At 47.6% G+C, this 105,021-nt stretch carries 98 protein-coding genes, 1 tRNA gene and 1 pseudogene (1 of these 100 only partly in view); 62 read left to right on the top strand and 38 right to left on the bottom strand.

What is annotated here, in order from left to right; all coding sequences use genetic code 11:
- Positions 1-292: 16S rRNA (cytosine(1402)-N(4))-methyltransferase (gene mraW, locus EHO61_RS10125; RefSeq protein ID WP_425460346.1), on the bottom strand; the 292-nt coding region annotated here is incomplete at its 3' end.
- Here mraW (EHO61_RS10125) and mraW (EHO61_RS10120) point away from each other — a divergent pair.
- From mraW (EHO61_RS10120) to murC, 7 genes and pseudogenes are all read left to right on the top strand, one after another.
- Positions 235-606, top strand: a pseudogene (gene mraW, locus EHO61_RS10120) (16S rRNA (cytosine(1402)-N(4))-methyltransferase); the annotation flags it as partial. The gene mraW (EHO61_RS10125) and the pseudogene mraW (EHO61_RS10120) overlap by 58 nt on opposite strands.
- The gene (locus EHO61_RS10115; protein ID WP_135813465.1) at positions 603-962 is read left to right on the top strand and encodes a hypothetical protein; all 360 of its coding nucleotides are present in this window, start codon (positions 603-605) and stop codon (positions 960-962) included. The pseudogene mraW (EHO61_RS10120) and the gene EHO61_RS10115, both read left to right, overlap by 4 nt.
- Entirely contained in the window at positions 940-2,448 is a 1,509-nt protein-coding gene (locus tag EHO61_RS10110; RefSeq protein WP_135813464.1) for a UDP-N-acetylmuramoyl-L-alanyl-D-glutamate--2,6-diaminopimelate ligase, read from the top strand. The genes EHO61_RS10115 and EHO61_RS10110 overlap by 23 nt, the downstream gene beginning before the upstream one ends.
- Positions 2,449-2,481: 33 nt before the next feature.
- Complete coding sequence (gene mraY, locus EHO61_RS10105) at positions 2,482-3,594, top strand: phospho-N-acetylmuramoyl-pentapeptide-transferase (RefSeq protein WP_135813463.1); 1,113 nt, start codon at positions 2,482-2,484, stop codon at positions 3,592-3,594.
- Entirely contained in the window at positions 3,591-4,742 is a 1,152-nt protein-coding gene (locus EHO61_RS10100; RefSeq protein WP_135813462.1) for an FtsW/RodA/SpoVE family cell cycle protein, read from the top strand. The genes mraY and EHO61_RS10100 overlap by 4 nt, the downstream gene beginning before the upstream one ends.
- The gene (locus EHO61_RS10095) at positions 4,739-5,812 is read left to right on the top strand and encodes a UDP-N-acetylglucosamine--N-acetylmuramyl-(pentapeptide) pyrophosphoryl-undecaprenol N-acetylglucosamine transferase (protein WP_135813461.1); all 1,074 of its coding nucleotides are present in this window, start codon (positions 4,739-4,741) and stop codon (positions 5,810-5,812) included. Before EHO61_RS10100 ends, EHO61_RS10095 begins: the two co-directional genes overlap by 4 nt.
- A complete protein-coding gene (murC, locus tag EHO61_RS10090) occupies positions 5,812-7,215 on the top strand; it encodes a UDP-N-acetylmuramate--L-alanine ligase (RefSeq protein ID WP_135813460.1) in 1,404 nt (467 codons plus the stop codon). The genes EHO61_RS10095 and murC overlap by 1 nt, the downstream gene beginning before the upstream one ends.
- Positions 7,216-7,255: 40 nt before the next feature.
- On the opposite strand, the gene EHO61_RS10085 is transcribed toward murC, so the two are convergent.
- The 3 genes from EHO61_RS10085 to EHO61_RS10075 are packed head-to-tail and all read right to left on the bottom strand — an operon-like array spanning position 7,256 to position 10,314.
- A complete protein-coding gene (locus EHO61_RS10085) occupies positions 7,256-8,377 on the bottom strand; it encodes a 5-(carboxyamino)imidazole ribonucleotide synthase (RefSeq protein ID WP_135813459.1) in 1,122 nt (373 codons plus the stop codon).
- Positions 8,374-8,862 (bottom strand): 5-(carboxyamino)imidazole ribonucleotide mutase, encoded by a 489-nt coding sequence (gene purE / locus EHO61_RS10080; protein ID WP_135813458.1) that lies wholly within the window; start codon positions 8,860-8,862, stop codon positions 8,374-8,376. The genes EHO61_RS10085 and purE overlap by 4 nt, the downstream gene beginning before the upstream one ends.
- 48 nt (positions 8,863-8,910) lie before the next feature.
- A complete protein-coding gene (locus EHO61_RS10075; RefSeq protein WP_135813457.1) occupies positions 8,911-10,314 on the bottom strand; it encodes a UDP-N-acetylmuramoyl-tripeptide--D-alanyl-D-alanine ligase in 1,404 nt (467 codons plus the stop codon).
- A gap of 96 nt (positions 10,315-10,410) precedes the next feature.
- Between EHO61_RS10075 and EHO61_RS10070 the strand changes: the two genes are divergently transcribed.
- From EHO61_RS10070 to EHO61_RS10050, 5 genes are read left to right on the top strand one after another with little or no spacing between them, the layout of a single operon-like run.
- Positions 10,411-11,466 (top strand): Gfo/Idh/MocA family protein, encoded by a 1,056-nt coding sequence (locus EHO61_RS10070; RefSeq protein WP_135813456.1) that lies wholly within the window; start codon positions 10,411-10,413, stop codon positions 11,464-11,466.
- Positions 11,467-11,471: 5 nt separating this feature from the next.
- On the top strand, positions 11,472-13,175 hold the full coding sequence (locus EHO61_RS10065; RefSeq protein ID WP_135813455.1) for an ABC1 kinase family protein: 1,704 nt from the start codon (positions 11,472-11,474) through the stop codon (positions 13,173-13,175).
- Entirely contained in the window at positions 13,172-13,729 is a 558-nt protein-coding gene (locus tag EHO61_RS10060; protein WP_135813454.1) for a lipoprotein signal peptidase, read from the top strand. The genes EHO61_RS10065 and EHO61_RS10060 overlap by 4 nt, the downstream gene beginning before the upstream one ends.
- Before the next feature lie 2 nt (positions 13,730-13,731).
- On the top strand, positions 13,732-14,259 hold the full coding sequence (locus EHO61_RS10055) for a cyclic nucleotide-binding domain-containing protein (RefSeq protein WP_135813453.1): 528 nt from the start codon (positions 13,732-13,734) through the stop codon (positions 14,257-14,259).
- On the top strand, positions 14,252-15,349 hold the full coding sequence (locus tag EHO61_RS10050; protein ID WP_135813452.1) for an AI-2E family transporter: 1,098 nt from the start codon (positions 14,252-14,254) through the stop codon (positions 15,347-15,349). The genes EHO61_RS10055 and EHO61_RS10050 overlap by 8 nt, the downstream gene beginning before the upstream one ends.
- 16 nt (positions 15,350-15,365) lie before the next feature.
- Here EHO61_RS10050 and EHO61_RS10045 read toward each other — a convergent pair whose 3' ends face one another.
- The 5 genes from EHO61_RS10045 to EHO61_RS10025 form a co-directional block, all read right to left on the bottom strand.
- The gene (locus tag EHO61_RS10045; RefSeq protein WP_135813494.1) at positions 15,366-16,904 is read right to left on the bottom strand and encodes a sodium:solute symporter family transporter; all 1,539 of its coding nucleotides are present in this window, start codon (positions 16,902-16,904) and stop codon (positions 15,366-15,368) included.
- Positions 16,904-17,218 carry a DUF485 domain-containing protein gene (locus EHO61_RS10040; RefSeq protein WP_135813451.1) on the bottom strand — a complete coding sequence of 105 codons (315 nt, stop codon included), beginning with the start codon at positions 17,216-17,218 and terminating at the stop codon, positions 16,904-16,906. Before EHO61_RS10040 ends, EHO61_RS10045 begins: the two co-directional genes overlap by 1 nt.
- 106 nt (positions 17,219-17,324) lie before the next feature.
- Entirely contained in the window at positions 17,325-18,545 is a 1,221-nt protein-coding gene (locus EHO61_RS10035) for a hypothetical protein (protein ID WP_135813450.1), read from the bottom strand.
- Positions 18,546-18,682: 137 nt separating this feature from the next.
- Positions 18,683-19,399 carry an amidohydrolase gene (locus EHO61_RS10030; protein ID WP_135813449.1) on the bottom strand — a complete coding sequence of 239 codons (717 nt, stop codon included), beginning with the start codon at positions 19,397-19,399 and terminating at the stop codon, positions 18,683-18,685.
- Positions 19,400-19,419: 20 nt separating this feature from the next.
- Entirely contained in the window at positions 19,420-21,240 is a 1,821-nt protein-coding gene (locus EHO61_RS10025) for a hypothetical protein (RefSeq protein ID WP_135813448.1), read from the bottom strand.
- Between the two features lie 114 nt (positions 21,241-21,354).
- Between EHO61_RS10025 and EHO61_RS10020 the strand changes: the two genes are divergently transcribed.
- Positions 21,355-21,717, top strand: coding sequence for an STAS domain-containing protein (locus EHO61_RS10020; protein ID WP_135769046.1), 363 nt, complete (start codon positions 21,355-21,357; stop codon positions 21,715-21,717).
- A 34-nt stretch (positions 21,718-21,751) separates the two neighbouring features.
- Positions 21,752-22,507 (top strand): LA_1326/LA_4305 family lipoprotein, encoded by a 756-nt coding sequence (locus tag EHO61_RS10015; RefSeq protein ID WP_246032076.1) that lies wholly within the window; start codon positions 21,752-21,754, stop codon positions 22,505-22,507.
- A gap of 62 nt (positions 22,508-22,569) precedes the next feature.
- Here EHO61_RS10015 and ileS read toward each other — a convergent pair whose 3' ends face one another.
- Genes ileS through purL form a run of 3 tightly spaced genes read right to left on the bottom strand, consistent with a single transcriptional unit; the run spans position 22,570 to position 28,196 of the window.
- Positions 22,570-25,314: an isoleucine--tRNA ligase gene (ileS, locus tag EHO61_RS10010; protein ID WP_135813447.1), complete on the bottom strand. Its 2,745-nt coding sequence runs from the start codon at positions 25,312-25,314 to the stop codon at positions 22,570-22,572.
- 6 nt (positions 25,315-25,320) lie between these two features.
- Complete coding sequence (locus EHO61_RS10005) at positions 25,321-25,965, bottom strand: leucine-rich repeat domain-containing protein (protein WP_135813446.1); 645 nt, start codon at positions 25,963-25,965, stop codon at positions 25,321-25,323.
- The gene (gene purL / locus EHO61_RS10000; protein WP_135813445.1) at positions 25,962-28,196 is read right to left on the bottom strand and encodes a phosphoribosylformylglycinamidine synthase subunit PurL; all 2,235 of its coding nucleotides are present in this window, start codon (positions 28,194-28,196) and stop codon (positions 25,962-25,964) included. The genes EHO61_RS10005 and purL overlap by 4 nt, the downstream gene beginning before the upstream one ends.
- A gap of 289 nt (positions 28,197-28,485) precedes the next feature.
- Between purL and EHO61_RS09995 the strand changes: the two genes are divergently transcribed.
- Positions 28,486-29,268: an LIC_13076 family protein gene (locus tag EHO61_RS09995; RefSeq protein WP_246032075.1), complete on the top strand. Its 783-nt coding sequence runs from the start codon at positions 28,486-28,488 to the stop codon at positions 29,266-29,268.
- Between the two features lie 10 nt (positions 29,269-29,278).
- Here EHO61_RS09995 and EHO61_RS09990 read toward each other — a convergent pair whose 3' ends face one another.
- Both EHO61_RS09990 and EHO61_RS09985 read right to left on the bottom strand, forming a co-directional pair.
- Positions 29,279-29,764: a flavin reductase family protein gene (locus EHO61_RS09990; RefSeq protein ID WP_135813491.1), complete on the bottom strand. Its 486-nt coding sequence runs from the start codon at positions 29,762-29,764 to the stop codon at positions 29,279-29,281.
- A gap of 77 nt (positions 29,765-29,841) precedes the next feature.
- Positions 29,842-31,332, bottom strand: a complete 1,491-nt coding sequence (locus EHO61_RS09985; protein WP_135813444.1) for an amidase — start codon at positions 31,330-31,332, stop codon at positions 29,842-29,844.
- 197 nt (positions 31,333-31,529) lie between these two features.
- On the opposite strand from EHO61_RS09985, the gene EHO61_RS09980 reads away from it, so the two are divergent.
- Positions 31,530-32,495: an ankyrin repeat domain-containing protein gene (locus EHO61_RS09980; RefSeq protein ID WP_135813443.1), complete on the top strand. Its 966-nt coding sequence runs from the start codon at positions 31,530-31,532 to the stop codon at positions 32,493-32,495.
- Between the two features lie 158 nt (positions 32,496-32,653).
- Positions 32,654-34,357 carry an HsdM family class I SAM-dependent methyltransferase gene (locus tag EHO61_RS09975; protein ID WP_135813442.1) on the top strand — a complete coding sequence of 568 codons (1,704 nt, stop codon included), beginning with the start codon at positions 32,654-32,656 and terminating at the stop codon, positions 34,355-34,357.
- A 5-nt stretch (positions 34,358-34,362) separates the two neighbouring features.
- Here the strand turns inward: EHO61_RS09975 and EHO61_RS09970 are convergent, their stop codons facing one another.
- Positions 34,363-34,788 carry a MarR family winged helix-turn-helix transcriptional regulator gene (locus tag EHO61_RS09970; RefSeq protein WP_135769037.1) on the bottom strand — a complete coding sequence of 142 codons (426 nt, stop codon included), beginning with the start codon at positions 34,786-34,788 and terminating at the stop codon, positions 34,363-34,365.
- Positions 34,789-34,825: 37 nt separating this feature from the next.
- Positions 34,826-35,290 (bottom strand): MaoC family dehydratase, encoded by a 465-nt coding sequence (locus EHO61_RS09965; protein ID WP_135813441.1) that lies wholly within the window; start codon positions 35,288-35,290, stop codon positions 34,826-34,828.
- A 498-nt stretch (positions 35,291-35,788) separates the two neighbouring features.
- Between EHO61_RS09965 and EHO61_RS09960 the strand changes: the two genes are divergently transcribed.
- Genes EHO61_RS09960 through EHO61_RS09900 form a run of 13 tightly spaced genes read left to right on the top strand, consistent with a single transcriptional unit; the run spans position 35,789 to position 47,839 of the window.
- On the top strand, positions 35,789-36,166 hold the full coding sequence (locus EHO61_RS09960) for an NADH-quinone oxidoreductase subunit A (RefSeq protein ID WP_135769035.1): 378 nt from the start codon (positions 35,789-35,791) through the stop codon (positions 36,164-36,166).
- Positions 36,157-36,717, top strand: coding sequence for an NADH-quinone oxidoreductase subunit B (locus tag EHO61_RS09955; protein ID WP_135813440.1), 561 nt, complete (start codon positions 36,157-36,159; stop codon positions 36,715-36,717). The genes EHO61_RS09960 and EHO61_RS09955 overlap by 10 nt, the downstream gene beginning before the upstream one ends.
- Complete coding sequence (locus EHO61_RS09950; protein ID WP_135813439.1) at positions 36,714-37,238, top strand: NADH-quinone oxidoreductase subunit C; 525 nt, start codon at positions 36,714-36,716, stop codon at positions 37,236-37,238. The genes EHO61_RS09955 and EHO61_RS09950 overlap by 4 nt, the downstream gene beginning before the upstream one ends.
- Before the next feature lie 5 nt (positions 37,239-37,243).
- Positions 37,244-38,458 carry an NADH-quinone oxidoreductase subunit D gene (locus EHO61_RS09945; protein ID WP_135813490.1) on the top strand — a complete coding sequence of 405 codons (1,215 nt, stop codon included), beginning with the start codon at positions 37,244-37,246 and terminating at the stop codon, positions 38,456-38,458.
- Positions 38,458-38,937: an NADH-quinone oxidoreductase subunit NuoE family protein gene (locus EHO61_RS09940; protein WP_135813438.1), complete on the top strand. Its 480-nt coding sequence runs from the start codon at positions 38,458-38,460 to the stop codon at positions 38,935-38,937. The genes EHO61_RS09945 and EHO61_RS09940 overlap by 1 nt, the downstream gene beginning before the upstream one ends.
- Positions 38,938-38,947: 10 nt before the next feature.
- Positions 38,948-40,237 (top strand): NADH-quinone oxidoreductase subunit NuoF, encoded by a 1,290-nt coding sequence (gene nuoF / locus EHO61_RS09935; RefSeq protein ID WP_135813437.1) that lies wholly within the window; start codon positions 38,948-38,950, stop codon positions 40,235-40,237.
- A 6-nt stretch (positions 40,238-40,243) separates the two neighbouring features.
- Entirely contained in the window at positions 40,244-41,302 is a 1,059-nt protein-coding gene (gene nuoH, locus EHO61_RS09930; RefSeq protein ID WP_135813436.1) for an NADH-quinone oxidoreductase subunit NuoH, read from the top strand.
- Positions 41,296-41,910, top strand: a complete 615-nt coding sequence (locus EHO61_RS09925; protein WP_135813435.1) for an NADH-quinone oxidoreductase subunit J family protein — start codon at positions 41,296-41,298, stop codon at positions 41,908-41,910. Before nuoH ends, EHO61_RS09925 begins: the two co-directional genes overlap by 7 nt.
- A complete protein-coding gene (nuoK, locus tag EHO61_RS09920; RefSeq protein ID WP_135813434.1) occupies positions 41,907-42,242 on the top strand; it encodes an NADH-quinone oxidoreductase subunit NuoK in 336 nt (111 codons plus the stop codon). Before EHO61_RS09925 ends, nuoK begins: the two co-directional genes overlap by 4 nt.
- 4 nt (positions 42,243-42,246) lie before the next feature.
- Entirely contained in the window at positions 42,247-44,184 is a 1,938-nt protein-coding gene (gene nuoL, locus EHO61_RS09915; RefSeq protein WP_135813433.1) for an NADH-quinone oxidoreductase subunit L, read from the top strand.
- Positions 44,185-45,834: a complex I subunit 4 family protein gene (locus EHO61_RS09910; protein WP_135813432.1), complete on the top strand. Its 1,650-nt coding sequence runs from the start codon at positions 44,185-44,187 to the stop codon at positions 45,832-45,834.
- Positions 45,831-47,312, top strand: a complete 1,482-nt coding sequence (locus EHO61_RS09905) for an NADH-quinone oxidoreductase subunit N (RefSeq protein ID WP_135813431.1) — start codon at positions 45,831-45,833, stop codon at positions 47,310-47,312. Before EHO61_RS09910 ends, EHO61_RS09905 begins: the two co-directional genes overlap by 4 nt.
- A 2-nt stretch (positions 47,313-47,314) precedes the next feature.
- Positions 47,315-47,839, top strand: a complete 525-nt coding sequence (locus EHO61_RS09900; RefSeq protein ID WP_135813430.1) for an SseB family protein — start codon at positions 47,315-47,317, stop codon at positions 47,837-47,839.
- Between the two features lie 38 nt (positions 47,840-47,877).
- On the opposite strand, the gene EHO61_RS09895 is transcribed toward EHO61_RS09900, so the two are convergent.
- From EHO61_RS09895 to EHO61_RS09880, 4 genes are all read right to left on the bottom strand, one after another.
- The gene (locus EHO61_RS09895) at positions 47,878-48,249 is read right to left on the bottom strand and encodes a response regulator (protein ID WP_135813429.1); all 372 of its coding nucleotides are present in this window, start codon (positions 48,247-48,249) and stop codon (positions 47,878-47,880) included.
- On the bottom strand, positions 48,246-49,949 hold the full coding sequence (locus tag EHO61_RS09890) for a sensor histidine kinase (protein ID WP_135813428.1): 1,704 nt from the start codon (positions 49,947-49,949) through the stop codon (positions 48,246-48,248). Before EHO61_RS09890 ends, EHO61_RS09895 begins: the two co-directional genes overlap by 4 nt.
- 167 nt (positions 49,950-50,116) lie before the next feature.
- On the bottom strand, positions 50,117-51,289 hold the full coding sequence (locus tag EHO61_RS09885; protein WP_135813427.1) for a DUF418 domain-containing protein: 1,173 nt from the start codon (positions 51,287-51,289) through the stop codon (positions 50,117-50,119).
- 27 nt (positions 51,290-51,316) lie between these two features.
- Complete coding sequence (locus tag EHO61_RS09880; RefSeq protein ID WP_135813426.1) at positions 51,317-52,240, bottom strand: thiamine-phosphate kinase; 924 nt, start codon at positions 52,238-52,240, stop codon at positions 51,317-51,319.
- A gap of 66 nt (positions 52,241-52,306) precedes the next feature.
- Here EHO61_RS09880 and EHO61_RS09875 point away from each other — a divergent pair, with 66 nt between their 5' ends.
- The 6 genes from EHO61_RS09875 (at position 52,307) to mpl17 (ending at position 58,013) form a co-directional block, all read left to right on the top strand.
- The gene (locus tag EHO61_RS09875) at positions 52,307-52,981 is read left to right on the top strand and encodes a YceI family protein (protein ID WP_135813425.1); all 675 of its coding nucleotides are present in this window, start codon (positions 52,307-52,309) and stop codon (positions 52,979-52,981) included.
- Positions 52,982-53,341: 360 nt separating this feature from the next.
- Positions 53,342-53,791, top strand: coding sequence for a 50S ribosomal protein L13 (rplM, locus tag EHO61_RS09870; RefSeq protein ID WP_135769018.1), 450 nt, complete (start codon positions 53,342-53,344; stop codon positions 53,789-53,791).
- 13 nt (positions 53,792-53,804) lie between these two features.
- Positions 53,805-54,203 (top strand): 30S ribosomal protein S9, encoded by a 399-nt coding sequence (gene rpsI, locus EHO61_RS09865; protein WP_135769017.1) that lies wholly within the window; start codon positions 53,805-53,807, stop codon positions 54,201-54,203.
- An 84-nt stretch (positions 54,204-54,287) separates the two neighbouring features.
- Positions 54,288-57,053: an alanine--tRNA ligase gene (gene alaS, locus EHO61_RS09860; protein WP_135813424.1), complete on the top strand. Its 2,766-nt coding sequence runs from the start codon at positions 54,288-54,290 to the stop codon at positions 57,051-57,053.
- Positions 57,050-57,544, top strand: coding sequence for a YajQ family cyclic di-GMP-binding protein (locus tag EHO61_RS09855; protein WP_135813423.1), 495 nt, complete (start codon positions 57,050-57,052; stop codon positions 57,542-57,544). The genes alaS and EHO61_RS09855 overlap by 4 nt, the downstream gene beginning before the upstream one ends.
- A gap of 73 nt (positions 57,545-57,617) precedes the next feature.
- Positions 57,618-58,013, top strand: coding sequence for a cell surface protein MPL17 (gene mpl17, locus EHO61_RS09850; RefSeq protein WP_135813422.1), 396 nt, complete (start codon positions 57,618-57,620; stop codon positions 58,011-58,013).
- Between the two features lie 53 nt (positions 58,014-58,066).
- On the opposite strand, the gene EHO61_RS09845 is transcribed toward mpl17, so the two are convergent.
- Positions 58,067-58,492 carry a lipoprotein gene (locus tag EHO61_RS09845; RefSeq protein WP_135813421.1) on the bottom strand — a complete coding sequence of 142 codons (426 nt, stop codon included), beginning with the start codon at positions 58,490-58,492 and terminating at the stop codon, positions 58,067-58,069.
- Between the two features lie 13 nt (positions 58,493-58,505).
- Positions 58,506-59,186 carry a hypothetical protein gene (locus EHO61_RS09840; RefSeq protein WP_210415331.1) on the bottom strand — a complete coding sequence of 227 codons (681 nt, stop codon included), beginning with the start codon at positions 59,184-59,186 and terminating at the stop codon, positions 58,506-58,508.
- 84 nt (positions 59,187-59,270) lie between these two features.
- On the opposite strand from EHO61_RS09840, the gene EHO61_RS09835 reads away from it, so the two are divergent.
- The 6 genes from EHO61_RS09835 to EHO61_RS09810 all read left to right on the top strand — a co-directional run bounded on the left by EHO61_RS09835 (position 59,271) and on the right by EHO61_RS09810 (position 66,083).
- On the top strand, positions 59,271-60,839 hold the full coding sequence (locus EHO61_RS09835; RefSeq protein ID WP_135813420.1) for a M16 family metallopeptidase: 1,569 nt from the start codon (positions 59,271-59,273) through the stop codon (positions 60,837-60,839).
- The gene (locus EHO61_RS09830) at positions 60,836-62,269 is read left to right on the top strand and encodes a M16 family metallopeptidase (protein ID WP_135813419.1); all 1,434 of its coding nucleotides are present in this window, start codon (positions 60,836-60,838) and stop codon (positions 62,267-62,269) included. The genes EHO61_RS09835 and EHO61_RS09830 overlap by 4 nt, the downstream gene beginning before the upstream one ends.
- 1 nt (position 62,270) lies before the next feature.
- Positions 62,271-63,101 (top strand): MBL fold metallo-hydrolase, encoded by an 831-nt coding sequence (locus EHO61_RS09825; protein ID WP_135813418.1) that lies wholly within the window; start codon positions 62,271-62,273, stop codon positions 63,099-63,101.
- A gap of 17 nt (positions 63,102-63,118) precedes the next feature.
- Positions 63,119-63,808: an O-methyltransferase gene (locus EHO61_RS09820; RefSeq protein WP_135813417.1), complete on the top strand. Its 690-nt coding sequence runs from the start codon at positions 63,119-63,121 to the stop codon at positions 63,806-63,808.
- Positions 63,809-63,862: 54 nt separating this feature from the next.
- Positions 63,863-64,621 carry a hypothetical protein gene (locus EHO61_RS09815; RefSeq protein WP_135769009.1) on the top strand — a complete coding sequence of 253 codons (759 nt, stop codon included), beginning with the start codon at positions 63,863-63,865 and terminating at the stop codon, positions 64,619-64,621.
- Positions 64,622-64,709: 88 nt separating this feature from the next.
- Positions 64,710-66,083: an N-acetylmuramoyl-L-alanine amidase gene (locus EHO61_RS09810; protein WP_425460345.1), complete on the top strand. Its 1,374-nt coding sequence runs from the start codon at positions 64,710-64,712 to the stop codon at positions 66,081-66,083.
- Between the two features lie 487 nt (positions 66,084-66,570).
- Here EHO61_RS09810 and EHO61_RS09805 read toward each other — a convergent pair whose 3' ends face one another.
- Entirely contained in the window at positions 66,571-67,398 is an 828-nt protein-coding gene (locus tag EHO61_RS09805; RefSeq protein WP_135813416.1) for a hypothetical protein, read from the bottom strand.
- A 521-nt stretch (positions 67,399-67,919) separates the two neighbouring features.
- Positions 67,920-68,225: an ArsR/SmtB family transcription factor gene (locus tag EHO61_RS09800; protein WP_135813415.1), complete on the bottom strand. Its 306-nt coding sequence runs from the start codon at positions 68,223-68,225 to the stop codon at positions 67,920-67,922.
- A gap of 176 nt (positions 68,226-68,401) precedes the next feature.
- Here EHO61_RS09800 and EHO61_RS09795 point away from each other — a divergent pair, with 176 nt between their 5' ends.
- The 3 genes from EHO61_RS09795 to EHO61_RS09785 all read left to right on the top strand — a co-directional run bounded on the left by EHO61_RS09795 (position 68,402) and on the right by EHO61_RS09785 (position 70,928).
- On the top strand, positions 68,402-68,851 hold the full coding sequence (locus EHO61_RS09795) for an SRPBCC family protein (RefSeq protein ID WP_135813414.1): 450 nt from the start codon (positions 68,402-68,404) through the stop codon (positions 68,849-68,851).
- Between the two features lie 800 nt (positions 68,852-69,651).
- Positions 69,652-69,972, top strand: coding sequence for a hypothetical protein (locus tag EHO61_RS09790; RefSeq protein WP_135813413.1), 321 nt, complete (start codon positions 69,652-69,654; stop codon positions 69,970-69,972).
- Between the two features lie 260 nt (positions 69,973-70,232).
- A complete protein-coding gene (locus EHO61_RS09785) occupies positions 70,233-70,928 on the top strand; it encodes a FecR domain-containing protein (protein ID WP_135813412.1) in 696 nt (231 codons plus the stop codon).
- Positions 70,929-71,013: 85 nt separating this feature from the next.
- Here EHO61_RS09785 and EHO61_RS09780 read toward each other — a convergent pair whose 3' ends face one another.
- The 3 genes from EHO61_RS09780 to EHO61_RS09770 form a co-directional block, all read right to left on the bottom strand.
- The gene (locus EHO61_RS09780) at positions 71,014-72,549 is read right to left on the bottom strand and encodes an alginate export family protein (protein WP_246032074.1); all 1,536 of its coding nucleotides are present in this window, start codon (positions 72,547-72,549) and stop codon (positions 71,014-71,016) included.
- Positions 72,550-73,374: 825 nt separating this feature from the next.
- Positions 73,375-75,765, bottom strand: a complete 2,391-nt coding sequence (gene amt, locus EHO61_RS09775; protein ID WP_135813410.1) for an ammonium transporter — start codon at positions 75,763-75,765, stop codon at positions 73,375-73,377.
- Between the two features lie 378 nt (positions 75,766-76,143).
- Positions 76,144-76,533: a DUF1304 domain-containing protein gene (locus EHO61_RS09770; protein WP_135813409.1), complete on the bottom strand. Its 390-nt coding sequence runs from the start codon at positions 76,531-76,533 to the stop codon at positions 76,144-76,146.
- A gap of 160 nt (positions 76,534-76,693) precedes the next feature.
- Between EHO61_RS09770 and EHO61_RS09765 the strand changes: the two genes are divergently transcribed.
- The 3 genes from EHO61_RS09765 (at position 76,694) to EHO61_RS09755 (ending at position 79,786) form a co-directional block, all read left to right on the top strand.
- Positions 76,694-77,677, top strand: coding sequence for a GlxA family transcriptional regulator (locus EHO61_RS09765; RefSeq protein WP_135813408.1), 984 nt, complete (start codon positions 76,694-76,696; stop codon positions 77,675-77,677).
- A 623-nt stretch (positions 77,678-78,300) separates the two neighbouring features.
- Positions 78,301-79,101 (top strand): hypothetical protein, encoded by an 801-nt coding sequence (locus EHO61_RS09760; RefSeq protein WP_246032073.1) that lies wholly within the window; start codon positions 78,301-78,303, stop codon positions 79,099-79,101.
- Between the two features lie 133 nt (positions 79,102-79,234).
- Positions 79,235-79,786 (top strand): hypothetical protein, encoded by a 552-nt coding sequence (locus tag EHO61_RS09755; protein ID WP_135813406.1) that lies wholly within the window; start codon positions 79,235-79,237, stop codon positions 79,784-79,786.
- Positions 79,787-79,809: 23 nt separating this feature from the next.
- Here EHO61_RS09755 and EHO61_RS17230 read toward each other — a convergent pair whose 3' ends face one another.
- Positions 79,810-79,977 (bottom strand): hypothetical protein, encoded by a 168-nt coding sequence (locus tag EHO61_RS17230; protein WP_167884847.1) that lies wholly within the window; start codon positions 79,975-79,977, stop codon positions 79,810-79,812.
- 292 nt (positions 79,978-80,269) lie between these two features.
- Between EHO61_RS17230 and EHO61_RS09750 the strand changes: the two genes are divergently transcribed.
- Entirely contained in the window at positions 80,270-80,641 is a 372-nt protein-coding gene (locus EHO61_RS09750; RefSeq protein WP_135813405.1) for a DoxX family protein, read from the top strand.
- Between the two features lie 88 nt (positions 80,642-80,729).
- Here the strand turns inward: EHO61_RS09750 and EHO61_RS09745 are convergent, their stop codons facing one another.
- Positions 80,730-81,140, bottom strand: coding sequence for a response regulator (locus EHO61_RS09745; RefSeq protein WP_135813404.1), 411 nt, complete (start codon positions 81,138-81,140; stop codon positions 80,730-80,732).
- A complete protein-coding gene (locus EHO61_RS09740; RefSeq protein WP_135813403.1) occupies positions 81,137-82,603 on the bottom strand; it encodes a PAS domain-containing sensor histidine kinase in 1,467 nt (488 codons plus the stop codon). The genes EHO61_RS09745 and EHO61_RS09740 overlap by 4 nt, the downstream gene beginning before the upstream one ends.
- 261 nt (positions 82,604-82,864) lie before the next feature.
- Between EHO61_RS09740 and EHO61_RS09735 the strand changes: the two genes are divergently transcribed.
- The 5 genes from EHO61_RS09735 (at position 82,865) to EHO61_RS09715 (ending at position 90,399) form a co-directional block, all read left to right on the top strand.
- Complete coding sequence (locus EHO61_RS09735) at positions 82,865-83,917, top strand: alpha/beta fold hydrolase (RefSeq protein ID WP_246032072.1); 1,053 nt, start codon at positions 82,865-82,867, stop codon at positions 83,915-83,917.
- Between the two features lie 73 nt (positions 83,918-83,990).
- Positions 83,991-85,973 carry a hypothetical protein gene (locus tag EHO61_RS09730; RefSeq protein WP_135813401.1) on the top strand — a complete coding sequence of 661 codons (1,983 nt, stop codon included), beginning with the start codon at positions 83,991-83,993 and terminating at the stop codon, positions 85,971-85,973.
- Between the two features lie 95 nt (positions 85,974-86,068).
- Positions 86,069-86,845 (top strand): LIC10920 family plasminogen-binding lipoprotein, encoded by a 777-nt coding sequence (locus tag EHO61_RS09725; RefSeq protein WP_246032071.1) that lies wholly within the window; start codon positions 86,069-86,071, stop codon positions 86,843-86,845.
- Positions 86,846-87,160: 315 nt separating this feature from the next.
- Positions 87,161-89,203 (top strand): ATP-binding protein, encoded by a 2,043-nt coding sequence (locus tag EHO61_RS17295; RefSeq protein WP_210415330.1) that lies wholly within the window; start codon positions 87,161-87,163, stop codon positions 89,201-89,203.
- A complete protein-coding gene (locus EHO61_RS09715; protein WP_135813400.1) occupies positions 89,200-90,399 on the top strand; it encodes a GGDEF/EAL domain-containing response regulator in 1,200 nt (399 codons plus the stop codon). Before EHO61_RS17295 ends, EHO61_RS09715 begins: the two co-directional genes overlap by 4 nt.
- 1 nt (position 90,400) lies before the next feature.
- Here the strand turns inward: EHO61_RS09715 and EHO61_RS09710 are convergent, their stop codons facing one another.
- Positions 90,401-91,186, bottom strand: a complete 786-nt coding sequence (locus tag EHO61_RS09710; RefSeq protein ID WP_135813399.1) for a glycosyltransferase family 2 protein — start codon at positions 91,184-91,186, stop codon at positions 90,401-90,403.
- A 226-nt stretch (positions 91,187-91,412) separates the two neighbouring features.
- On the opposite strand from EHO61_RS09710, the gene EHO61_RS09705 reads away from it, so the two are divergent.
- Positions 91,413-92,198 carry a hypothetical protein gene (locus EHO61_RS09705; RefSeq protein ID WP_135813398.1) on the top strand — a complete coding sequence of 262 codons (786 nt, stop codon included), beginning with the start codon at positions 91,413-91,415 and terminating at the stop codon, positions 92,196-92,198.
- A 29-nt stretch (positions 92,199-92,227) separates the two neighbouring features.
- On the opposite strand, the gene EHO61_RS09700 is transcribed toward EHO61_RS09705, so the two are convergent.
- A tRNA-Leu gene (locus EHO61_RS09700) sits at positions 92,228-92,311 on the bottom strand.
- A gap of 23 nt (positions 92,312-92,334) precedes the next feature.
- Positions 92,335-92,739: a PaaI family thioesterase gene (locus tag EHO61_RS09695; RefSeq protein WP_135768059.1), complete on the bottom strand. Its 405-nt coding sequence runs from the start codon at positions 92,737-92,739 to the stop codon at positions 92,335-92,337.
- 109 nt (positions 92,740-92,848) lie between these two features.
- Between EHO61_RS09695 and EHO61_RS09690 the strand changes: the two genes are divergently transcribed.
- The 7 genes from EHO61_RS09690 (at position 92,849) to EHO61_RS09660 (ending at position 101,460) form a co-directional block, all read left to right on the top strand.
- On the top strand, positions 92,849-94,813 hold the full coding sequence (locus EHO61_RS09690) for a hypothetical protein (RefSeq protein ID WP_135813397.1): 1,965 nt from the start codon (positions 92,849-92,851) through the stop codon (positions 94,811-94,813).
- A gap of 361 nt (positions 94,814-95,174) precedes the next feature.
- Positions 95,175-95,756 (top strand): peroxiredoxin, encoded by a 582-nt coding sequence (locus EHO61_RS09685; RefSeq protein ID WP_135768061.1) that lies wholly within the window; start codon positions 95,175-95,177, stop codon positions 95,754-95,756.
- Between the two features lie 191 nt (positions 95,757-95,947).
- Positions 95,948-97,363, top strand: coding sequence for a Fe-S cluster assembly protein SufB (gene sufB / locus EHO61_RS09680; RefSeq protein WP_135813396.1), 1,416 nt, complete (start codon positions 95,948-95,950; stop codon positions 97,361-97,363).
- Positions 97,364-97,407: 44 nt separating this feature from the next.
- Positions 97,408-98,298, top strand: coding sequence for a tetratricopeptide repeat protein (locus tag EHO61_RS09675; protein WP_135813395.1), 891 nt, complete (start codon positions 97,408-97,410; stop codon positions 98,296-98,298).
- The gene (gene rlmN, locus EHO61_RS09670; RefSeq protein WP_135813485.1) at positions 98,295-99,374 is read left to right on the top strand and encodes a dual-specificity RNA methyltransferase RlmN; all 1,080 of its coding nucleotides are present in this window, start codon (positions 98,295-98,297) and stop codon (positions 99,372-99,374) included. The genes EHO61_RS09675 and rlmN overlap by 4 nt, the downstream gene beginning before the upstream one ends.
- A gap of 31 nt (positions 99,375-99,405) precedes the next feature.
- On the top strand, positions 99,406-99,702 hold the full coding sequence (locus EHO61_RS09665) for a Cys-rich protein (protein ID WP_246032070.1): 297 nt from the start codon (positions 99,406-99,408) through the stop codon (positions 99,700-99,702).
- Positions 99,703-99,747: 45 nt separating this feature from the next.
- A complete protein-coding gene (locus EHO61_RS09660) occupies positions 99,748-101,460 on the top strand; it encodes an ArnT family glycosyltransferase (protein WP_135813394.1) in 1,713 nt (570 codons plus the stop codon).
- A 168-nt stretch (positions 101,461-101,628) separates the two neighbouring features.
- Here the strand turns inward: EHO61_RS09660 and EHO61_RS09655 are convergent, their stop codons facing one another.
- From EHO61_RS09655 to EHO61_RS09635, 5 genes are all read right to left on the bottom strand, one after another.
- Positions 101,629-102,054: an SCO family protein gene (locus EHO61_RS09655; RefSeq protein WP_135813393.1), complete on the bottom strand. Its 426-nt coding sequence runs from the start codon at positions 102,052-102,054 to the stop codon at positions 101,629-101,631.
- 91 nt (positions 102,055-102,145) lie between these two features.
- A complete protein-coding gene (locus tag EHO61_RS09650; RefSeq protein WP_246032069.1) occupies positions 102,146-102,898 on the bottom strand; it encodes a formylglycine-generating enzyme family protein in 753 nt (250 codons plus the stop codon).
- Between the two features lie 6 nt (positions 102,899-102,904).
- On the bottom strand, positions 102,905-104,284 hold the full coding sequence (gene nirK, locus EHO61_RS09645; protein WP_135813392.1) for a copper-containing nitrite reductase: 1,380 nt from the start codon (positions 104,282-104,284) through the stop codon (positions 102,905-102,907).
- A gap of 82 nt (positions 104,285-104,366) precedes the next feature.
- Positions 104,367-104,852, bottom strand: a complete 486-nt coding sequence (locus EHO61_RS09640) for a hypothetical protein (RefSeq protein ID WP_135813391.1) — start codon at positions 104,850-104,852, stop codon at positions 104,367-104,369.
- 45 nt (positions 104,853-104,897) lie between these two features.
- On the bottom strand, positions 104,898-105,021 hold the final stretch of the coding sequence (locus EHO61_RS09635; protein ID WP_246032068.1) for a Crp/Fnr family transcriptional regulator. Its footprint extends 500 nt past the window's final position; the window shows 124 of its 624 coding nt (coding positions 501-624); the start codon falls outside the window, past its right edge; the stop codon is at positions 104,898-104,900.

The following is a 105,021-nucleotide window of genomic DNA, read 5'->3' as shown; positions in this document are numbered from 1 at the left end:
GGTTCACCTCGATACGCAATGCCTGAAAGACTCGCGTGGCAGGATGTCTCCCCGGCGGCCAGAATTTTCGCGGAATCACCCTAGAAACGAGCTGGGCAAGTTCTCCGGTGTATGAGATACGACCGTGCCTTCTCCTCTCCAGGATCGCTTCCACGATTTTCTTGGTCCATCGTTCCTCTCCATACTCGTAAAAGATCTTACTCAAAATCTTCTCAGGATAGGTATTGATCACGTCTTCCGCGAAAATTCTGGCCGCCGGGGAGACATCCTGCCACGCGAGTCTTTCAGGCATTGCGTATCGAGGTGAACCAGGAACTTATGCATATCGAGTTCGGGATCAGGAAGCTCCTGGATATACTAGCGGAAGGAGGCAGGTTCCAGGTCATTTCCTTTCACTCTCTGGAAGATAGAATCGTAAAGAATCAATTCAGGGATTATGCCCGTTCTCATTCCGCCAAGTTGGTGACCAAAAAACCGATCCTTCCTACGGAAGAGGAAGTCCGGGAAAACGCGGCGTCCCGGTCCGCAAAATTACGGGTAATCGATAAACTCTCCGCAGCCGATACTGGAAAAGAAGAGGACGAGGACGAGGACGAAGAAGAATGAGTCGGCTGAAAGATTGGTACCATAGCCGGATCTGGGGCGATCTCGGATTTTTAGCCCTCGTTTTTTTGAAAATCGGTCTCCCGATTTCCCTTTTATTCTTATTCGTATGGCAAAACGTCCAAGTCTCCAGACTTAACAGGGAGATTTCCCTAAGCTCCCAGGAAAAGAAACTTCTCCTGAAGAAAAACGACGACTTGAAGATAGGGATGGCCACTTACACATCCGCTCGACGCATCGAAGCACTGTATCGGAAAACATATCATTACTTGCCGATTACGGTAGGGGATCGTATTATTACCGTAACGCTCCCCCCGGAGCGGAACGAGTCCGAGCTTGAAACTTTCCGTTCTCCTTAAAGCGTTTCCCGAAATCGGAACTTCCTCCTCTTTTTCTTCGGAAGAGGAAGTTGGTTATGTCCGCACGGACTCTCGTAGACTTTCCGAAAGAGATTTGTTTTGCGTACCTGATTCCTTAGGACCGAAAGGCCCGGAGTATGCGGCCCTTTCCGATTGCAGGTTCGTTTTGTTTTCCGATCGCGAAAATGCCTCTCGTGAATTACCCGGAAAGATCGTTCTACACAGTCGGATGGATCCGGATCGATTGGCGGGTAGGATCGCGTCCTTTCTTCTCTCCCATCCTTCGGAAAAATTGAAGGTGGTCGGGGTAACCGGAACGAACGGCAAGACTTCTCTGACTCATATTTTAGCTTCCTTAGGCGAAGCGGCGGGCAAACGCACCGCAGTGATCGGAACCGTGGGAGTGAAATTCCAAGGTAGAACATTGGATACGGGATACACTACGCCCGACGCGTGCAGTCTCCAGGAAATTCTGAACGAAATGCAAATCGCCGGCGTGGAATACGTGTTTATGGAGGCGAGTTCCCACGGTTTAAAATTAGGGCGGACATTGGGGACGGTCTTTCGTGCGGGAATCTTCACGAATCTGACCCAGGATCACCTCGACTTTCATCCGGACATGGAAGATTACCTCAAGAGTAAGAGTATCCTGTTCCACTCCCTGGGGAAAGAGGATCCTTCCGTTTTCGGAATACTGGATCTGTCCGTTTCCGGAGGAAAAGAGATGCAGGAACTCCTTTCCGCGGATTGTCCGAATTTGAAACTGTATGCTTTGGGCGAAAAGGGAAAGGAGTTTGAAATCTCGAACGAGGAATTTTCCCTAACGGAAACGACTTACAATCTGAATTTGCCGGTCTCTTGGGGAGGTCTCACAAAGGTCCGGACCAATCTTCTGGGAGGCTTCAACGTTCGGAATACCGCCCTGGCTTTAACGGCGGGTTTGGCGTTCGGATGGGAGAAGTCTCTTTTACTAAAAGCGCTCGGTAGTATCCCTCAGATTCCGGGGCGTTTTCAGATCTATTATAGCCCGGATCGATCTAGAATGGCCGTTGTGGATTACGCCCACACTCCCGATGCTTTGAAAAATATTTTGACTAGCGTACGAGAATCCAATCCTAAGGAACTCATTCTATTGTTCGGGTGCGGCGGGGACAGGGATAGAACCAAGCGTCCTCAAATGGCAGGCATCGCCGAATCCCTCGCGGATCGGGTCATTCTCACTTCCGACAATCCCAGAACGGAAGATCCCGAATCCATTTTGGACGAGATTCAGGCGGGATTTTCTTCCGGTTATCGTCCGGTCTTCCGGGACGCGGATCGGGCGGCGGCGATTCGAAAAGGGATTTCGCTATTGAAGGAAGGAGGGTGCCTTTTGGTCGCCGGGAAAGGACACGAGGATTATCAGATTATCGGAAAGGAAAAACGCCATTTCGACGACGGGGAAGAAATACAAAAAGCTTGGCTCTTTGCCGAATCCGGACGATAGGATCTAAGAACCCCCGATCGGTTTAAGAGGATTATGTTCTATTACGTATACGAATACTTTTTCAGGGAATGGGATTCCCTCCGTATCTTCAGCTATGTTACCTTCAGAGCTTTGATGGCCGGGCTGACCTCTATGTTTTTGACGTTTTGGTTCGGCGGAAAAGTGATCGATTTTCTATATGGTTTGAAGTTCAGGGAAAGCGTAAGGGACGACGGACCCAAATCCCATAGCGCCAAATCGGGAACTCCTACCATGGGAGGGTTGATGATCATCGGGGCTCTCCTCTTTTCCGTTCTTCTTTGGGGCAATCTCAAGAACCCGAACATCTTACTGCTTCTGAGCGGCGCGATCTTATTTTCCGCTCTCGGATTCTGCGACGATTATATGAAGTCGGTGAAAAAGATCAAAGGCGGAATGAGGGCGAGAACCAAGTTCGTTCTCTCCGTCCTGTTGTCCGCCGGTTTTTGCGCCGCGTACTTTTATTATACGGGAGAAGCTCCCGGCGGGACCTCGGGAAGAATTCCGTTCCATCTCACGGATTTATTCCTGCCTTTCGTAAAAGGACCGGTTTTGGCCTTGGGAATTTTTGCGATTCCGTTTTCCATCCTGGTAATTTTAGGCGCTTGTCACGGAGTCAATCTCACCGACGGATTGGATGGCCTTGCCGGCGGAACGGCCTGTATTTCAGTGACAACTCTCGCCATCATCTCCTATGTGTCCGGAACTCCGGTCGCCGCGAATTATTTAAACATTCCTTATTTACCCGGAGCTCACGAGTATAGCGTGTTTCTTTCCGCATTGGCGGGAGCGTTGATCGGTTTCCTTTGGTTCAACACACATCCGGCTCAGGTATTCATGGGAGATACGGGTTCCCTCTTTCTCGGAGCTACCATCGGTATGACCTGCGTTATGTTGAAAAAAGAGATCCTGCTCGTCATTTTAGGCGGGATCTTCGTGGCGGAATCCCTTTCCGTCATTCTCCAAGTAGGATCCTTTAAACTGACTCAGAAAAGAATCTTCAAGATGGCTCCCTTACACCATCATTTCGAGTTGGGGGGAATCTCGGAGACCAAGGTGGTCATTCGCTTCTGGATCGTCGCAGTCATTCTTGCGATCATTTCCCTTTCCAGTCTAAAAATCCAATGAAATCCCTGGTCGGAAAATGGAAGGACTTCTGGGAGTCTCCCGGGACTCCCTTCGACCTGCCGACCGTGGGCATCGTTTTTCTGCTTCTCTTATTCGGGATCTGCATCATGTACTCCAGTTCTTCCGTTACGGCTTGGAGAGACTTTCACGATTCGGAATACTTTCTGAAGAAGCAACTTTTATGGGCCTGTCTCGGACTTGCGGTCTTTTTCTTTTTCGCGAATTTTCCCTATCGTCGTCTGGAAAAAGTAGCGTTAGCCGGAATTCTCCTTAGTATCGTACTCTTAGGCCTTGTGTTCATTCCCGGAGTCGGAAAGTCCGTCGGAACGTATTACGGAAGGAATTTTCATCGATGGATCGGAATCGGCCCTTACCAACTTCAACCTTCCGAAATCGCGAAACTGGCAGTGGTCGTTTATCTTTCCTCCATGGTTTCCAAGTGGAGAGAAAAGGAAAATCGGGAACCTAAGAAATTTCTGGTGCCGACGATCCTACTTTTGACGGTTCTGGTTCTGATCTTGGCCGAGCCCGCTTTCGGCACCACGATGGAGATTCTGTTCGTGGTATTGGCCTTCGTCTTTCTGTTCGGCTTTCCGATCCGAAACCTACTACTGGTGGGACTGGTTTCCCTTCCGCTGGCGTATCTTTTGGTGGATAGGGTCGGTTATAGAAAGAAAAGGATGGAAGTTTGGTTGGATCCTTACAAGTTCCGCTTCGACGAAGGACACCAATTAGTCACCTCTTTTCGGGCATTTCTGGACGGAGGATGGTTCGGAAGCAAGTTGGCCAGCGGATATGCCCACCGATATCTTACCTACAGTCATACGGACTTCGTCTTGGCCACTTTTGTGGAGGATTTCGGATTCGTCGGATTTCTCCTCTTTTTCGGGCTCGTGCTGTTTTTGCTCTATAGGATTTACGTTCTGCTCAAGAAGGTCTCGGATCCGTTCGGTTTTTATTTGGGTGCGGGGTTATTGTTCATTTTAGGAACCCAATTCGTCATTAACAGTTTTGTGGTAACCGGCCTCTTCCCGATCACGGGGATCAGTTTACCGTTCATGAGTTACGGAGGATCTTCGCTCCTTGTGGTTTTGGCGGCTTTCGGAATTCTTGTCAATATAACCAGACGGGAGAACTTAGGCGTATGAGATCCGTCCTGATCGCCGCCGGAGGTACCGGCGGGCATATATCTCCCGGGGTCGCGCTTGCGGAAGTTTTGGTTTCCGCAAAAGAGACGTACGGTTTCGACAAGGTCATCATCCATTCTCTTTATCGCAATAAGGACAATCCGGACCTGAAGCAGGCTCCTTGCGAGGTTCTCTGGCACAATACTCCGAACCTTTCCGGGAATTTTCTGTTACTGCCGTTCCGTTACGTGTTTCATTTGCTCAAATCCTGGTTTCAATTCTCCAGACTAGGAGTCGATGCGGTGATCGGAATGGGAGGATATTCCAGTTTTCCCGCGCTATTGTTCGGATTGATCTTCCGGAAGCAGATTCTGTTATGCGAACAAAACTGTATACCGGGCAGCGTAAATCGGATCTTCTTCCGATTCGCCAAAAAAGCGGCTTTCAGTTTTCCTCCCAAGGCCGCGCCGCTCTCCTGCGAATGGGAGATCTTGGGCAATCCGCTTCGAAAGAAGGCCGTTCCTAAATTGACCTTGAAGTTCGGCGAAAAATGGGATCCGAAGAAAAAGAAACAATTCAACGTTTTAGTGATGGGCGGTTCCCAAGGAGCCAGACAAATCAATAATATCGTGGTGAATCTGATGAAGCACGACTTCATCCAGGAACGATTCCGTTTTAGAATGCTCACCGGAACCGCACTTTACGACGAGGTCTCCAAAAAAACCAAGATGGCGGATCTGATCTCTTACTCGGACAATATGGCCGAGCATTACGAATGGGCAAATCTCGTGGTCGCGCGTTCCGGCTCCGGCGTACTTTCGGAATGCGCCGCATTTGCACTTCCTATGATTCTGATTCCTTACCCGTTCGCAAAGGACGACCACCAGACCGCCAATGCGAAATACATGGAAGCGAACGGCGCCGCGGTCGTGATCGAACAGAAAGACGAGGATGAAAGCAGATTGTTCCGAGTGTTGAACGATTTTGCCGAGAACCCGCAGGTGTTGAATGATATTTCCGTCAAATCCTTGGAATGTTCCCACGTGGACGCGGCGGAAGAGACGATTCGATTTTTCTTCGGAAAGGGCTGATGTCCGAGATCGAATCGTCCCGGTCGCAACTTCCTTTTTCCAAACCTTTTTTTCTGGGCATAGGCGGCTCGGGCATGTCCAGCCTCGCGCATATACTCATCGACCTAGGAATGTACGTTTCCGGATATGACGGTAAGAAGAGTTCGGCGACGGCGGAACTGGAAAAGAAAGGCGCTACGATCTACGGTCGATCGGACGAAATCCCCGAATCCTTCGACGCTGCCATCTATTCTTCCGCGGTAAAGATCGGATCCCATCCGGTTGCAAGTATTTTCGAAAAACGGAATATTCCTTTTTATCATCGTTCGCAGGTCCTTCACGATTGCTTTTCCCATCGAATCGGAATCGCCGTGGCAGGTTCGCACGGAAAAACGACCACAGCGGCCATGACCTCCTTTCTCCTGGATGCGGTCGGTATGGATCCTTCGGTAATGGTCGGTGGGGAAGTCGCGTTTCTGGGAGGAAAGGGCGGACGGTTCGGTTCCGGAGAATTTGCGGTATTCGAATCCGACGAATCCGACGGCACTTTTCTAAACCACGACGCCCCCGTACGTATTCTGACGAATATAGACGACGATCACCTGGATTATTTCAAGACTAGAGAGAATCTCCTGGCAGCTTTCGGAAAGTTCGTCCGAAAAGGAACCCGTAGAGTGATCCTGAATTTGGACGATCCTGGGATACGCGAGTGCATGCATTCTTCCGATACAAAGGAAAGAATATTCGGTTTTACTGAAATTTCTCCCGACGTATGGGACAAGTCCGCGCTGAGCGTCGCTTCGGATTCCTCGGTTCCTTACATGCTTGAAAACGGAACGCTTACGTTTCGGTACCGCGGAGAAGAGATTTCTTTTCGGTCCAAATTTCCCGGAGCGCATTATCTCAGGAACTCTCTTGCGGCGGTGATGGCAGGGATCGAAGCGGGGATTCCTGCAAGACGGGGAGCCGAGGTCGTTTCCGGCTATTCCGGAGTAAAACGAAGATTGGAATTTATAGGCTCCAAATCGGGAGTGGACGTGTACGACGATTACGGCCATCATCCCACGGAGGTTCGTGCGGTGCTTGCGTCCATGCGTGAAATGTCCGCAACCGGAGGAAAGACCATCATTCTCTTTCAACCCCACCGCTACACCCGCACCCAAAACCTGTACAAGGAGTTCGCGGAAAGTTTGGACACGGGAGATCTGGTCTATCTGTTGCCGATCTATTCCGCCGGCGAAGATCCTATTTCCGGCGTCGGTTCCGAATTGATCGCGAAGTCCATGAAAAAGAAAGTTAAGATATTAAGCGAAGACATTCGGGAAGGTTGTAAGGAATTAAGCCTTTGCCTGGATAAAGGGGACAAACTATTGACATTGGGAGCGGGAAACGTACGGGATTGGGGGCTACAGTTTCTTTCCTAAAGGTAAATGCCTTTGCGATTTATTAGACCCGGACATTTTCCTATTCGAAAGCGGACTCGGGCGCTTCTCCCGTAAAATTCCAATGACCCATTTTGCGGTCCTTTCTGGGGTCCGATTTTCCGTACAGGTGTAGCGTATATCTGGAATCGGAAAGATATTTCATCCATTTTTCGGACGTGGGTTCGTAATCCTGTCCGAGGATATTCTTCATGGAACTGGGAGAGGCCGGGTTTGAATCGGGCAGGGGAAGTCCGGTAAGAATGCGTACCTGCAATTCGAATTGGGAAATCCCGGCAGCGTCCTGGGAAAAATGACCCGAATTATGCGGGCGAGGTGCAAATTCGTTTAATATAAATACGTTACCCTTTACGAAAAATTCCAGCCCGAAGACACCCACGTAATTTATCCCTTCCGCCAAGCGGATCGCGGCTTCCTTCATTCCTTCGTTTACATTTTGGGAAAAACGCCCCGGATGGACGGTGAGATCGAGGATATGGTTCCTGTGAAAATTTTCGGAAGGGGGAAAGCAGAAGATTTTTCCTTCGATATTTCTCGCTAAGATCACGGAGGCTTCCTTTTCGAAGTCGAAATATTCCTCCAAGATAAGATCCAAGGGTCCGCATCCGATCGATTCTGCCCAGAATCGGAACTCCTCTTTACTCTTATACTTCGTCTGACCTTTTCCGTCGTAGCCGAAGGAAGAGGTTTTTAATATTGCCGGAAACTTACAAGCTTCCACGGCTGCTAACGCTTCCGATCGATTCGTGATCGGATAAAAGGCGACGGTGGGCAGACCTAATTTACGGAAGACGGATTTTTCACGGATCCTATGTTGAGCGATTCGAATGCACTCCGGGGACGGATAAACTCTGAGTCCGTTTTTCTCGGAAAATTTCTGGATCAGATTCAATTCGGCGTTCGGAATGTTTTCGAACTCGAAGGTCAACGCGTCTAAGCCTTCCAGGTATTTCAGTAAAGCGTCTTCGTCTTCGTAGGGAGCGACCGTTTCTTCGGCTCCGGCGAGAAACGCGGGACTATTTCGCTCCGGAGAGTAAACAGAAGTTCTATATCCCATCCGGATCGCTTCTTGGGCGAACATTCTTCCGAGCTGTCCGGAGCCCATGAGTCCTAGACGTGAAGGAGGCAATAGGATTTTATTCATGATAGAAGGTCGTTTTTAGATAAGGCTTCTTCCCGAAGTTTCGTGCGGTATTCTTCGAGCTTACGAGACAAGCTTTCGTCCCGCAACGCTAGAATTCTAGCGGCTAACAATCCGGCATTCTTCGCCCCGGCTGCCCCTATGGCAAGGGTTCCTACCGGAACTCCTCCGGGCATCTGCACGATGGAGAGTAAGCTATCCAATCCGTTCAATTGAGAGGATTTTACCGGAACTCCTAATACCGGAAGATCGGTAAGAGAAGCCACCATTCCGGGAAGATGGGCCGCGCCCCCTGCGCCTGCTATGATGATTTCGAATCCCTTGGACTTGGCCGTTTTCGCGAAGTCGACCATCAATTCGGGAGAACGATGGGCGGAGACGATTTCCTTATGACAAGGAACTCCCAACGCTTCGAGAACGAGGACCGATTCCTTCATCGTTTCCCAATCGGAATGGCTTCCCATAATGATCGCTACTTTCGGTTGCACGCTTGCAGGATCTTCGGGCGTCCTCGGTTTCGCAAGCCCGAAACCGATTTAAGAAGCCGAATTTAACGCTTCCACCACTCTCTCTAATTTCATTCCTCGGGAGGCTTTGACCAGTAGATAGGATCCTTGCGGAACCTCCCGCCGAATCGTTTCCAAAAGAGACTGGAAGCCTTCCTCATCCCCCGGAAATGCGGCGGTCTTTTTTGAGGCGTCCGTTTTTTTTCGAAACCCTTCCGAGAGAAATGCGGAATCCTTCCCGTAGGTAAAGACTCCTTTGCAGTTGGAGAGGCTCGCCGCGAATTTTCCGATTTCGGTGTGGAATTTTTTGGAGAAAGATCCTACTTCCTTCATGTCCCCCAAAACGGCGTAAAATCCTTCTCCGTTTGCCAATTGGGAACAGGCGCTCAAGGAGGAAAGCATTGATTCCCTGTTCGCATTGTAAGTGTCGTTTAGGATCCGATAGTTTCCTTCCTGCAAATCCAGTCTTTTGTCGCCCGCCTTGAAGTTTTTCAATCCGTCCACGATCCACTCCGACGGAATTTTCAATTCTTTTAATGCGGCAACGCAGAGGGAAAGATTGTCCAGCAATTTGATTCCGGGTAAATTCCAGTCCACCGTCCTTCCCGAAATTTCCAGTCTGAAACCTTCTTTTAACGTTTCCTGAATATTCAATTCTCGGAATCTATCTACGAACCTGCACTTGACTCCGTATCTTGCCGCCTTTTTGGTTAAGATCCTCTTGTATTCTTCCGATTTCGGGTAATATAGAATTCCGGATTTCGGCATTCCTTCCAGTATCTCGGCCTTGGCCTTGGCGATCCCTTTTCGGGAACCTAGATATTCTATGTGAGCCGTTCCGATTGTAGTCACTATCGCCAACTCCGGCCTGGCCATTTTGGACAACCTGGCGATCTCTCCTTTCGTGTTCATTCCCATTTCGCATATTACGAATCTGGTCTTCGATCCTATTTTGAACAGCGTAAACGGAACTCCGATTTCGTTGTTGTAATTCTTTTCGGTAACGACTAACGCCTCTCCCAAAGGGGACAGGCAGGAATTTAAGGTTTCCTTCGTGGTCGTCTTTCCGCTGGAACCGGTGACGGCGATCAGGACGGGATTGAATCTGGAACGATGAAAGGCGGCGAGTTTCCCCAATGCCGCCAAGGTGTCCTTGACAAAGATCGCTTTTTGTAGGTCCGATTCCGGGAGTTTTTGCAGGATCGGATGGTCTTGCTTGCACAAAAAGTAGGAGGCGCCGGAACGTAAAGCTTCGGGTATGAAGTCGTGCCCGTCTCGATTGCCTAGGAGAGGAACGAATAGGGAACCGGTCTCGCACAATCCGGAAGCGGTGGTGATGGATAGGATCTCCGGTTCCGGAACAAAGGAAAAAGAAGAAGGGGAAGAAAGAACCCTCCGGACGGTCTCCGGGTCGTATCTGAAATCGGCTCGCATAGATTACAGCTTTCCGAAGTACTGCCGGGCTAGGTAGCGGATTTTGGGAAAAAAAATCGGGTTGCGAAACCCGAAAAAACTCTTTCAGTATCCTCGATGCCGAAAGTGAAGACGGTTTTGATCGGACTGGGAAGGATCGCGAGTTCCCTCGAAACGGATCCTCTGAGGCAGAAGCCCTGCACTCATGCGGGCGTTCTTTTTAGTTCTTGGGGAAAGAAAAATTTCGAACTGATAGGTTCCATCGATCCGAACGAGGAAAAAAGACATTCCTTCCTCCGACAATGGAAAGTCTCGCCCCACCTATTGTTTTCCGATTGGGAAACGTTCTTTGCCCGCGGCAAAATTCCGGATCTGGTCATCGTTGCGACCCCTACAGAATCCCATTTCTTCGATTCCGCCGCCGCGATTCGTTCGGGGGTAAAGAACCTGCTTGTGGAGAAGCCGGTTTGCGAAACCTTTTTGCAAGCCAAGTCGTTGGATCGTCTGGCCCGAAAAAACGGGACGAGAATCTGGGTGAATCACGAGCGAAGGTACCATCCGAAATACGCCTGGGCAAAAGAGATTTTGGATTCCGGAAAGTACGGGGAAGTCCGGACGATCCGAGCTTCCGTATTGACTTCCACCGCGGCGCCGGGAAGGGCTTGGAAAGGGAGGACGGGACCGTTGTTCCATGACGGAACTCATGCGGTGGATCTGATCTATTGGTATTTGGGAAAACCGGACCGAGTTCGCTCCGGCATCCGCAGGAGAAAAGGGATCCCGGCGGAAGATAGGGCCGTTGCTCTTCTGGAATATGGATCGGGACCTGTGGTCTTTTTGGAGGCGGGCGGAAACAGGAAGTACTTTCAGTTCGAAATGGACATTATGACGGAATCGGCCAGGATCATTCTCTCCAACGATGGATTCCGGATGTTCGAATCCAAACCCTCCTCGAAATACAAAGGATTTAATAGTTTGACGGAAGTCTCGTTTCCCGAAAAATCTTCCTTCGGATCGAATCCCTTCGAGAATCTCTATGCGGAAATCCGATCCGTTCTTTCGAATAAATCGCAACGCATCACGGGTAGCCTCCGGGAAAATCTGGGAATCATGGAACTCCTGGATCGGATCAAAACCAAGGCGGATGTTAGAACGATTTCCGAGCCCGAATAGGATTTATGTCTAAGTCTTCCTCCACTCAAAACGGTTCCAATCTTCCGAAATACTCCGCGAAAGGAAGGTATTATAGAGGAAGTTGGTTTTTATGGAAAAAGATCTTCTCCCTTTTTTGGTACTACCGCTTCGGACGTTTTTTATTTCCTTCCTATAGAACCGAAGAAAAGGAAACGGAATTTTTTCGGAACCTGGGAGAGGAGTGCCGGGAATTCTTCCTGAAAATGGGAGGAGTGTACGTAAAGTTAGGACAATACCTTGCTAGCCTCTCCCATCTTTTTCCCGAAAGTTTTACGGAACCTCTGCAGGATCTACAGGATCGTGTGCCCCCCCATCCGTTCGCGGAAATCAAGGAAAGATTCAGAAAGGAATTCGGAAAGGATATTGCGGAAGTTTTTCCGGACATCTCCGAAGCGCCTCTCGCCTCGGCTTCCATCGCTCAAGTGCATTCCGCGAGTTATAAGGGAGAAAAGGTGGCCGTTAAGATACTCTATCCCGGCATAGAGGAGATCATCGCGAAGGACCTAAAGGCGATCCGAACGTTTTTGAAAAGAGTGAATCGTCTGCTTGTCTCCTTCGATTACAAAATCGTACATAAGGAAATCACGAAATTAGTCGGACGGGAAACGGATTTGCGTTTGGAAGCCGAGTCCATGGAAAGGATGTCCCGTTATTTTACGGAGGAACCGGATTACGTCTTTCCCAAGATCCATAAGGAGTGGAGCGGCAAGAGCGTTCTGACGGCGCAATTTATAGACGGGATCCGGATCACTCAGGTCGCCTCCCTTAAAAAAGGCCAGGCTAAATCCAGGCCGGTGGACCTTTTGATACGAGCTTATATTCTTATGGTGTTCGAATTCCGTTTTTATCATGCGGATCCTCATCCGGGAAACATGATTTATACTTCTGACGAAAAGTTATGCTTCATCGATTTCGGCGCGGTAGGAGAAATTCCTCCCAGCCAAGCGCTCGTGTTGCGTAGGATTTTTCTTTGTGCCATGTCCAAGGATTACGGAGGAGTGGTGGAAGGGCTCGACGAATTGGGGCTTCTTTCCCGCAAAGCGGACAGGGATAAGGTGGAGGAAGTCGTCAGGTATTCTCTGGAGAAATTATCCAAATTCCTTTCGGACACCGATTCTTTCCGGAATCTAAAGTTCGAGCAGATTCATACCCCCGAAGATTTGAAATTTCTAAAGGAGATCAATTCCAGTCTAAGGGGTCTGTTGAAGATGGTCCAGTTGCCCGTGACTTTGATCCCTTTAGAAAGAGTGCTGGGTCTTTTGGTGGGGATCACCGCCACTCTGGATCCGTACCGTACCGTTCTGGATTACGGAGAGAAGCCTTTTAAGAATCTGGTCCTGCAAGGTGAGAACAATTGGCAGAAGGTTCTCGTCCAGGAAGGAGGCATTTGGGGACAGGCCGTTTCTCTCCCTGGCGAACTTCTGCAAACCGTAAAGAATCTGAATCGTGGTAAGCAGGCTTATCGTCTTCCCGACCTGGAAGCGCATAGCAAAAGAATGTATTCTTTGGGTCACCAAGTCATCGCCACGGCGGCGATCCTATTCGGAATCCATTATGGAACGGAAAGAATGGATCGAGGGGACGAGCTCTCCGCGATGATCGGTTACGGCAGCTCCGTTTTCTTCGGAATCCTCCTTGCTCTTTCGCTCCTGAAAAATAAATTCAGCTCTAAAAGGAACCGTCAGTGAAATTTTTCGAAAAGAAATTCTTGGAAGTATATCCGCCGATATTCATCATTTCCGTTATTCTGGGAACAATCATAGACCTAGTCACTAAGTACATCGCCATTCTTTATCTTCACCCTCATTCGCCCGTGGAAGTACTCGGAAATTTCTTCCGTTTGACCTTGACCTTCAATACGGGTTTCGTGATGGGCTTTTTTCAAGGGTATCCTAGGACTTCCTTGGCGATGACAGCGATCGCCATCCTGGTTCTCATCGCCTATAGATGGAAGAACCCGGATCTGGGACATCCGGTAGGTTGGGCCTTGGTCATGTCCGGCGCTTTCGGAAATTTTATAGATAAATTTTTCGTAAAGGTGATCGGAGTCGGAGCAGAATTCGGATTCATCGAGAATCAATTCCTGGGAAGGTTCATCGGAGTGGTGGACTTTTTGGACTTCGACTGGCCGAATTGGCTACTCTACGAGCGCTGGCCGGCATTTAATTTCGCGGATTCCTGCGTAAGCGTAGGGTTGGTCCTGCTCATTTTTACCATGAAGCTCGAGGAGGATAAGAAGTAAGCGTGAATCCTCTCCAGCTCCCGATTTGGAAGAAATTACTAAAGAAGAAAGGGACCTCCAATCCCGAGATTATCCGATTTTTGAGAGAAACTTCCGTCTTCGGAAAAATGAAACGGAGAACCTTGACCGAAATCGCGAGGTTGGTGCACGTTAGAAAATACGTCGAAGGGGAGGAAATTTTCCGTCAAGGAGAAGCGGGGGCCGGCTTTTACCTGATCTTCGACGGTAAGGTGACCATTCGCTCGGTACGTGACGGAATCGAATTGGATCTGGCCCACCTGGACCAACATTCCTTTTTCGGAGAACTCTCTCTCTTTTCCGAGGAAAGGCGTACCGCTACGGCGATCGCCTCCGAGCCTTCCACATTGCTCGGTTTTTTTCAACCCGATCTGAAGGAAATCATCGAGACCAAACCGAAATTGGGGATAGAGATCCTTTTGAGTTTGACGGGTGTCATCGTAGAAAGGCTGCAAAAAACGAACCAGCTTTTGGAAAAGGCCTATTACAAGGGAAAACAAAAAAATGTCTGAGACAAGACCCTTATCGACCTACGTTATTCGAACGATCTTTTTTTTGTTGGTCGGATCGGCGATCGTATTTTTCGTATTGGGTCTCAAGCTTTTGATCGTTCCGATCGCTCTTTCCCTCATTCTATTCTATATATTTAACGGATCCGTGAATTACTTGGAAAGCTTGGGGATCCCCAGGTTGATCGGGGTCTCGGGACTGATGCTCGTGATCTGTATTCCGATCTATCTGATTGCGACCGAGGTTGCGCCTCCCATCGTTTCCACTCTCGAACCCTTGGTCAAAAATTGGAAACAGGATCTGGACGACGCAAAATTCAAGTATCTGGTGATCGGTTTCAAACTACAATTCAACGATTTTCCGGCCGGATGGGAGGAAACGATCCGACCGGAAGAGTTGATCCAAGGTGCCACCGATTTCGTACACAGGGAAGTTTCCGGTCTGGCCTCCGCCATCCCGACGCTGATAGGTTATCTGGTCATCACTCCTCTCTTCGCTTTTCTTTTTCTTTTGAACGGAAACGGAGTCTATAAGAATCTAGTAAGCTTAGTTCCGAATCGCTATTTCGAAATGACCATTATGGTCGCGGCGAATATCAACGAGCAGATCACGAATTATCTTAGAAGCCTAGTGATCCAGAGTGCCATCATAACCGTAGTTTCGATGATAGGCTTTTCTACGATCGGGCTCGGATACTTTTATATCTTCGCTCTTTTCGTGGGAATTGCGAATTCGATTCCTTATTTAGGACCGATCATCGGAGCGATTCCCCCCTTATTCATGACCGTAACCCACGGTCCCAGGATTTTTTACGGCGAAAATTGGATTACCCACGGGATGGGAATGTACGAATTAATGGGAGCCATTCTAATCGTGATTCTGATCGCTCAAGCGGTGGACAATTTCTTCGTTCAACCGGTTATCATTTCCGATGCGGTATCCTTGCATCCGATCATCGTAGTCGGAGCGGTAACCGTCGGCGGAACCTTGCTCGGGATCGCCGGGATGCTCGTCGCAGTACCTCTGGCGGCGATCCTAAAGGTTACGATCGCCACCCTGTACCGATCCATGAAGGATCACAATTTACTCTAGTTTTGCGGCGGACTTTCTACTCCGCCCCCACTCCTAGATATACCCTTACTTTTTCCGTTTCGTAAGCACTCTGGGCTTTCTTTTCGGGGAACCATTTGGAGAATACGAATGCGGTTAGAAAGGAAAGGGTCATGGAGAAGATCGCCGGGTTTTTATAGGGAAAGATCGGAGACGAGAATCCGAAGACTTCCACCCAAACGGTAGGACTGAGTATGATGAGCAGGCTCGCGGAAAGGGAGCCCGAAAGAATGGAAGCAACTCCGCCCGCGGTGCTGAAGTTCCTCCAAAGGATGGATAGGAACAAGGCCGGGAAATTTCCGCTGGCGGCGATCGCAAAGGCCAAGCCTACCATGAAAGCCACGTTCTGATCCTTAAATAGAATTCCTAAAAGGATCCCGAAAATCCCGAAGGCGACGGTAGCTCTACGCGCCACCGTAACCTGCTCCTCTTCCGTAGCTTTTCCTTCCCGGAACACGTTGAAATGTAGATCGTGGGAAATCGTGGAAGCTGCAGCCAGAGTCAATCCGGCGACTACCGCCAATATGGTCGCAAAAGCCACCGCCGCGATGAATCCTAAGAAGGGAGTTCCTCCCAAGAGTTCCGCCAAAAGTGCCGCAGCCATATTTCCTCCCTTGTCCACGGAGGCGATTTTGTCCTTTCCTATCAGAACCGCCGCGGCAAATCCCACGATCGGAATGATGATGTAAAAGTAACCGATGAACGTGGTAGCGTAAGCCACCGATTTTCGGGCCTCTTTCGCGTCGGGAACCGTATAAAAGCGCATTAGAATATGCGGAAGTCCTAATAATCCGAACATGAGAGCCAATCCGAGAGAGATGGCGTCCAAAGGATTCGAAACCAATCCTCCCGGTTCCAAAGCGGACCGACCGTACGTATTTTCCACCGCTCCGTATAAGTCCGAGAGGTTGAAGCCGAATTTAGCTAGAGCGAGCAAGGCTAAAAGGGTCACTCCGAAAAGTAGCAGAGCCGCTTTTACGATTTGTACCCAAGTGGTGGCGATCATTCCTCCGAAGAGAACGTATAGCAGCATGACTCCTCCGACCAGAACCACGGCGGATTCGTAGGAAATGCCGAACATCAGGTTGATGAGTTTTCCCGAACCTACGATTTGGGCGATGGAGTAGGTGAGGGTGACCAGGATTCCTCCTATGGAAGCGGAGATTCGAATCGGCTTTTGTCGAAGCCGAAAAGCCAAAACGTCCGCGAACGTGTACTTGCCAAGATTGCGGAGCGGTTCCGCGATGAGAAACATCAGCGCCGGCCATCCGACCAGCCAACCCACCGCGTAAATGATGCCGTCGTAACCTTTTAACGCGACCATGCCCGAGATTCCCAAAAAGGAAGCCGCGGACATATAATCTCCGGACAGCGCCAATCCGTTTTGGAATCCGGTGATGTTTCTCCCGGCCGCATAGAATTCGCTGGAAGTTTTGGTCTTCTTGGCGGCCCAATACGTGATCCCTAAAGTCAAAAGAACGAAGACGAGAAAGAATGCGACCGATATAAAATTAGGTTGTCCTAATGTGGATTCCATCATTTTTCCCCTTCTTTTTCCAGAGTGTTCTTAAGGCTTTCGATCCTCTTGTCGTAAAAGGCGTTTCCCCAATACACGTAAATTAAGGTCAGGAACCAGGAAATCACGATGACCAAGGCGCCGGCAAGAAGGCCGAAATTCGCGGATGCTCCGATCCGTTCCGTCAACCATTCCTTTTTAAAAGCGATTGCGAGTATAAAGCCGTAGTAATTCGCGAAAAGGAACGCCAAAAGTATGAAGCTCACTGTCCATCTGGATCGTACCAGTTTTTTGAATTCCGGAGATTCGATCAGTTGATGAGGTTTTAATTTCATCCTTCCCCCTGTCAGAGCAATCGAGAATCCTAGAGACTCTTGCTTTCTTCGCAAGGAGAAAAAGCGGGGAGCCGGAAAATCCCGATAAAACGAGGAAGATTCCGAATCAGCTTCCGGTTTTTCGGAACTTTTTGTACAACCCGGCGAACGACCTTTTGGCGTCCCCTATAGCGAGCAAAAAGGACAGGTACCAGAAAGGTTCCAACTCGAACCTCATCCGGTTGGCTTCGAACGGATCCACAAAGGAATACAGAAAGGTCAAGGCCGCTATGTGCAAAAAAACGATCCGGAATCGGAAGGAAGCCCTAAAAAAGCGAAATAGATTCAATATTAATAATAAAGGATAGACGAATCTATAAAGATTCCCGTCGAATCCTCCCCTAGGCCCAGAGGAAAACCAATCTAGTCCCGGGTATTTTCGAAGCGCCTCCGGTAAGGCGTCGAATAAGGGATTTATAAAAGGATAATTCGACGGACTGCTCAGGTATATTTTGAATCCCAAGCGGACGGATTTCAGATTTTCCCTTACGTCGAAGGTTTGAAGGAACCGTTTCATGAACTCTTTGGAAATTCGGACGAATTCCGCGTTATGGTAGTCTTGGCCGTTCAAGCAAACCCTGTCGGAATACCGATCCGAAAGAGGATCCGGTTCGGATATCACCCCACGATAAACGGAAAGAGGGAGTTGGAACGCTTCCACCGGTCTACCTTCGGAGGTCTCTATCCGGATCTGTCTGGATCTGGCCAAGTTCATACCTAACCAAGAAGAGGCGGAGAAGTTGTCGAAGAGATACAGATTTTTCAAATAAAGAATTCCCGGTAGAGACAGAGTAAATAACGCCAAAAGCACCGTTTTGCGGGAAAGCCTCCTTCTACCGTACCAAGCCGACCAACAGATCCAAAAGAAAGCCAAGCCGAGATGCCATGAGGGTCGGATCGCGGCAGTCAGGGAAATAATCGCGGAGGTACAAAGGAATCTGCGGTTTTCCTTTCGGATCCCCCAAAGGCAGTACAGTAGTACGATGGACAAAAAGAAGAGGTACGTGGAATAGAAAGGATATCGGAAGAACGCGAAAACGAGAGGATTCAAGAGAAAGATTCCGGTCCATAGGGTCGCGGAGGGAATTCGTAATCTTTGCAACGTAATTCGGAAAAGAACACAGGCGACGGAATGCAATAGGGGAAGGATCCAAGCGTATACCTTATAAGGATCGCCTCCCCCGATATGAGCCGCGGCGGAATGCAAAAGAGGAAGAACGGGACTGGTCCCGTGCAAATCTACGAGCGCTTGTAAAGGACGGTCGTACCAACAATCTCTGGAAGGCATATGCCAATAGCCGTCTATGGCAAGTATCGGAAATCCAAAAAATCCCAATACGGTATGAACGAATAGTACGAACCCAGGAAGTAGATACTCGGAAATCCGGAAAAAAAAAGACCTTTGCGAGGTTCGGAACAATGCTTTTAAAACAGGCCGTTGATTCCGTTGATATTTACGGTCTTTATGATTTCCTTGTCGTTTTCTGACTCGGCGACCTTCCATGCGACTCCGGTAGGAGTGGACAAGAGGCTACGACCGATCTTTTTCCTGCCGAACGGCGACCCATGACCGGAAGATCTGAGCAGATACAATCCGTATTTTGAGGACAGGTCCGCGTATCTTTTAAGATCTTCGGAATACGAAATTCCGTTTTCGGGAACCGCATCCAGATGAAAGGCTAAGTTGATGTTCTCGGATTGTAGGCGTTCGAATCTTTGAGCGTCGCCGATTTCCTTTCCGACGAATACGCCGAAACGGAACCCGCCTAAGATCAGCACCTCTTCTCCAGCGCCGGGTAGGGCGGGAGAATCCTCTTCGCTTAATATTTTGACGTCATACCAATCGATCAGTACCACATTTTGAACGATCGGCACGGAAAGTCTCAATTTTCCGGAATCGTCCTTTCGAAACATGCACCCGCCTAGGATGGCTCCCTTATAGACTTCGGAAACGGCCAACAGTTCGTCGCTGAAACTTTTGGAACGCGAGGAAAGAGATTCGGGAGAAGCGGTTCCTCCTCCGGGGAAGTACATCGGTAGAATTAGGAAATCCGATTTTTCCTTGGAAAGTTTGGAGCGTTGGTCGGGAGAGATAGGTTGGGAAAGTTCTTTTTGAAATAGGGTGATCTTAACGGAAGCCACGAGTTACCTGTGATCCTAGTTTAATCGGAGAGTATGGAGGGATCTACGCCGAAATTGTCGTCGGTTTCTTTGGAGCCTGCACTCGAATCCATCAGTTCCGTCTCCGCCTGTTCGTTGTTTGCTTTGATGCCGAATTCTTTTTCCATCTCTTCCGCGTTCATTTCCGGAACTCCACCGAAGAGGTCTCCGTTTTCCAAACGCTCGGCTAGCGCCAGCGCATAGCAGTAAGCTTCCATAATGCACTGCTTGATGGGTTTTTTATTCAGACGTTTTTTCGCCTCCATTAGATCGAAGGTCATCAAGTCGTCCATATTAGTGACGACTTCTTTTTTTCCCTTCATGTCGGCGATGAGTTTTCCCAGAAGATCGGAGCCTTTCTGTAAGAACTCCTTCACCGTCACGCGGACATTTCGGGACTGCTGGCTTTTCTTCGTTTCCAAGGCGGAGGTTTTCTTGGAGGATTCTATGTAATTTCCACCGGGATTTTTCAGATGGGAATCCAGCTCTTTATGATATTGGTCGTAAATTCGGAACTGTTCCTGGATGCCGCGAGTGGTTTCGTAAAGATCGATCAGTTTTTCCCGAAAATCCATTTTGGCTCCGCCTACGATGGTGGGCTTCAAATCGATCTTCTTGGTGGTCATTACGAAAGAATACTCCTCGTCGAATTCCCGAAAGAATAGCCAGGAAAGAAAAGCCTTGTCTGCGGAAGCGATCCGATCGTAATCCCCTCGGGGATCGTGCTTTTTCCGCAACTGATCCAAGGATAAGGACCTCATCAGTTTTAAGCCGTATTTCAATTCCTTACTGAGGGAATCTTCCGGATCCGGGATCTCCTCAGCAGGGGCGTCTTCCTGCTCTTCCTCTTCCTCGTGGGCTCCGCCGGAGATTTCGTCCAATTCTTCTCCGGGTTGTCTTTGGCCCAACTTCTCTTCCGGCAGAATTCCGAGCACATCTTCCATGAAGGAGCTGATCAAAGGGATATTCTTATTTTCATTGCGAAGAACGGCTAAGTAGAGTTTGTCGAAGAGCGTTCCGTAGAGGATATCGAATTCCTGAAGAGCCCGTTTTCGTTTCGTATTGTATACCGTGGAAGGTTTTCCTTCCAACTTTTCGAGGGCTTGGTAGCCCATCGTCACCGCCTTTACGTAAGAGCCTTGGAACGGATAGATATAATAGAGTTTTTTAAACAAAGAATAAAGAGGTTGTTGTACTCGCGAAATAGCCAAGGGCATATCCGGAGCCGCGTTATGCGCTTCCAGAAGCTGGTTTAACTCCACATTGTCATAGACCTTGTGCATTCGACCTAAAAGTTCTATATACAGCGGATTTTGGGCATCCAATTCTTTGGCGATTTTCGGGGCATAGGCCGGGTTTCCCAAGAGATCGTTCCCGACGAAGTTCATTTCCAGAATCGCTTTTTTACCCGCTATATTCAATTCCGACAAAAATCCCGGGAGAAGTTCGCCGGAGGAAAAAGGGGTTACGCGGGAAATCCAACACTTGAACTTAACGGCCATACGATTGAAGAAATTCCCCATTTCCGCTTCGATGGCTTTGCGGTCCCGGATCGGATTCTGTTTAGCGGTCGCTTTAGGGGGAGCGGTCGGAGAGGGTCTGGAAGAGGATCCTCTGGGATCCTTACCGCCGGCTTGGCTTCTTGCACCTTGTCTGACTTGCGGTTGCTCCCTCTGTTTTTTGGAGGCTTCTTCTCTTTTTTTGTCCTTTTCCGATACGACTTTTCCGCCGGCCGATTGGAATTTATCGAACATCTCCCTTCTGGCTTTGTCGTCCAGATTATTTACACCGATACTTTTTTTGGTTTTGTCGAATTCGGACATGATTTGGATTCCCGATGGACCGCTTTAATAGTATCCTGGCCGCCGTTAGGAAATAAATCAACTAAGATACTTATTTCTTGACATACTTGGATTTCCGATGCCTGTTATTTTTCCATGATTCTCAAAAGTCTAGTCCGGGACAACCACCTCGTCCTTTCGGTCCAGGAGGATATCCTTATGGATAATTCCCGGGACTTTTATGTGGAATTTGAGGAGAGCGTCCGGAACGGATACCCTGAGATCATTAGTTTTCATTTGGGATTAGTAAAATTCATCGACTCTTCCGGTATAGGGATTATCATCAAAGTCCGGAACCAGATCCGAGACAAAAACGGGGTCGTTAACATCTTCGGATTAAATAAGTCGCTGCATTCCGTTTTTCGGCTTTCCGGGCTGGATCGGATCGTAAATCTTTACACAATGGAAGAATTTCTGGAAAAATATCCGAACTTTTCGGATTTTCTCAAGACGAACTGAAACTCTTCCGATTCCACTTCTTTCCTATATACAGATGAAACAAAGAATCCCCGTAATTTTCCTGCAATATTTCCGGTCGAAGTCCCGGCTTCTTCCTCTTTTATTTCTGGCGTCCTCGATCGTCGGAATTTCGGGATGCTACCCGTACTCCAATCGGGAAGTCGTGTTTCGTTCCGAAGGAATCGCTTTATTCAAAATCGAATCCAAGGACCTGAGCGACTTCTATAAGTTCACTAAAATCTCAACCTTGGAACATCCCATTCTGTTGGATCAAACCAAGGTGAAGGATTATTTCGGGAACCTAAGATATTCCAAGCGGACGGCCATCGGATATTTTTCCGATTTTGTTTTTTCCGACCACGAACTGGATCTTCTCTCCCGGGATCTTCCGTTCGCTTTAAAAGCGCTTCCCAAGGATAGGCTCCTCGTGCTGGTTTCCAAGTACGATGACACTCAATCCGTGATTTCTTACGACGAGCTGACCACTTGCATTCTATGGGCGGCGGATTCCCGGCTCAATGTTCTCTTCGGCCGGATCAAACGGGAGCTCGTGGACAAGGACCAGACTTTGGAATTCAACCGTTGGACTCGGATTGAAGAGATACAATTGGCCCAATCCACGGACGGAACGGAAATCGTGGAAGCGGAGAATTTCGATTTCGGCCTTGTCGGAGGGGTTCCACAGCGCAAATGGGTCGTGTTCGATCTGAAGAATCCTACCAAATATAAGTTCCAACCCCGAAAACAGTACGGCCCGGTCAAGCTAACCGACGAAAACGACAGACCCTGATCGGAATCTGGCTTTTTTAAATTAGTAAAAGAGAAAATTCTAATTTTCTCTTCGAGATAAACTTAAATACGGATCGCCTCGGAGCATCGGGCACAAAGTCCGTCTTGTCGCGGTTCCGCAGGACGTCTCCAACAACGGGGGCACTCGTCCTCCGTAGGTTTGACGATCCTGACTCGGAAGCCGAAATCGTCGTGCTCCGCCAGAACTTCCCGGTCCGTGGAATCGAAACGAACTTGGGAAACCGTGAAGATCAGTTCCAGTTCCGCCGGAGAAAACCGGTTTTTCAATTCTCCGATTTCGGATCCGGCTAGCTCGACGGCGCCTTCCAGTGATTTTCCTAATTTGCCCGCTTGGCGCGCCATTTCAAGAGCTTTGTGCACGCTTTCTCTCGCTTCCAAGGTTCGGATAAACTTGGATTCCAGTTCCGAATTTTTCCAAGAGCTAACGTTCGGAAAATTTTCCAAAAAGACGGAATCGGTTTTTCTGTTTTCCTTCCATACTTCTTCGGAAGTAAAGCTCAAGATCGGTGCGGAATAGATGCAAAGAGTTTCCAGAATCATCTGCAGAACGGTACAAGAGGAGCGTCTGGAACGGGAATCCCGACGGTCGCAATACATACGATCCCGAATCATCTCGAAGTAATCCTGGGAAAGGGAAACCGTACAGAACAAAAGAAGTTTTTGATATACTTGGTGGAATTGGTAGGACTCGTAATAGGATTTGAGCTCCTCGGCTAGATCCGCCAACTTGGACAGGTAATACGCGTCCACTTCCTCAAGGTCCGCGATAGGAAGGTTCTGTTCCCGGGTATGACCCGAAAGATTTCCCAAAAGGTAACGGAAGGTATTTCTGATTTTGCGGTAATTGTCCGCGATGGTTTTGAGACCATCTTTTCCTACCCGGACATCGTCCCTGAAATCCTGGGAGCTCACCCAGAGCCTAAGTATGTCGGCACCGTAGACGTTTATGATATCCTTGGTCGGGTCGATTCCGTTGCCCAATGATTTGGACATGGCTCGGCCCTGATCGTCCAGAACGTATCCGTGAGTAAGTACGGATTTGTACGGGGGAATCCCTCTGAGAGCCATCGAGGGCCAGAGGCTTGATTGGAACCATCCCCGGTGTTGGTCGGAGCCTTCCAGATACAGATCCGCGGGGGGCTCGGAGCTTCGTTCGCTTAATACTGCAAAGTTAGACACACCGGAGTCGAACCAGACGTCCAGAATATCGCCGCCTTTTTTAAACGAGGAAGAGCCGCATTTTTCGCATTTGCTTCCGGGAGGGAGGAGAGAGGCAGCGGGCTCCGTGTACCAGATTTCTATCCCTCTTTTGCGTACCAAATCCGTAAAAAAGCGGACGGATTCCGGGTTTAAGTGCGTCTCTCCGCAGGATTCGCAGGTAAAGGCCGGAATAGGAACTCCCCAATTCCGCTGGCGGGAAAGGCACCAGTCCGGCCTCGTCTCTACCATGGAGCGGATGCGACTGATTCCCCAGTTCGGAATCCAACGGACTTTGTCGATGGCATCGAGGGATTTTTCCCGAAGTTCTTTGGTATCTATTTTAAAAAACCATTGTGGAGTCGCGCGGAAAATGAGGGGCTTCTTACTCCTCCAGCTATGAGGATAGCTGTGTTCGAATTCGGAATAATGCAGGAGGTACCCTTTCTCTTTCAGGAGTTCCACGATTTTAGGATTTGCGTCCCAAACCTTGGTTCCTTTCATCATCGGAAATTCGTCCGTGTATTTTCCGTAATCGTCCACGGGAGAATACGGCTCCAATCCCGCAGCCAGACCCACTCTATAGTCGTCCTGCCCGTGTCCGGGAGCGGTATGTACCGCTCCTGTTCCAGCGTCCAAGGTGACATGTTCGCCGAAGAGCGGAATGGATTCCCGATCCAGGAAAGGGTGCAGGAACTTCATCGATTCCAACTCTTGGAGACTGACAGACTCGGACTTTTCTAGTTTTACACCGGTGGCTTTTTCGACGGCTTCCTTTAATCCGTCCGCGATCAACAAAGATTCTCCTTCCTGAGTTTTGTAGAACGAATAGGAAAATCTAGGATTAAAGCTGATGGCTAAATTTGCGGGAAGGGTCCAAGGTGTGGTGGTCCATATCAAGGAGTAGGAACCTTTCTTTCCCTGCACCGGAAATTTCACGTAAATGGACGGAGAGACATGGGGATGATACTCGATTTCCGCTTCGGCGTGCGCGGTAGCGAGTTCGATACACCAATAAACGGGTTTTTTTCCGCGGTACACATATCCTTTTTCGAACAAGGAGCCGAAGACTTCCACGATCTTGGCTTCGAATTCTGGACTCATAGTTTTATAGATACGACCCTGTTCCCAAAAACACAAGAAGCGGGATAAGTCCTGGCCTTGCTTGACTACGAATTCTTCGGCATATTGACGGCAAAGTTTTCTGAGTTCTTCCGGCCCGGTTTCTTTCGCTTTTTTGCCCAGATTTTTCAGAACCTGAACCTCTATGGGCAGACCGTGGCAATCCCAACCCGGAATCATATCCGTATAGAATCCGGACATAGCCTTGGACTTAACGATCATATCCTTTAGGATCTTGTTCAGCGCATGGCCCGTATGGAAATTTCCGTTTGCGTAAGGAGGCCCGTCGTGCAGTACGAATTGCGGATCGTTTTTCCTCTTCTCCTTCATTCTGTGGAAGATTTTTCCTTCTTCCCATTTTTTGATCTGTTCCGGTTCGCGAGTGGAAAGTCCGGCTTTCATCGGAAAGTCGGTCTGGGGAAGGATGACTGTGTCGGAGTAGGGGTTCTTCTTCTCTTCTTCTTTCATGGATTCTTAAAATTCGATGCGTATTTTCGGTAATGTTTTGCGGGCGATTTCGACGTCTGCGGTCCTAAGCCCCGTATTCTTCAGGATTAAAACCCTGAGCTTCGGGTGATCCGCCAAAACGCCGATGTTTTTCGGGAGGGAAACGATTTTTAGATTCTTGGAAATATCCAGGATTTCCAAACGGTGTAAGCGACTAAGGGTCGTTATATCCTCTTCCCCCCATTTTAATTTATTTTGATCCAAGTACAACGCCTCTACGGGAAGATCCGTCAATTCTTCCGGAATTTTTTCGAAGTCGTTGTTTCCAGCCAGGAAGATCCGGAGCGCGGCGAGTTTTCGGAAGGAAGGTGGGAGAAGATTCAGGTCGTTCCCATACACGTTCAGATACTCCAGTTTGTTCCAATCTCCCGAATTTTCGGGTAGACTGCGGAGAAGGTTCAGTCGGAGATCCAGCCATTTCAGATTCGGGAAGCGGAAAAGAACATCGGGAACGACTCCTAATTTTCCGAGACCTAAATCCAGTTTTTCCACGGTTTCCGGATGTTTCGCCGCATCCGCTAATAGTTTTTCCGCCGATTTTTTGCAAGCGCCGGATAGCAAAAGAGAGAATATTAAAAAAGTATAAAAAAGGAAAGTTCCCGCTTTTTTCATCGGAAGACCTCCGCCAGTCCGGATTCGTATTCGGAAGAAAGTTCCGACAGGGGAACTTCCAGATGAAAGTCCTCTATCGCAAGTTTCGGCTCGGAGACGGTTTCGCCGATTTTATGGAATTCGAGACCGCTTGCCGAAACTTCCCGGGAGATTTCCGCCTCCGATCCGATTTCGTATCCGATCAGTACGGACGCAGCCGTTTCTCCGAAGAGAGTCAGGTCCGTCCTATTTTTTTTCAGGGCTCCTAAATTTGCACGAATGCCTAATCCGGAAAAGATCGCCGTCTTGGCCAGCGCAACCGCGATCCCTCCGAGAGATAGATCCCGAGCGGAGACAACCTTGGAGTTTTTCGCAAACGAAACTAAAAGAGCGATCAGGGATTTTTCGTCGGAAAGGTCCAATTCCGGCATCTTGCCTTCCACCTTTTTCAGGAAAACCTTTTGGAATTCGCTTCCTCCGAGAGAAGGGCGAAACCTTCCGACCAACGCCAATCGGATTCCCGGTTTTACCGGATAATTCCGGATGCCTTTTCGTTTATCCTCCAGAATTCCCACCATACCGATCGTAGGAGTCGGGAAAATGGGACCTTCGGGGGATTCGTTATAAAAGGAAACGTTTCCTCCGGTTACGGGGACTTCCAGAAAACGGCAAGCGTCCCCCATTCCGCGGATACATTCGGAAAACATATAGTAATTTTCCGGAATATAAGGATTTGCAAAATTCAGATTGTTCGTCACTCCGAAGGGAGAGGCGCCCGTAACCGCTACGTTCCTTGCGGATTCGCAGACCGCAAACATCGCTCCCTTGTAAGGGTCCAGATATACGTATCTGGAATTGCAGTCCGTTGCGGTTGCCAGCGCACGATTCGTATCGGAGATGGCGGAGAGTCCTCCGTCGAATCCGGGTCCTATCAGTTTGACCAATCCCACTTCCGTATCGTATTGTTCGATGATCGGTCGTCTAGAGGATAGGTTCCAGCTTCCGATCAGTTTTTTTAGCGCACCGGAAATTTCCGTTCCTTCTTTCAGGTCCTGAGAGGATTCCGGAACCCAGGTCGATACTCTGTCTAGGTATTCCGGGCGTCTCGTTTCCCTGACGTAACGAGGAGCTCCTCCGCCCAGTACGAGTGACTCTGCCGGAATTTTTGCCTTCAACTTTCCGTCCTTGTAAACTTCAAGAAGGCCCGATTCGGTGACTTCCCCGATTTGGACGGCATTTAGATTCCATTTTTTGAATATAGAAATCAGCTCCTCTTCTTTCCCTTTGATCGGGATCACGAGCATTCTTTCCTGGCTTTCGGAGAGCATGGCTTCGTACGCGTTCATTCCGGTTTCCCGGAAGGGGACAAGATCCAGATTGATTCTCATCCCTGTCTTGCCTTTCGCGCTCATTTCGGAGGTAGCGCAAGAGATTCCTGCCGCCCCCATGTCCTGGATTCCCACAAGGAGCTTCTTTTGGATCGCTTCCAAAGACGCTTCCATCAATAGCTTTTCCATGAAAGGATCTCCGACTTGGACCGCGGATCTTTTGGATTCGGATTCCTTGGTTAAATCCTTGGAGGCAAAGGAAGCCCCGTGGATCCCGTCCCGCCCGGTCGTGGATCCTACGATGAATACTGCGTTGCCTACCTTTCCTCCGGTGGTGGCGCTCGCCATTTGGTCGTGACGGACGATTCCGACGGTCATAGCGTTCACGAGAGGATTTTTGGAAAAACATTCGTCTATGAAAAGTTCTCCGCCCGAAACGGCGATACCTAGAGAGTTGCCGTAATCGCCGATTCCTTTTACAGCGCGGGAGAGAAGATATTTATTTCTGGGTTGGTCCGGATTTCCGAATCGCAAAGAGTTCAAGGATACGATGGGCCTGGCTCCCATCGTAAAGATGTCCCTCATGATCCCGCCTACTCCTGTGGCTGCGCCTTGGTAAGGCTCGACCGCGGTGGGATGGTTGTGGCTCTCTATCTTGAATACTACGGCCAATCCATCCCCTATGTCCATTGCGCCCGCGTTTTCCTCTCCCGCTTGGGCCAAGAGTTTATCCGATTTGGTAGGAAGGGTTTTTAACTGTAGAATGGAATTTTTATACGAACAATGCTCGGACCACATGGCCGAGAAGATTCCGAGTTCAGTAGAATTGGGAACTCTTCCCAATATTTCTTGTATCTTGGCGAATTCATCCGCAGTGAGTCCGTGCTCCAGGGCATCTTCGAGGGAAACGGCTTCTTTTTCCATTACGGGACCAGTTTTTCCCGCTCAACGTCCCAGGGAAACTAGAATTAGGAGTTTTGGCGGTTCGTAACAGGGGTAGGGCGAACGATGGTACGGATCGACGGTTGGGAAGAGAGGTTTGCGCGGGAGCGCATGGATCGTTTACCAAGAAAGCCTTTCGAGTTTGTCCGCTACGATGTTCGTCTTTGGAACGATCCTGTTTTAATCCTTAATTTTACTTGTGTGGCCTTTGCTGCATGAATACTTTCGACAAAAAACGGGTTCCGGGTTGTAAGGAATAGGATCGAGAAAAATGAAGCAAAGCATCGTTAAGCGAAATAAATTCCTTTCATGCGCTTTTCTTGCAATTCCCGTATTGCTGAATTTCTGTACGCTCGAAAAGAGAATCAGCACGAATCCGGAAAATCGAATGATTCTCGCCGCCGAGTCTTCCGCTTCCTGCAAGATAGAATCCGTTCAATCCCGTTGGTCCTTTCTCGGAGGTCTCATTCCGGCATGGAAGTCTTCCGTTTTCTTCGGCTTGATTCCTCCTTTGAATTCTCCCTTACCGGAGCCGCCGCCGGGAAAGACGATCCGTACGACAGAAACGGCAAAATGGCACGACTATACTGTCACGATTCTTTTAGGTTGGCTTTTTACGATCACCAAACGGACCTTTATCGTGGAGTTTTGCGAAGAAGGCCTATATGCGAATCACTGGGATCACCAAAGCGAAACGGTAGAACAGCAATTGTACCGGATGGCCATGTCCGGAAAAGTCACCGTTCATTTGGTTTCAGGAGAAACGTTTTCGAGTAAGATTCTAGGCTTTGACGCTGAAAACATCACTTTGGAAAGGCAGTTCTCCGACCCAGATGGAGGGACTGTGGACAGGCTTCATTTAAAGGACGGTAGTACGGTCGAAGGTAGGATCTTTGCCCAAAACGACCATGAAGTCGAGATAGAAACGAAATCCGATGGGGTCAAATTTATCGCAAAGGATAAACTCCAAAGGACGGAATTTCGAGTTCCTCTTATGATCACGGAACGCAAGTCCGTCCGGAAAGCGGACCTCCAAAAACTTACGTTCGAATAGCGGTATCTATTTAATCGGCGAACTCTCTGTATTTCCTTCGATAATACAAAAGCGGATGTTTGGAGTCGTCCGAGGCGGCGAAAAGTACACGTCCGACCACGATCGTATGATCTCCACCATCGATCTCTTTTTCCAAATCGCACTCGATTCTTGCCAGGGTTCCGGAAAGATACGGAACCCCGTTATGCCCTAGATCGCAGGCTAATTTTTGGATCAATTCGTGCTTATCGATTTTTCCGGACGCAAATTGGTTGGAAAGCTCCGCCTGCTCCGAAGCAAGGATGTTTACAGTGAACTTTCCGGAAGAGAGAAGCGGATCGTGGCTGGAGATATTCTTTTGTAGGTTGAACAGTATCAAAGGAGGATCCAAGGACAGAGAACTAAAACTACTCACAGTCAATCCGCCTGTACGGGTCATATCCGTGAAGGTGACAACCGTCACTCCGGACGCGAAATGAGAAAGTGCGTTTTTGAATTCGTCATGACTTAAGGACATACGGATACCTAATGCGATCACTTGGGATTTGTAAAGTGGGAAGTGAAAGCGACTCCTTTCGACGTCGGACTTTTTAGTTAACTTTTGGCCAAGTCCGCCCAGGGCCTAGCTTTTTCCAGTTGAGAAGCCAGACGGATCAAAATATCCTCCCTCCCTCTCGCCGCAGTGAACATCAATCCGATCGGGAGTCCCAACCGAGTCCGGGAAAGTGGAATGGAAACCGAAGGTTGGCCCGTCAGGTTGGCCAGTTGCGTAAAGGGAGTTCTGGAAAGGTTCTTTTCCACGAGTTGGTCCACGAGTCCGGTCGCCAACAACAGCTTGCCCAATCCCAGTCGACCCACGATCTGCATCGCGATTTCTTCGTAGAACTTCGGAGCCAATTCTCCGATCTTTGCCGGAGGTTCCGCGGTAGTAGGAGTGAGATATAGATCGTAGTCTTTGTGGAATTCTCCCATCCTATAGGAGGCCTGGTCCCAATATTTCATTTGGGAAACGAACTCTCCTGCGGAAACCGAAAAACCTAGGAGTCCCAAGATCCAGGTCGTAGACTCCACGTCTCTCATGGAGGCTTTTCTGCCTAAAAATGATTTCGCGATCTGCAATTCGGAGGCTACTTCACCGAAATACATCATGAGGAAGGAAGCGGCCAATTTTTTCCCGTCGATATCCGGCTTCGCTTCCGTCACTTTATGACCTAAGGATTTCAACAACTTAACCGTATCGAGGACGGCGACGGAATGGTCCTCGTTCACTCCGGTTCCGATCGGAGACTCGATCGAATAAGCGATTCTTAATTTACCGGGATGCTTTTTCGTTTCCGCCAGATACGGAGTTCTCGGTTTTTCCAACTCGAACGCTTCCGGATGAGACAAGCCGGAAACCAAATCGAGCACGGCCGCGCTGTCCCTTACGGACTTAGTGATCACATGGTCCGCGGAAGCTCCCTGCCAGATCCTGCCTAACGGATAAACGGGAACACGGCCCCGAGACGGTTTTAACCCGAATAATCCGCAATACGCGGCCGGAATCCGAATGGAACCGCCTCCATCCGAGCCTGTGGCTAAAGACACCATACCGGAGGCGACTGCCGCTGCGGAACCTCCACTAGAACCTCCCGGAGTTCTTTCCGGATCCCAAGGATTCCTTGTCGGGCCATGCAACTTAGGTTCCGTTATTCCCATCAGAGCAAATTCGGGCACGTTGGTCGTACCTAAAAAAACGAAACCTGCCTTTCTCAGGCGGGATACGAATTCGGAATCATCCGGTGACAGGTACTTATCGTACGCTTTGGAGCCGGACGTCATCCGTTCTCCTCTTACGCTATGGATCATGTCCTTGATCAGAATTGGTACTCCGAAAAAAGGACCCTTCGGAATTTTGCCCGTCGAAAGTCTGTTTTTGGCCTGTTCTACGGTGAGTTGCACCACCGCGTTCAATTTCGGGTTAAGGGATTCGATTTTTTTCGTCGAATATTCTAGTAGTTCTTTCGGATGAACCTTTTTCTTTCGAATCAGTTCCGAGAGTCCTAAGGCGTCATAACGATCGAAATTCAACTTTTCCTTTCCCATAACCAACCTTTCCAACGCTCCGAACCGTTCGCTTCGAAGTAAAAAACGCGAACTAAAAGGGTAAAAGAGCTTTCTAAAGGGGAGAAGCATTCGGTAGAAGGGGAGGAGGTCAAGGCAATTCCCTGGGTGAGAGGAATTTTCATTTTCCGAATCGAGGGTTTTTTCAATATAGGCCGAGGGGCAAAAAAAGGGAATTTATGGTACGACAAGCGCATCAAAAAACACCCTGGAAACGCTGGATTCTTGGGATTCTAGTCTTTTCCCTCCCTATCCTCGCCTCTCCCGAGCTGGACTCGGAATTTCTATTAGCGGTCAAAGAAGGGGCTCTCAAAAAAGTGGAAGGCTTTCTGAGCCAAGGCGCTAAGATCGATGCGAAAGACGGGAACGGTCGCACTGCACTGATGGTAGCGAGCGGAGAAGAAGTGGTCGAATTTCTGATCAAAAACGGCGCAAATCTGAACGCCCAGGACCAGGAAGGAAACTCTGTCCTATTTTATCGACTCCAGCCTCTGCTAAAAGTAAAGGTTCCGGACATGGACGATCTGGCCGAGGCAAAACGACTGATCGAGTCGGGAGCCCAGGTGGAATACGCTGCTCGAAAAGGGGAAGAGCAACATCCGGTTTCCCTCCTGAACATAGCTATCCGAAATAAGAATCTGATTCTTACTAAGTTTTTGGTTGAGAACGGCGCCAACCCCAATCATGATCCCGGCGGCCCCGAGGAATACCCGCTCTTTTTGGCTGTCGGTGGAGCTTCCTCTCCTCCGGACCTTGCGATCACCGAATTTTTACTGAATAATGGAGCAAAGCCCGTCTTTACCAGCAGGCTAAAGGAAATTCAGACGGTCGAAGGGGTCAGACAAATCGGAGCTCGCAACGCATTCCATTATGCCACCGAAACTCTGGGCTCGGATCCGAAAATTTTCGACCTACTGTCGAAGGCGGGAACGAATATCAACCAACGGGACGCCCAAGGCACCACTCCTTTGATGGAGGCAATTTCCAGAAAGAACGTCGGAGCCGCGGAAAAACTCCTAGGTTTAGGAGCGGATGTGGCTCTCACCGACATCCAAGGCAAAACTGCACTCGACTTGGCAAAAGAAGTGCAACTGGAATCCGTTGCGCGATTAATTGGTGAAAAGCTTTCACCTAAGGTTCCTTAGACGTACTTTTTACAAATCTATTTGTATACTAAGCGTATACTAAAGAGTTTTCTTCGGAAATTTTCCCTTTTTTTTGTTTCTCCAATTCGGCTTGTAAGCATCTTCTAATACGTATCCGTCGTATTAACGCTAAATAGGCGGACGGTTTTCTGGGATAAATGTTCATTCAGCCAACGGAAAATATTTCTTTACATACGTTGATCTCATCCTCGAAGGAATTGGGACAATTTTTTACTCCGCCTGCCTTGGCTAGGATCATGGTTGAATGGGTCCGAGATTCGGAGGCCGAGTGGAAAAAGGAGACTCCGTTTCGGATTCTGGATCCCGCGGCGGGGAAGGGAATTTTCTTTTCCGTCTTTAACAGGACAAAGACGGAATTTTGTCGGCCCGTCGAATTTCACGGTTGGGAAATCGATCCGGTCTTATTTCGGGAATGCGAACGGAATCTGGAAGAGGAGGAGATTCCGCCGAATGCAAGATTTTTGAATCTCGGAGATTTTTTGAACGCGGAAGTGGAGACTTCTTTCGACGCAATCCTATGCAATCCTCCGTACAAACGACTGAGCCACTCCAAGCTAGGAAACGATCTTTTAAAATCCTTTAAGGAGAAGACGGGCGTAGCCATTCCGGGAACGGCCAACCTTTACGTGTTCTTTCTGTTGAAGATCCTCTCGCTTCTAAAGGAGAAGGGTCGTGCCGCAGTGCTCCTTCCATACGAATTTCTGAATGCAGGATACGGAATCCCGGTCAAGAAGACGCTTTTGGAATCCGGAACTTTGAGGAGGATCCTTCTCTTGGATTCCCCTTGGCCTTTGTTTTCGGGAGCGGTAACCTCCTCTTGCATCCTATTCCTGGAAAACGCAAAGCCGGAAGTTCCCGGTTTTCTGTGGTCTAGGATTTCTTCTTCCCTGATCTCCGAAGGGATATACGGGAAAAATCTCCAGTGGCGCACCGCCAGTCTAAAGGCGGAGCACAAGTGGACTCACTCTTTTCGAGAAGATAGAGAAATTCTTTTCAGAATAAAAAGTGATGCGAAAATTCCGTATAACAATAATTATGTGAGTATGTCCAAAGGAGGTCGATACGACTGGGTTTCCATCCTAGAATTCGGAAAATTCCGTAGAGGGATCGCCACAGGAGACAACGGATTCTTTCTTTTGTCGGAAAAGGAGGCCTCAAGTCTGAAAATCCCTTCGGAGTTTCTTCGCAGCTCCATTCCTAAGGCGCAGTATGCCCTTTCTCCTTTCTTTACCGGAGACGATTGGGACGTGTTGCGTTCCGGCGGGGCCAAGGTATGGCTTTTGGACGCTAAAGAGATCCTAAATGTGGAGGATCATACGGGAATCCGGAAGTATTTGGAAGAAGGGATCCGCAGGGGAGTGCCGAATCGATTTCTGCCTTCCAAAAGGAGACCTTGGCATTCCCAGGAAAGTAGGGAGCCTTCTCGAATTCTTGCCACCTCCTTTCATCGACAGGATATCCGATTCGTTTTGAACTCCAGCCCCGCCGTCAATCTCACCTGTTTTCACGGATTTACCGCGAAGCCGGAATACGCCGGGATGGAAGAGTTGTTGTTCGCCTATCTGATCACTCCTCACGCTCATAAGGAATTGGAATCCAGGACTAGGGAATACGCCCAAGGGCTCAGAAAAGTGGAACCGGGAGATTTGAATTCCCTGATCGTTCCGGATCTGAGAAAAGTGAAAGAGATGGAGAAGGAAAAGATCAGCTCTCTTCTTGCCAAATACAGAAATTTATTGAATCCGTGGACTCCGGGGCGTCGCAGAAAGCCGGAGCAGATCGTAGGTCGGAATCCCGAGGAAAAGGAGATCCTGGTGTCTATCCAGGAATTCTTTTTATAGAAGCACTATTTCATGTTTTTATAAAGTTTATCGAGGAGCCTGACCAGCTCCTTTTTTTCGGATTCCGAAAACCCTTTGTACAAACCCGAAAGTAAGGACCTGGAAATTCCGAGCATGATCGGTCGTATTGAATACGCCTTACGGGTCAACTGCAGGTTCACCACCCTCTGGTCCTCGTCGTCCCGTACCCGTTCCACGTATCCTAAATCCTCCAATTTATCCACCAAGGCAGTTAGCGTGGATTTATCCCTATCGATCATCTTGGCGATTTCCTGCATAGGAACCTTTTTGGACATGGCGAGGGCGAATAGTATGTCCGCGTGAGTGGTGGAAAGTTGCCCGAGCCCTTTTTCCTTGAGTTCTCGGTTCAAGTGTCTATGGAATTCGTCCCGAATGCGGGAAATCAGATAAATAATCGTACGGGGATTCATGCAAACGCGCTAATCATTCCTGTTGGCGGTTCCGGAATCAACCGAACTGGTAGAGGTAGATCACTTCGCCGACTGCCGCCGGTTTTGGGGCTCCTTCCACCTCGAAGCTAAGCTTGAGGGTCATCCTAGCCGTTCCGCGAAGGTCCTTCAATTCCATCAGTTCCGCGCGCAATTTCAGTTTCGATCCGACTTTGACGGGATCCATAAATCGGAGTTTTTCCATCCCGTAATTGATCCCCATTTTGATGTTTTTCAGTTCCAGGATCTGGGCAAGAAGATAGGGGGCCATGGAAAGAGTCAGATATCCGTGGGCGATCGTAGTGCCAAACGGAGATTCTTTGGCGGCTCGGGCCGGATCCGTATGGATCCACTGGTGGTCCAGAGTTGCCTCCGCGAATTTGTCGATCTGTGCTTGGGTGATTTCGTGGGGTTCGGATGTTCCCAGTTCTTTTCCTACGTATGCTTCGAGTTCCGCAAAACTAGATAAAACCAACTTAGCCATTTTGGCGCTTCCTCTTTTTGGAGAGTTTTCTTAAGAAATTACCGGAAGAGATAGTTTTGTCACCAACTTTTTAAAGTAAAAACAGAACGATCGTTACGCGGATTATTTTCCCGTTTTCGGTTTAGAGCGCTGTCCGGATTGTATTTTATGGATGAGATAAAAACAAACGCAGATCATTCCCTCCGTTATAAGAATGTCCGGCCTAAAAATGTATTCCATAGACTCTCTTCTCCATACCGAATCCTCGGTTTTTTCCGTTTCGATCCGATGAAGAATCGGAAACAAATTGGGAAAAAAATTATCTCCAGACCGACGGCCATTCTCCTCCTTCCTGAGCCGAGCAAAGGAAGCGAGGAGAATTTCGGAGATTAAATCTCAACAAGGGCGGAACGCGCGTTAACGTCCGTTATCTCGAATCCTGGAGGAGGTTTTTCCGGTTTATGTTTCAAAAGGATTGACAGTTGCCCCTGTGCGGGTTCCCATAGAAGAAGGATAGATATGGGAAGCTCGCCCGAACACCTAGGCCCCCTCCTGATACAATTCCTCCTCGGGATAGGATTCTCCTCCCTTATCCTGGCGCTCGCATTCCTCCTGAATCCGAAGAAAAAGTCCAAGCCTCATGACACTTTCGAATGCGGGGTTCCGTATTACGGGGACGCGAAGGGTTTGTTCAATATTAAGTTTTATTTAGTCGCGGTGCTCTTCATTCTATTCGATATAGAAGCGGTGTTTCTCTTTCCGTATGCCGTAAATCTGAAGTCCTTTAAGGAAGCCGGACTCGGAAATTTTCTCTTGGTAGAGATGCTCGTATTTATTCTGGTACTTGTCGTAGGTTTGATTTATATCCGTAAAAAGGGGGCACTCGAATGGGATTGAACGATCAACTCAGCCAGCCCGGCCAGATGTACGGAGATATGGTCCAAGTGGCCAGCGTGGATTCCGTGATCAATTGGGGGAGAAGTTACTCCCTTTGGCCTTATCCGTTCGCGACCGCTTGTTGCGGAATCGAGTACATGAGCGCTTCCTGTTCCGATTACGATATCGCCAGGTTCGGAGCGGAACGTCCTTCTTTTTCTCCCCGGCAAGCGGATATGATTTTGGTCTTGGGCACCATTACTTATAAAATGGCTCCCGTACTCAGGGAAATCTACGACCAACTTTCCGAGCCGAAATTCGTGATCAGTTACGGAGCCTGCGCGTCTTCCGGCGGGATGTTCCACGCTTATTCCGTTCTCCAGGGGATCGATCGAATTCTTCCCGTGGATCTGTACGTTCCCGGATGTCCGCCTCGTCCGGAGGCCCTTCTAGACGCGGTCATAAAACTCCAACAAAAGGTCAAGACCCAGGGCCTGGAAGCGAGGCGGCAGGAAGTGATGAGTAAAATTCGGGAGATCAATGAAAGAAATAAACCTTTGGTCGTCCGATGAAAGAAACCATAGATCGCTTCCTCAAAGACAAATTTCCGCAATACGTCTATAAGGAAGAAGAGGTACTTTCCAACCTACCAGTATTCTTCCTGAAAGCCGAAGGGTTGCTGCAAGTATTCGCTGCCCTGAAAACGTCTCCGGGAATCGAATTGAATTATCTGAACGACCTCACCGCCGTGGATTGGTTGGGAAAAAAGAATCCTAGATTCGAAGTCTGCTATCTATTGCGTTCCGGAAATAAATCCTCCACTCGGGTACAATTCAAGGTTCCGGTGGAAGAAGGGGAAGAGGTCCCCAGTATCGTAAGTCTCTTCAAGGGAGCCAACTGGCCGGAACGGGAAGTGTTCGATCTTTTCGGGATCCCTTTCCGGGACCATCCTCAGATGGAAAGGTTGATCATGCCCGACAATTTTCAGGGGCACCCTCTCCGGAAAGACTTTCCTTTGGAAGGATTCGGACAGGATTACCTGATCGAGGATCTTTTGACGATCCACGTTAGGGAGGACATGGGAGGGGAATGACGATCATGTACGAAAAAACGGCCGAGCATTTCGGTTCGAAGTTCCGGCATTTACCGGAAGGTCATCTTCTCGTGAACTTAGGCCCGTCCCACCCCGCGACCCACGGAATTTTGCAGAACGTCATCCAATTGGACGGCGAAAGAGTGGTCGAAGCGGAATCCGTCATCGGATACGTACACCGCAGTTTCGAAAAGCTGGGGGAGAAATATACTTACAACCAATTCCTGGTCTGTACGGACCGGATGAATTATGTTTCCACTCCTTTAAACAATATAGGCTGGATCCTCACCGTGGAAAAAATGATGGGGATCCAGGTTCCGGACAAGGTCGTTTATGTGAGAATGATCGTGTCGGAATTGTCGCGCATCATGGACCATATCATTTGCAACGGAATTCTGGGCGTGGATCTGGGCGCTTTTTCCGGGATGCTGCACCTGTTTCATCATCGCGAGAATATCTATCAGGTCCTGGAAAAATTGACGGGAGCCCGTTTGACTACCACGTTCTGTAGGATAGGCGGACTGGAAAAGGATATCTATCCCGAATTCGCCGACGAGGTACGTACGATCTGCAAGGGGCTAAAACCCGCGATCGAAGAATTCCAAAGCCTTTTGGTAAATAACAGAATCTTTATGGATCGCACGAAAGGCATAGGCGGAATTTCCGCCGAGGACGCGATCGCGTACGGATATTCCGGACCTAATCTTCGGGCTGCGGGCGTTCCTTGGGACGTTCGTAAGGACGAGCCGTACATGATTTACGATAAAGTGGACTTCGACGTTCCGATCGGCGAGGACGGTTCCGTACTGCACCGAACTCTCGTGCGGATGGAAGAGATGAGACAGTCCATCCGCATTATAGAACAATTGGTGGAAGGAATTCCTTCCGGTCCCCATCACGCGGACCTTCCTCACGCGTATCTGCCCGAAAAAGGCAAAGTTTATAAAAACATGGAAGAATTGATCTACCATTTCAAAATCATCATGCATGGAATCAAGGTCCCTCCGGGAGAATACTACCAAGCCACGGAAGCGGCAAACGGAGAGCTTGGCTTTTACATCGTGTCCGAAGGGGAAAAATCCCCCTGGAGAGTCCATGTCCGGAGGCCCTGTTTTTGGTTTTACCAATCCTTTCCCGATCTGGTCAAAGGCGGATTGCTTGCGGATACGATCGCCACGATGAGTTCTCTGAACGTTATCGCGGGGGAGTTGGATTGCTGATGTCCTATCTATTCAATCCGGATTCCGAAAAGAGATTCTCCAAGTTGATGGAGATATTTCCCGATAAGAGAAGCGTTATTCTTCCCGGTCTGTATCTCCTGCAAAAAGAGAAAGGCTATGTGGATCGAGAGGGAATGGCTTACCTCGCCGAAAAAATCGGCCCTCCGATCTCACTCGCTCAAGTATACGGGGTCGCCACCTTTTATACGTTGTACAACAAAAAAACCGTAGGAAAATACCACATCCAGATCTGCGGAACTTCCAGTTGTTATATGAGAGGCAGTGATAAGATCGAAGAGCATATTTGTTCCGAATTGGGGATCAAGACCGGACAAACTACGAACGACGGAAAGTTTACGGTCGAGGAAGTGGAATGTCTGGGCGCCTGCGGGTACGCTCCGATGGTGCAGATCAACGATGCATATTATGAAAATCTAACGAACGAAAAAGTTGACGAACTTCTTCGGAGTCTGGATTAGGAGGATCGCCATGGCGGAAATGAGAATTCTTACCAAATACATCGACGACCCCAGATCCAACGAACTGGAATTCTACGAATCAGTACACGGATACGACGGGATGAAAAAAGCCCTTCTAATGAAACCGGAAGAGATCGTGGACATAGTCAAAAAATCCGGACTTAGGGGAAGAGGCGGGGCCGGTTTTCCGACGGGAATGAAATGGTCCTTTATCCCAAAAGACATACCGAAACCGAAATACATCATATGCAACGCGGATGAAGGGGAGCCCGGAACTTTTAAGGATCGCAAGTTGATCGAAAAACTTCCCCACCAGATCATCGAGGGTATGGTCATCGGAGCCCGGGCAATCGGGGCCAATAAGGGATTTTTTTATATCCGAGGGGAATTCAATAAAGGAATCGATTCCATGCAAAAGGCCATAGACGAGGCCTATGCGAAAGGATATCTCGGAAAAGACATTCAAGGGAGCGGTTTCGATTTCGATCTGGTTCTTTATGCCGGAGCCGGAGCTTATATCTGCGGAGAAGAGACGGCTCTCATTAATTCCTTGGAAGGACGGAGGGGACATCCTAGACTCAAGCCCCCGTTTCCCGCCGTGTCCGGCCTGTATCGTTGTCCGACGGTGGTGAACAACGTGGAAACCTTTTCTACGGTTCCGCATATTCTGGACAAGGGCGCCGATTGGTATTCCAAGATCGGGACCGAAAAATCACCGGGCACCAGATTGTTTTCCGTTTCAGGACACGTAAAAAGGCCCGGTGTTTACGAAATCGTTTTGGGAACTCCTCTCATGGAACTCATCAACGATCTTTGCGGAGGAATGTTGGACGATGTACCGCTGAAGGCGGTGATCCCCGGCGGATCTTCGGTGCCCATCCTAACTGCGGAAGAGTGTAAGACTGCGAATATGGATTTCGAATCCATGGCCGCTCACAAAACCATGCTAGGCTCGGGCGCGGTGATCGTGATCGGAGAGGGAACGGACCTGGTCGAAACCACCTATAGGTTCGCCCGTTTTTACGCGCACGAATCCTGCGGGCAGTGCACTCCCTGCCGCGAAGGAACACATTGGGTCCGAGACTTACTTCATAAAATCCGGGAAGGGGAAGGTACTTCGGAGGATTTGGAATTGATTCTTTCCCTTTCCAGAAATATGGAAGGCGGAACTACGATTTGCCCGCTTTCCGACGCCTGCGTAGGGGCCGTACGCCCGACCATCCAAAAGTTTCGAAACGAGTTCGAAGCAAGACTGAAGGACCGTACGAAAGCGCCTTCTCCCGTCGCCTCAGGAGTTTAAAACGAAATGGATTGGAACCAGATTCTCTTTTGGTTGCTTAAGAGCGTTCTCTTTTTCCTAGTATTCATCACTGCCTGCGCCTATTACACGTTAGCCGAAAGAAAAGTTGCGGGTTATATCCAGGATCGGAAAGGTCCGAATCGAGCCGGGCCGTTCGGGCTTTTTCAGCCTTTAGCGGACGGAATCAAATTTTTAACCAAAGAAGAGATTTTCCCGAAGAACGTAAACAAGGTCATGTATCTGATCGCTCCCGGAATTTCCATGACCTGCGCCATCATGGCTTGGGCGGTGGTTCCTCTCGGAGGTGTTTTGCCTCTTCCGGAATGGGTTTCCCGAAAGACAGGATTGGCTTCTCTGGATCTACAAATCGCGAATCCGGACACAGGGATTCTTTTTTTGTTCGCGATTTCGAGCCTTGCGGTTTACGGGATCATTTTGGCGGGTTGGTCCAGTAATAATAAATATTCCTTGATCGGCGGGATCCGTTCCACCGCTCAGATGATCAGTTACGAACTTCCTCTAGGAATGTCCGTGGCGGCTATCGTGATTTTAACGGGTTCTTTAAGACTTACCGACATCAACGACGCGCAGGTAGGACTTTGGAACGTTTTTAAACTTCCCGGCTTTATCGCGTTTTCGGTTTTCGTAGTCGCTATGTTCGCCGAGACGAATCGCCTGCCTTTCGACTTGGCCGAAGCGGAATCGGAATTGGTCGTAGGATTTCACACCGAATATGGAGCGTTTAAATTCGCGCTCTTTTTTATAGCGGAATACATGAACATGGTGACCATGAGCTGCGTCGTCTCTCTGCTTTTTTTCGGAGGATATAACGTGCCTTTCGGAATTCTGGAAGGTTCGGAGTTCCGCGCGATTTTCGGGCTGCTCTTCTTTACCGTAAAAGTGCTTTTCTTCGCATTTCTGTTCATGTGGGTTCGTTGGACTCTTCCGCGATTCCGTTACGATCAACTGATGACCATCGGTTGGAAAAAAATGATCCCTTGGGCGGTGGCCAATATCGTTATCGCCAGCGTTTACATCGGTATGGACGGGTTTTGGAAATGGTAGGTATTTTCGATCATCCTCAATTACTGCTCTTCTTCGTTTTTTCCGGAGTGTTAATCGCCGGAGCCTTAGGCGTGGTGTTTCATCCGAATCCGATCAGTTCCGCGGTCCTACTTGTCCTGGCGTTTTTTGCCTTAGCGGGCATTTACGCGGTGTTGGGATCCGTTTTTGTCGCGACCATGCAAGTCCTCGTGTATGCGGGAGCGATCATGGTTTTGGTCGTATTCGTATTGATGCTTTTATCGCTTCATGACGACGGGATTTCGAAGCTGTGGAAACATCCTGCTAAAAAGTTCTTTCTGCTTTTTTTCGTGGCCATATTGGGGGTCGTCCTGACAAATGCGGTTCGGGAAGGGGTTCCGAATTCGCAATCTCCTGCGCATGGATATTCTTCGACTGGAGAATACGAGTATTCCATTGCGGCGGAAAACGGGAACCTCTCCAAGCCGAAAACGGTACACGGAAACACCGCGGTAGTGGGAGCTTCGATGTTTTTGGACTATCTGCTTCCTTTCGAGGTATTGTCCGTGTTATTATTGGCGGCCGTACTCGGGGCGGTGATTTTAGGAAAGAAAAATCTCGGGAAGAAACCCGGGGAGGGCGATTTATGAATCCGTCCGTATTAAACCCTACCGTCTCGGGTATTCCGGTAGAGTATATTTTGATTTTAGCATGTATCGTTTTTACTATCGGAGTCGCCGGCGTACTCTTTCGTCGGAGCGCGGTCGTGATCTTCATGTCCGTGGAACTGATCCTGAATTCGGTGAATTTGGTATTTGTGACCTTTTCCAAGGCGCTGCAGCAGGTCCAAGGAGAGGTCATCGTCTTCTTCGTGATGGCCATCGCGGCTGCGGAAGCCGCGATCGGATTGGCGTTGGTCGTTGCGATCCAGCGCAGGAAGAAGACCAGCTTTGTCGACGAAATGAATCTGATGAAGTGGTGAAAGTATGACTTGGAACGTATTGATACCCCTGATCGTTCTTTTGCCTCTGGTTGGCGCAGGAATGAACGCGCTATTCGGCAGGGCTCTAAAAGGGAGCTGGCCCGGAATCGTAGGTACTTTTTTCTCCTTTCTTTCCTTCGGCTTCGGAGTATTCGCTTTTTTGAATTATAGGCCCATGGAGAGGGCCGTTCCGGAAATCGTTCCCTTTTTCCGTTGGTTGGAGGTGGGCGGTTTCAACGTGGAAGTCGCTTATCAATTGGACCAACTCTCTCTTTTTATGGTCCTGATCGTTACCGGGATCGGAAGCCTGATTCATCTGTATTCGATCGGATATATGAAGGGTAATCCGGGGATCGCACGGTTTTTTTCCTATCTGAATCTGTTTCTTTTCTCCATGTTGCATCTGGTTCTTGCGGAGAATCTAGTCGTCCTGTTCTTCGGTTGGGAAGGCGTGGGACTTTGTTCCTATCTGTTGATCGGTTTCGACACCCATAAGGAAACCGCCGCAAACGCGGGCATTAAGGCGTTTCTTACGAATCGGGTGGCAGACTTGGCTATGGTGATTGCGATCGCTCTGACATATTGGTATTCCGGTTCGGTTTCCTTTACGCAGATCGCTTCGGTCCTACCCGAGATGAAAGGTTTCCTGCATGTGTTACCGGTGGTGACTGGTTGTTACTTTATCGGAGCTATGGGAAAATCCGCGCAGTTTCCGTTTCACATCTGGCTACCGGATGCGATGGCAGGCCCTACTCCGGTTTCCGCTTTGATCCACGCGGCGACGATGGTCACAGCGGGGATTTTTCTCATCGCGAGACTCAATTTCTTATTCGTTCTAACTCCTCAGGTCGGTATCTGGATAGTAGCGATCGGTACGTTTACCGCCTTCTTTGCCGCGACCATAGGGATTTTCCAAAACGACATCAAAAAGGTCCTGGCTTATTCCACGGTTTCCCAACTCGGTTATATGTTCGTGGCAATGGGAACGGGAGCGTACGTTGCCGGGCTTTTCCATCTTTTGACCCACGCTTTCTTTAAGGCTCTTCTGTTTCTGGGTTCCGGTTCCGTCATCCATTCTTTGCACGACGAGCAGGACCTGCGTAGAATGGGCGGATTGAAATCGCAAATGAAGATCACCTGGTTTACTTTCCTCTTAGGTACTCTCGCCATCTCCGGGATTCCTCCTTTTAGCGGTTTCTTTTCCAAGGATCTGATCCTGGAAAAAGCGTATTTTTATAGTCCGCTCTTTTTCGGTTTGGGCGTGGTCACAGCCCTGCTGACCACTTTCTATATGTTTCGTCTAACGTTTTTGGCCTTCACCGGAACTTCCAGAGTTTCTCCCGACGTCCATCCCCACGAATCTCCCTGGACCATTACGGTTCCGTTAATAGTATTAGCCCTGGGAGCTGCCTTCAGCGGATTTTTGTTGGTACCCGATTCTCTAGGCGGAATCGATTTGTTGGAGCGGTATTTTAAACCGGTATTTTCCATAGGAGAGGAATATTCCCGTAGACTCCTTCGGTCCGGGCATTCCACCGTCCATCATCTGACTCCGAGCGCGGAACTAACATTAGCCTTGCTTTCGCTGGGAGCGGTGGGCGTGGGTTTTGCACTTTCTTGGAACTTCTATGTAAAGAAAAAGGAAATCCCTCCTGCAGAGAAGGATTATGCGGGATGGAGAAGGCTCGTCGTAGGGAAATATTATATCGACGAGATTTTTTCAGGTTGGATCGTACAACCCATCCTGTTTTTCTCCGAATTCTTCTCTTCCGTGGTGGAAAAACAGTTCCTGGATAAGATTCTAGTCAACACCGGTAGGATCTCGTCCGGAATATCCGTACTCCTTCGCCGCCTACAGACCGGAACGATCGTAGATTACGCTTTTATGATCGTCCTCGGAACGATTCTGATTCTATCCTTATTCCTCTGGAGGGGATTGTAAGTGCCCCAGTTTTACTTAACGCTCTTGCTTTTTTTACCCGTACTGGGGATCCCATTGCTTTTTCTTTCGCGACGTCCAGGCTGGATCCGTTCCATTGCCTCCCTGATTACTCTAGCCGTATTCGGGATGACCCTTCCTTTATTTTGGGAATTCGTGCAAGGCGATAGTGGACCTCAATTTTCCCATCGTATCCGTAACTTCATCGATTTGGGATCCGGTGGGTTGGATTATTACGTGGCCGTGGACGGTTTTTCCCTGCTTTTAGTCGCCATGTCCGCGATCTTATTCTTCCTTTCCTGCTTGTCCGCTTTTTCCGGAGTAAAATACAGGATACGTGAATTTTTCATCCTTTTGCTTCTGGTAGAGACGGGAGTCATGGGTGTTTTTCTTTCCTTCAATCTGGTGCAGTTTTACGTATTTTGGGAATGGATGGTTTTGCCTTTCTCATTGATGGTCGGAATCTGGGGAGAATCGGGTCGTGTTCGCGCGGCAATGAAATACCTGCTATTTTCCTTTACCGGATCCGTGTTCATGCTGGCGAGTATCCTGGTGCTCTACCATTATTCCTCGACTCTGGATCTCGAGGAACTTGCCGTATTGCCTTTATCTAATATTCCTCCGGACCTTAGATTCTGGCTATTTATCGGATTCAGCTTCGCCTTCGCTATCAAAGTGCCCTTATTCCCTTTACATACCTGGATGCCGGACGTCCACGAGGAAGCTCCTACGGTAGGTTCGGTGGATTTGGCCGGAATCTTATTGAAGATCGGATTATTCGCATATATTAGAATCGCGATCCCGATCTTTCCCCAGGTTTTCCTGGATTATAGGGATTTCTTTTCCGGGTTGGCCGTGGCGGGGATCTTGTACGGCGCGGTAGTGGCTCTTACGCAAAAAAACAGCAAACGCTTGGTGGCTTTCTCCTCCCTTTCCCATATGGGATTCTGTATTTTGGGTATCTTATCCTTAACGGAAGAAGGGGTTGCCGGCGGAATGATCCAGATGGTGAACCACGGATTTACTTCCGGATTATTGTTCTTTTTATTAGGAATGTTGCATGAAAGAACCGGATCCAACGATCTGACCCATGTCTCCGGTCTTGCCAAATCCGCTCCCTTCCTGGCGGTCTTTGTCGGATTAGCGACCTTTGCCAGCGCCGGTCTACCCGGCACGAACGGATTCGTAGGGGAATTCCTAATTCTGATAGGGACATTCAAATATCATATTTTATTCGGGATCTTAGCCGGAACGGCGATCATCTTCTCGGCGGGTTATATGCTTCGGTTCGCAAAGGCTTTGTTATTCGGAGAGCCGAACGAGCCGTCTTCCTCAATGTCGGCTTTGACCATTCGGGAAAAGTGTATCTTAATCATAACCGGAGGATTGATTTTAGTAACGGGAGTGTTTCCGGGGCCGTTTCTAAACTTCGTGACTCCTAGCGCTCGGGTCGTTTTGAATAGTACTTCCGAAGAAGCGTTGAAGGAAAGGATATTCTCCGAAAAGGAAGGTTCCTTGAGGCAAGTGGATCGCAAGTATCAGAATTATAGATCTCTCGGAGCCTCCGTTTCGAGTTATGAGGAAAGGATTCCGGTCTCGAAGGGGACGGGAATTCCGGGACTAAGACGTCCCGTTAAGGAGAAAACGGAATGAATTTTCTTCCAAACATAAACGACATGCTTGCGCTACTCCCCGTCTTGATCCTTTCCGGAGGCGGGGTCCTGCTACTTCTTTTACAATTCGTATTTCACGGCTCCGAGTTTCGCGTGGTTCGCTTTACCTCCGGCATCCTGTTGGTAGCCGCGTTTTTAGGGACTCTCTATTCGCAATTCCGGATCCCCGGACCGGGAACGTATTTCGGAAACCAGATCGAGCTGGGTTTTCTAAGTTTCTGGCTGAGCGCCTTGTATCTGGTCATGGCCTTCGGAACGGTACTTTCTTCTCCGCGCTCCCTCGAACTGCATAAGATGGAGTTTCCCGAATTCTACCCGCTAGTCCTGTTTTCGACCGCAGGAATGTTTCTCATGACGAGTAGCAGGGATATGGTGACGATTTTCGTCGGACTGGAATTGATGAGCATTTCCTTATACGTTTTGGTCGGTATGGCGAAGAGCGACGAATTCTCCTTGGAAGCGAGTTTGAAATACTTTCTTCTCGGAAGTTTTTCCAGCGGATTCTTTTTGATGGGCATGGCCTTTCTTTTCGGCGGATCCGGAAGCACGGATTTGTCGGAAGCACTGAAGCCTCTGGCAAATCCCGGCTTCGACGCCAATTTTACGAAAATAGGATTACTTCTCCTTTTGACAGGTATCGCGTTTAAGATCGCTTTGTTTCCCTACCATTCCTGGACTCCCGACGCTTACGAAGGCGCTCTGACTCCGGTCACCGGATTTATGGCGACTGCCTCCAAATCGGCCTCCATGGGACTCTTGTGCGTAGTATTCGCTCATCTTCCCATTCCGGTATTTTCCAGCGAATGGGCTTGGGTTATGGGGATACTCGCCCTCTTGTCCATGACCTACGGAAATTTCCTCGCATTAAAACAGGAAAATTTAAAGCGTTTATTGGCGTATTCCTCCATTGCTCATGCGGGCTATGTCGTCGCCGGAATCAGTTTAGGGGCAAGAGAAGAATCCGTTTTTTATCTCATCGTCTACTCCTTCATGAGTTTAGGCGCCTTTGCGCTTCTTTCTTATTTGGAGCAGGGAAGAAGGCAGGTTACTTTCGCTTCCATACAATCTCTGGCTTCCTCATATCCGAAGACGGCTTTCGCATTGTTCCTATTTTTCCTCTCTCTTGCCGGAATTCCTCCGTTAGGCGGATTTTGGTCGAAGCTGTTTTTGTTTCAGAAAATAGCCGAGCAGGAAGGCGAACTTGCCAGACTTCTGTTACTGGGAGGAATAGCGAATTCCGCCTTGGCTTTGTATTATTATGCGAAGATCGGTATCTCCGCTTATATGAGTTCCGAGGAAGGGGAAATCTCCAAACAGGAAAATCCCGTATCGAGTTACGGAGTCGCTTTCGTTTCGGCTCTAAGCCTCTTGTTCGTGTTAGTGGGTTGGTATTTTCTGCAACCTAAAAACCTCGTGAACATCACTCTGCAACCTAGAGCGGAATCCATCCGAAAATAGGCATGTCCCTTTTTAAAAGAATCCTTTCCCGCATCGCGGATCTTGCGGCCGGCTCGAATCAGGTCGAAAGCGGGGAAAACCCGGCCCTTCGTACTGCCATGCTTCGCTATGGCAAAAGGAAGAATGCGAAGAATCTAGATCGACTTTCCTCGGAACTGACTCGGGCGAATTTTCTGGTACCTATATTCGAGGCCTCGAAGGCTTTGCCTAAAAAGAAGGCGGGAGCGAAAAAGAAAAAAGTCTCCGGGAAAAAAAGAAAACCGTCGGACGATAAGATCGTTTTTTTGTACGTGAAGGATGAGAGCGGTAGGATATTTCTCCCTGCATTTTCCCATTCCCAAGAAGTGGTCCGCTATTTCGGGTCGGAAACCCGAACGATCCGGCTTGAGGCCGCCGATCTTTGGTGGGCCGGACTTCAAAACGAGGAAATTTCCGGCGTGGTGATCGATCCCGTAAGCGCTCTCTGGATCTTAAACAGGGAACATCTGGAAATATTACAAAAGGAATCTTCCGTTCCCTCGGGATAAGGACCCTCGTATTTCGGAAGTTCCGAATTTCTCCCTTTCTACTCTGGAAGAAACATTAGAATTTTCTTAATTAATAAGGTGGCGTTTAGGGGTTTGATGACGATGTCCACCATACCCACTGCCTTACAAGCCAAAAGGGTTTCTTCCTCGTTGGAAGCGGTGATCCCTATGATCGGAACTTTCGGGTCCAATTCCCTGATTCTTTTGGAAAGTTCCAGCCCGTCCATTTTGGGCATCCGGATGTCGGTCAAAACTATGTTCGGACTCGTTTTTCGGAAAGCCTCCAAGCCTTTGAGTCCGTCTTCCGCGGTGATCACTTCGGCAAAGGTTCCCGACAGGATCCTGGAAAGGGAAATGGATACGATGAGCTCGTCCTCTACGAACAGGATTTTGATCGGCTTCTTGTTCATGGTAATTCGATTCGGAACTCCGCTCCAACTCCGTCGGAGCTGGCCGTCAATTTTCCCCCCATATTCTTTTCGACGATCGCTTTTGACATATAAAGACCTAGTCCTACGCCTGCACCCTGTTCTTTTGTGGAAAAATACGGCAGAAAAATCTTGTCTCCGACTGAAGAATCGAAGCCGCCTCCGTTGTCTTTTATGACGACGATCTTTCTATTTTCCTCGGAAAAAATGCGAACAAGGATACTAGGAACTTCCGGTTTGTGCTGTAAGAGAGCGTCTTTCGCATTGGATAGAATATTCAGTAATACTTGTGCGAGTTCGTTCGGGTATCCGTAAGCGGTATCGTTTCCCGAAAAATGGGTCTCGATTTTTATATTCTGATTCTTCATGCTTGCGGCGACGAGAGACAGACTTTTCTCGACGGTATTACGCAAGCTGAAGGTCTCCTTTTCCTTATTCGGTTTATAGAAGTTACGAAAATCGTCTATCGTTTGGGACATGGACTGAAGTAGATCCAGGATGCGAGAGGTGGTGTCTTGAATGTACTTTTCGTTCGATTCCTGTTCGGTATAAGCGAATTCCATTTCTTGGATCAAAATGGAGATCGCGTTCAGAGGCTGCCTCCATTGGTGGGCGATATTTCCGATCATCTCTCCCATCGCCGCCATCCTGGATTGCGCTTCCAATGTCCTTTCTCTTTCCCGACGAAGGCTCATTTCTCGGTCTATCCTGGCTTCCAGACTTTTATTTAAAAGCTCCAGTTCCTCGTTTTTCGCGACCAAGCTGTCCTCGGCATTCTTCCTTCTCGTAATGTCTCTGATCACTCCTACGAAATACCGATGCCCGTCCAGATGAACTTCCGAGACTGCGAGTTCGATCGGGAATATGGTTCCGTCCTGCTTTATCGCCAATACTTCCCTACCGATTCCTATGATTCTTTTTTCGGAAGTGTGAATGTACCGTTCTATATACGAATCGTGTTCGGAATAAAACGGATCCGGCATCAGTACCTTTACGTTCTTTCCCGTGACCTCGTCGGAGGAAAAGCCGAACATTTTTTCCGCAGCAGGATTGAACATGATGATTTCGGCTCTTTCCGTTATCAGAATGATCGCGTCCACGACCGTTTCGAAGATGGCTAAAAACTTCTTTTCGCTCGTTGCCATCGCTTTTTGAGCGGATAGCCTCCGATTCTGTTCGATTAGGTGGGAATACGCATAAGAGAGGTGATACGAGACGTCCGCTAAAAGTTCGTTTTCGATTTCGTTGAATTCCGATCCGTCGTCGGAAACCAAGAAAAGAAAAATTTTAGATTCGATTTCCAAGTTCAGAATCGGAACCAACATGGCGGAGTAGGCTCCCTTTTGTGCGGACTTAGAGAGAGAAACTATTTTTCCGGAAGACTGCAATAGGATTAAATTCTTAGGTTCGGGCGAAGTGTTCTTTTTCGTAGGTTCCGGGAGAAGATTCAAAAAGTCGCCGAGAGCATCCGCCGATTCCCGTGGGGCACCGACTAATTTTTTCCATTTTCCTTCTCCCGCTTCCCATTCGAGAATGAATGCGCAAAAAAATCCGCCCCGTTCTACGGCTAAATTGCAAACCTGCTCGAAGAACGAAGAAACGTCCTTCCAAGAAAACCACTTCTGTCTCAACGCGGTCTTATAGTTGGATATTCCGTTCGTAGTATGAATTTCGCGAGACATAACGGAATACCGCTCCCAATCAGATAATTTTTAAAAGAATATCATAAAATATGCAAATAAAAAGGAAGTAATTCCCGAGCCTATAGGATAATTCGGTAGGTTCCGGATCTAACCGTACGCGGCCGATTTTGTCAATATTTTTCCCCATTACGTATAACCGGAAAGGATTAGGGACGGAGGATTTTTATCCGTTTTCCGTATGTTAGGATTCGGAGGAGAATTTCTGCAGGTCCGAAAAACGAGAATTTTCTCCATACATAAGAGTAGAGGAGGCAGACTCCCCAAATCGGAGGAACCAAAAGTAACAGGACAAAATTTCCGATTCGATCGTAGAATCCGAATCCCCAACCGCAAAAAAGACAGGAACAGACCAACGATTCTCCTAGATAATTCGAAAGGGAAAAGTTTCCGGCGGATTCGAACCAGATGCGATCACCGGTACTTCTTGCGGAGTGATAAAATAAGCCTAACAAGTATACATAGCAAAAACAAAGTGCCGGAGCACTCAGCGTTTCGACTACGGTGAACCATATTTTCCATTGTAAGGGAAAGTTGGAAATAAATAAATGCCGTGAGTTTGCAAGATATACGAAGTTGCCTAGGATTCCGAAAGGGAAAAACCAAAAGAACAGTTTTCGGAGTTCCGTTCGCGAGGATTCCCAATTCTGAAGCAAAGAGGATTTTGCCGCCGCCATGCCGACGGAGAACATCGCAAGAACCGAAGGCCATTGGAATAGGATCGTGAACGGATAGGAAATTAGAGTATCTTCCGATCTTTGTTTTACGGAATCCCAAAATGTTCCCAGGTATCCGGTCTTGGATCTCGCAATGATTTCGGGAAGGGATTCGGCGATCTTCGCCTGGAATTCATCATGGCCGTATACGAGAACCATTCGAAAAAAAATACCGATGAATAGGCAGAGAAGGGAGAATCTGTACAACCAGGATCCGCTTTTGTTCCGAAACAACCAGGACAGTGAACCGAGAATCGCATACGAAACCAGTATATCCCCCAAAAAGAGAAAAGTACTGTGCAAAATTCCGAGAAGCAGCAGCCCGAACATTCTTCTAAAATATCTGCCGGAGGCGGACGAATCCTTCCACTCTTGAGCTTGAAGAGCGACGCCATAACCGAACAAAAAGGAGAATAGTATGTAAAATTTGGATTCGAAAAAGAATGCTACGATCCAAGAAGCGATCTCGTCCAACAAGGTCTGGTTTTCTTCCAAGGAACCGACCACTACCATTGGCTTGGCGAAGTAAGGTAGGTTGACCGCCAAGATTCCGAATAGGGCAAAACCCCGTAAAAAATCCAGAAATCCTATCCTTTGTTTTTGCATATTTCTATTCGGGCGTATCTTTCGAAATCAACCGAAATGCCGGAAGCCTTTTTCCTCGGGATAGATTACGTTTCCATTATGCAAAAATTCTACCCGAGGCGATTCGTCTTCTTTTGCGGAACGTACGGAACCTATGGGAGTGATCGGAGTAGATAGCCATTCAGACGGGATTAACTCCGGGGAAAGAAATATCAATTCCAGTTCTTCTCCCGAGGATACGACCCCATCCAATCCGATCAGGTTTTCGACTCCGGAAAGGACTGGAATTCGATTCAGTTCCACTTCCATTATTAAATCCGAGGCATGCGCAAGTTTTTTTAGATCCTGGGCTAACCCGTCGGTAAGATCCATACATGCGTGGATTTTAAAATTAGAATGTAAGGATTTGCTAATGGATAGGTTCGAAACCGGTCTTAAGTGGCGGTTTAATGCCGCTTTTCGGAGCTCCGGCTGTACGGGACCGGAGGATCCCTCCAGTATCCGATATCCCAATAAAGAACAGCCTATGTTTCCCGTAAGATAGATCCGATCGCCCGCCCTACCCCCTTTTCTCGTAGAAGGGGCCTTGGAACTTCCGATCAATGTCAACGTAAGATTCAATTCTCCGGATCGGTAAGTGTCTCCTCCGCAGAGTTCTATTCCGTAAGAATATAATGTTTCTCTAAACTTATTTACGAATGGAAGTAGGAATTCCCTACGATTCGAGGTTGCCGGAAGGCCGAAGTTAAAAAAGGCCTTTTCCGGAGTTCCGTTTGCGGCGGCTATATCGGATACGTTCACTTCCACCAATTTGGCGGCTATATCAGAGGGGCTGCTCCAATCCAATCGGAAATGAGTCCCTTCTACGATCGTATCCGTCGTGACCAAAAAACCGTTCCGACCCACGTAACAGTCGCTATTCTGTTCTTGTCCCGCCGGATAAAGAGAGGAGATCAGTTCTTCTTCGTTCAAATCGTTTTCCTAGAATCCTTTTCGAAAAACCTTGACTTCGTTTTTGTTCGGTCTCAGTTTAAACACATGAAACTAAGAACTGCAAAATCCAATCTGTCTGCCGGAATACGTTTTGTTTTCTTCGGACTCATCTTATCCTCTATTCTCCTGCTCGATTGGCAATCCAAAACGGAAGCCGCGCCCCAGCCGGGAATCTGCAAATTTACTCTCGATCCTGAAAAAACGAGCGTAGAGTGGAGGGCCTTTAAGTTCACCGAAAAAACCGGTGTAGGCGGAAAATTTACGAAAATCCGGATCACCGGATTTAAAACAGGAAAATCACCCGAGGAAGCTTTGAGAGGATTTAAATTCTTTCTGGAGCCGATCGACTTAGATAGCGCCAATCCGGAACGGGATGCCAAAATCAAAGGGGCTTTTTTCGGTGCTCTGAAGGATGGAGGGAAGATCTCCGGTCATTTTGTTTCGGTAAAGTTCGACGCAACCGGAAATGCCGGAACGGGTGTAGTCAAATTGACGATGAATGGAATCAGTCGTGACGTACATCTGAATTTTACATTAGAAAATGGCGATTTACTGAAGACGAAAGGCACAGTTCTTTTGAAGGAATGGAAAGCCGAACACGCTGTCTCCGCACTAAATCAAGTTTGCAAAGATTTGCATACGGGAAAGGACGGAAAATCCGTTCTCTGGCCGGAAGTGGATGTGTCGATTACTAGCGTATATCTGACCAAGTGCGACTAAGGAGCGTTGAGCAGGACTAGACGTTGCTAGTGAGGGATTTTGAGGGCCCCACCCAGGTTTGGGTGGAGGTGGTGGGTTTGTGGGCAATTGCCGCTCGTCTCTATATCATAAAAACGCCGTATCTACAACTTCTTTTTTTCATTCTTTTTTGTGGGGACCTCCTACAAGAATTTTATCAAAAAACGTTCTTGCCATAATGCCAAAACCCTGATAAAGGCTCGAAAGTTGTGCGGGCCGTTGGGGGTACCACCGCACCGGCCCCCACCCAGAGCCGGGTGGGGGCCCGAAACCCAACCCCTAAAAATCCTTGACCCCAATAGTCGGTACGCGAAATTGGCCAATACAGGACGTTTTTTCCCCATGCCAATCATATCTAAACAGCATAGAACTCCTTCCTTGAAAAAGGAACAAGCCCAGAAGGCTTGGTACGTCGTGGATGCCGAAGGAAAAACCCTTGGCCGCCTGGCTTCGGAAATCGCCCATAGACTCAGGGGGAAGCACAAACCTACTTTTACCCCCAACGTAGACTGCGGTGACAATATCATCGTAGTCAATGCGGCTAAAATTGCCGTTACCGGAAGCAAAGAGAGTCAAAAGGAATATTTTCACCATTCACGTTATCCGGGCGGGATGACCGTCACTCCTCTCCAGGAAATGAGAAAAAAACATCCCGAGAGAATTTTGTACGAAGCAGTAAAAGGCATGCTTCCCAAAAGCAAACTCGGCGCGGAAATGCTGACCCACTTCCGGATTTTTCCGGGAGCCGAACACAACCTCGGTGCCCAAAAGCCCGTGAAACTGGAACTTTAGGAGAATCGATTAAATGGCAACTGCCAAGGAAATTTGGGCCGTAGGTCGCAGAAAGAATGCGATCGCTCGTGTGAAGTTAAAAGAAGGCTCCGGAAAAATCCTCGTAAACGACAAGGATATCAAGGATTATCTGCACAACAGTCGTTCCAATCTGAAAGAGGCTCTGAGCCCTCTCGCGTTATTGAATCTGAACGATAAATTCGACCTGAAATTGAACGTTTCCGGTGGAGGAATCATCGGTCAAGTCGGAGCGATCCGTCATGCTCTTGCACGGGTGATCTGTCGTTACAACCCTGAATTCAGACCGACCGTCAAGAAAGAAGGTTTATTGACCCGCGACCCGAGAATGGTAGAGCGTAAAAAATACGGTCTACACAAAGCTCGTAGAGGAACTCAGTTCTCTAAACGTTAATCTTTCGTTTTTCGAACCGTTTCTCGAAATGCCTGAAGTTCTTGAATGCAAGACCTCGGGCATTTCTCGTTTTTAGAGGACACAATGAAGTATAAGAAAGTCGCCGAGATTCGAAATATCTTCCTGAACTACTTTAAGGAAAAGGGTCACACCGTGGTCCCTTCCTCTTCCCTCTTACCTGCGGGGGACCCCACATTATTATTCACTACCGCAGGTATGGTTCAGTTCAAACCGTATTTTACGGGAGCGGTCGAACTACCTTATACGAAAGCGACTTCCGCTCAAAAGTGCCTTCGCACTACCGATTTGGAAAACGTAGGTAAAACGGAAAGACATTGTACGTTTTTCGAGATGCTCGGTAATTTCAGCTTCGGAGATTATTTCAAAGAGGAAGCGATCGAGTATTCGCTGGATTGTTCCGTAAATTATCTCGGTTTCCCTAAGGAAAAAATTTGGATCACCGTCTTCGAGAACGATGACGAGGCGGAAAGGATCTGGATTTCCAAAGGAATCCCTCCGGAAAGGATCACCCGTCTCGGAAAAAAGGACAATTTTTGGGGACCGGCGGGAGACAGCGGGGCTTGCGGTCCTTGTTCGGAATTGTATTTGGATCGCGGGCCGGAGAAGGGTTTTCCGGAATGCGGTACCAAAAAGGAATGCAAACCGGGTTGCGACTGCGATCGTTTTTTAGAATTTTGGAATATAGTATTCAACCAGTTCAACCAGGATACGGAGGGGAATCTTCATCCTCTGAAACAGACCGGCATAGACACCGGCTCCGGATTGGAGCGGGTAGCGCTTCTTCTTCAAGAAGTGGACTCCGTTTACGACACGGACGAACTCAGGGGAATCATCTCCGAAGTGGAGAAGGTTTCCGGAAAGAAATACGCGGAAGAGACCAAGGTCCCTTTCCGTGTGATCACGGACCATATTCGGTCCGTTTTATTCTCCGTAGGGGACGGAATTTTTCCCGATCGTACGGGAAGGGGTTACGTGATCCGTCGTTTGATCCGCAGGGCCGTGCTCTTTGCGCGGAAACTGGAATTGAGAGAACCTTTCCTCCATAAGTTGGTAGCTCCCGTCGTTTCTATTTACAAGGAACGTTATCCGGAATTAGAAAACCATGCGGCTAGCGTGGAAAGGACCCTTCTTGCGGAAGAGGAACTATTCTTGAAAACGCTGGAGATCGGTCTGGAGAAAATCGAAGCTTTGGTAGCCAAAACCGTCGCCTCCGGCTCGAAAACATTTTCCGGTAAGGACAGTTTCCTTCTCTACGGGACTTACGGTTTTCCCGCTGAAATGACGGAGGAAATCGTGGCGGAACACGGACTATCCTTCGATAAGGAGGGCTTTTCCGAGGAGTTGGAAAAGGACAGGCAGTCTTCACGGGAGACCTGGAAGGCGAATCGTTCCGCTCTCTTTACCGGAACGAAGGTTGATAAAACCGAGTTCCTAGGGTATTCCCGCTTGGAAGCGGAAGCGCCGATCACTTTCGCGTTTTTCGAAAATAAATCCGTGGATTCCCTGCGAGAAGGTCAGTCCGGAGTCCTAACGTTCCGAGCCACTCCTTTTTACCCCGAAGGAGGGGGGCAGCAAGGCGATACGGGTTTCGTCAAAAAGGGCTCCTCCTTGTTCAAAGTCCTGGATACTCAAAAGGAAAACGACGTAATTCTACATTACGGAATCGTGTTAAATGGAAGTTTTACCGTCGGCGAGTCGGCGGTTTTAGAGGTGGAAAAGGAACGACGCGAGAAGTTGAAATCTCACCATTCGGGCACCCACCTTTTGAACGGAGCCTTGAGGAAAATCCTAGGTACGCACGTAATGCAAAAGGGATCCGTAGTCTCTCCCGATTATCTTAGATTCGATTTTTCCCATCCGTCTCCTATGACGGGAGAGGAAATCAGAAGGATAGAGTCCTGGGTGAACGAAAGTATTGCCCTTTCGATTCCGGTCGAAACGAAAGTTCTACCGATAGAAGAAGCGAAAAAGACGGGGGCGGTCGCCGCCTTTGACGAAAAATACGGCGATTCCGTCCGCGTTCTGCAAATGGGGGATAGGTCTCTGGAATTTTGCGGAGGAACTCACGTAGGGAATACTCGAGACATAGGTTATTTTTATATCAAAAAAGAATCCAGCCCAGGGGCAGGAAATCGTCGCGTAGAGGCGGTAGCCGGACCTGCGGTGATCGAGACTTTTCAGAATCGATTTGCGGAACTTACGGAATCCGTCCAAAATCTCAATCTGAAGATCAAAGAGGATTTAGGACCGGAATCGGCCTCCCTTACGATTCAAACCCATGTTCCCGGACCGGAAGAAATCCGGTCCCTCTTTCGTGCAAAGGGATCGGATGCGGTGCGGGAACTCAGAGAACTTTCCGAGAAACTTTTCTTTGAAATCGAGGAAACGCAGTCCAAATTTTTGAAGGAAAAGAAAAACCGGGAATCCAAGGATTTCGAAAACAATCCGACGGTGATCCAGTCCGTTCTCGCGAATGCCGAATCCGCAGGGACGACCAAAGTTCTAAAAGCGATTTTCGATTCCAAAGACGCTAAAGCTCTGAAAGGACTTTCGGATAGTTTGAAAGTTAGGGAAAAGGACATGGTCGCCGTTCTCGCGAGCCGAAACGAAGAGGATGCGAGTATCATCGTCACTTGTTCTCAAAACTTGGCCGGCAAGGTCGTTCATTGCGGCGATCTGGTAAAGTTCGCTTGCGAGTTGCTGGAAGGCAAGGGCGGTGGAAAGCCGGATATGGCGCAGGGCGGCGGTAAAAACGTCTCTAGATTGGAAGAGGCCGTGCAAGTGGCGGTCGATCGTGCAAAGGCGGCATTAAACGGGAGTAAAGTATGAGCGATCCATCCTTCGACGTAGTATCCGAAATCGATAAACCCGAATTAGTGAACGCGGTAAACCAGGCGATCGGCGAAATCAAGACCAGATTCGATTTTAAGGGATCCAAGTCCGAAATCAAACTGGAAGAGGAAAACCTGATCCTCGCTTCCGATAACGAAGCAAAGTTGGAAAGCGTTATCGACGTATTGATCAATAAGATGGCCAAGAGAGGATTGGGATTGAAGTCCTTCGATTTTAAATCCAAGGTCGAGCCGGCCACGGGAAATACCGTTCGGATGAAAGTAAAGATCAAGAACGGATTGGAAAAAGAGCAGACCAAGGAAATCACGAAGATCGTCAAAGATTCCAAGCTAAAGGTGACCGCAACCATTATGGGAACCAGCGTTCGAATCCAAGGAAAGAAAAAGGACGATCTCCAGGAAATCATGCGAATGTTAAAAAATGCGGATCTACCTTTCGATCTTCAATTCCAGAATTTCAAAGGCTAGTTCGGACTCGGGAAAAGTTCGGATTTACGGTCCGGTCCAAAAACATCCTAGAAAAAATATGGTCTAAAGTAGCATGACAAAGAAATTATTCGCTATCATATGGGTTTTCGTTCTCAGCGCCGGACTATCCGCCGAGGAGGAAAGTCCCGTGAAATTCAAATTGGAAAAAGGAATCGGTGAGGTTTACTTTTTGAAAGTGGTCCATCCTTCTCATTTCGGAATCCAAAAGGACGCGCCTCATCGAATCCAAATCGTCTCCGGGCCCGGCCTGAAAGTGGAATCCTCCGATCTGAAGCTGAAAGGTAAGACTTCCCCTAAAAAAAAGGAATATTTCGAATCGGTCGAACCTATGCCGATCACTCTAAAGGGGAAGGGCGAATTGGAGATACAGGCGAAGATCTTTTACTGCGACTACAACCGGAACATCTGCATCCCGGGCAAAATTGTTCAAAAGGAAATCATTAAATAGATTTTCCGAATCTACCGGCGTTCGCAAGGATGCGAAGCCGGCCTTCCTTCGTTTTATTTTTTTAATTCTATCTTCAGGTCAGGTTGAGAAATCTGAAATAAATAATACGTCTTTCCGTTGATAGGCTTGGACGTCCTCGCGATTTTCCCCTTGGTATCCACCAATTCCTTCAATACTTTCCGGTCTGCCGGCCGGAAGAGCTCGCCTTTTTCCGCGATGAAGAGATTTAAAGCCCGTTTTCTCGCCAGCTCCAGGGCTTCCTTTTCGTTTCCTTCCAGAGAAGAGACCACTACTTGATAGGTCGAGGAATTGAGGAATCCCTCCGTCGCTTTAACGAATTGGTCCTCTTCGGCGGGTGCGGATTCCTGTACGACGGATTTAGGCGTATCCGTTTGTCCGCTTTCCTTAGTAGTCGGCGTTTTACAAACCGAGAAGAAGGAAAAAATCAGAATCAGAGAGACGGCGATTTTAGGTTGCATAAGCGCTCCAGCGTTACCTTACGGGAAGGTCATAGATTGGGGATTCTAAAATTCGCTTCAACAAATCAGCTTGTACGATTCTATAAACCAAAGTACAGTTCTTAGGATCGCTATAATCTTCACGATATAAAAAAAAGCCTTCAAAAAACCAGGAGAAGGCCGCCCGGTAAGCCAAAAAATCCGCGTTCACCGCTTCCTTCTTTCGGGACGCGCTTTCCTTATTTGCGTCGGAAGGAGTCGCAGGTTGTTGCTGTTGAGTTTGGGGCGAAGTTGCCGTCGACTGGGCAGGCTGGTTGGGGGTCAAAGATGCCGTAGCTGCACCGGGAGATACGGCGACTCCCGTAATCCCCACCTGCGGGTGTTGCGCCGGAGGGACATAGGAAGGAACGGGGGTCCGTCTCGCGGTTCCTTGTAGGTACCTTTTTTCTTCCCTAAGCTGGGTTGCTAAAATCGGTACGGAGATTTCGTCCCTTTTTCGCAGAGCTCTTGCCTTGCACTCTTCCCTCAGCTCCAAGAGGGGCTTTTCCTGATTCGGCATCGGAACGGTGACGACCGCTTGGAAATATTCCCTGGATATGAAACCGGTATCCGTGACATTATCCCAGGCCTTTCTTCTAAATTCGGGGTCGGCAGGCTCGCAAAAGACGAGGGCAAAAAGGATTAAGACCGTCAGCCAACGGAACATGGTTCCCATTTTCGCAAATCCCTCGGGAAAAACCAGCGGGATTTTTTCGCGGAACTTGTGGACATTGCGCCTTTCCGGGGAAAAGCTGTTGGTATGTGGAAGTCCTTTCCAAAAACGATCTCTCCGATTCTAGGCATTCTCCTGTTCTCTTTCGTCGGTTCGAATTTGTCGGCCGAGGAGGACTTGTTTGCGAACGTCCGATCCTCCCTCGAATCCAGGGTTAAGAAAGTCGTTCTGAAAAACGGCATTCGATTGCTTATGATGAAAAGGGGGGAATCCCCTACGATAGCGGTCTATACGAAGTTCCTCGTCGGGTCCGTCGACGAAAAACCCGAGATTGCGGGGACCGCTCATTTATTGGAGCATATGCTTTTCAAGGGCACGAAACATATAGGAACGAACGATTACGCGAGAGAGAAGGTTTATCTGGACCAAATTCGAGTCTGGGGAAAACGTTTGGACGAATATAATATTCGAGAAAGAGAATATACTAATAAGAAGGAATCCGTTCCACAAAGTTTTCTAAAGGAAAAAAAGGTCCTGGAAGATCGGTTTAAGGGTCTATTGGAAACGCACCGTAAATTCGTGGTATCCAACGAGGATTCGTATATCTACGATAAAAACGGCGGCGTGGGCTTTAACGCATATACGACGAACGACGTTACGAATTATCAGATCTTATTGCCCTCCAACCGCCTGGAAATTTGGGCAAAGCTCGAGTCCGACCGTTTGAAGGATCCTATATTACGGGAATATTATACGGAACGGGATGTGGTCCTGGAGGAAAGACGCATGCGTGTGGATAACCAAGGCCTGGGCACCCTCCGTGAGAAATTCCTGGGAACCGCATTCGAAAAGCATCCGTACGGAATGCCGGTGATCGGTTATGAATCCAATCTGCCTTTTCTGGACATCGACAAAACCGAGTATTTTTTTCGTAAGCATTATCGCCCGGGAAATATGGCCATAGCGGTGGTGGGAGATCTGGATTTCTCCGCCGTCGAGACGATCGTCCGGAATTATTTCGATGATATTCCGGAAGGAAGTCCGACACGACCCGTTTCGATCAAGGAGAGTTACGACCACGATCCTAGGCGGGTAAGCGTGCGACATCCCTCCGGACCTATGAAGGTAATGGGATGGTTGACTCCGGCGCCTCCCCATCACGATCGGCCCGTATTGGACGTGATAGACGCGATCCTGACGCAAGGAGAAACCGGAAGGTTGTATAAGAGATTGGTCCTTCGGGAAAAATCGGCACAAAAGGTGTCTTGTTGGGCGGGGGATCCCGGAGAAAGATACGACAATCTCTTCGCGATTTATATCACAAACGTCCGAGGTGTGAATCCTGAAGGGATAGAAAAATCCGTTTTGGACGAACTTGAGACCTTGAAGAACGTAGCGGTAGAGGAGGAAGAGCTGGCTAAAGTAAAAAATCAGATCATCGCCGACTATATCCGCGGACTGAACAATAACGGAAAGCTGGCGGACGTTCTTACTTACTACGAATTAATTGCGGGGAACTGGGCCGCTATTTTCGAGGATTATTCCCAATTGGATAAAGTGACTCCGGAAGACATCAAACGGGTGGCCAAGAAATATTTCGTCCCGAGAAATCTCACGGTCGGCGATCTGATAAGTTCCGAAGGAGATAAAAAATGAAATCCTCCAAGTTCTTCCTTTTCCTTTTATTCGTTTCCTTTCTGTTTCCTTTCCGTACGGAGACCGCTCCCGGGGATTTCGTTAAGGACGTCAAGATCCCTTCTCTAGAATTCCATTTCCCTAAAATTCAGGAATTGGGCGCCGATCCGAATACCCGAATCCTATTTCTTCCGAATTCGGAATTTCCCCTAAAGACTCTCGAGATTTCCTTTTATGCAGGGCCTTCCTACTTTCCGGAAATCGAATGCGAACTCTCCGATATCCTTCCGGAAACCTGGAAGAAGGGGGGAACAAAGGCTCATCCCGGACAAACCTTCGCGGAAGTTTGGGAATCCTACGGTTCCAAAATGCGGGTTCAAGCGGATCTCGATGCGATTACGGTCACGTTTTCCTGGCTCTCGAGATATGATAAGGAATCCAAGACTCTAATTGCGGAATTCCTGAACCAACCTCATTTCGGTCAGGAGGCCTTCGAGATAAGTAGGCTTCAATTAAGCGAACAGATTAAGAGAAGAAATGATAATATAGCCGCTTTGGCCGGCCGTAAGGCGATGGAATTGGCGTACAAGGGAAAAATCCGCGGAAAGTTCTCTTCCGCCTCCGGTTTGGAGAAACTGACTTCGGATGCCGTATTCGGATATTATTTGAACTATGTTTCCAAAGCGCGCAAATCCGTATTGGTAACCGGAGATTGGAAAGAGGATACCGTGTCCGCGTTTTTAAACGAAGTGCTGCCGGCTCCAGGTACCGGAGGGAAAAAGGAATCGGAGCCCCTGCCACAGTCGGAACTGGAAAAGAATCTCAAATCCGTAGGATACAGGAATCTAGTGGTGGACAAAGGGAATACCCAAAACGTGGTCCTTTTCCTCGGGATCGGACCCGCACATAACGATCCGGATTTTTATCCTATCCAAATCCTGAATTATATCGTGGGAGGAGGAGGATTCAATTCCTACTTCATGAGCAAAATCCGGTCCGATAAGGGCTTGGCCTATTCCTCCTCCAGTCATCCGGTCTTCGAAAAAGATCATTCTCTTTTGTTCTTTATGACCCAGACAAAGTCGCAGACCGCTTTGGAAGTATACGATCTGATGGGGGAAATTCTGAGCGAAAAGACGTTTCATCGGATCACCGAAGAGGAATTGAAGAACGCGAAGGAAGCGATCCAGAATAAATTCATTTTTCTGTTTACGGACTCATTGGAGATCCTAAGGAACGAGGCGCGTTTTCGGGAACACCGCATGCCTACGGATTATCTCAGGATTTACAGGGATAAGATCCAAGCCGTGACTCTGGAGGATATTAAGAGGGCCGGAAGAACCTATTTTAAACGGGAAAAATTGACGGCCGTCATTTCGGGACCTAAGGCCGTAGTTTTGCAGACGCTTCCTTCCTCGAAAGCGATCGGACCCGAGGATCCGATCCCTTAGAATGCAAAGTCGGTTCGAACATAAGCGTTATACTTTCGAAGGTATTTCCGAAGGCGGAATCAGGACTTCCGTCGTCGTTCCCAATCTGAATCTGATGTTCGATATCGGCCATCAGAATCCGAACAAGATCCATGTGGGCAATCTTCTGTTGACTCATGCGCATCTGGATCATTCCGCGGGCGTTCCGTATTACGTTTCACAGAGATCATTAAGGAAACTTTCTCCGCCGAAAATATACGTTCCGAAGGAATTGGAATCCCCCTTGCGGGAGATCCTGACCCTTTATTCCAAGATAGAGGACTTTCCTTATCAATACGAGTTGTTCGGAGTCGGAGAAGGCGAGGAAGTAGAGCTGGATTCCTTCCACAGCTTTAAACCTTGGAGGACGTTTCACCGAGTCGTATCCCAAGGTTACACGATATACGAAAAACGGAAAAAACTGCGGAAGGAATTCCAAGGACTAAGTTCCTTGGAATTGGCGGAGAAGAAAAAATCCTCGGAAGGAATCGAGGATGTGATCGCCAAACCGGTGGTGAGTTTTTCCGGAGACACGAAAATAGAATACGTGTTGACCCACAAGGACGTGGCCGAGTCGGAAGTGATCTTTCTGGAATGCACGTACATTGACGAGGAAAGGGACGTAGCAAAGGCCAGGGAATGGGGACATATCCACCTGGACGAGATTCTTCACAATCTTTCCGCGTTTAAAAACGAAAAGATCGTCCTTATCCATTTTTCCAAACGTTATCCGATTCCTTATATTAGAAAACTTTTAGCAAAGAAGATTCCTTCCTCTGAAAAGGACAGATTTCATCTGTTTTTACCGGAATAAAAAAGCCTCTCCGAAAAATGGCCGACTCTAAAAAACAGGCGGATAAGAAAGGGCTCTCTCTGTATAAAAACGGACTGGAGGATTGGATCGATCGCGATCTTGTTCGTCGACCGTATCCATGGCTCCACACTTTGGAAGAGAACGCCGCTAAGGACCAGATTCCGGTACTTTCGCCCGCTTCAGGAGCTGTGCTCGCTTTTTTAGTGTCCTCTTGGGAACCCACCGAAGTCCTGGAACTGGGGACCGGTTATGGAGTATCCTTGATCTGGATTTATTCCGCACTGCAAGGATCCGCAAAAATCAGAAGCGTGGACCGAGAGATCCAGTTTATGCAGACGACGCAATCGTATCTGGATAGATTAGGGGCGGATTCGCGTCGGATCGAATTGCTGAAGGGGGAATGCGTGGAAGTCCTGCGGAGGTTCTTTTCCTCCTCCGTCAAAGGTGAGAAAGAGTTCCTGTTCGTGGATTGCGACAAAATCCGTTATCCGGAGATACTGAAATTGGTTCGGGACGGAGGGAAGGGAAGGGAATTGCGGGTGGTCTTTGATAACGTTCTTTGGCATGGACGCCCGGCCGATCCGGAGCGTCAGGCTCCGTCCGATGTGGCGATCCGGGCCTTCTGGGGGATTCTCAAGGAATCCGGCTTGCCTTACACTCTCTTTCCCGTAGGGGACGGTTTAATCTGCATTGATTTTTCCGGATAAAAAGCTTGTTACTCGTTAATGGAATGTGCTATATTGCCGCGAAGGGGCAATCGAATGATAAAAAGTTTTTTCCCTAAGGGAATTGCGGTATTAGGATTACTAGTTGCCGCTTCGTACGGCGCGATCGCACAAAACAAACAACCGAACACGGATTCCAAATCGGCGGAGTTGGCTAGCGTGGCCAACGATCCGAAATACCAGGGGGATTACCTGGAGGAATTTTATTTTGCGCGAACCTTGAATTCCTCCCAATCCAAGCTTAGGCACGATTTGTCGGCTTTGGAGATCGTAATCAAGAATTTCGGTTCTCAGGTCCAGGGTTCTCCCGAGGAATTCGACGGGATCTGGAAAAAATACAACGAGGCGTATAAATTCTACTTAATGCGTAAATATGTCGTTTCGGGTAGGAAGACCAGGGAAACGGAGGAAGCCACGAACAAGTTGTATTCCAAATTTTCCGATCTTTACAGCCAAAAGGTGGACCAACTCTTGGGAGAATGTGCGGACACCATCGTAGGTGCTGAACAGAAAAGCGGGCCGGCGGGGGCGACTAAGGGAAACTCCGGAAGAGATATTTCGGAAAATCATCATAAATTGCAGATCGCGTACTACGAATACATTCAGGCGGAACGTATGCGTAAGGATTCCCGTTTTAAGGATAGCCTCATTCACCTTCGGTTGGCAAAGGAATACGGGATTTCCATTCTGAGTCATCTCAAGTCCGAGGAAGAAAGCAAGGGAGTCAGAGAGAAATACAAGGTCGATCTCAGCGATAACCGGAATCTCGTATTCTCGGAATCCAAACAACAGTAAAAGAACCGACAAAACCCGGGACTTCCCGGGTTTCACTTTCGACCGACTACCCCGAATCTTTCGGGAACAGACTTTACACGAATCCTTCGTGGAAAAATCTTTCCAATACGTGAACGATAAATTTCGAATCTTCCTTCTCGCTTTTTTATTTTCTTCCTCTGTATTTTCCCAAGAGGTTCCCAAAAGCACGTTTAATATACTCATCGATCCCGGCCACGGAGGCTTGGACCTGAAACCGAAGGAAGAGCACGGAGACAAGTACGATCCGATTACTAGGAAATACTTGGAACCTTACAAGGCCGGAGCAAAGACGAAGAGCAGAAGGGAAAGCGAAGTCGTACTCTCTTTAGCCAAAGAAGTGAAGGAAATCCTGGATTTGACCCGAAGCCCCGAGGGCTTCGAAACGTTTCGGAATTACGCCAAACGGTTCACCGATGATTCCTTGGTTTGGGTGCGTATCGATTCGGATTTAACTCGCGAAGAAACGGCAAAGGAAGAAGGAGCCGACGTTTCCGGAGATCCTAACGCGCCGTATCGCCTCTACGATTATCCCGACAAAAAGAGCGGTCAAATCAAGCCGGGGAGAATTTCCAAAATCAACGCGGCAAGACCTTATCTTGTCCTCTCCTTACACTTGAATCCCAGTTGGAAAGGGCATCCCGGAGGAATGGCCGCGGTGTTGACTCCTTCCTATCGGACCTTTTATTCCTTGCGGAAAATATCCGAAGGCGCCTCCGCGAAAACTTTTGAAAAAGGTCCTTGGGGAGAATGGATGCGCTTCAAGATGGAATGGTCCAGGCTACAAAATGCGGTTGCGGATTCTTGGATTTATTTCAACGGTTATTGGCCGGACAAAACGGGGAGAAAGACGGACACGTCCAATTTCGAAGGATACCGTCAGAACATGGTGACGTGGAAATATGCCGATTCCCAAGGTTGGGTGGAGAAGGCGAAAGAGAACGGGCCGGGACAGTATGCAAAGAAGCATTCCGAATATTCCGCAAAAGGGCCGTTCTGGAATCGTGAAAGGGCTCAACCCGAATTGTGGAGAAGGGAAGACGGCGCGGAAGGATTCGGCGGAGACAATCATTATGCGTCGGCGGAATTGATGCGATTCGTCCAATTCGGATTGAGAACGATACCGACGGACGAGGAGGAATTGTCGCACCCGGGACCGATCAATGATCCTTACATTTCTACGTACAGCCTTCCTACGTTCATCAATGCGATTTCCGCATATCTCGAAATCGGATATATAGATAAGGAAAAAGACATGCAAATTCTGACAAAGCGGAGGAAGGACGTCGCAATTTCCTTAGCTGTGGGAATCTATTCCCTTTTCCAAGGCATCCATCCGAAACAACTCGATCAACCTTACATTCCGAAAGGAAAAAAAATTTCCTGGAAAAGATACGAGAATTGGGAGGAAGGAAATTATTTCCGGATCGTTCGCGAAGACTAATTCTGAGTCTTCTTTCCACAACGGGCAAAACGAATCCTCGACTTTCCTACGAAAAGTTCTCGGCTCCGAAGTTTTGCCCTCAGTTTCATATAACAAAAAATTAATTCTAGGCAGTTCCGATCCCCATTTTCATACGACTAAATCCCTACCAAATTCTCCGAAACAAAAATCTCCTATAGGTAAAGATCGTTTCAACGGTAGATTTCCTAACCTATAAAGGGAGGATTACGGTTATTTCTAAATGATCTAATACCTAGCGTAAAAGCATTGATGGTAGAAGATATTCAGAAGTCCTGGAAAGATACTGATTTGCCCAAGAGTCATTGACAATCCGGGAGATCATGGTCGGGAAAGAAAATATAAGTATTTATAACCAACCATTTGTAATATTAGTCTCGATCTTAGAAAGCTTGTATAAGCATTTTAAAATGGGCCAAAGTTTAGTGCGAGTCCAAGAGGTAGAAAAGTTTAGAAAATCACTGATTTATCACTTCGATTGCGAGCATTGAAAAAATCTACCGCGAACACAGCATTTTTTTGTCGGGTAGGAATCCATTGAGGATTGTGTGCATTCGTTGTCATTTGCAGTGCATTGGCCTTGGGTCGTCGGGAATACGGCAACTGCCGGTGAATTTTTCAAAGTAAATTGGCTACCTGAATCTTTTCCGGTAGAGGAGCCAAAACAATATCCTGTTTTGAGAGTATCTATCCCGTTATAATAAATCCAGACCCAGGCATTTCCTCCGCTTTGCAGTATTTCAAAGGCACAATCTTGCGGCGAATTTAAGTACCCAAGTAAGTATCCAATTCCGGTATACGCTACACCTCTTTCTTGGCTGGAAGTCAGCGAACTTCCTCCTACTTTAAAGGAATTCGGATCTATACAAGCTTTGAGGGGACCTCTTTGTTGGAAGACACGATCGGTGTAATCAACGTTGTCACTGCCGGAATACCAAGTCACTGGGGCTGGCAAAGTCGTATAAAGGAAACATTGGCTATAATTTATATCAGTGGTTGTGCCTTGGTCATTTAGGGCATGTCGAGTTCCCTTTGCAAACCAAAACGCCTGACAATTTTGACTATTTGCACATTTGGATTTGCAAGTTGCACTGTCGGTGACAGAATTCAATTGGCCGTTAGGATCTTGTGCAAAGCCTTGGGGATAATCAAAGACTGTTGAAGATTCAATGGATAGGTTGACCCAATTGTAATCGTTAGGATCGGCATTGGTTGGAAGCGTGGCTCCAAAGGTAACCAATAATGTGAGGGGAAAGATGAGAAAACCGAGGTTCCTTTTCAAAGCGGTATTTGACATACATTCTCCTAAAAGTTAAGTTCGTTCCAGTTCAAATCGTCGGAGTGGATTTAATATTCCAGGAGTGGGATGCGTGTCACTCGGGATTTAGCCTACTTACGAATTTATTTCCTGCAAAGAAAGATTTGCATGTAAAAATCGCATCAATAGATAATTTACCTTTATTTTTGATGTCCTATTCGGGATAGGTGCGATATCAATTATAGATCCATCAACCACAATGCCAGGACTAAGGATTCTAAAAGAAATGTCTGAGATAGAAATCGTTGGGCGAAGGACGGTGTCTCAAATGCTACTAACGAAGGAATTTAAAGGAGTATCAAATATTCGTCCTTAGCTTCTTACTCTTATAGTAATCCCAAGTATGGTACATTGTATTTGAATGAATATTCTGCTCTTAAAGGACTGAAAGTCTATGGTTTGGATAGGCTTCTTGGTGAAAAAGGGGCCTTATTCTGGATATAGGGAGTAGGTGGAGACTAATTTTTGGGACGCGAGTTCTACGCTCTATACGGCCGAGTCTAGTGGCTCTCTTCGGAGAAAGTCTTTAACGAAGTTAGAGCCCTTTCCCAAAGTCGATCCAGATATTTCCTCATGATTTCCACGCCTTTCGGATCCGCATAGTAAAGATGGCGCGTACCGTTCCGTCTGACCCGTACCAATCCTACATCCTTTAGCACCTTGAGGTGTTGGGATACTGCGGGGCGGGAAATGGGAAGGTCCTCGGCGATTTCCACGACTGCAAGGGGACATTTCGAAATACGCTCGAAAATTTCCCTTCGAGTCGGGTCTCCTAATGCTTGTATTGCAGCCGCCCCGTTGGCCATAAACTCTACGTAATTATATACTTACCCATAATTTCGCGTCAAGAACGAAATATCTTTTCTAACGTATGAACGGCCTGGATTTTGTAGGTTGACAAGAATCATTAGGTTAGTATATACTTACGGTAGGTCTACGCTAACGCATTTGCGACTCCGTAGAACCGAAGAGGAAGAATGATATGAGTTATGAAATCAATCATAAGATTGGGCTCAAGGTGGCTCCTGAGCGACTGTATGAAACTTTGACGGATCCTAAAAAACTAGCGCAATGGTGGACCTCCGACACACGCGGTAACGGAACAAATGTGGGCGGCATTTTGGAATTTTGGTTCGGAAATTTTTGCCAGAAATTCGAGGTTCGGACGTTGGAGCCGGGAAAATTGGTGAGATGGAAAGCGACTCAAGAAGGAGGAATGGGGGAGTGGGCCGGAACCGAAGTCACTTTTCGGATTTGGACGGACAACATCCAAACTTTGCTCCATTTCAGACATTCCGACTGGAAAGAAAGCACGGATTTCCTTGCACATTGTTCGATGAAATGGGCCACTTTTCTGCTCAGCTTAAAGGATCTTATAGAAAAAGGCCAGGGGCGTCCCGCTCCAAACGATTTGAGCATCGATTATAATTGATAATAGAGCGCGTATAATTAAAGTCGAAAGCGGCAGTAAATATACGCGCGAAAATATCGCTCGGGATGAAACGATATGAGAAGTATCCTTTAGCGGGCCTGCGGAGCTCTGATTTTGGGATGTTTTTTGAAGACTATCGATTCGATAGGATTTTTTATCAGATAATTATAAAATATTAATAAACTATATTTTTTTCTCCTGTATTTGGATGAAAATTGTTTCCATCCAGGATCGGAACTTCCGTGCGGTAAGCGGACGTTCCCGGATCGGTTTGTTCTTTTTGAAGTTACATGATGTATTTGCCGCTAAATTCACGTTAAATGATCGCTAAGTGAAAGAGGCGGATTCCTGTTTGGGCTTATATTCCGCTTAAGCGCCGATTGTCTTCGGCTTAGATCTGCGATCCATAGGCAAATGGAAGACACATTGAATCGTATCTCGTCCGGAAAAAGATCATTTCTTCTATAAATTCGACGACGAACGGAGTTCGTTTTTTGAGCATGCGACATATTCTCATATATGCTTCAAAGTAGCAAAATTCCATTTCTATAATATTCTAAATAAATTAATAATGAGTCCGTCCTCTTTTTTCTTAGGAATTTAATTTTATTGACACGTTTTATTCCCCTGCAGATATTCTGATCTCTGTTTTTCTTCAGAGTAACTGGTTCCGGTTCGGCCGAGATGAAAAGGAATGTATATGCTTACCTCGCTTGTAATATCGTTGGTTCTAACGGCGATCGTTCTCGCGGTGAGCGGAAGATTTACCTCGTTTAAAAAGAGGTCGAACCGGGAAATTCTTGAGGAAATCAATCGGAATCATTCACATAAAAAAGGGGGATAGAATGTTGATCACTTCCTATACAGTAAAGAATCGAAGCGAATACATAAGGGCGAGTAGAAGAGAGAAATTTTTGGGAGAGTTCGGTCTTCAGGAAAAAGAAGGAGAAGAAGGTCATTTTTATTCCAAAGAATTTCCGGAGCTAAGCGTCCGGATCAAAGATACCATCTGGATCGCCGAGCGCGATCGATATGTTAAGATAACGGATTCTTGGGAAAATGCCTCCGCCTTTCTGGAAGATTATAGAAAATACGTCAAAAATTCCGGAAAACGGGTCTAAAATTTGGTTTGGTTTCGAATCGTTTTTCGATTTCGCAAAATCTTAAATGATAAGGAGAGCCTGCAATTTTCCGAAATCTCTATTCAGAGGGTCTTTCTTGAAAACCATAAGTTTCACCGCCGTTTATTCACGAATCGATATAGGCGGCTGAAGGGCAAGAAGGGTTGAAAACGGTCAAAACGGAAAATAATAGAATTGATCCGTTTAAAAGTATGCTTAGTGTGAGACTCCTCGCGTAAATACGGCGAGAGGGAAGATCTATGACTCGGATTCAAATAATAACGACCGTTCTATTTTTAGGAATTTTTTGCTTCGATTGTAGGAAAGATACGAGCAATAGGAAGGGATTCGTAGGTTTCATTTCGGGAAACGTTCATATCCAACGGGATGGAAAGTCGATAAAACCGGAAACGAACCAAGAGATTGTCGGCGGGGACGTGATTGTGACCGGAGATAAATCCATCGTGACCGTTGTGTTCGGGGAAAATTCGACCGTTTTGGAGATCCAATCGAATTCAAAATTCCACTTTAACGAAATTGCGAACGACAAAACCTTTTTCCAAGAGACGGGAGCTTCTTGGATTGTTTCCAACAAGCTGTTGAAAGGCGAGGGCATCACTTTACAAACCCCCAGCACGACTGCAGGAGTTAGAGGTACGAAATTTTACACGACCGTATATGAGGACATGATTTTTACCTGTCATTGCGAAGGCAAAATAGAACTGGAAAACAAAGTCGACAAGTCCAAACGGACCAATGAGCAGGATTACCTCTCTGTTACTCGGGGCAATAAGACCATATACATTACTCCAGCCGATTCGCAAAAAGAAGGTATTTCTTATAACCACAATCATAGCGAAATCCAGAATTCGCCTTTGGGACCTCAGAATAAGATGAGTAAAGAAGAATTCGGGCTCCTGATTTCGCTCGTAAAGAAAAAGCTGGATTCTCCCTGACGTAGGGCCTTTGTATAACTACGCGGAAGTTTTGCGTATCCACTCACTTTTTGTGGACGCCATTCCTTCCGCGTCGTCTTCCTTGCTATAGCGAGACAGAAACCATTAAGTAGAAGAATTTAGAATTCGGCGTAAAAGTATTTCTATCCAACGGATTTGCCGCATACGGATTGTTTCTCGCATTCCGAATCGCATCTTCCGCCCTTGCCAAGGAAAATCCGGACCAGATAGAAACGTATTCCGAATAATTGTAAATCCACGTAAAATCGTACTGATACATTAGATGCTTTCCTAAACGTCCATTGTCGATCGTAAATTTGTTGTCCGAATAATTTTCGGTGCTTGCACCCGTATTCGGCACTCCGGAAACTTTATACCAAGCATCCTGAGGTGTCGCTTTGTAGGTATCGTAAATCGTAAATATCAAAGTTCCATAATTCTCCGTTTTGATGTTTAAACGGGCGGAGTATGTCCGGATATTTGCGAATCCTACAAGTAGGGATTGACCGTTCATGACGTTCCAGTTCGGAAAAGAGCCCGCTACTTGCGGAAATAACGTCTGCCAGGTTCCGACTTTGGCGTCCGACCGGTTCGGATCTCCCGAGGCAAACGTATAGCCGCCTCCCAAGCGGACATTGTCTAAAATTTTCACACCCGTATCCAATGATAAAAACCTCGTATCGTATTGGACTCTTTGCGTATAAAAATTTTTTCCGGACGGCGCCTGAATATTCAGAATATCCCAATCCGCCTTGACTCGATCACCAGTATAGCCCGTTTGCCAAGCCGATTCGATCGTCCAATCCCAAATCTTTCCGGCAGGAAGAGTGTTCGAATTCGTTCGATTCGTTAAGCGAAACCCCGCGGTGATCAGGTCGTCCCTTTGTTTGGACCGAGCGTCATTCATGTCTACGGGAGGGTTCGGATTTGCTATCCATTTTTTGGAAATATCGAAAGTGTATAGATCTAGGTCGAAAAGCCCGTTCCCTTTGATCGTGTTGTACATTCCCATAAAATAAGCTTCGTCGATTGTTCCTTTCGCCTTTCCATTGCTAGTAGTCAGTCCGTAAGGAGCGTCGTATTGGTCCGAAAGGATAGTGCCGAATACATGACTTCTAAACCACTTGGAATCGTGAACGAATCTGATTCCGTCGAAAGAGAATCCGGTATTCAGCCAGTTAAGAGGGCCGACCAATTTGAGGTCTCCGAACGCGAATACCTGTCTTCCGATCATTACCGATATCGGGAGTTTATCACTTTTTTTTAAAGTTATAAAGGCCTCTCGAATGTCCGTGGGGTTTCTTAAGTTCGTGTTCGTAGCGGTTCCCGGGGTCAATGTCGTTCCGCTTCCGGTAGTCAGCGCATAGGACCAATTCCCCGCGTTTTGCGCGCTTTGGCTTCCGCCCCATAATCTCGTATCCTGGATGGTGACCTTGATTGCGAAATACGGGGACGGGTCGAGAAGAAACCATAGCTGAGTATTTTGGCCGACGAAAGAGGAATAATCGTCTATTCGTTTGCTGAAGTTGGAATGGTCTCTAGACTCGTATCTTGGGCGGACGGAAAAACCGATTTTTAAATTATCCACCCAGAATAGATTCGATTTTTGCGTGTCTTTCATCTGTTCCGGAGAGACTAAGAGCGTTCTTAAGTAATCGATAGGAATGTCACCTTTCCATGGGCTTGCATATTTGCTTTCCTCCGGCTTTTTCTTTGGATCCGGCTTGGGATCTCCAGATTCCGTTTTGGGAGAAGTGGAAGGAGGCGGCTCTAGTGGCTTTGGCGATGATGAGTCAGTCGTCCCCTCCTTTGTGGACGGGGGAGGTATATCGACGGATTGCGGATATACGTCTCCGAATGAAAGAAGTAGGCAGATCGAAAACAATCCGGCGGGTAGGCCGTAAGTGTATCGTTTTCGTAAACCTTTGAAGTTATTATGCTTACCGAGTTTTTGCGCTCGGGATTGTTTTTTAGATTTCCTATGTTTCATATGCAGTGATTCCTATGCAAATTTTTATCAGCAAAAATCGTACCAATTAGCATCAATAACATAAAAATGATTGCTTTTGCGGGGATTAGGCTTTCTGGGGCCTTTGGGAAGATTGAATTTGCTTAGTATGTCGGCTAAATTTTTAAGATTTGTTTATTATATAGACTAATGCTAGAGTATTTGATCTAAATATTGGCTATTTTTACTTACGATGAACTTGCAAGGTTGTACATTTTGCTCTGTTTTCGGTTAAAAATTAATTCAAGATGATTTGTTTAGTTTTTCTTAGGAAAAAGTATATAAATGGCATGAAAATTGCTTATAAATTCATGTTGCGCCTATGGATTTTCTTTGAAAAAAGAAGAATATTATGAAATTAGATTATTCTTTGACGGTATAAGGAGGAATAAACGCTAATGATTTGTCAAAGGAGGGGAGCGGGTTTTCGGAAATCGATCAGCTCTTAGGCAGGAATACGTAAAAAGTGGTTTTCCCCGGTTCGGACTCTAGAACGACCCTACCTCCATGTTTCTCGATGATTCTTTTACAGATATCCAAGCCTAGGCCGGAGCCTTCTCCACGAGGCTTGGTGGTGAAAAAAGGTTCGAAAATTCGGGATCTCATCTCGGTAGGGATTCCCGGTCCGTTATCAGTCACTTCTATGCGTACATCCTGATCGAATTCTTTGACGGAAATCGTGATTTTGCCCTTAAATTCTATCGCTTGCAGAGAGTTGTGGATCAGATTGGTCCAGACCTGCATAAGGTCGTCGGGAAATGCCGGGATGATCGGTCTAGAGTCGAACTCCAGTTTTAAATCGACGCCGTTTATGATTTTATTATTATAAATGATTAAAACTGTTTCGAGGGTACCGACCACGTCTGACGGAATTTTATTGGAAATCGCTTCTATATGGGAATAGTTTTTTAAGGCGTAGGTGATTTTAGAAGTCCTTTCCACGGCAAGTCGGATCGATTCCACGTTTCGGATCGATTGTACTTCGGACAACACGAACTCAAGGATCGGATGGTTGCTTTTGTCCGCAAAGAATTCCTCGTTTTTTTCGAGAACGGAAAGAAAACCTACGTCGATTACTTGCGACGCGGTAGATAAAGGATCGTGGAATTCGATTTTTTTAAGGATGTCTTCCGCTCGGTTTAAGGAGACTTTCCTTTCCGACCTCGTTAGTATTCTGATTTTGCCGGCGGTCCCGGCTTCAATCATATTGAGGATGGAGTCTATGCGTGAAACGGTGCCGGAAGAGAACATATTTATATAGTTGGATAGACGATTCGAAATATGTTTGAAGTAATCCGTCAGTTCTCCGCTAAGAGCCGATATTGCACCTAGGGGATTGTTGATTTCGTGCGCTATTCCCGAGACCAATTGTCCAAGAGAGGCCATTTTCTCGGAAAGAATGAGTTTGTCTTGGGTTTTCTGCAGAGTTTCTAAAGCGTAGGCGATCTCCGTTCTCGCGTTTTCGTTTTCGTTCAATGTTTCGCGTATCCTTTTTAGAACCAAATTATAGCGCTTAGCTATCTGTCCGACTTCAGTAAAAGGTTCCTCATAGACGTCGCAAAGATCTCCGGTGCGATGTTGGTGCTCCATTACGCGTAAGAGGTCCACTAAGTCCGTTCTTGCATTGTGTTCGGAAAGATTGAGTCCTTCCTCCTCTTCTTTGACGCCGACGCGTAAAGGACCGAAAAACGGGACTCGGTTCAATATAAGAAATACCAGATATGAGGTCGCAAATACGAAGATCCCCACGGACAGAATCCCGAGCAGCTGGACTTCCAATAGGGAGATTCTATCTCCGAACCCCAACAAAGAGTAATCTGCGAGTATGCCGACCGAAAGGCTTCCCCATATCCCGCCGACTAGATGGACCGGTATCGCCCCCACGGCATCGTCAATTTTGAATTTTTCTAATAACTCTTCCGAGGGAAAAAGAAGTAGCCCGGCCAGGAATCCGATGAAGCCGGCCTCGACCACCGAAAACAGATCCGCGCCTGCGGTGATCGCAACCGCTCCGATCAAGGAACCGTTTAAAAGAGAGGAGGGTTGCGGAACTCCTTTGGCTAACCAGGAGACGATCATCGCGGTAAGCATGGATATTCCCGACGCCATCACTGTATTTACTATGATTCCTGGTACTTTCGAGTTGAATCCGAGGGTGCTTCCGCCGTTGAATCCCAACCATCCGAACCATAAAAGAATTCCTCCGAACATGGCTACGGGAAGGTTGCTCCCGTTGATTCGTTTCGCGATGCCTATGTCGAACCTTCCTTTTCTGGAACCTAGAACCAATAGCAAGGCAAGAGAAACCCAGCCCCCGACGCTATGTACTATCGTAGATCCGGCAAAATCATGAAAACCCAATCCCTTAAGCCAACCTACCGGTTCGAGGGAAAGATTTCCTCCCCAGCTCCAATGGCCCGCAACCGGATAAATAAACCCGGAGACCAGTACCGTTACGAGCAGATACGATTGGAATTTCAACCTTTCCGCGACTGCGCCCGAAACGATGGTCGCAGAAGTACCGCAAAAAACCAATTGAAAGAGGAAGAACGCGGCGGGCCAGGCTTCCTCTTTCGAAAAAACGGGAAAGAACATCGTCGTTCCCAAGAGTCCTTCGAAGGATTGACCGAACATTAGCCCGAATCCGAAGCAGTAGAATAAGAGCGTCGCGATTCCGAAATCCGCGACGTTTTTGATCGCTACGTTAATCGAGTTTTTGGCACGGGTTAACCCCGATTCGAGAACGAGGAAGCCCGCCTGCATAAGGAGTACGATCCCCGAACATACGATGACCCAGAGAATATCCAATAAATTCTTTTCCGGGTACATGGTTACTTTTCCTCTGACATCCGATTTAATTTACTTCGCTTATACTTTAATGTCTTGCGAATAATGGACGTCTAAATCTAAAAGAATACGTTCCATATTTGGAGCGGGTAGTTCGAAGAGTAAGAACTTAGAAACTCTGTTATTTAGATCAACATTTTATCGAATAACTCTTCAACAAAAATCGAGGGTTTGGGTTTTCAGGACGTAAAAAGGAAACAGTATTTTTACGGAAGTGGCAAAAATAACATAAAAATCGGGCTACAGGAGATTTCGTTTGTCGCTTTGGACGCGACAAGAAGCTCATCGGATAAACGGATATTCCCCGACGGAATACGGACGGAAGCTAGGGTGATTCCAGCACCCTAGTCGGAGGAAATATTAAGCGAACATTTTCGAAAAGACGAGGATTAGCGCGACGAGCGGAGGAAAGCCTTGTACGAATGCGGCCCTCGCCATTTTTTTTCCGGCGGAGAAAAGCAGCACCGTTCCTGCACCGAACACGCTAAGGCAGGAGAATATCATGATTGCAGGCGCATACATCGCGTTTGCCTCGAAAAAGATCGCTCCGTAAAGGGCTCCTATAGCCAAGAAAAGATTGTAAAATCCCTGGTTCAGAAACACGTTGCGCATCGTTTCGGCTTGTTTCGAATCGGAAACTCCGAATCTTTTAAAGATTGCAGGCTTCATCCAAAGGACGCTCTCCATGATGAAAATCCAGACGTGAAGTAGGCCAACTAAACCCGCCAAAATTCTAGCTGCGAGGATCATCTTATAAACTCCAAAATTTAAGATAGATTAACGTATCATAAGTTTCTCTGAAGGTCCAGTTCGTAAAATGCCATTTTTAAGCGTGAATAGGCCAAATTTAATCTGTCCTAATCCGGTAAAAAGATTGTAATTGGCCAATTTCCCTCGCAGAACGGAAGGGATGAACGTGGCCATTCTTCTTTTGCGGGATTCTCCCGCTTCGGTGATTACCGGGCTTTTCGAATTTTTCGAAATTGCGGGGATAGATCTGAGATACAGGCGTTCTCGAAGACGGTGCAACGTGTTTACGGCCGCGGTGGATTCTTCTACGGTACGACTCCACGGAAGAGTGACTATCGAACCGGATTTCGTGGGTAGATTGAATGAACCTTGCGACGTCGTGATCGTACCGGCCATCGGCCCGGAAGTTACGAATGTCGCGAATAGATTCGGGATGGAGATCGAATGGTTAAAGGATGTGGCCCGTAAGGAGATCCGGATTGCGAGCGTTTGTTCCGGGGCGTTTCTGCTCGCTTCCGCCGGATTGTTGGACGGCAGAGCCGCGACTACTCATTGGCTTTTTGCCTCGGTTTTTCGGCGGATGTTTCCCCACGTGAATCTAAACGTAGACCGTTTGGTCATAGATACGGGACAATTTTTGACTTCGGGGGGAAGTAACGCATTTTACGATCTTGCACTTCATTTAATCGAGCAGTCGTTTAACAGAGAGGTCGCAGTTTCCTGTGCACGGCATTTTTTGCTGGATACCGAACGGATTTCTCAGACTCCTTTTATGGCTTTTAGCGCGCAGAAGCATCACAAAGACGAATCTATCGCGGCGGCCCAATCCATTCTGGAAAAGGAGTTCGCGACTCCTATTTCCATGGAAGCCTTGGCGCACAGGATCGGATTGAGTCCACGGACGTTCAAGCGGCGTTTTAAATCGGCGACCGGAGATGCCCCCTCCGTTTATCAGCAACGATTAAGGATAGAATGGGCTCGGAAACGTCTCTCGGAATCCGGCGATTCGGTCGAGGAAGTTTGTTACGCTGTCGGCTACGAAAATCTAGGTTTCTTTCGCGCTCTCTTCAAAAGGCATACGGGATATACCCCCTTCGAATACAAACGTAGATTGGCTAAAAACGTGGAAGGAAAGGGACGTTGATGTTTGCGAGGGATGCGGCGGCGTAATTCCCGAGTAATCCGGTCGATAAAAATAGAAATGACAAGTAATCTGGTAGATTTACATTTACCTGGAGAGCGTTTGCATCGTACTTTCGTCCGGCAAACACGCGCGATGGATAGACTGTTTCGTTTTATACTCGTTGTTATTATTTTCTTTTCCGGATCTTCTGGGGAAATCCAAGAACGGATAGAACAGTCCGAACTATTGCTAAATACGAGAGTCAATCTCCACGTCCCGTTCCAGAAGATGCGCCCCTATTTTACCGTAGGGTTGATCGCTCATTTGGATCAAAACGAGGGGGTTCATTCGAAAGAAAAGGCGAGAAAGCGGGATTCGGAATTTCGGATTCCGTTCGCCCAAGTCTTCGTCTCTACTCGCGATACTTTTATTATCCTTTTATATTCTTCCGGAATCGGATCGAATCAATTCTCCCGACCTCCCCCCGTCTACGTTTCAATCGTTTGAATACCTACGAAATCGGCGCGTTCGTAAGTCTCTCGTATTAGGAATCCGCTCTTTCCTCGAATAAGAGCGGGAAGAATTCCGGATTCGACGTCCGACATCGATCGCGAGACGAACTCCTTCGATATAAGGATATGTACTTGTTTAAAAAATCTTATATAATTATTTTCAACGTCTTCTTCCTGTTTCTTCTTTTAAGTGTTCCGAGCGGTTTTTTATCCGCTCAACAGGATCTCTTTAACGTTCCGGCGATGAATATCACAAAGAAAGGTCAGAATTTCGTGCAGGAGCAGATCATTTTCTACCCGCGTCAGATGCAATTCGATACGACCTATATGCACGGCTTGGGAAATAATCATGAAATCGGACTCAGTGCGTACAATTATTTTCTGGATACAGCGCCCAAAAAAAATTCCATATCCGATTTTACCTCCTCTTTAGGCCCGTATCCGGCCGTAAATTCGAACTTACAGTTCGTTTATCAGAAGAAATTCGAACCGTCGGAATACTTTCATGTAAGCTTAGGCACGAAGGACGGGATCGCTTCGGGGCCTACTCCCGGTTCATCCACATTCGCGAACTCGAATTTCGTGATGACTGCCACGGAGATCAAATCGCTTAGAACCACTCTTTTTTTAGGGAGTTATTTCGGAAATGCCGCGTTTTACGGGCACTATAACCAAAGGATCTTTCCGGGAAACGAGCCGAGCATCAGCAAGGTAGGCATGATGTACGGAATAGAAGTCGAAGTCGTGCGAGATAAGCTCAGGGTGATGTGCGATTTGATTGCGGGAGTCAATGCTCTCGGAGTCGGAGTTTGTGGATTTTCGTACCATTACAACGAATTGTACTTCATTTCTGTCGGATACCAGATCCCGAATCCGAAGGATGGGACCTTTAACCCGCACGCGTTATTGATCGAACTGAACGCTTATTTTTGAAATCCTTCTGAAATTAATTGACAGGATCGTTTTTCCCTTCAACGTAAACGAGCTTTTTATCCTTCCGAAATCGGACTCCGATTTCGGAAGAGTTATTTGTAGTTTACGGATCTTTCCGATCTAAGAGGACATCATGACGGGAATCAAAGAACGCGGATCCGATCATCTGAGGAGCCGCATTTTTATTCTGTTGGTGCTTTGCAACTTATGCTGTGTCGGAGAGTATTATCAGGATCTGGTGGATAAAACCAAGGGAAATAAGATCACCAGACAAGATGCGGAGAAATTATTGACGACAGATCTTATTGCGTTACAGCAGCGCTGTCCTCAGTTCGGCACTTCGGGTTATAACTGGATGAGCAGTTACCTGTTTATGCTTTTATCCAATCCTTGTCCTAGTACTTCCGGGAATTCCTCCGGTTCTTCCAAATCCAACAAATCTTCCAGCAGTTCCTCCGGGAATTCCGGTCAGGGAAATTCTTCCTTAACCGGATGCGCCGACTACAACTACTTGGACCGAGGAGAGGTCACAACTTGTAGAATGCTGCTTCAGGGCGATCCTTGCGCTCCGGCTAGTTGCAGCTATTGTAATGAACCGACTGCGACAGCCAACTACCGCTTCGCCGCTTTTGCGGAGTGCGGTTCCGCCTTCAAATCGAGCTTCGTTTTTCCGGCCTTTCTTTGAATACGGCGGTTTCCATTTTGTCGCTATTTTGCTTCCTTACATTCGGTTCTCCATTTCATGATACCGGCCGCATCTGCTTTTGTCGCAGCTTTGCATTCTTCCAATGAATTGAACGTGCCGATGGTGGAGTATCCTCTGTAAGAATATAACCAAAGAACCCAGACCGCAAAAAACAAAACGAATCTGTTCATACGAAATTCCCTCCCTACTTGTCCTCTCTATATCATCCGACGAATCCGGGACGGTTTCCATTACGCCGGGAAAGTCCGCATCGTCCTTCGGATCTGTTAGACGGAGGTATATATCGATCTCGTGAGATGCGGGAAAATAGTCACTTTTCTTTAATTTCTTTTTTGTAATCGGTTTTCATAGGCGTTGCGGCATGAAATATTTGATGGACAATCCCGATCGGTAATATCTTTTGGGCATCTGCTATACTTTCGAAAATATCTTAAAACGGTATGGCGAATTAAAGGAGTCGAAATGAAGAAGAACAAAATCATTTTTTGGACAAGTACGATTATCGTCAGCCTTATGATGGTTTTTAGCGCGTTCAACGGGCTTACCAATCCTTTGGCATTTGAAGGTTTCCAACATTTGGGATTTCCGGGATATTTCCGAGTCGAGTTAAGTATCGCCAAAATTCTTGGAGTTGCCGCCATCTTGATTCCTCAAGTTCCGGACAGAGTAAAGGAATGGGCTTATGCGGGATTCGGTATTACTTTTATTTCCGCAGGGATCTCCCACTATTTTAGCGGAGACGAGATCGGAAAGGTAATCATGCCCTACGTAATGCTAGGGATTCTGGCTGCGTCTTATATTTTCAGAAATAAAATCGCCGCAGAGAAGGCCTGAACGTCGATCGGCCTTATTTATAAGGTTCAACTATAGAACTCTCTTGGGAGCCCTTTCGTAAAGTCTTGTTTGCTTTGCGTTGGGGCTTTCAAAACGGAAAATATTTCACACTGATTTCGGATAACATCTCTTTTGTCAGAGGTTTCGTTTTGAAATCGGAAAGCGTCTTTAAATTCCGAGCTTTTTCCTGATCATCCGGATTATCCGAAGTGGTTAACATGATAATGATGATTTTTCCCTGCAAATCGCCGTCCAGCTTATCGTACTCCACAAGAAATTCCCAGCCGTTCATGCCGGGCATATTGATATCTAGAAAAATCAAATCCGGATGGACTAAACCTTTCTCCTTCTGTTGTTTCAAATAATTCAAAGCTTCGACCGCCGAAGTCAGTGCAATTACGATATTCGCGAAGCCGTTTTTTTTTATCACTCGATCGTGTATAAAGTTATCGTTCGAGTTGTCGTCGATCAGCATGATGCAGTTGATTAAAGTATTCATATAGGCAAGTCGGATAAAGTGAAATGAAATGTGCAACCCGAGTTTTTCTCGGAGTCCAACCATATTCTTCCCCCGTGTAGTTCTACGATCTTTTTGCAATTCGCTAAACCGATCCCATAGCCTTCGTACTGGCCCTCCGGATGGAGTCGTTGGAAAATCTGAAAAATTCGTTCATGGAACATAGGATCTATACCGATGCCGTTATCTTGGATCGAGAATTTCCATTGCTCACCCAATTTTTCCGATTCGATTCGGATCTCCGGCCGTATTCCTTCCTTTTTGAATTTAATCGCGTTACTGATCATATTTTGGAAAAGTTGACGAAGTTCCGTTTCGTACGAATTCAATCGGGGAAGTTTTCCTACAGTCAATTTCGTTCCCGACGATTTGATTAGACTTTCCAAATCGGAAATCACATCGGACACGACCTTATTGCAGTCAGCATAAGAAAGGGTTTTCCCCCTGCCTAAACGGGAAAAATCAAGAAGTGCACGAACAAGGACGCTCATCCGATTGGTAGCGCTTTTGATCGTGTTCAGGGAATTCCGGACCTCTTCGTTTAATTCTTCTCCGAAGTCCTCCTCGATTACTTGGATATAATTGGATACCGTTCTTAAAGGTTCCTGTAGGTCGTGCGAGGCAAGATAAGCGAATTGTTCCAGTTCTTTGTTTTTTACCTCGAGTTCTTTTTGTCTGAGGACGATCTTTTCCTGAGTCTTTCTCTCGGTGATGTCGATTACGGAGGCGATTACCATTAGGCCGTCGATCGTATCGATAGGATTCAAGCCGATTTCAACTTGGACTTCCGTACCATCTTTTCTTAATGCGTAAAGGTCTCGCCCCGCACCCATAGATCTCGCGGTCGGGTTCTGGAAGAAAGAATTTCGGTGTTGCGGATGATTTTCCCTGAATCTTTCGGGTAGCAGGATTTCTAATTTATTTCCGATCAGCTCGGCTCGGTCGTAGCGGAAGAGCTTTTCCGTTTGATTGTTCGCGAGGGTGATGATTCCGTTTTGGTTCACGAGAATCATCGCGTTCGGGGCAGATTCTACGACCAACCTGAAACGCTCTTCGGCTTTTTTTCTTTCGGAAATATCGATAATCGAGGCTAATACGAGCGTACCATCCGCGGTCACTACGGGATTCAACCCGATCTCCACAGGAAAAGTGGAGCCGTCCTTTCTTAATGCGAACAGATCACGCCCGCTTCCCATTGCCCGAACGGTAGGGGAGCTAAAAAAGCCTTCCCTGTATTTCGGATGATTCGTTCGGAACCTTTTTGGAATCAATTCCTCTACGAGTCTGCCGATCAATTCGAACCTGGTATATCCGAAGAGTTTCTCGCTCTGGTTATTCAGATAAACTACCTTTCCTTCCTTATTCACGAGTAATATCGCGTTCGGCGTGGATTCCACCATAGCCTGGAAAGTGAGTTCGGAGTGCTTTATTGTTTCTTGATTCATTTTTCGCGGACGTCGGGCTGCTCCGACCGAAGACTCCGATCGTTAATAAGGCAAACTTTTGTCTTCGTCAATACATTTTTTCGGAATTCATTTATGGAATAAACGTATATAAATATTATTATATTCTACCGGAATCGGATTCGGTCGGTCTAATTATAAATTCCGGTCTCGACAGGAATGTCAGGGTTTTTCCGGTTCTCATCGTCAAAAATCTTGACAGGAAAATATGGATTCAGTTCCCATTGTCTTCGGCGGTTCTTCTTGAAATTCTTTCCTTTAAGTAGCGGTTGTCGGTTCTTCTTTTTCATTTCGATCCTTCTTTTTGCAAATATTGCATGTTCGTCCAAATCGAATCCCGAAGCGGACAAACAAGGCGAAAAGAACGACGCCGGATTTTCCCTCTTGGAAAAGGTAGAGATCGGAGGAGTCGACCAATGGTTGTTGGCGAGAGGAGCGAGTAAGGATAAGCCGGTGCTTCTCGTCCTTCACGGAGGTCCGGGAGCGGGTTCCATCGGTTTTGCGAGATATTTTTACGAAGAGTTGGAAAGGGATTTTATCGTAGTCAACTGGGACCAACGAGGTGCGGGAAAATCGTTTTCCTTCTTCTTTCCCGATGTCACTCCGGAGACTTACGTATCGGATACGATAGAAGTCGTTCGATTTTTAAAGAAAAGATTCGGGGTTCGAAAAATATATTTGATGGGTCACTCCTGGGGGGGATATATCGGAGCGATCGCTTCTTATCGTATTCCCTCGGATTTGTACGCTTTTATCGCAGTGGGACCTGTGGTCGACGGAGAACAAAGTGCCCGAAGATCGTTCGAATATCTGAAAAGGCAACCGTCCGAGAGTCCCGAGGTTTCTTCGGAACTGAAGGATTTGACTTTTGAAGAATATATGAAGGATCGTCGCAAATGGTTGAATCTTTTCGGATTGGGAATGTTTCACGGAAAGCACAGGGCGGATGAGGATCGTTTTTTGGGCGGTATCATGTACGAATCTCCGGATTATTCGACCTGGAACATATTGACGTATCTTCCCGGAATTTGGCGTTCCTCTTCCAGAATCCGTCCGTACTTTTTTGAAATGAACTTATTCAAGCAGGCGCCTTCCGCTTTCATCCCTTCGTTTTATTTCTCCGGCAAATTCGATTATTATAATCCCGAGGAGATCCTGTTGAAGTATTTTGCGCGATTGGACGCCAAAGAAAAGACTTTCGAGTCCTTTGACTGTTGTGCGCATGCGCCTCATTTCGAATCTCCTCACGAATTCGCCGCACGAATGAAACTTATAAAATCGTCGACTTACAAGTAACTTTTCTCCGGGCCGGCCTGACGGTTCGCCGTTTCGTCTTGACGAAACTCTATATTGGTTTTCAATCTTTTGCATGTTTCTTTTGGCCCAAGATTTGGATTCTCCTATTTTAAAGTGGCCCGAGTTTTCCTGGATTCCGGTATTAAACGGGGCGCTGTTTGTCCTGGCGCTGGTGACCGCCATTTATTATATCCAAAAATATTTAGCGAATCGCAACGTTAGCCAAAGGCAATATAGGGATAGAATTTTAGCGAAATTGAATGTTCACGAATTTTCCCCTAGAAACGTCTCGCTAATCCATTCGTTTTTGGACAAGATCCCTTATCCAAGTATGAAGGGCATAGTGGAGGATCCTTCCTGGTACAGAAAATATTTTCTGCCGGAATTTCTCCAATTTCTAGCGGACCAAGGAAATCTTCCCGCTTGGAAAGACGTTCAGATCGTGCGTTCTTTGGACCATGCGATCCAGAATCATCAGGCTCAAACTGCTCATTTTATTCCGGCGGTATTGCAAGCGGATTCCGAGGAGCGCTTTTCCATCCTATTGAGGATCGATCAGATAGATTCCGAATTGGTCGGTCGATCGATTCACGCTCGCGTTTATTCCAAAAAAGGCACCCATCCTTTTTCATTGAAGAGATACGAAAAGGTTCACATATTCTACTTGGATGAAAACAAGCGCTGGTTGCGAGCCGAAGCGGTTTTTATCTCCCAAGAGGGTGGAAACCTGACTCTTCAGATCGAAAGCGCGCCGGAAGTGGATGCTCAAAAATCGACCGAATGGGCGGAAGGTCCTAAACCGAACATATTCCAAAATTCTGAAGTTCCCGGAGGAAAGGACGAATATACGGACAGTTTGGATCAGATTCTTTCCTATGCGAGCGTCGACTCGGGTGTCCGTTCGGAGGTCGAATACGCGATACGTATCTTCAAGGAACATCCAGGTACGACCCGGCGTCCCGCCTCCCGAGAGGATCTAAGGATTTTCATTCATATCTATAAGGTTTGTTATTTAAAATCAAGAACGAAGGCCGAAGAAGTACCGAAGCCTGTCCGACTATTTCTCAATTTCTTTTATCTGGATGAGAAGTTGGTCTCGCGAAAAAGGATCTTGGAATTGGAAAATTGCCTATCCTTGTTCAAATCCTTACGATCGGAACCTCGCCGCATAGAAGCGAACCTCTCGCTTCACACTCTGTCTGATTGGCTTGCTCTGGTTTTAGCGGGGAAACGGAATCCTTCCCGAAATCATCTCGGAGAGTTCTACGATAGGAAGCAAAGAACGGAGAACGTTCGATTAACGGAACCGCGGGGAGCGGACCGTTTGAAAGAGGCGGAATATCTGTCGGACGTTCTCGATTGGGAATTGGAGAACCTTCTTTTTCGCGGTCTTTTTTCTATCTCCTTAAACCCCGATATGATCCATCCGTTCTTATCGGAAGATCTATTTTACGGGGATACGAAAGGAAATCTGCTGTTTTACGACAAGATCTTCGATTTTGCGGAGAAGGTCCAAAAAATCGATCCGGGTCTTTTTTATAAAAAGAATCGGATCCCAGCGGCCGAAAGTTCTCCTCGGATATCAAATATCGTTAAGGAATCTTATGCGGATTGTATTCTTTTGCCTTTTTCGGGAAATCGAGGAGCACTCTGGCAGGAAATATCCGATGGGAATTCGATCTATGGAAGGATCCTTCTACCTTCGATTTTGAGCGAAAACGCGAGCCTTACCTTAGCGAAAGCGTTCGGGGAATTCAGATGGGAGACGGAACGGATTCTTCACGGAAATCGTTGGAAAGATCCGATCTCGAGGTCTTTGACTTCCGAATATTATTCCTATCTGGAAGGATTCCGTAAAAACCCGAATCTGACGTTGGAGGCCAAGAAAAGGGTGGAGCAGCAATGGTTAAAAGCCGGAAAAAACATCAAGGACATGTTTAGTCTCGATTATGCGTACTGGGTTCTGATGGAGTCGCAAGGGAAGCCTAGATTAAACCGATTGGTGCGGGACATTTTGGCGCGTTTTGTTCCTTCCCATAAACCGGCAGGATCCTAAATTTATTCCCTGAAAGGAACTTGGCCCCTTCTATCGTAGGTCACAGAAACAAAACCTTATTTTAAAGAGCGTTTTTTGCTCTTAGGAAGATCAAAGTGATTCGGAGAACGGTTTCTTTCCCGAGATATACCAAGTTTTTTAACGGCGTCTTCATGGCCGGCGGTTTTTTGCTTTTGTCGCTATCCTGTCAGAACACGGATCCGACAAATTCCGATTTGGCGATCCTTTCCGCCGACGGTTCCGTCTCCTTTAACATACATGAAACGTTGGACGAAAGTAAAACCGCGAATTGCGGGACGGCGACACCGTATTCCTCCAGTTCCGCAAGTACGAGTACGACAACTACTACCGCTTCGAACTCATCGACCTCCGCGACAACCACCCAATTTACGATTGTCAGCAGGTTATTCTATAGCACGGGAGATTACGTGTATTTGAAGTTCTTATACGATTCCTCGCAAAACCAAGGACAGATAGATTCCCAACAAGGGTTCGCTTATTCGGGGAGTTTAACCGCCAAACCTCTTGTGGCGAATTATGGTAAAATTACCTGGGGGGGATCGGGAATGCCGGTGGATACGACGATTTCCGGAACGCAAGCCTTGTCGTATTTGACTGTTTCTCTGGATCTGATCGGAAACGAAGTCTCAAGCGGGGGCGCAGGATTGGCTCTTACGCAGTGTTATACTACGGATGAAGTCAATTGTACTTCCGCCACTTCTTCCAGTATGTGTTATACCGAGAACGGTACGACCTGTTTTAATACCCAGTCGGTTTCCGGCACCATGGTTTCCATTAAAGGGGACGTAAACTGCACTAGTAATACGGTTACGACTGGATCTGCGACCACCACGTCCTCTTCCTCCCAATGACTTCGGGATAACTGGTGATACCTCCAATATAGCAATCGAGCCGATCGCTTATTCGGAAATATCTTTTTTATAACGACAGTCGTCCTATTTTTCTCTTTTAAACAAGAAAGATACTTTAAAAGTTCATTCTATACTTTTAAACTAAGTTCTGATAACCCGAAAGAAGTAGGCGGATTCGGGGGAATTCCAAGAGGGAAATAATCGGTATTTTTGTCGTTTTTTTCGTCTACTTGAACCAAATTATTTATAAAGACGAAGAACGGTTCTAGGATTCGCCGCTTCCCTATCCGTCGTTCCGAAGGAGAGGCTCAAAACATGAGTCTGAGCTTGATGCGAAAATCGATTTTGTTAGTCGAAGAAGTAAAACCAGATCTGCCTAGACTTTCAGAATTATTTTCGAAACCCGACCTGACGGAATCGTATTCTATTCATTCGATTTGTTCCGAAGAGGCAAAACGATACATCCATTCGTTTAACTACGATTTACTAGTTTTGGATTTTCATGCCGCCTTTCTTTCGGATTCTAAATTGGCCGAAGAACACAAACTATCTAACGGTTCAATTCCTTTCATCATAGTAAATAGGGGAAGCGACGTCGGCGCTAAATCGAGAGCTTTCGAAGCTGGAGCCTCGTATTACATCGACCAGAACGATTTGACCGGGGATTTTTTGGATAAGGCGATATCCGATTGTCTAAAAGGGAGCGAGTCGTCGAATTTTTCGGCTTCTTCCGATTCTCTCTATAAGGTCTTACAGTTCATCCTAGAAATAGTGGCCGTAGATTCTAATATGGAGGACCTTCCGGGATATATCGCCGCAAAAACGGCAAGGTTCTTGGGTTGCGACGGCGTGTCCGTAGCGAAACGGGAGGAGGACGGAGAATTCGTTTATACGGGATCGTATGGCGAATTGGTTTTTCCTTCGAATTTCGGCATCTCGGAGGAACACCCGTTGTTAAAAAGTGCGGCTTCCGAGAAGGGGATCATATTCCACGGCGCAAACGAATTCGTCGAAGAACTTTCCGTAAACCGTCTTTCCGGCCGTGTCGGTTCCGGGCTTCTCATCCCCCTTTTTTTCGGGAAAATAATGGTAGGAGTCGTAAGCGTATTTTCCCGCAGGCGGAACGCCTTCCCGCCTGAATTAGAAAATCCTTTGGAACTTATAGGCGCCGCGCTTGGACCCTTATTTTATAGGAAAAATGCGGAACAGGAATCCTCGGCAAACCGAAATATGCTGAATCATGCGCTTAAAATCGCACACTTGGGAAACTGGCAGTCGGACATCAGGACGAATCGGGTGAAATGGTCCGAGGAAGTATATTCCATTTTCGGAATATCTAAGGAGATGTTCGGGGGATATAGAGAGGATTTTTTCGAACTAGTGCATCCGGAGGATAGGGCGAGAGTAAGGGAATTCGTCGTTCAGATTTTCGAAGAGGATGCGATACAGGAAATCGAGTATAGGATCATTCGATCGGACGGCGAGATCCGCTTCGTTGCGGTCAGAGCGGATCTGATCAGGAATTCCAAAGGTGAGGCGACACAGTTTTTCGGAACGATCCAGGATGTGACCGAAAAGAAACTCACCGAAGAAAGATTGGGGCAGTCCCAGAAAATGGAGGCGGTCGGTCAGTTGGCGGGAGGATTGGCACACGATTTTAACAATTTATTGAACGTAATTCTTGCCAATTTGGACCTTCTTGAGATAAAACTGAAAGACTCTCCGGAACTCTTGAAAAGAGTCAATTCCGGACAGGATGCGGTCCAGAGGGGAGTCGAATTGAATCGAAGGCTGTTATCTTTTTCCCGTAAACAGCCCATTAACCCCGAGGTGTTTGACGTGAACAAATTGCTTTTCGATTTTGTGCCGATTCTGGAAAGATTGGAAACGGAAAAGGTAGGATTAGAGTTCGAGATTTCACAGGAATTCCTACCGTGCGAGATCGAAAAAAACGGGATGGAGAATGCACTTCTGAATTTGGCGATCAATGCAAGGGATGCGATGCCGGAAGGCGGAACGATCCGAATCTCCTCCGGTCTACTGAAGAACGCGTCCACCGAAGGTGTGCGAATCTCCGGCCTGAATTCGGCGGATTATTGTCTGGTCACGGTTACGGATACCGGAATCGGAATGGCGGAAGAAATCAAGGCACATATTTTCGAACCCTTCTTTTCGACGAAAGGTTCCGGAAAAGGCTCCGGGTTAGGGTTGTCAATGGTTTACGGTTTTGTAAAGCAATCTAAGGGTTTCATCAAAGTGATTTCCGTTCCGGGGCACGGTACCAGCTTCCTCCTTTTTCTTCCCATCTACAATTCCTATCCGGAAACTCCACAAAATCCCGGAGCGATACTTCCATGAGCGATGTTAAGGCCAAGAAACTGCTGATCTTGGACGACGAGGAAGAGATCGCGAAAATTCTAGGAGAAATCGCCGAGGATTGCGGATTTTCCGTTTCTCTGAGTCATGACGCGATGAATTTCCTCTCCATATTGGACAATTCCTACGATTGCATCATATTGGATCTGATGATCCCGGGTATGGACGGAGTCGATGTGATCCGTTCTTTATCCCAAAAGGAGGTGGATCCGGATGTGATTCTGATCTCGGGAGCCGATCGGAGGACTTTGCATAGCGCTCAAACTTTGGCGGGGGAATACGGCTTAAGAATCAGATCCGTAATGGAAAAGCCGATACGGATCGCGGATATACGCTCCATACTATCGGAGCTCTTCGAAAAGTCGGCTAACGTACCAAGATTAAAAAATTCGAATTCGGGAAATTCCCGTTTTTCGTTCAATGCACAGGACCTTTATAAAGCGATACAGGCGGACCAATTCGTTCTACATTACCAACCCAAGATCGATTTAAAAACCGGTAAGGTGGAAGGCTTCGAATCCTTGGTCCGCTGGAGCCACCCCGAACTAGGCTTGGTGTATCCCGATTCTTTTTTGCCGATCATGGAAAAGGAAACGAAGATATTGAATGCGATGACGGACAAGATCATCGATCTGGCATTGGCGGAATGTTCCAAATGGAAAGGTATGGGAAAGGAATTCAGAATGGCGGTGAACGTTTCTCCGGTTACGTTAACAGAACTGGATTTTCCGGAAAGAGTGTACGCTAAAGTGAAGGAAAAGGGGGTTTCCCAACGGGACTTTCAAATGGAAATCACCGAAACAAGTTTCTTAGAGAATATCCGATTTACCCAGGACATCTTGACCAGATTGAGGATTCGCGGGATAGGTCTTGCCATCGACGATTTCGGCACGGGGTATTCCTCGTTGAAACAGTTGCATAGATTTCCGTTTACGGAACTCAAAATAGATAAGTCTTTTGTAATGGACTCCCTGGAAGATCGGGAGTCTCTATTTATATGTCAGGCGTCCATAGATCTCGGACACAAGCTAGGCATGACCGTGGTTGCGGAAGGAATAGAAACCAAAGAAGTGGAAAATTTGATGAAGGAAGCCGGCTGCGATATAGGGCAGGGGTATTATTATTCTCGGCCTATTCCTCCCGAGAAGATTCCCGAAGTTCTCGCAAATTTCGGATAGCTTAACGGGAATTCTTTTCCAAGTTCTCTTTGATCGAGAGTTTCTCTTCGGTGGCTAAAAAAGTAAGATAAAAAAAGATCCAGAGTATTTTTACGCCGGCTCGTAGGCTTCCGATCCAATTCCCGCTGATTTTGGACTTTCCCCCTTTTCGGAGTTCGTACCGGACGGGCACCTCTACGATTTTTAAATTTTTTCGAACCGCACGGATTTGCATTTCAAGATTCCATCCCCAGGTCTTATCTTTGAGATCCAAGGAAAGGAAGGAGCGCCAACGTAGAATCCGAAACGGACCTAAGTCCGTGAACTCCGCTCCGTAAAAGAACCGAAGTAAGAAACAGGACAGGCCGTTGCCGAAACGTTGTAAGAAGGAAAGCGAACCTTTTTCCGCTCCCCCTTGCGTTCTCGAACCGATTACGAACTCCGTCCTCGGATCTTGGCGGAAAGGCAGGAATAAATTCTCCAAGTCGTCGAGATCATCCGATCCGTCTCCGTCCACAAATACGACGTATTCCGGTTCGGGGGAATACTTCTTTAACGTTTCGATCGCGGTCAGGCAGGCGGAACCGTAACCTCTATTCGGTTCCCGCAAAACTACGGTTTTTTTGTCCCGAGCGACCTGCGAGGTTCCGTCGGTGGAGCCGTTATCGATGACCAAAATCCGGGAGGGTTTCACTCCGATTTCGATCAGTTCCGAAAGAACGATAGGCAAACTTTCCTCTTCGTTTAACGCGGGAATAATATAATACGCGTTTTCGGGAGGATCATGACGGAGGATTCTATCTTTCAATGCGGTTCCGGCCGAAATCCGGAAAAGGATTTCTTAGAAAGGCTTCCGCTAGTAAAACGGATCAAGTTTTTTTGTCCAGTTCGATGGAATACAAATCGGGTAAATTCCATCCGAAAAAACCTCCGATCCGTTCTTTTCGGAATCGCGAATGTAAGGATTCCCTTCCTCGGTCGGGGAATTTTAAAAGGATTTTCAAAATAATCGATCCCTTTGAAAATTAGTCCGAATGAAATCCCTTCTGGACGAACAAGAATTTCCGACGCTGATTCGGGCGTATCGCTCGGCTCTGCAAAGACGCTATTCAACGGAAAACTTAAATAGGTATCCTAGATTTTCCGGGATCCCGCGAGAACGTGTGGATTTGCTGGTTCGTTATTTTTTGGAACTTTTATATCCCGAACTGGAAGGGCGTCGTAGATTGGACGGGGCTTTTTCCTCGCTGGCCGGTTTCGTTCATTCTCCGTCGAAAGTATTCGGACTCTTGGGTTCCTTAAGCGGAGCTGTCTTTAAGTTAGGCAGGCATTTGAGGTCCGCTTTCCAGGCCGGGTTTGCCGCGTTACATTCTTACGTGACCGCGCACAAATTCGAAGAGCTCATGTTCAAGCGGGCAAAATCTTTGTTAAACGAAGGCTTGGATTTGGAGCGTCCCGAAATATTCGATATCGTTCTGACTTCGGTGTCCCTAAAGGAAGCGGACGATTTCCGGAGAGATATCGTTCTTCTATTCCGAACTCTTTCCAATCCGGAATTGTTGCCTCGGATCAGAAATCTGATGGATGCAGTTGTGCGGACGATGAAGTCCAAGCCTAAAATCTATTCCCAAACGGAGATCGAAGGAATCCTTTTGGGAGCGAATATTCTTTCCAGCGGGGAACGCCTTTTTCAAGGAATGAGTCGTTCCGAGATGGATCTGATTCTGGACGCGATCGAAACCGTGGAAAAAGATTCGTTTTATGACGCTTTAGAAAGAGTTCAAAAGATCGAGAGTGGAGAAAGCTTGTCGGAAAATTAGAAGAGGGGAAGGCGAGAAGGAGTAAACCCTGCCGACGGTCGGAGTCGAACCGACACGAGGTTGCCCTCGCTGGATTTTGAATCCAGTGCGTCTACCAATTCCACCACATCGGCGGGTTTATATGATTCCAGAAAAATTAGGAATCGAGCTCTATGTATTTTCCTTTTCCTCGAGCTACGATTTTGCCGATTTCATTTTCGATCTCGGCGCGGTTTTCGATCACTTTCTTGTTCTTCTTGACGAACCAGCCGCGTAAATGCAGAGGCTGGTTTACCTGAGCCGGCTGGAGAAATCGGATCGTCAATTCTCCTGTGGTCGTTTTGAAATTCATGGCCTCGTTTATTTTGACCATAATTTCGTCCAATATTGTGGCTATGATTCCCGGATGGATAACATCCGGAGAACCTTGAAACTTCTCGGGGACGGTATAATCGCCATAGGCGGTCTTTGTGTCTTCGTCAAAAGTGATTTTGAGTTGAAGACCGTCCGGATTGTCAGGGCTCGACCCGAAACTCAGGTTTTCCCGAACCGTTGATTTCATATATGTCAACTTATTACTTAACATTCATGGTGTCAATCGTAAAAACAATACGATCATTGTTTAAGAACGAACCGATCCGCTGTCGAAACTAGATAGGAAGAACGTTTTTATGACCACCGCATTGCTTTTACTTCTTGGCCTGCTCTCCGCAGGTGCGGGGGCTTATACCCTATTCCGTGATCCGAATCGTTCCCAAGCAGGCGGGGGAGGGGGAGGGTCCGGAAGCGCTGGTCCGGGTGCCGGTGGTGGATCCGCATCTAAGGATTCTTCTCCCTCTTCCGGAGACAGAGGAAAATTGGTCAATGTGGGGGAAGCAGGATCGCCTCCTGCTCCTTCTTCGGGCCGACCGGAGTCTCAACAATCGGGAGTTCCTTCTCCCTCAAAAGAGGGAAAGCAAGAATGGGAACCGCCGGGCTCGGACTCGAAAGGGGAAGGGCAAAAACCGCAGTATCCTGGTCTGAAAAAGAAGAAGAAAAAATTAGACCTTCCCCATTCGACCGACGATATCATCCGCAATAATTCGCGTTATGCGCATCATCGACGTCCTCTTTTGCATTCCGAAGCGTTGCTAGATAAGGAGAACTTCCACGGTGCATTAGAAATTCTTAAACGAACGAACGCCAGAATTCCGGATCCGGAAATCAACGGCAAGATCGGCGAGAATATACAGGCGATCGAGGATCATATTCAATCTCCCGAAGAAGAGGAGACCTATACTCCGGACGATCCGAGTTATACGGGCCCACCGATTCCGATGGGCGATTTGGTTCGTGCTATCAAGGAGATCAGCCAGGCCTTGGGAAGCACTCTTTCTCAAGGGTTTAACCAGCCTGTCGTTTTACAAGCTCCACCGGGCGAACTTCCGAGTCTGCCTCCCGAGTTGCCGCCCGGTCCCGTTTCTTATACCGTCGTTTCTTACGCCTCCGGAAGCGGAGGAACGGCTCCGCCTCCTCCGGCGGATGCTCCCGTAAAGGATTCCCCAGCGCCACCCGGTCCTTTCGATTTTCCTCCTCCTCAGGGGGGACCTCCCGCTTCTCCTCCCGGAGAAAGACCTTCCCCTCCGCAAAAGCCGCCCAGTCCGGAGCATCTCGATCCCAACGAGATGGATTTGCCGGAGGATACGTTCTTCACGGATGAATGGGAGAAATTTAAGGACTTACCTCTCGTAGATAGGAGAACGGGAGAAGATAGGCGTTACGGTGGTGAACGAAGAGGGGACAGCGGAGCCCGCAGAGATAGACGAAGCGGTGACGATAGAAGGCAAGAAGATCTTTTCCAGCTTCGGGACGACTATCTCAAGAAAAAAGCGGAGGAAAGGCAAAAAGAAAAGGAGGAGGAATCTTCCTCTTCTCCGGAGGAATGGCCCAGGCCGGAGATTCCGCTATCGGACCAATTGCCTCAGTATGCCGCGCCCGCCGTTCCTCAGATCGAATTAGTTCCGATTCGTTTGCCGGATCCCGAGGATAAGACTCTTCGTGCGGAGGCTTCGGGTCCTCCAGTTTCTTTGGAATCTTCTCCTATGCCTACTTCCGAAGCTGGGCCGGTGGAATTACCTAAGATCGATCTTCCGGATCCGGTAGATGAAAGAAGGCTGGAAGAATCTCGACCGGAAATTCCTTCCTTGGCACCGTCCCAACCCCATCCCGAGGAAGTCGAGGCGCCTGAGATAGAAGTCCTAGAAGGGGGATTGGAACCTCTCGAGGACAAGGAAGGTCCCGAATCGTCCGGCGGTGGAGAGGACGAAGAACCAAAAATGATCCACGGGATCCTGGAGCTCAAGCCTCCGGAAGTGGACGATGCGCCGTTTCTGACGTTGACTTACGACTTCGATAAAATTCCGCATTCATTCAAATTATCAAAAAATTATAGTATTATGGAATACTCATACTATAAATACAAGCCCATGTTGATTAAGGCTCAGGAATTTGCCCGCCGGAAAATGTTGAAAAACGCGTTAAACTATTATAGGGTTATCAAGTCCCAGAATATTCCTCCGGAGTTGCGGAAGATGATCAACCGGAACATCAAAGACATAACGGAATTTATGGAAAAATACCTGATGGCGAAGGGGTAGGTCTCGGAGTCCGGGACTAGAGTCGTGCTAGGTTTTTGGCGGCCCCCACCCTGGTTCGGGTGGAGGAGGCGGGCTTGTGGGCTATTTGGCTGGAAACGACCTAACACAAAAATGACGTTTTGGCAAGTTGTTTTCGCATTTTTTTCTTGCAGGAGCTCCTGCAAGGTTTTCCAAAGAAAATTCCTCGCCAGAATGTTATACTTCTGATATTTGGCGAATGCTCCCACTGGGGCGGGTACCACCGCACCGGCCCCCACCCAGAGCCGGGTGGGGACCCAAAACCCCTTACATTCCTAAAAAACTGCTTCACAAAAAAATCATCTAAATTTAGAATGATTCTAAAATAAAGGAGCGTATCCCAATGCCTCAAGTTACTTCACTTGCACCGGACTTTAAAGCGGAGGCCGTTCTGGGCCAACAAATTCAGGAAATCAAACTTTCCGACTACAAAGGAAAGTGGGTGGTCCTATTTTTCTGGCCCTTGGACTTTACTTTCGTATGTCCTACCGAGATCATCGAATACGATGCTAAGCTAGACGATTTCAAAAAACTCGGAGCCGAAGTTTTAGGTGTCTCAGTCGACAGCGCCTTCACTCACTTGGCTTGGAAAAACACCCCTCGCAAACAAGGTGGATTAGGCGAAATCCGTTATCCTCTCGTAGCGGACATAACCAAATCCATTGCTCGCGATTACGGTGTTCTGACCGAAGGAGGAGTGGCGCTCCGGGGGACTTTCATCATTGATCCGAAGGGAGTGATTCGCCAAGCTACGATCAACGACCTTCCGGTCGGACGGAATATCGACGAGGCGATTCGTTTGGTAAAAGCCTTCCAATTCGTGGAAAAACACGGAGAAGTTTGCCCTGCAAACTGGGACGAAGGCAAAAAAACCATGAAGGCGGATCCCGAAAAATCCAAAGAATATTTCTCTTCGGTCAATTAAATCCTTCCTCTCCCGAGAGATCCCGGCCCGAATTGGCGGCCGGGTTTTCTCTCGAATTTCTCCTGGTCCGACCGACAGCATCGCCGGAATCTGGTAAAAAGGACGTATTCTTCGGAAATTACGAACTTGCATGATTCCTATCTTCGAGCATTAGGCCTGAGGATAGTCTAAATAAAAAGGGGGAAAAAGAGATGGCGCAGGCACTGGAAACCCTGGTCTCGGAAGAAGAAAGATACTATCGCCCCGATAATTTTCCCAAAGGCCTTACGAGAAAGGTCGTCGAATCCATTTCGCATATCAAAAACGAACCCTCCTGGTTGACGGAATTCCGTCTGGAAGCGTTTCGGATTTTCGAAAGTAAGCCCATGCCTACTTGGGGCTTTTTTCCCAATTTCAAAGTGGATATAGACGAGTATGTCCACTACATAGGCGCCAATCATAAGAAAAAGAAATCTTGGGACGAAGTGGATCCCGAAGTCTTAAAAAGTTTCGAACGTCTAGGAATTCCCGAACACGAACGGAAATATCTGGCAGGAATCGAAGCGATGGAAGATTCCGAAACGGTTTACGCTAACGTAAAAAAAGAACTTACGGAGCTCGGGATCATCTTCTGCGATATAGATACTGCCGTTAGGGAATATCCCGAAATCGTAAAGAAGTATCTCGGGACCGTGGTTTCCATCGGAGATAATAAATTTTCCGCTTTGAATTCCTGTGTCTTTTCGGGAGGTTCCTTCGCCTACGTTCCCAAGGGGGTCAAAACTCCCATGCCTCTCCAGGCGTATTTCAAAGTGACTGCCGCTTCTTCCGGTCAGTACGAGAGAACTCTTTTGATAGCCGAGGACGGAGCCGAGTTGGAATATTCGGAAGGATGTTCCTCCGTTCAGGACAAAGGAACGAACTTTCATACTGCCGTAGTGGAATTGGTGGCCCATAAGAATGCGAAGATCTTTTACACTACGATCCAGAATTGGAAAAAAAACATGTATAACTGGACGGTCAAGCGGGGCTTATGTCATGAACGTGCCCACATTACTTGGACCGACGTGAATATAGGCGCCAACACGGTTAAATATCCGGGAATCGTTTTGCAAGGGGATCATTCTACCGGGGACATCCTTTCTCTCGCGTTTGCGGGAGCCGGTCAGATCCAAGACACCGGAGCTAGGATCATTCACGTAGGAAAGAATACCAGGAGCAATATTCTCGCAAAGGGAGTTTCCTTGGATGGGGGAACGAATTCCTACCGAGGGTTGGTAAAATTCACCTCCGGTTCCGTGAATGCGTACAGCCACGTAAAATGCGACGGACTGATGATGGACGACCGCTCCCAATCCCACGCATACCCTTACAACGACGTAAGCGGTCAAAACGGAACCTTGAACTATGAGGCGACGGTTTCCCGTATCGACGAAGACCAGCTCTTTTATCTCCAATCCAGGGGACTTTCCGAGGACGACGCAAAATTGCTCGTAATCAACGGATTTTGCGAAGGGGTAACAAAACATCTCAACGTGGAATATTCTGTGGAAATGACCCGTTTGATCAGGATGATTTTGGAGGACGGAAAGGTCATTGCGGAGCACACCGGACCGACTTCCCCCTAAAAAAAGGTGGAAGAAGTCCTCGAATCCGTCTTACACTAATCCGCATGCTCAACCGGTTCCTAGGTATATTTCTGATTATAGGCATTGCACTTCTGGGAATTTCCCTTTTCTTCAAAGGTCCGAAGGCTTCCGAAGAAGAGAACCCTCCCGGATCTTCGGCTCCCGTTACGAAAGAGAGTTTTTGGAAATCTTCCGGGCTTTCCGCTTTGTCTTCCCAGATTTGGGAGGACCTTACATCCGGAAGCAAGACGCCGGAACCGTCCGTTTCCGCTCCGGAAACTAGGGACCCAACTGAGATCTTTCGAGCGGGATACGACGCGTATGAGAGAAGGGATTACGAAGGGGCCATTCGAGAGTATGATCTATATCTGAAGACGGTTCCTTCCGACGTTTCCGCGCTTTATAATAGAGGACTGGCAAAATACAGTATAGGTAGGTTCTCGGAGGCGGAAACGGATTTCACTTCGGCTCTGGAGATAAAGCCTGACAATGCGGACGTTCTTCTGTACCGGGGATATTGCAGAACGGAATTGGAAAATCGAAAGGAAGCGTTTGCGGATGTGGACCGGGCGATCAAATTGGGTGCGAAATATCCGGAGGCGTACGTCAATCGGGCCATCTTGTATAATCTTTCCGAAAGACCCGCCGCCGCTTTAAAAGACGCGAATGAGGCGGTCAGGTTGGACCAAAAGAGTTCTCGCGCGAATTTCCAAATCGGATACGCGTATTATAGTTTAAAAAAATATAATGAATCTATCAGCGCATATACCAAGGCCATAGAGCTGAATCCTCGGGACGGAGGACAGACATACTATAACCGTGGCTTAGGATTTTTGGCGGTACGTAAAAAATCCCAGGCCTGCGACGATTTTAAACGATCCTTGGAAATCGGATATTCGAACGCAGAAGGAATGATCCGGGAGAATTGCAAATAATGTCCGAATCTTTAGGCCGGTCCCTACAGCGTGAGCGTGAGTTCGCCGCCGGAGGTTCCTTAAAGGGAAAAACCTTGGAGGAACTGACCGTTTTGTTGGACTCTTGGGGAGAAAAACCTTTTCGCGCCAAACAGATTTACAACGGCTTGTATGCGAACCGTTACGAATCCTGGGAACAGTTCACCACTCTCGGCAAGGACCTCAGGAAAAGGCTGCAGGATTCGACCTCTTTAACGAAACTGAATGTGGTAAAGCATCTGAAGTCCGCGGACGGAACCCAAAAATTCACGTTCGAATCCGTGCTAGGAAGCGGTAAGGAATTCGAATCCGTATGGATTCCTTCCGGAGACGGCGGGAGAAAGACGATTTGCATCTCTTCCCAAGTCGGATGTACTTTGAATTGTAAATTTTGCGCGACCGCTAAACTTCCGTACCAAGGAAATTTGAAAGCTTCCGAAATCGTGGACCAAGTTCTGCAGGTGGAAAGCATAGTGGGAGATAAAGCTACGAACATAGTCTTTATGGGAATGGGGGAACCGATGCACAATTATTTCAACGTTATGCGCGCGGCGAACATTCTCCACGACCCTGAAGCGATCGGATTGGGCGCGAAAAGAATTACCATATCGACTTCGGGGGTCGTGAACGGCATCCGAAGATTTATAGAAAGAAAAGAACCCTATAATTTGGCGATTTCGCTGAACCATCCCGATCGGGCTGGCCGCAAGGAGATCATGGATATAGAGGAAAAATTCTCCCTCCCGGAACTTATAGAGGCGGCCAAGGATTTTACGAAAATCCTGAAAAGAAGGATCACCTTCGAATACGTGATGATTCCGGGGGTGAATATGGGGGAAGACGACGCGAAAAAACTGGTCCGCATCGCCAGGAAAATGGACTGCAAGATCAACGTAATTCCTTTGAATACGGAATTTTTCGGATGGCAAAGACCTAGTTCCGAAGAGGTGGAGGAATTTATCCGAAGACTGGAGCCCGCCGGTGTTCCCATCCTGAATCGAAGATCCCCCGGAAAGGATATCAACGGGGCTTGCGGAATGCTTGCTTCAAAAAGTTGACCTTGTCCGCTTCCTTCCGATAATGGAGAGAATGAACCCGGTTTCTCTCGTCAGAGTCCTATTTTTTTCCGTTTTATTTCTCTCGATCCATGCCTGCAAAGATCCCTACGAACAAAAGTGCCGGGACGTATGTAAATTCTACATCTCTTGTGCGGAGGACGAATTCAGGGGAAAGCGGGAAATCACCAAGGCCGATCGGGACATGTTGGTTATAGATTGCGAATCCGGTTGTCTTCGGGAACAAGGTTTTGCGATTCCCTGCTATGAAAGCGAAAAAACCTGTAAGGGCTTCAATCGCTGTATCCTGGATTCGGGAATGATGGACTGATTTTCCTTTTCGCTTTCAAGTTTTTCCAGGAGCATATTATATATTATGAATACTACTTCCGCAGACGATTTCGGCTCTTCCCGTAGATTTCTGCCCTGGCTGCTTTTAGCCCTGGCCACGTTACCGCTTTTACTTACGTTTCCTTTGGACGTTATCGATATAGATTCCTCCCAATACGCCGAAATAGCGCGTGAGATGACGAACAGCGGGGATTGGTTATTCATACGCGACAACGGGCGGAGATATTTGGACAAACCCATCCTCACGTTTTGGGCGGTCTCCTCGTCCTTCGTCCTATTCGGTCAGAACAATTTCGCGTTTCGTCTTCCCGCAATTTTACTTACTCTTGCCTCCTTTTGGGGGATATTTACGATCACTCGATTGTATTCCGGAAGAATCAAGCAAGCCTGGCTGTCGGTTCTTTTATATGCTCTTTCTCCCGGACTCTACGCGATGGTCGTGGATCCTAAAATAGACGTCTACGTAACCCCTTTCATCATTCTAGTATTCGCCTTTTATTATTTGGGGAAAAAAAAGCATCCCTTCTATTACTATGCCATGTACGCCGCTATGGGATTGGGTTTCGTGACTAAGGGGCCGATCGCAGTCGTGATCCCCGGGATAGGGATCGGAGGGGATATACTATTCAGGCGGGATTGGAAACTTCTTTTTTCCATGAAATTGTTTCCCGGGATTCTCGTCGCCATTCTTCCCCCCGTTCTCTGGTCCATACCTTTGTATCTGGAATTCAATACGTACGGACCCTACTTTTTTCTCTGGATCCAATCCTTCGGTCGTTTTTACGTCAAGATGTACGACCAAAAATTCAATCCTGGGTTTTTCTACGCGAATTTTGCCTGGTCCTTCGGAGTCTTCATTCTTCCTTTCCTGGCCTATATCCTGGGAAGGGCAATCCCTTATCTAAAGGAAAAGGGAAGGAGCTTGGTACCGGGAATCCGGGAAAATCGCTGGAGCAATTCCGACTTCGTGCCTGCCTTTTGGCTTTTCGTATTTTTATTTTTAATCAGCTTTTCCAAGTACCAACTGCCGCAGTACATTTATTGGTGTCTTCCTGCGGGGTCCGTTTTGGGCTCGGGCTTTCTACTACAACTTCTAAGCGACGAAAAGAGTCGCTTGGTCAGCTGGGGCCGATCTTTGGTCTGGGTGACTTCCTTCGGTTTTTTAGGAGCAGGATTTCTTCTCCCGATTCTTTCTTTAGAAGTAGGTTTCGGATACGCTCTTTGGGTCGCCTTTTTTCTGTTTGTCGGTTTTGCGGTTTGGAAATTCGCGACTGAGGGCGATAGATTGGTAGCGATCCTGATAACCTCCACCTCCTTCTTCTTTACTTTGGTAAGCGTTTATGCGTATCCTCTTTTGGTTTCGTACCAGCCTTCTAAGGTGATCGGAGAAATTATCCAGGAAGCGGAACCGAAACAGGATAAGCTTCTCCTGTTCGGAGTTCCCGCCTCTAAACGTTCCTATGCGTTTTATTCCAAACGATTCGCCCGAACTTTATTCGATCCGGACGTGTTATTCGAGGCACTCAGGAAAGACCCGGAAAGGTTGATCGTAATCTCGGAAAAATTTCTACCGACCTTCTCCGAGTTTGCCCAGGAAAAGGTGGACGTGGATATTCTGGCCGAGTTTCCCAGCTACAAGGTCGCGACTCCGGAAAGGAAGTTTTTCCTGAAATCCGTAAGAGATTCCTTAACTACGAAAGTATATCTGGCAAGAATCCGTATGAAAAAAGGCGAATAGGGTATTCGGGAATTTTTTCCTTTTCCGAAAAAAAAACCGCGGGAAATCTCCGATCTTCGCCGAATTCATTAGTAGGCTATTTTGTGAGCCTGGTTTGGTTTTGGTCCCAGGGTTTCCCTGGGACAACTTTTCCAAAGTTCGTAAGATCAGGTCCTTGCTTCGCCGACGTTACTCGGGAAGTTTTCCGACGTCCAAAATCCTTCTGATCTCTCCCGATTTGGAGATTTCGAATTTTCCGACACTATGTTCGATCTCTCCTCCGTTAGACCTATAATTTATTTCTAATATGGTGCTTAATTCTCTTACGTCCGATTCCGAACCTCGGACCAGGATCCATCGATCGCTTAAGCTTTCTCTTTTTTTAAAGTCCTTTAATTCCCGGACTCCGTCTTTGGAATCTATGTCCACCAATAGAAATTTTTCGTTCCGGAATTTCGCATCCGATTCCATGTCTTTTAAGCTGCGGATTACCATGGGACAGACGGTTTTGCACGAGACGTAAAAAACGCTGAGGACAAGCTTTTCCCCCAGAAATTTCCGGAACGCGATACGTTCCCCTTTATCGGTTTCCCAAACGGATTCAAGGTCCGCCACGGAGCCTAAAGCAGGTCCGGTTTGGACTCGTGGAGTGCACCCTAAAAGGAGCAAAGATAGGATTGTAGCGTAAAAGAATCGCCTCATGACTTTAAACGCTCTTCGCGCAGCGGAACCCTAGGTTCGGAGCCGAATATTTTGCTTTTAACGAATTTCTATAAGCGTATCTCATAAAACTTGCATAATCCGTCTTATCTTTGACGTTAGCGGTACCGCTTGCACAAAAAGCTCCCTTGGAGTTTCCTTCCCGATCCGAAAAGGAAGAGGAGGAATAGGAATTGAAGTCCTCGACCCATTCCCAAACGTCTCCGAAAAGATTACGTACTCCGTATCTATCTTCGTAAGCCCCGGAATCGTTCGAAGAGATCTTTTTTGTCGGTGAAGAATACCAATCCAGAATCCGATTTAAAATCTTTTCCTTATCGCTTCCGCTTAATTCGCTGACGGCTATCCTCTCCCATTCCGAGGTTTGGGGGAGTCGTTTTCCCTTCCATTTGCAGTACGCTCTAGCGGCGTACCAACTTACATTGACCACCGAAGAGGAAGGACTTTTTTTCGCATTTCGTTTAAAGTCGTTCAGATAGGATTCGTCTACGAAGGAGAGCTTTGCGTTCTCCTTCCGCCATGCCGGGCTATCGTTCAGAAACTCTGCGAACTCCGAATTCTTGACAGTATCCTTGTCGATTAAGAATTCATGGACTACCCGCGGTTTTTCCTTTGCCGAGGTCAGAAAAGGAAGAAAACTTCCCGCAGGTATGCGGACCATCTCTCGTTCCATCGCCTCCAAAGAACGTTCCGAAAAAAGGAGGAGTCCGCAGATTTGGATGAGAAGCGCGGCCCACATATTCTCTTAACGAATTCGGGACACTTCTTCGGAGGAAACGCTTCCCCCCTTATTCTCGAAGGAGTTGAGTAGGTAAGTCAGTACGTTCGCGATATCCTCGTCGCTCAGGCCGAGAGCAGGCATGACTCCGTTGTACTGCTCGCCGTTAACCCGAATCTGTCCGGAAAATCCTTTTTTAACGATCTTGGCCGCGCGCAATTTATCCGCGTTTAAAAAGTCCGATTTTGCAAGAGGAGGAAACACTCCCGGAATTCCTTTCGCATTCGCTTGGTGACATGCAGCGCAGTTATGCTCGAATACGTTTTTTCCCTGCTGCATTTTTTGTTCGTGCGTCGCTAATACGGATTTTTGAACGTCTCCGATGCTTTGCACGGCTCCGCCTTCGGGTAAATAGACTAGATCAGATACTTTTCCGAAGAATATTTTTTCTTCCGGATTCCCTTCCACTTTCAGATGAGCCAATGCGCCTTTGTTAAATGCCCGAAAGATGGAATGATCCACCAGGATATAAGTTCCCGGTACTTTTGCCTCCATCTCTACGACGGTAGCTCCCCCTGCGGGAATTAAAGTAGTCTGCACGTTTTTCGTTTTTTCCCCCATCGAAGCTTCGGGAAATACGGAATCGAAAATTTGGCCGATGACATGGAAGGAAGAAACTAGATTCGGTCCGCCGTTTCCGACAAAGATCCGAACTTTCTCGTCCTTTTTGACTTTGAGTGCGCGGTCATCCACGTTCGCTCCGACGCTCCCGTTGAAGACGACGTATTCCGGCTCTTCTCTTAGGGCTTTTTCCATATCGAAAGGTTGTAATCCGCGCTCTCCGGTTTTTCCCTTCGTATAAAATTCGCTTTGCATAATATAGAATTCCTTGTCCACGGAATCCAAGCCCTTCTTGGGCTCCACTAACACCAACCCGTACATTCCGTTCGCAATGTGCATTCCCACGGGAGCCGTCGCGCAATGGTATACGTACAGACCGGCTCTGGCGGCCTGGAATTTAAACACGCTCGTCCTACCCGGAGCGGTAAACGATACGCCTGCTCCTCCTCCCGGACCCATAACCGCGTGCAAGTCGATGTTATGAGGCATCTTACTGCTCGGGTGGTTACTGAGGTGGAATTCCACGTTGTCCCCTTCCTTCAGTCTGATAAAAGGTCCGGGGACCGAACCGCCGAAAGTCCAGAACGTATAGTCTACTCCCGGGGCCAGTTGCTTTACGACTTCCTTCGTTTCCAATTTTACGATTACGTTCGTCGCGCTACGATTCAACGGAGGAGGAACGTCGGGTGCCTGGGACATCGCGGCGGGTATCGGTTCCGATTTTCCGCAGGATGAGGAAAAGAAGATCAAATACGATAATATTATGAAAAAAGAAACTATTTTCATTGAAAGTCCAATCTCTCTTTTTTGATAAAGAACGCGTTTTTATATATCACAAAAGACCTTCGATTGTCCAGGGATATTTCGGTTATTCTGATTTTTCCCGCTCGATCCGGATCTTATACATGGAATGACAAGCTACGCATTTGGATGTCAATTTGGCGAGTTCTCGAACGGAATATTTCAGATCCCGTTTTTCATTCAGAGTATCCGCCAGGAAATCAAAATGATCATGGGTGCCGAATCCGAGCTTTTTGAATTCCAGGGGAACTTTCCTAAGCAATCCCTTTTCCGCGGTTTCGGAGGAATGATCCATACCTCGACCGGATTTTCGCGCGGCCTTTGCGGCCCTTTCGTAATCCTCGTCGGCTAGGGAAGACTGGATTTCGTGGACGGTCGCGAGCAGGGTTCTCATTTCGGCCAGAACGAAATCCTTTTCTTGTTCGTTTAATAAAATCGCTTTTCTGCCGTCCGGTTCGGTGGAGATTTTTCCTTCGGTTAAGACGAATACTAGGGTCGCCAAAGTTCCGATCCAAAGGAGCCAGCCGGTATAAATCAGATATTTTCTAAACATGTTTTCCGTTCGTGCCTGATACGATTACGATATCCTGAATGATCGTTAAAGGATTCGATACCGGTCGCCGTTTTCTTCCACAATCCCTTCGTCCAAGAGAAAACGGAAGGCCCGGCTTACGGATTCCGGTGTCGTCCCCAATAGGGAGGCTAACTGTTGCTTTGCAATC

Source organism: Leptospira fluminis, from assembly GCF_004771275.1.
Classification (GTDB): domain Bacteria; phylum Spirochaetota; class Leptospiria; order Leptospirales; family Leptospiraceae; genus Leptospira_B; species Leptospira_B fluminis.
This window is presented reverse-complemented; position numbering and strand designations above follow the sequence as displayed.

What these genes read in the sequence shown, in the direction of transcription:
- EHO61_RS09675 (WP_135813395.1), top strand. Translation starts at nt 97,408, where the DNA reads ATGCTCAACCGGTTCCTAGGTATATTTCTGATTATAGGCATTGCACTT.
- EHO61_RS09705 (WP_135813398.1), top strand. Translation starts at nt 91,413, where the DNA reads ATGAAATCCCTTCTGGACGAACAAGAATTTCCGACGCTGATTCGGGCG.
- EHO61_RS09845 (WP_135813421.1), bottom strand. Translation starts at nt 58,492, where the DNA reads ATGCAACCTAAAATCGCCGTCTCTCTGATTCTGATTTTTTCCTTCTTC.
- EHO61_RS09805 (WP_135813416.1), bottom strand. Translation starts at nt 67,398, where the DNA reads ATGTCAAATACCGCTTTGAAAAGGAACCTCGGTTTTCTCATCTTTCCC.
- EHO61_RS17230 (WP_167884847.1), bottom strand. Translation starts at nt 79,977, where the DNA reads ATGAACAGATTCGTTTTGTTTTTTGCGGTCTGGGTTCTTTGGTTATAT.
- EHO61_RS09660 (WP_135813394.1), top strand. Translation starts at nt 99,748, where the DNA reads ATGAATACTACTTCCGCAGACGATTTCGGCTCTTCCCGTAGATTTCTG.
- EHO61_RS09780 (WP_246032074.1), bottom strand. Translation starts at nt 72,549, where the DNA reads ATGAAAGACACGCAAAAATCGAATCTATTCTGGGTGGATAATTTAAAA.
- EHO61_RS09945 (WP_135813490.1), top strand. Translation starts at nt 37,244, where the DNA reads ATGTACGAAAAAACGGCCGAGCATTTCGGTTCGAAGTTCCGGCATTTA.
- EHO61_RS09665 (WP_246032070.1), top strand. Translation starts at nt 99,406, where the DNA reads ATGAACCCGGTTTCTCTCGTCAGAGTCCTATTTTTTTCCGTTTTATTT.
- EHO61_RS09960 (WP_135769035.1), top strand. Translation starts at nt 35,789, where the DNA reads ATGGGAAGCTCGCCCGAACACCTAGGCCCCCTCCTGATACAATTCCTC.
- nuoH (WP_135813436.1), top strand. Translation starts at nt 40,244, where the DNA reads ATGGATTGGAACCAGATTCTCTTTTGGTTGCTTAAGAGCGTTCTCTTT.
- EHO61_RS09985 (WP_135813444.1), bottom strand. Translation starts at nt 31,332, where the DNA reads ATGGGAAAGGAAAAGTTGAATTTCGATCGTTATGACGCCTTAGGACTC.
- nuoF (WP_135813437.1), top strand. Translation starts at nt 38,948, where the DNA reads ATGGCGGAAATGAGAATTCTTACCAAATACATCGACGACCCCAGATCC.
- EHO61_RS09965 (WP_135813441.1), bottom strand. Translation starts at nt 35,290, where the DNA reads ATGGCTAAGTTGGTTTTATCTAGTTTTGCGGAACTCGAAGCATACGTA.
- EHO61_RS09995 (WP_246032075.1), top strand. Translation starts at nt 28,486, where the DNA reads ATGAAGCAAAGCATCGTTAAGCGAAATAAATTCCTTTCATGCGCTTTT.
- EHO61_RS09825 (WP_135813418.1), top strand. Translation starts at nt 62,271, where the DNA reads ATGCAAAGTCGGTTCGAACATAAGCGTTATACTTTCGAAGGTATTTCC.
- EHO61_RS10075 (WP_135813457.1), bottom strand. Translation starts at nt 10,314, where the DNA reads ATGCGAGCCGATTTCAGATACGACCCGGAGACCGTCCGGAGGGTTCTT.
- mpl17 (WP_135813422.1), top strand. Translation starts at nt 57,618, where the DNA reads ATGACAAAGAAATTATTCGCTATCATATGGGTTTTCGTTCTCAGCGCC.
- EHO61_RS09750 (WP_135813405.1), top strand. Translation starts at nt 80,270, where the DNA reads ATGAAGAAGAACAAAATCATTTTTTGGACAAGTACGATTATCGTCAGC.
- EHO61_RS09755 (WP_135813406.1), top strand. Translation starts at nt 79,235, where the DNA reads ATGACGGGAATCAAAGAACGCGGATCCGATCATCTGAGGAGCCGCATT.
- EHO61_RS09905 (WP_135813431.1), top strand. Translation starts at nt 45,831, where the DNA reads ATGAATTTTCTTCCAAACATAAACGACATGCTTGCGCTACTCCCCGTC.
- EHO61_RS09800 (WP_135813415.1), bottom strand. Translation starts at nt 68,225, where the DNA reads ATGGCCAACGGGGCGGCTGCAATACAAGCATTAGGAGACCCGACTCGA.
- EHO61_RS09745 (WP_135813404.1), bottom strand. Translation starts at nt 81,140, where the DNA reads ATGAATACTTTAATCAACTGCATCATGCTGATCGACGACAACTCGAAC.
- EHO61_RS09795 (WP_135813414.1), top strand. Translation starts at nt 68,402, where the DNA reads ATGAGTTATGAAATCAATCATAAGATTGGGCTCAAGGTGGCTCCTGAG.
- EHO61_RS09955 (WP_135813440.1), top strand. Translation starts at nt 36,157, where the DNA reads ATGGGATTGAACGATCAACTCAGCCAGCCCGGCCAGATGTACGGAGAT.
- EHO61_RS10085 (WP_135813459.1), bottom strand. Translation starts at nt 8,377, where the DNA reads ATGAATAAAATCCTATTGCCTCCTTCACGTCTAGGACTCATGGGCTCC.
- EHO61_RS09900 (WP_135813430.1), top strand. Translation starts at nt 47,315, where the DNA reads ATGTCCCTTTTTAAAAGAATCCTTTCCCGCATCGCGGATCTTGCGGCC.
- EHO61_RS09690 (WP_135813397.1), top strand. Translation starts at nt 92,849, where the DNA reads ATGACCACCGCATTGCTTTTACTTCTTGGCCTGCTCTCCGCAGGTGCG.
- EHO61_RS10065 (WP_135813455.1), top strand. Translation starts at nt 11,472, where the DNA reads ATGTCTAAGTCTTCCTCCACTCAAAACGGTTCCAATCTTCCGAAATAC.
- EHO61_RS09895 (WP_135813429.1), bottom strand. Translation starts at nt 48,249, where the DNA reads ATGAACAAGAAGCCGATCAAAATCCTGTTCGTAGAGGACGAGCTCATC.
- EHO61_RS17295 (WP_210415330.1), top strand. Translation starts at nt 87,161, where the DNA reads ATGAGTCTGAGCTTGATGCGAAAATCGATTTTGTTAGTCGAAGAAGTA.
- EHO61_RS09885 (WP_135813427.1), bottom strand. Translation starts at nt 51,289, where the DNA reads ATGCAAAAACAAAGGATAGGATTTCTGGATTTTTTACGGGGTTTTGCC.
- EHO61_RS09980 (WP_135813443.1), top strand. Translation starts at nt 31,530, where the DNA reads ATGGTACGACAAGCGCATCAAAAAACACCCTGGAAACGCTGGATTCTT.
- EHO61_RS09650 (WP_246032069.1), bottom strand. Translation starts at nt 102,898, where the DNA reads ATGTGGGCCGCGCTTCTCATCCAAATCTGCGGACTCCTCCTTTTTTCG.
- EHO61_RS09695 (WP_135768059.1), bottom strand. Translation starts at nt 92,739, where the DNA reads ATGAAATCAACGGTTCGGGAAAACCTGAGTTTCGGGTCGAGCCCTGAC.
- alaS (WP_135813424.1), top strand. Translation starts at nt 54,288, where the DNA reads ATGAAGTATAAGAAAGTCGCCGAGATTCGAAATATCTTCCTGAACTAC.
- EHO61_RS09990 (WP_135813491.1), bottom strand. Translation starts at nt 29,764, where the DNA reads ATGTCCTTAAGTCATGACGAATTCAAAAACGCACTTTCTCATTTCGCG.
- EHO61_RS09685 (WP_135768061.1), top strand. Translation starts at nt 95,175, where the DNA reads ATGCCTCAAGTTACTTCACTTGCACCGGACTTTAAAGCGGAGGCCGTT.
- EHO61_RS10070 (WP_135813456.1), top strand. Translation starts at nt 10,411, where the DNA reads ATGCCGAAAGTGAAGACGGTTTTGATCGGACTGGGAAGGATCGCGAGT.
- EHO61_RS10025 (WP_135813448.1), bottom strand. Translation starts at nt 21,240, where the DNA reads ATGTCCGAATTCGACAAAACCAAAAAAAGTATCGGTGTAAATAATCTG.
- sufB (WP_135813396.1), top strand. Translation starts at nt 95,948, where the DNA reads ATGGCGCAGGCACTGGAAACCCTGGTCTCGGAAGAAGAAAGATACTAT.
- EHO61_RS09970 (WP_135769037.1), bottom strand. Translation starts at nt 34,788, where the DNA reads ATGAATCCCCGTACGATTATTTATCTGATTTCCCGCATTCGGGACGAA.
- rpsI (WP_135769017.1), top strand. Translation starts at nt 53,805, where the DNA reads ATGGCAACTGCCAAGGAAATTTGGGCCGTAGGTCGCAGAAAGAATGCG.
- nuoL (WP_135813433.1), top strand. Translation starts at nt 42,247, where the DNA reads ATGACTTGGAACGTATTGATACCCCTGATCGTTCTTTTGCCTCTGGTT.
- nuoK (WP_135813434.1), top strand. Translation starts at nt 41,907, where the DNA reads ATGAATCCGTCCGTATTAAACCCTACCGTCTCGGGTATTCCGGTAGAG.
- EHO61_RS09950 (WP_135813439.1), top strand. Translation starts at nt 36,714, where the DNA reads ATGAAAGAAACCATAGATCGCTTCCTCAAAGACAAATTTCCGCAATAC.
- EHO61_RS09890 (WP_135813428.1), bottom strand. Translation starts at nt 49,949, where the DNA reads ATGTCTCGCGAAATTCATACTACGAACGGAATATCCAACTATAAGACC.
- EHO61_RS10020 (WP_135769046.1), top strand. Translation starts at nt 21,355, where the DNA reads ATGATTCTCAAAAGTCTAGTCCGGGACAACCACCTCGTCCTTTCGGTC.
- EHO61_RS09715 (WP_135813400.1), top strand. Translation starts at nt 89,200, where the DNA reads ATGAGCGATGTTAAGGCCAAGAAACTGCTGATCTTGGACGACGAGGAA.
- EHO61_RS10095 (WP_135813461.1), top strand. Translation starts at nt 4,739, where the DNA reads ATGAGATCCGTCCTGATCGCCGCCGGAGGTACCGGCGGGCATATATCT.
- EHO61_RS09840 (WP_210415331.1), bottom strand. Translation starts at nt 59,186, where the DNA reads ATGGGAACCATGTTCCGTTGGCTGACGGTCTTAATCCTTTTTGCCCTC.
- purL (WP_135813445.1), bottom strand. Translation starts at nt 28,196, where the DNA reads ATGGAAAAAGAAGCCGTTTCCCTCGAAGATGCCCTGGAGCACGGACTC.
- EHO61_RS10035 (WP_135813450.1), bottom strand. Translation starts at nt 18,545, where the DNA reads ATGCCTTCCAGAGATTGTTGGTACGACCGTCCTTTACAAGCGCTCGTA.
- EHO61_RS09740 (WP_135813403.1), bottom strand. Translation starts at nt 82,603, where the DNA reads ATGAATCAAGAAACAATAAAGCACTCCGAACTCACTTTCCAGGCTATG.
- mraY (WP_135813463.1), top strand. Translation starts at nt 2,482, where the DNA reads ATGTTCTATTACGTATACGAATACTTTTTCAGGGAATGGGATTCCCTC.
- EHO61_RS09765 (WP_135813408.1), top strand. Translation starts at nt 76,694, where the DNA reads ATGAACGTGGCCATTCTTCTTTTGCGGGATTCTCCCGCTTCGGTGATT.
- EHO61_RS09785 (WP_135813412.1), top strand. Translation starts at nt 70,233, where the DNA reads ATGACTCGGATTCAAATAATAACGACCGTTCTATTTTTAGGAATTTTT.
- EHO61_RS09730 (WP_135813401.1), top strand. Translation starts at nt 83,991, where the DNA reads ATGTTTCTTTTGGCCCAAGATTTGGATTCTCCTATTTTAAAGTGGCCC.
- EHO61_RS09875 (WP_135813425.1), top strand. Translation starts at nt 52,307, where the DNA reads ATGAAACTAAGAACTGCAAAATCCAATCTGTCTGCCGGAATACGTTTT.
- EHO61_RS10115 (WP_135813465.1), top strand. Translation starts at nt 603, where the DNA reads ATGAGTCGGCTGAAAGATTGGTACCATAGCCGGATCTGGGGCGATCTC.
- EHO61_RS10015 (WP_246032076.1), top strand. Translation starts at nt 21,752, where the DNA reads ATGAAACAAAGAATCCCCGTAATTTTCCTGCAATATTTCCGGTCGAAG.
- amt (WP_135813410.1), bottom strand. Translation starts at nt 75,765, where the DNA reads ATGTACCCGGAAAAGAATTTATTGGATATTCTCTGGGTCATCGTATGT.
- EHO61_RS09770 (WP_135813409.1), bottom strand. Translation starts at nt 76,533, where the DNA reads ATGATCCTCGCAGCTAGAATTTTGGCGGGTTTAGTTGGCCTACTTCAC.
- EHO61_RS09855 (WP_135813423.1), top strand. Translation starts at nt 57,050, where the DNA reads ATGAGCGATCCATCCTTCGACGTAGTATCCGAAATCGATAAACCCGAA.
- nirK (WP_135813392.1), bottom strand. Translation starts at nt 104,284, where the DNA reads ATGAAAATAGTTTCTTTTTTCATAATATTATCGTATTTGATCTTCTTT.
- EHO61_RS09830 (WP_135813419.1), top strand. Translation starts at nt 60,836, where the DNA reads ATGAAATCCTCCAAGTTCTTCCTTTTCCTTTTATTCGTTTCCTTTCTG.
- EHO61_RS10005 (WP_135813446.1), bottom strand. Translation starts at nt 25,965, where the DNA reads ATGAAAAAAGCGGGAACTTTCCTTTTTTATACTTTTTTAATATTCTCT.
- EHO61_RS09815 (WP_135769009.1), top strand. Translation starts at nt 63,863, where the DNA reads ATGATAAAAAGTTTTTTCCCTAAGGGAATTGCGGTATTAGGATTACTA.
- murC (WP_135813460.1), top strand. Translation starts at nt 5,812, where the DNA reads ATGTCCGAGATCGAATCGTCCCGGTCGCAACTTCCTTTTTCCAAACCT.
- EHO61_RS10045 (WP_135813494.1), bottom strand. Translation starts at nt 16,904, where the DNA reads ATGGAATCCACATTAGGACAACCTAATTTTATATCGGTCGCATTCTTT.
- EHO61_RS09640 (WP_135813391.1), bottom strand. Translation starts at nt 104,852, where the DNA reads ATGTTTAGAAAATATCTGATTTATACCGGCTGGCTCCTTTGGATCGGA.
- EHO61_RS10100 (WP_135813462.1), top strand. Translation starts at nt 3,591, where the DNA reads ATGAAATCCCTGGTCGGAAAATGGAAGGACTTCTGGGAGTCTCCCGGG.
- rplM (WP_135769018.1), top strand. Translation starts at nt 53,342, where the DNA reads ATGCCAATCATATCTAAACAGCATAGAACTCCTTCCTTGAAAAAGGAA.
- EHO61_RS09835 (WP_135813420.1), top strand. Translation starts at nt 59,271, where the DNA reads ATGTGGAAGTCCTTTCCAAAAACGATCTCTCCGATTCTAGGCATTCTC.
- EHO61_RS09820 (WP_135813417.1), top strand. Translation starts at nt 63,119, where the DNA reads ATGGCCGACTCTAAAAAACAGGCGGATAAGAAAGGGCTCTCTCTGTAT.
- EHO61_RS10040 (WP_135813451.1), bottom strand. Translation starts at nt 17,218, where the DNA reads ATGAAATTAAAACCTCATCAACTGATCGAATCTCCGGAATTCAAAAAA.
- EHO61_RS09975 (WP_135813442.1), top strand. Translation starts at nt 32,654, where the DNA reads ATGTTCATTCAGCCAACGGAAAATATTTCTTTACATACGTTGATCTCA.
- EHO61_RS09940 (WP_135813438.1), top strand. Translation starts at nt 38,458, where the DNA reads ATGTCCTATCTATTCAATCCGGATTCCGAAAAGAGATTCTCCAAGTTG.
- EHO61_RS09925 (WP_135813435.1), top strand. Translation starts at nt 41,296, where the DNA reads ATGGTAGGTATTTTCGATCATCCTCAATTACTGCTCTTCTTCGTTTTT.
- ileS (WP_135813447.1), bottom strand. Translation starts at nt 25,314, where the DNA reads ATGAAAGAAGAAGAGAAGAAGAACCCCTACTCCGACACAGTCATCCTT.
- EHO61_RS10050 (WP_135813452.1), top strand. Translation starts at nt 14,252, where the DNA reads ATGTCTGAGACAAGACCCTTATCGACCTACGTTATTCGAACGATCTTT.